Source organism: Ruegeria sp. BC3 (genome assembly GCF_056539265.1).
This window is the reverse complement of the sequence record NZ_JBQFUP010000001.1, coordinates 1,011,327-1,102,587: the sequence shown is the minus strand read 5'-3', so window position 1 is coordinate 1,102,587 and position 91,261 is coordinate 1,011,327. Positions and strand designations below refer to the sequence as shown.

Annotated in this window: 84 protein-coding genes, 2 tRNA genes and 1 riboswitch (1 of these 87 running past the window's edge); of the genes, 33 read left to right on the top strand and 53 right to left on the bottom strand. The window is 59.1% G+C overall.

The window, feature by feature from the left end; all coding sequences use genetic code 11:
- Positions 1-229: 229 nt before the first annotated feature.
- On the bottom strand, positions 230-1,702 hold the full coding sequence (locus ACR0MV_RS05465) for a DNA/RNA helicase domain-containing protein (protein WP_480701221.1): 1,473 nt from the start codon (positions 1,700-1,702) through the stop codon (positions 230-232).
- Between the two features lie 688 nt (positions 1,703-2,390).
- Positions 2,391-2,840 (bottom strand): hypothetical protein, encoded by a 450-nt coding sequence (locus tag ACR0MV_RS05460; protein ID WP_480701220.1) that lies wholly within the window; start codon positions 2,838-2,840, stop codon positions 2,391-2,393.
- Between the two features lie 270 nt (positions 2,841-3,110).
- Here ACR0MV_RS05460 and ACR0MV_RS05455 point away from each other — a divergent pair.
- Positions 3,111-3,196: transfer RNA gene (locus ACR0MV_RS05455), tRNA-Leu, on the top strand.
- 142 nt (positions 3,197-3,338) lie between these two features.
- On the opposite strand, the gene ACR0MV_RS05450 is transcribed toward ACR0MV_RS05455, so the two are convergent.
- A complete protein-coding gene (locus ACR0MV_RS05450) occupies positions 3,339-4,691 on the bottom strand; it encodes a metal-dependent hydrolase family protein (RefSeq protein WP_480701219.1) in 1,353 nt (450 codons plus the stop codon).
- Between the two features lie 339 nt (positions 4,692-5,030).
- Between ACR0MV_RS05450 and ACR0MV_RS05445 the strand changes: the two genes are divergently transcribed.
- Positions 5,031-5,495, top strand: coding sequence for a phosphate-starvation-inducible PsiE family protein (locus ACR0MV_RS05445; RefSeq protein WP_217359111.1), 465 nt, complete (start codon positions 5,031-5,033; stop codon positions 5,493-5,495).
- A gap of 188 nt (positions 5,496-5,683) precedes the next feature.
- On the opposite strand, the gene ACR0MV_RS05440 is transcribed toward ACR0MV_RS05445, so the two are convergent.
- Positions 5,684-6,181 carry a hypothetical protein gene (locus ACR0MV_RS05440; RefSeq protein ID WP_170426597.1) on the bottom strand — a complete coding sequence of 166 codons (498 nt, stop codon included), beginning with the start codon at positions 6,179-6,181 and terminating at the stop codon, positions 5,684-5,686.
- On the bottom strand, positions 6,174-6,923 hold the full coding sequence (locus ACR0MV_RS05435) for a helix-turn-helix transcriptional regulator (RefSeq protein ID WP_480701218.1): 750 nt from the start codon (positions 6,921-6,923) through the stop codon (positions 6,174-6,176). Before ACR0MV_RS05435 ends, ACR0MV_RS05440 begins: the two co-directional genes overlap by 8 nt.
- Positions 6,924-7,525: 602 nt before the next feature.
- Here ACR0MV_RS05435 and ACR0MV_RS05430 point away from each other — a divergent pair.
- The 6 genes from ACR0MV_RS05430 (at position 7,526) to ACR0MV_RS05405 (ending at position 16,677) form a co-directional block, all read left to right on the top strand.
- On the top strand, positions 7,526-10,183 hold the full coding sequence (locus tag ACR0MV_RS05430) for a hypothetical protein (protein ID WP_480701217.1): 2,658 nt from the start codon (positions 7,526-7,528) through the stop codon (positions 10,181-10,183).
- Between the two features lie 129 nt (positions 10,184-10,312).
- Positions 10,313-12,259: a type I secretion protein gene (locus tag ACR0MV_RS05425; protein WP_480701216.1), complete on the top strand. Its 1,947-nt coding sequence runs from the start codon at positions 10,313-10,315 to the stop codon at positions 12,257-12,259.
- 218 nt (positions 12,260-12,477) lie between these two features.
- Positions 12,478-14,589 carry a type I secretion system permease/ATPase gene (locus ACR0MV_RS05420; RefSeq protein ID WP_480701215.1) on the top strand — a complete coding sequence of 704 codons (2,112 nt, stop codon included), beginning with the start codon at positions 12,478-12,480 and terminating at the stop codon, positions 14,587-14,589.
- On the top strand, positions 14,586-15,938 hold the full coding sequence (locus ACR0MV_RS05415; protein WP_170426593.1) for an HlyD family type I secretion periplasmic adaptor subunit: 1,353 nt from the start codon (positions 14,586-14,588) through the stop codon (positions 15,936-15,938). Before ACR0MV_RS05420 ends, ACR0MV_RS05415 begins: the two co-directional genes overlap by 4 nt.
- An 80-nt stretch (positions 15,939-16,018) precedes the next feature.
- The gene (locus tag ACR0MV_RS05410) at positions 16,019-16,390 is read left to right on the top strand and encodes a rhodanese-like domain-containing protein (protein WP_170465319.1); all 372 of its coding nucleotides are present in this window, start codon (positions 16,019-16,021) and stop codon (positions 16,388-16,390) included.
- Between the two features lie 101 nt (positions 16,391-16,491).
- Complete coding sequence (locus ACR0MV_RS05405; RefSeq protein WP_480701214.1) at positions 16,492-16,677, top strand: hypothetical protein; 186 nt, start codon at positions 16,492-16,494, stop codon at positions 16,675-16,677.
- Here the strand turns inward: ACR0MV_RS05405 and ACR0MV_RS05400 are convergent, their stop codons facing one another.
- A complete protein-coding gene (locus tag ACR0MV_RS05400) occupies positions 16,678-17,436 on the bottom strand; it encodes an alpha/beta fold hydrolase (protein WP_480701213.1) in 759 nt (252 codons plus the stop codon).
- Positions 17,437-17,525: 89 nt separating this feature from the next.
- Here ACR0MV_RS05400 and ACR0MV_RS05395 point away from each other — a divergent pair, with 89 nt between their 5' ends.
- A complete protein-coding gene (locus tag ACR0MV_RS05395) occupies positions 17,526-17,900 on the top strand; it encodes a hypothetical protein (RefSeq protein ID WP_480701212.1) in 375 nt (124 codons plus the stop codon).
- 61 nt (positions 17,901-17,961) lie between these two features.
- Here the strand turns inward: ACR0MV_RS05395 and glyA are convergent, their stop codons facing one another.
- Positions 17,962-19,257 carry a serine hydroxymethyltransferase gene (gene glyA, locus ACR0MV_RS05390; RefSeq protein WP_170426588.1) on the bottom strand — a complete coding sequence of 432 codons (1,296 nt, stop codon included), beginning with the start codon at positions 19,255-19,257 and terminating at the stop codon, positions 17,962-17,964.
- Positions 19,258-19,425: 168 nt separating this feature from the next.
- Here glyA and ACR0MV_RS05385 point away from each other — a divergent pair, with 168 nt between their 5' ends.
- Positions 19,426-20,187, top strand: coding sequence for an NAD kinase (locus ACR0MV_RS05385; RefSeq protein ID WP_480701211.1), 762 nt, complete (start codon positions 19,426-19,428; stop codon positions 20,185-20,187).
- 257 nt (positions 20,188-20,444) lie between these two features.
- Here the strand turns inward: ACR0MV_RS05385 and ACR0MV_RS05380 are convergent, their stop codons facing one another.
- The 3 genes from ACR0MV_RS05380 to ACR0MV_RS05370 form a co-directional block, all read right to left on the bottom strand.
- Positions 20,445-21,878 carry an amidase family protein gene (locus tag ACR0MV_RS05380; RefSeq protein ID WP_480701210.1) on the bottom strand — a complete coding sequence of 478 codons (1,434 nt, stop codon included), beginning with the start codon at positions 21,876-21,878 and terminating at the stop codon, positions 20,445-20,447.
- 94 nt (positions 21,879-21,972) lie between these two features.
- Positions 21,973-23,862, bottom strand: coding sequence for a propionate-CoA ligase PrpE (prpE, locus tag ACR0MV_RS05375; RefSeq protein ID WP_170426585.1), 1,890 nt, complete (start codon positions 23,860-23,862; stop codon positions 21,973-21,975).
- A gap of 275 nt (positions 23,863-24,137) precedes the next feature.
- On the bottom strand, positions 24,138-26,411 hold the full coding sequence (locus tag ACR0MV_RS05370; RefSeq protein ID WP_480701209.1) for an NADP-dependent malic enzyme: 2,274 nt from the start codon (positions 26,409-26,411) through the stop codon (positions 24,138-24,140).
- A gap of 185 nt (positions 26,412-26,596) precedes the next feature.
- On the opposite strand from ACR0MV_RS05370, the gene ACR0MV_RS05365 reads away from it, so the two are divergent.
- The 7 genes from ACR0MV_RS05365 to upp all read left to right on the top strand — a co-directional run bounded on the left by ACR0MV_RS05365 (position 26,597) and on the right by upp (position 32,996).
- Entirely contained in the window at positions 26,597-27,301 is a 705-nt protein-coding gene (locus ACR0MV_RS05365; RefSeq protein ID WP_480701208.1) for a hypothetical protein, read from the top strand.
- The gene (locus ACR0MV_RS05360) at positions 27,264-28,367 is read left to right on the top strand and encodes a cupin domain-containing protein (RefSeq protein WP_480701207.1); all 1,104 of its coding nucleotides are present in this window, start codon (positions 27,264-27,266) and stop codon (positions 28,365-28,367) included. Before ACR0MV_RS05365 ends, ACR0MV_RS05360 begins: the two co-directional genes overlap by 38 nt.
- Positions 28,368-28,471: 104 nt before the next feature.
- The gene (locus ACR0MV_RS05355; protein ID WP_170426581.1) at positions 28,472-28,864 is read left to right on the top strand and encodes a cytidine deaminase; all 393 of its coding nucleotides are present in this window, start codon (positions 28,472-28,474) and stop codon (positions 28,862-28,864) included.
- Positions 28,865-28,868: 4 nt separating this feature from the next.
- Entirely contained in the window at positions 28,869-30,176 is a 1,308-nt protein-coding gene (locus ACR0MV_RS05350; protein ID WP_170426580.1) for a thymidine phosphorylase, read from the top strand.
- The gene (locus tag ACR0MV_RS05345) at positions 30,173-31,384 is read left to right on the top strand and encodes a phosphopentomutase (RefSeq protein ID WP_170426579.1); all 1,212 of its coding nucleotides are present in this window, start codon (positions 30,173-30,175) and stop codon (positions 31,382-31,384) included. The genes ACR0MV_RS05350 and ACR0MV_RS05345 overlap by 4 nt, the downstream gene beginning before the upstream one ends.
- Positions 31,381-32,367 (top strand): adenosine deaminase, encoded by a 987-nt coding sequence (locus ACR0MV_RS05340; protein WP_480701206.1) that lies wholly within the window; start codon positions 31,381-31,383, stop codon positions 32,365-32,367. The genes ACR0MV_RS05345 and ACR0MV_RS05340 overlap by 4 nt, the downstream gene beginning before the upstream one ends.
- Entirely contained in the window at positions 32,364-32,996 is a 633-nt protein-coding gene (gene upp, locus ACR0MV_RS05335) for a uracil phosphoribosyltransferase (RefSeq protein WP_170426577.1), read from the top strand. The genes ACR0MV_RS05340 and upp overlap by 4 nt, the downstream gene beginning before the upstream one ends.
- Before the next feature lie 6 nt (positions 32,997-33,002).
- On the opposite strand, the gene ACR0MV_RS05330 is transcribed toward upp, so the two are convergent.
- Complete coding sequence (locus tag ACR0MV_RS05330) at positions 33,003-34,016, bottom strand: hypothetical protein (protein WP_480701205.1); 1,014 nt, start codon at positions 34,014-34,016, stop codon at positions 33,003-33,005.
- 103 nt (positions 34,017-34,119) lie between these two features.
- Here ACR0MV_RS05330 and ACR0MV_RS05325 point away from each other — a divergent pair, with 103 nt between their 5' ends.
- The 3 genes from ACR0MV_RS05325 to ACR0MV_RS05315 all read left to right on the top strand — a co-directional run bounded on the left by ACR0MV_RS05325 (position 34,120) and on the right by ACR0MV_RS05315 (position 36,127).
- Positions 34,120-34,386, top strand: a complete 267-nt coding sequence (locus tag ACR0MV_RS05325) for a hypothetical protein (RefSeq protein WP_480701204.1) — start codon at positions 34,120-34,122, stop codon at positions 34,384-34,386.
- Positions 34,359-35,102, top strand: coding sequence for a DMT family transporter (locus ACR0MV_RS05320; protein WP_480701203.1), 744 nt, complete (start codon positions 34,359-34,361; stop codon positions 35,100-35,102). The genes ACR0MV_RS05325 and ACR0MV_RS05320 overlap by 28 nt, the downstream gene beginning before the upstream one ends.
- A gap of 341 nt (positions 35,103-35,443) precedes the next feature.
- Entirely contained in the window at positions 35,444-36,127 is a 684-nt protein-coding gene (locus ACR0MV_RS05315; RefSeq protein ID WP_480701254.1) for a Hint domain-containing protein, read from the top strand.
- A 63-nt stretch (positions 36,128-36,190) separates the two neighbouring features.
- Here ACR0MV_RS05315 and ACR0MV_RS05310 read toward each other — a convergent pair whose 3' ends face one another.
- The 8 genes from ACR0MV_RS05310 to ACR0MV_RS05275 form a co-directional block, all read right to left on the bottom strand.
- Positions 36,191-38,392 (bottom strand): 3-hydroxyacyl-CoA dehydrogenase NAD-binding domain-containing protein, encoded by a 2,202-nt coding sequence (locus ACR0MV_RS05310; protein WP_480701202.1) that lies wholly within the window; start codon positions 38,390-38,392, stop codon positions 36,191-36,193.
- Complete coding sequence (locus tag ACR0MV_RS05305) at positions 38,385-38,873, bottom strand: cupin domain-containing protein (protein WP_480701201.1); 489 nt, start codon at positions 38,871-38,873, stop codon at positions 38,385-38,387. Before ACR0MV_RS05305 ends, ACR0MV_RS05310 begins: the two co-directional genes overlap by 8 nt.
- Positions 38,873-40,084, bottom strand: a complete 1,212-nt coding sequence (locus ACR0MV_RS05300; protein WP_170465285.1) for an acetyl-CoA C-acetyltransferase — start codon at positions 40,082-40,084, stop codon at positions 38,873-38,875. Before ACR0MV_RS05300 ends, ACR0MV_RS05305 begins: the two co-directional genes overlap by 1 nt.
- A gap of 12 nt (positions 40,085-40,096) precedes the next feature.
- The gene (locus ACR0MV_RS05295; protein WP_170426571.1) at positions 40,097-40,735 is read right to left on the bottom strand and encodes a glutathione S-transferase family protein; all 639 of its coding nucleotides are present in this window, start codon (positions 40,733-40,735) and stop codon (positions 40,097-40,099) included.
- Between the two features lie 124 nt (positions 40,736-40,859).
- The gene (locus ACR0MV_RS05290; RefSeq protein WP_170426570.1) at positions 40,860-41,072 is read right to left on the bottom strand and encodes a hypothetical protein; all 213 of its coding nucleotides are present in this window, start codon (positions 41,070-41,072) and stop codon (positions 40,860-40,862) included.
- A gap of 55 nt (positions 41,073-41,127) precedes the next feature.
- Positions 41,128-42,909, bottom strand: a complete 1,782-nt coding sequence (locus ACR0MV_RS05285; protein ID WP_170426569.1) for an acyl-CoA dehydrogenase C-terminal domain-containing protein — start codon at positions 42,907-42,909, stop codon at positions 41,128-41,130.
- Between the two features lie 48 nt (positions 42,910-42,957).
- On the bottom strand, positions 42,958-43,359 hold the full coding sequence (locus ACR0MV_RS05280; protein ID WP_170426568.1) for a MerR family transcriptional regulator: 402 nt from the start codon (positions 43,357-43,359) through the stop codon (positions 42,958-42,960).
- A gap of 283 nt (positions 43,360-43,642) precedes the next feature.
- Positions 43,643-44,011: a MerR family transcriptional regulator gene (locus ACR0MV_RS05275; protein WP_170426567.1), complete on the bottom strand. Its 369-nt coding sequence runs from the start codon at positions 44,009-44,011 to the stop codon at positions 43,643-43,645.
- 117 nt (positions 44,012-44,128) lie between these two features.
- Here ACR0MV_RS05275 and ACR0MV_RS05270 point away from each other — a divergent pair, with 117 nt between their 5' ends.
- From ACR0MV_RS05270 to ACR0MV_RS05260, 3 genes are read left to right on the top strand one after another with little or no spacing between them, the layout of a single operon-like run.
- Positions 44,129-44,548 carry a PaaI family thioesterase gene (locus tag ACR0MV_RS05270; RefSeq protein WP_475202211.1) on the top strand — a complete coding sequence of 140 codons (420 nt, stop codon included), beginning with the start codon at positions 44,129-44,131 and terminating at the stop codon, positions 44,546-44,548.
- On the top strand, positions 44,548-45,063 hold the full coding sequence (locus tag ACR0MV_RS05265; RefSeq protein WP_480701200.1) for a PaaI family thioesterase: 516 nt from the start codon (positions 44,548-44,550) through the stop codon (positions 45,061-45,063). The genes ACR0MV_RS05270 and ACR0MV_RS05265 overlap by 1 nt, the downstream gene beginning before the upstream one ends.
- Before the next feature lie 9 nt (positions 45,064-45,072).
- Entirely contained in the window at positions 45,073-46,389 is a 1,317-nt protein-coding gene (locus tag ACR0MV_RS05260; RefSeq protein ID WP_480701199.1) for an MATE family efflux transporter, read from the top strand.
- Here the strand turns inward: ACR0MV_RS05260 and arsC are convergent.
- The 4 genes from arsC to ACR0MV_RS05240 are packed head-to-tail and all read right to left on the bottom strand — an operon-like array spanning position 46,386 to position 48,545.
- A complete protein-coding gene (arsC, locus tag ACR0MV_RS05255) occupies positions 46,386-46,727 on the bottom strand; it encodes an arsenate reductase (glutaredoxin) (RefSeq protein ID WP_480701198.1) in 342 nt (113 codons plus the stop codon). The two genes, ACR0MV_RS05260 and arsC, sit on opposite strands and share 4 nt — an antisense overlap.
- Complete coding sequence (locus ACR0MV_RS05250; protein WP_480701197.1) at positions 46,724-47,782, bottom strand: quinone-dependent dihydroorotate dehydrogenase; 1,059 nt, start codon at positions 47,780-47,782, stop codon at positions 46,724-46,726. Before ACR0MV_RS05250 ends, arsC begins: the two co-directional genes overlap by 4 nt.
- Positions 47,779-48,210 (bottom strand): DUF1330 domain-containing protein, encoded by a 432-nt coding sequence (locus ACR0MV_RS05245; RefSeq protein WP_170426561.1) that lies wholly within the window; start codon positions 48,208-48,210, stop codon positions 47,779-47,781. The genes ACR0MV_RS05250 and ACR0MV_RS05245 overlap by 4 nt, the downstream gene beginning before the upstream one ends.
- Positions 48,207-48,545 carry a DUF952 domain-containing protein gene (locus ACR0MV_RS05240; RefSeq protein WP_170426560.1) on the bottom strand — a complete coding sequence of 113 codons (339 nt, stop codon included), beginning with the start codon at positions 48,543-48,545 and terminating at the stop codon, positions 48,207-48,209. Before ACR0MV_RS05240 ends, ACR0MV_RS05245 begins: the two co-directional genes overlap by 4 nt.
- 108 nt (positions 48,546-48,653) lie before the next feature.
- Here ACR0MV_RS05240 and ACR0MV_RS05235 point away from each other — a divergent pair, with 108 nt between their 5' ends.
- The 3 genes from ACR0MV_RS05235 to mnmH all read left to right on the top strand — a co-directional run bounded on the left by ACR0MV_RS05235 (position 48,654) and on the right by mnmH (position 52,124).
- On the top strand, positions 48,654-50,237 hold the full coding sequence (locus ACR0MV_RS05235) for a bifunctional metallophosphatase/5'-nucleotidase (RefSeq protein ID WP_480701196.1): 1,584 nt from the start codon (positions 48,654-48,656) through the stop codon (positions 50,235-50,237).
- A gap of 132 nt (positions 50,238-50,369) precedes the next feature.
- A complete protein-coding gene (locus ACR0MV_RS05230; RefSeq protein WP_480701195.1) occupies positions 50,370-51,035 on the top strand; it encodes an SOS response-associated peptidase in 666 nt (221 codons plus the stop codon).
- A gap of 36 nt (positions 51,036-51,071) precedes the next feature.
- Positions 51,072-52,124 (top strand): tRNA 2-selenouridine(34) synthase MnmH, encoded by a 1,053-nt coding sequence (gene mnmH, locus ACR0MV_RS05225; RefSeq protein WP_480701194.1) that lies wholly within the window; start codon positions 51,072-51,074, stop codon positions 52,122-52,124.
- On the opposite strand, the gene selD is transcribed toward mnmH, so the two are convergent.
- The 7 genes from selD to ACR0MV_RS05190 are packed head-to-tail and all read right to left on the bottom strand — an operon-like array spanning position 52,115 to position 60,207.
- A complete protein-coding gene (selD, locus tag ACR0MV_RS05220; protein ID WP_480701193.1) occupies positions 52,115-54,274 on the bottom strand; it encodes a selenide, water dikinase SelD in 2,160 nt (719 codons plus the stop codon). The two genes, mnmH and selD, sit on opposite strands and share 10 nt — an antisense overlap.
- Positions 54,275-54,279: 5 nt before the next feature.
- Positions 54,280-54,666 carry a Na+/H+ antiporter subunit G gene (locus tag ACR0MV_RS05215; protein ID WP_480701192.1) on the bottom strand — a complete coding sequence of 129 codons (387 nt, stop codon included), beginning with the start codon at positions 54,664-54,666 and terminating at the stop codon, positions 54,280-54,282.
- 7 nt (positions 54,667-54,673) lie between these two features.
- Entirely contained in the window at positions 54,674-54,943 is a 270-nt protein-coding gene (locus tag ACR0MV_RS05210; RefSeq protein ID WP_480701191.1) for a K+/H+ antiporter subunit F, read from the bottom strand.
- On the bottom strand, positions 54,940-55,440 hold the full coding sequence (locus ACR0MV_RS05205) for a Na+/H+ antiporter subunit E (RefSeq protein WP_174823381.1): 501 nt from the start codon (positions 55,438-55,440) through the stop codon (positions 54,940-54,942). The genes ACR0MV_RS05210 and ACR0MV_RS05205 overlap by 4 nt, the downstream gene beginning before the upstream one ends.
- Positions 55,437-56,981 (bottom strand): monovalent cation/H+ antiporter subunit D, encoded by a 1,545-nt coding sequence (locus tag ACR0MV_RS05200; protein ID WP_480701190.1) that lies wholly within the window; start codon positions 56,979-56,981, stop codon positions 55,437-55,439. The genes ACR0MV_RS05205 and ACR0MV_RS05200 overlap by 4 nt, the downstream gene beginning before the upstream one ends.
- Complete coding sequence (locus ACR0MV_RS05195; RefSeq protein WP_170426552.1) at positions 56,978-57,337, bottom strand: Na+/H+ antiporter subunit C; 360 nt, start codon at positions 57,335-57,337, stop codon at positions 56,978-56,980. Before ACR0MV_RS05195 ends, ACR0MV_RS05200 begins: the two co-directional genes overlap by 4 nt.
- Positions 57,337-60,207: a monovalent cation/H+ antiporter subunit A gene (locus tag ACR0MV_RS05190; protein WP_480701189.1), complete on the bottom strand. Its 2,871-nt coding sequence runs from the start codon at positions 60,205-60,207 to the stop codon at positions 57,337-57,339. The genes ACR0MV_RS05195 and ACR0MV_RS05190 overlap by 1 nt, the downstream gene beginning before the upstream one ends.
- Positions 60,208-60,426: 219 nt before the next feature.
- Between ACR0MV_RS05190 and ACR0MV_RS05185 the strand changes: the two genes are divergently transcribed.
- Positions 60,427-60,900, top strand: coding sequence for a rhodanese-like domain-containing protein (locus ACR0MV_RS05185; protein WP_170426550.1), 474 nt, complete (start codon positions 60,427-60,429; stop codon positions 60,898-60,900).
- Complete coding sequence (locus ACR0MV_RS05180; protein ID WP_480701188.1) at positions 60,897-61,712, top strand: CE1 family esterase; 816 nt, start codon at positions 60,897-60,899, stop codon at positions 61,710-61,712. The genes ACR0MV_RS05185 and ACR0MV_RS05180 overlap by 4 nt, the downstream gene beginning before the upstream one ends.
- Here ACR0MV_RS05180 and mdoH read toward each other — a convergent pair whose 3' ends face one another.
- From mdoH to cbiE, 13 genes are all read right to left on the bottom strand, one after another.
- On the bottom strand, positions 61,713-63,581 hold the full coding sequence (gene mdoH, locus ACR0MV_RS05175; RefSeq protein WP_480701187.1) for a glucans biosynthesis glucosyltransferase MdoH: 1,869 nt from the start codon (positions 63,579-63,581) through the stop codon (positions 61,713-61,715).
- Positions 63,578-65,077, bottom strand: coding sequence for an OpgD/OpgG family glucan biosynthesis protein (locus ACR0MV_RS05170; protein WP_480701186.1), 1,500 nt, complete (start codon positions 65,075-65,077; stop codon positions 63,578-63,580). The genes mdoH and ACR0MV_RS05170 overlap by 4 nt, the downstream gene beginning before the upstream one ends.
- Positions 65,074-66,291, bottom strand: coding sequence for an OpgC family protein (locus ACR0MV_RS05165; protein WP_480701185.1), 1,218 nt, complete (start codon positions 66,289-66,291; stop codon positions 65,074-65,076). The genes ACR0MV_RS05170 and ACR0MV_RS05165 overlap by 4 nt, the downstream gene beginning before the upstream one ends.
- 32 nt (positions 66,292-66,323) lie before the next feature.
- Entirely contained in the window at positions 66,324-67,694 is a 1,371-nt protein-coding gene (locus ACR0MV_RS05160; protein WP_480701184.1) for a tetratricopeptide repeat protein, read from the bottom strand.
- Positions 67,695-67,875: 181 nt separating this feature from the next.
- Positions 67,876-69,060 carry a CaiB/BaiF CoA transferase family protein gene (locus ACR0MV_RS05155; protein ID WP_170426544.1) on the bottom strand — a complete coding sequence of 395 codons (1,185 nt, stop codon included), beginning with the start codon at positions 69,058-69,060 and terminating at the stop codon, positions 67,876-67,878.
- A complete protein-coding gene (locus ACR0MV_RS05150; protein ID WP_480701183.1) occupies positions 69,047-70,666 on the bottom strand; it encodes a thiamine pyrophosphate-binding protein in 1,620 nt (539 codons plus the stop codon). The genes ACR0MV_RS05155 and ACR0MV_RS05150 overlap by 14 nt, the downstream gene beginning before the upstream one ends.
- Positions 70,667-70,744: 78 nt before the next feature.
- Complete coding sequence (locus tag ACR0MV_RS05145) at positions 70,745-71,203, bottom strand: DUF302 domain-containing protein (protein ID WP_170426542.1); 459 nt, start codon at positions 71,201-71,203, stop codon at positions 70,745-70,747.
- A 115-nt stretch (positions 71,204-71,318) separates the two neighbouring features.
- A complete protein-coding gene (cobF, locus tag ACR0MV_RS05140) occupies positions 71,319-72,062 on the bottom strand; it encodes a precorrin-6A synthase (deacetylating) (RefSeq protein WP_480701182.1) in 744 nt (247 codons plus the stop codon).
- On the bottom strand, positions 72,055-72,783 hold the full coding sequence (cobA, locus tag ACR0MV_RS05135) for a uroporphyrinogen-III C-methyltransferase (RefSeq protein ID WP_480701181.1): 729 nt from the start codon (positions 72,781-72,783) through the stop codon (positions 72,055-72,057). The genes cobF and cobA overlap by 8 nt, the downstream gene beginning before the upstream one ends.
- The gene (locus ACR0MV_RS05130) at positions 72,780-74,102 is read right to left on the bottom strand and encodes a cobyrinic acid a,c-diamide synthase CobB (RefSeq protein WP_480701253.1); all 1,323 of its coding nucleotides are present in this window, start codon (positions 74,100-74,102) and stop codon (positions 72,780-72,782) included. Before ACR0MV_RS05130 ends, cobA begins: the two co-directional genes overlap by 4 nt.
- Positions 74,089-74,883 (bottom strand): precorrin-4 C(11)-methyltransferase, encoded by a 795-nt coding sequence (cobM, locus tag ACR0MV_RS05125; RefSeq protein ID WP_480701180.1) that lies wholly within the window; start codon positions 74,881-74,883, stop codon positions 74,089-74,091. Before cobM ends, ACR0MV_RS05130 begins: the two co-directional genes overlap by 14 nt.
- Entirely contained in the window at positions 74,880-75,263 is a 384-nt protein-coding gene (locus ACR0MV_RS05120; protein ID WP_480701179.1) for a cobalamin biosynthesis protein, read from the bottom strand. The genes cobM and ACR0MV_RS05120 overlap by 4 nt, the downstream gene beginning before the upstream one ends.
- Positions 75,245-76,444, bottom strand: a complete 1,200-nt coding sequence (gene cbiE, locus ACR0MV_RS05115) for a precorrin-6y C5,15-methyltransferase (decarboxylating) subunit CbiE (RefSeq protein WP_480701178.1) — start codon at positions 76,442-76,444, stop codon at positions 75,245-75,247. Before cbiE ends, ACR0MV_RS05120 begins: the two co-directional genes overlap by 19 nt.
- Between cbiE and ACR0MV_RS05110 the strand changes: the two genes are divergently transcribed.
- Entirely contained in the window at positions 76,443-77,192 is a 750-nt protein-coding gene (locus ACR0MV_RS05110) for a cobalt-precorrin-6A reductase (RefSeq protein ID WP_480701177.1), read from the top strand. The two genes, cbiE and ACR0MV_RS05110, sit on opposite strands and share 2 nt — an antisense overlap.
- Here the strand turns inward: ACR0MV_RS05110 and cobJ are convergent.
- The 8 genes from cobJ to ACR0MV_RS05070 all read right to left on the bottom strand — a co-directional run bounded on the left by cobJ (position 77,165) and on the right by ACR0MV_RS05070 (position 86,376).
- The gene (gene cobJ / locus ACR0MV_RS05105; RefSeq protein WP_480701176.1) at positions 77,165-77,917 is read right to left on the bottom strand and encodes a precorrin-3B C(17)-methyltransferase; all 753 of its coding nucleotides are present in this window, start codon (positions 77,915-77,917) and stop codon (positions 77,165-77,167) included. The genes ACR0MV_RS05110 and cobJ overlap by 28 nt on opposite strands.
- Entirely contained in the window at positions 77,914-78,642 is a 729-nt protein-coding gene (locus ACR0MV_RS05100; RefSeq protein WP_480701175.1) for a precorrin-2 C(20)-methyltransferase, read from the bottom strand. The genes cobJ and ACR0MV_RS05100 overlap by 4 nt, the downstream gene beginning before the upstream one ends.
- Positions 78,639-79,268, bottom strand: coding sequence for a precorrin-8X methylmutase (locus ACR0MV_RS05095; RefSeq protein WP_480701174.1), 630 nt, complete (start codon positions 79,266-79,268; stop codon positions 78,639-78,641). Before ACR0MV_RS05095 ends, ACR0MV_RS05100 begins: the two co-directional genes overlap by 4 nt.
- Entirely contained in the window at positions 79,268-80,389 is a 1,122-nt protein-coding gene (locus ACR0MV_RS05090; protein WP_480701173.1) for a cobalamin biosynthesis protein CobG, read from the bottom strand. The genes ACR0MV_RS05095 and ACR0MV_RS05090 overlap by 1 nt, the downstream gene beginning before the upstream one ends.
- Positions 80,386-83,679 carry a cobaltochelatase subunit CobN gene (gene cobN, locus ACR0MV_RS05085; protein ID WP_480701172.1) on the bottom strand — a complete coding sequence of 1,098 codons (3,294 nt, stop codon included), beginning with the start codon at positions 83,677-83,679 and terminating at the stop codon, positions 80,386-80,388. Before cobN ends, ACR0MV_RS05090 begins: the two co-directional genes overlap by 4 nt.
- Before the next feature lie 5 nt (positions 83,680-83,684).
- Positions 83,685-84,740, bottom strand: coding sequence for a cobalamin biosynthesis protein CobW (gene cobW / locus ACR0MV_RS05080; RefSeq protein WP_480701171.1), 1,056 nt, complete (start codon positions 84,738-84,740; stop codon positions 83,685-83,687).
- Between the two features lies 1 nt (position 84,741).
- A complete protein-coding gene (locus ACR0MV_RS05075) occupies positions 84,742-85,125 on the bottom strand; it encodes a DUF1636 family protein (protein ID WP_480701170.1) in 384 nt (127 codons plus the stop codon).
- A gap of 83 nt (positions 85,126-85,208) precedes the next feature.
- A riboswitch (cobalamin riboswitch) is annotated at positions 85,209-85,419 on the bottom strand.
- 72 nt (positions 85,420-85,491) lie between these two features.
- Positions 85,492-86,376, bottom strand: a complete 885-nt coding sequence (locus ACR0MV_RS05070) for a LysR substrate-binding domain-containing protein (protein ID WP_480701169.1) — start codon at positions 86,374-86,376, stop codon at positions 85,492-85,494.
- Positions 86,377-86,484: 108 nt separating this feature from the next.
- Here ACR0MV_RS05070 and ACR0MV_RS05065 point away from each other — a divergent pair, with 108 nt between their 5' ends.
- Positions 86,485-87,441, top strand: coding sequence for an NAD(P)-dependent oxidoreductase (locus ACR0MV_RS05065; RefSeq protein WP_480701168.1), 957 nt, complete (start codon positions 86,485-86,487; stop codon positions 87,439-87,441).
- Positions 87,442-87,484: 43 nt separating this feature from the next.
- On the opposite strand, the gene ACR0MV_RS05060 is transcribed toward ACR0MV_RS05065, so the two are convergent.
- Positions 87,485-87,558, bottom strand: a tRNA-Cys gene (locus ACR0MV_RS05060).
- Positions 87,559-87,785: 227 nt separating this feature from the next.
- On the opposite strand from ACR0MV_RS05060, the gene ACR0MV_RS05055 reads away from it, so the two are divergent.
- The 3 genes from ACR0MV_RS05055 (at position 87,786) to ACR0MV_RS05045 (ending at position 90,795) form a co-directional block, all read left to right on the top strand.
- Positions 87,786-88,439 carry a protein-L-isoaspartate O-methyltransferase family protein gene (locus ACR0MV_RS05055; protein ID WP_480701167.1) on the top strand — a complete coding sequence of 218 codons (654 nt, stop codon included), beginning with the start codon at positions 87,786-87,788 and terminating at the stop codon, positions 88,437-88,439.
- 95 nt (positions 88,440-88,534) lie between these two features.
- A complete protein-coding gene (locus ACR0MV_RS05050; protein ID WP_170426525.1) occupies positions 88,535-89,953 on the top strand; it encodes a TolC family outer membrane protein in 1,419 nt (472 codons plus the stop codon).
- 74 nt (positions 89,954-90,027) lie between these two features.
- Positions 90,028-90,795 carry a hypothetical protein gene (locus ACR0MV_RS05045; protein WP_480701166.1) on the top strand — a complete coding sequence of 256 codons (768 nt, stop codon included), beginning with the start codon at positions 90,028-90,030 and terminating at the stop codon, positions 90,793-90,795.
- A gap of 3 nt (positions 90,796-90,798) precedes the next feature.
- Here ACR0MV_RS05045 and ACR0MV_RS05040 read toward each other — a convergent pair whose 3' ends face one another.
- Positions 90,799-91,261, bottom strand: partial view of a cobyric acid synthase gene (locus tag ACR0MV_RS05040; RefSeq protein WP_480701165.1) — the 3' end only. 995 nt of this gene lie beyond the right edge of the window; the window shows 463 of its 1,458 coding nt (coding positions 996-1,458); the start codon falls outside the window, past its right edge; its stop codon occupies positions 90,799-90,801.

The following is a 91,261-nucleotide window of genomic DNA, read 5'->3' as shown; positions in this document are numbered from 1 at the left end:
CAACCACACCCGACCGCATCAGGCCCTCAACATGCGCCCACCAGTCCCCGAAACTCTAGTCCGAAATGGCCCAGAACACGGGGGCTAGACAGAGGGTAGGTTGGGGCCGATATCGCGCGCCCTTGGAACTTACTCTCTGGGGTACGCGATTTTTATCACCTTCAGCGCTGATCCACGCACAAACGAGAGGGGTCTTGGATCTGCACTTAAGCAACAAAAAAGGTCTACGTCATGCAATCGAAACACATCTTTCAAGGAGTTCTTCGTTTTGCAAAACTACTACAAGGAGCCGCTTCCTAGCTCTCGTTATGTTTTGAAAGAGCATCTTCGTTGGATGGTAGTAAGTACGACCCTGGTATGCGAGCTTGCCGGTATCGTCGTATGTAAAGAATCTGTCAATCACTACGGCGACTCCGTCAAATTCTTGCCCAATCACTTCGTGGGAATTTGTATTGGATGCATCTGAGTAATTTGTGTGAAACTCATTTGTGTGTCTTGACGGAGTGAATCTGAGCACCTCGTAATCATCATTTTTGAGAGACGCTAGAAAATTCTTTGCATCTTTATGGGTATTGAAATATCGAACTTGTATGTTTTTACTTTCGGACGCTGGGAAATTTCTGTTTTTATCTAGCAACGCCCTTATGAAGTTAGCTATTTCTTTGTTGGATCTTATTTTCTCCGAAAGACTATATACGCCATCGGTGCAAAGCGAAGCTATTGTGGCACCTACATCCACCTTTTCTTCATGTTCAGAAAGGGTTTGCAGCTTGTCGAAAGAAAACAGGCAACTTAACTTGCATTTTGTCACTTCCGTAGAAATCTCTTCTAGTTGAGATTTGTAGATACGCTGTGCCTCATCTATCAGAACGACTCGGTATTTTGAAAAATCGTACTGTTTGTAGTTCTTAATAGGGGCGATGTTCCATCCTGCCTCTATCAATTTTCTTTGACCATCGTTAAGTTGGCCGCAATGGAATATTAATGCCTGATGGCCAGAGCAAATCACCTTCTTGACAATATCATATGCTAATAACGTTTTGCCCGTGCCAGCGCCGCCAGTTAACGAAATAAAGCTGCATTGGCCGCCTTGTTCGACCTGTTTAAGGATGTTAACTTGTACTTCTTCCTGTTGCTTTGTAAGGAAATATTCTCCTTTTAAGAAGCGCTCTGTTGAATTGAAAGGGGACACCAAATAGTCTGATGGATTAAAAAGACCATGGACCTCTTCGCCTTTGTCAACAACTTGTGATTTTAGAAGGTCAGCTAGAGTTTTTGCATCAATAGTCCCAAGCGTATCATCGTCTTTTAGTGTATATATAACATCTTTTTCAGATACGAAAGTCAGGTGATAAACTTGCCTACCAGTAAATTTCAGATAATATTTATTCCTGATCAGCTGTTTGAGAACCTTCTCTTCTGTGCTTGTGCGTTTTAGCTCAATATTGGCGACAAAGTTTGCCCCAAAGCGCAAGATATCAAATTCTTTTCCGATTTGAGGGATGGTAAAGCCAAAATAAAAATTTTCGAAATCGCTCGCTTCCATGCCATTTTCGTTTAAAGACGAAACTAGTTTCTCTAAATCCTCAGTTTCGCTTTCTCTTAGCACGATTTCGTGGTGCTCTTTATATTTTTTGAAGCCATCATCTGACAGTGTGTTCATAGCTTGCGTGAGCGATAGGAGGTTTATTTTCTTCAGCATTTATTAATATCTTGGTCTTGTTTGTTGTTGATGCTCCTGACACGCAGAACTTCCCAGCAACTGGATACGTAAAGTTGCTCTAGCGGTATAAGTCGCCGTGCAGCTTGGTCCCGTTGCACTTTATTCAAGCGGTCAGATACAATCTTCTTCGCGTTATGAGGTAGCGCTGGCGCGGGTGCAACAACTTTAAGAGCTATTCTTTCTGCCTAGATCAGGCAAGATGTTGGAACGTCCAATGGCCGATGCTTCCTCTGAAAGCGCACAGTCAATTTAAGGAAATTCTGGCTTTAAGCCGTAACTACTATGAGCAGTGGACTGGGGGCTTGCCCCAGCTTGCCTTAGAACGGAGGCTTACCGTCATCGACTGATCAATTGTTCGACACCAAACCGCTTAACTGGTAAGGCTTCTGTTGGCGGAGTCTTGAACTCAGCTTCTGCAAGGCCACTAGCCCGATGGCCACAGCGCATAGAGCATGTGTTTAAGGAGTATCAAAATACACCTTAAACGCGGCCTGGAAACCAAAAAAGACTGGCGATTAACGCTCGCCCGAGATTTGGTGGGTAAGATAAGAGTTCGAGTCCGTGTGGGGGCACCACCATTTCAGAAAAACCAATGATGTTCTGCATATCGAACAGTGGGTTCAATCCATACTGGTTCGAAAACATCATGGCATCGCGTTTGTGTTCTTTAGGTCAGGCCTATGGTTAAGCCAAAAATATAAAGGCTGGAGGGTTCGGTGAGACGTTGCATGAACTCGACCCAGTCCTCGTTAAATAGTCGCTCGAACTGAGCGGGGTATTTCCAGACGAGGTTGTGGAAGGTAAAGGTGGCAAACAAGACGCCGGCGGTGCAGGCCCCTGCGAACTCTTTTTGTTTTTCTCTCAGAAACTTTGAAATGACGATGCCGGCCATGCTGGCCAAGACTATACCGACAAAGTCTTGCGCATTTACCTGACCGGGCTCGGGGACGCCAACCGACAGAAACTGAATGTAGCGGGTTAGGAAAACCACCGTCACACCGACGGTAAAGGCAGCAATATAGGCTCCGGGGTAAGCCAAGCGCTGCCAGATCGTTTCCGTTCTGGGACCCGGGGCTATGCTGGCTGCTTGCTCTGCGCGTTGGTTGATCTGCGCCACGCGGTCCTGAAAGGACTTTTGTTCGGTGTTCACGACGAAACTCAAATGCTCTTTCGCTATGTGAAAGGGTTAGCGGCTTGGTCGCTTGGACGCAAGCACCGCGCAACCCTTGCGTGCAAAAGGGGAACGGCTTGTTTTGGGTGAAACGAGCCGCGGCACAGACTGGTTTAGGGGGTGCGAAAATGAGTTTTGACCGGCGAAACAGATTGTATTCATGATCTGATCGCCTTACTGAGATTTTCAGGCCCGACAGAGGCCTGCCACGCTGGAGCGGGCGTGATGGAATGGTAGACATATCAGACTTAAAATCTGAAGGGCGTATGCCCGTGTGGGTTCGAGTCCCACCGCCCGCACCAACACAATTTATCAATTTGAAAATAGAATCGATTTGGCGGTTTTTCCTGTCCAACGGCCCAAAAGTTTCGCCTGCTTTGGATCAGTACCCACGAAGACCCGCCGGATCATACCAAATACCTGCCAGCCATGGGCTGCAGTGTTTCAGTCCCCAAGCGTGTTTTTGTAGATAACGCCATCCTTCATAATAATGAGAAAGTTGGCCTCTGGGTCGACCAGTAGATTGATGTCTTCAACCGGGTCGCCATCCACCAGTATCAAGTCCGCGTAAGCCCCCGCTTCAATCACGCCGAGCGGTCCTTGCTGGTAGGGGTTACGGGGTCCTGACATTTCCACCAGCTTTGCCGTGTTGAATGTTGCTTGTTGCAAGACTTCGGCACCGGACCACCAACGACCGCGGCGTTCGAACTCGAGGTTCTGCATCGCCATAAGTTCGGGGGCCCCAAACAGATCGACGCCAAAAGCAATCGGAAGGTCGTACTTTTTGATCAACTCAACATAGTGTTCAACATTCTCGCGCAGTGGTGCGCCTTTCTCGATGGTTGCGGGGTCACCTGCGGCCAACATTGCGTCATCCGGCGTGAAAATGAGGAATTGCGGATTGAGGATAGCCCCCGCATCGCGAATGGCGCGAATGGTCTCCTCCTCGAAAATCATGTTGCCGTGATCGATGCTCTTTACACCGCCTTCAAGCGACCGGATGACCGATTCATCGGTATAGGCGTGAACGATGACGTAGGTGTTCCAATCCTCAGCGGCTTCTACTGCGGCGCGGATTTCCTCGGGGCTATAGTGGGTGGTATCCAGTGGATCATAGGGTGTCGAGTTGCCTCCACCCAGACTGATTTTGACCTGAGTGGCCCCGAGGCGCAGAACCTCGCGGGTGGCTGCCCGGACTTCAGAGACCCCGTCGGCGATGAACGACCATTCTCGCTCAAACACGGTACGCTCACTTCGCTGACGATGGTGTGTGTCATTATACAGCCGGAAATCAAAGTGGCCGGATGTCTGACCAATCCAGTGCCCAGAACTAAAGATGCGCGGCCCGGGAACGATCCCCTCGTCAATGGCCTTCGCAATGCCATAGGACGGGCCACCCGCGTCTCGCAACGTGGTGAAGCCTCGCATCAGCATGCGTTCCGCTTCGCGTGTGACGAGCGCGCCCGTGTATGTCCAATGAAGGTTGTATGCCAAGGCTAGCGGTGACGTTGGCAGCATGATGTGGTTGTGGCCATCTATCAGCCCCGGAATCAAAGTCCGTCCTTGGCCATCCAGTACGACAGCGCCATCGGGCTCGATTGGATCTGTCGAAACCTTGGCAATCAAGTTGCCTTCGACCAGAACATTGGCGTTCTCAATCACCACCGCATTCTCGCTGTCAAACACGTCGACATTCACGAACAAAGTTCGCGAAATAGTTTCTTGCGCATTCGCTCCAAAAGCCAAAAGGAACGAAAACATGGCGGATAGAATTACCCGTGTTGAAATGGCCGTCATTGTCTGAACCCATTCGAATATGTTCGGTCGCGGCAAGAATTGCTTGCATGGCTTTTTGTGTCAACGCGGCCGCTTAGTTCGGCACGTATGGCCGCGACGCCGTGCTTTTCTGGTTCGGTCCTAAACCGTTTAAGCTTCCAATTGAAGCAACGCGTTCGAGCCACCAGTCGAAGCAAGCCGTTGAGAAAGCTGGCAACAAATCTATCGGGATGTTTGGGCGGTCAACAGATCAGCCTAGAAAAACACACCCTTTTTGTGTGAGAGTTCTGACAAGCCGACGGGGGGTGATGCACCAGGGCGAAATCTCTCGCTGGCGGACAAAAGGAAGTGGAGATTGCAGTGAGTGGCGAAGATAGCAAACCCATCCCGGGTCATGTGGAACTAGACCCTGACCACGAAGACGCCATCGTTCGATGGTGTAACCGCATGATCCGCCATGGTGTCCGAGCATTGTCTGTGCTCATGCTCGGCATCATTCTACTGGCAATCATTGACGCTGGTTTCACGACATTTCTGAAGTTGATGGAACCGCCCGTATACATCTTGGAAGTCAGCGATCTTCTTGCGGTTTTCAGTGCAGTGTTGGTCGTTCTAATCGCGATAGAGATCTATACAAATATCACCCTGTATTTGACCGCCGATGTCATCCACATCAAGCTTGTTGTCGCGACAGCCTTGATGGCGGTCGCCCGAAAGATCATCACGCTCGACGACAAAAACCTGGAGGCCCAGTACTTTCTTGGTTACGCAGCGATCGGCCTCGCGCTGGGTGTAACGTATTGGCTGATAGACAGAAAACCGTAAGTCGCGAATCCGGTGGTCCGCAGAATTGCGCGATCAAAACCAATTTTTTGTGAAGGTTCAAAAAGAACTGACACCCAAAACTAAAGCGGCACGAGCCGCTTTAGTTGCTTTCTGAGTTGGTCACAGATGCCAACAAAGTCTTAGACGAAACAGACCTAACAATGCACCCCGGCGGCGCCATAGTGACCTCAAGTTGGAAAGCCAAGTTGGTTGATCAACTTCCAGATATCCCGGTTGGCGTCAGAAAGCTGATCGACCACTTTTTCGATTTCCTTCATCGCATCCTCATCCACGGTGTCCTGACGACCCAGCTTGATATCCGTTTTTCGGTCCGCAATGCGCATCAGAATAGTCTTCGGGTTCCCGCTGTCAGGATCGAAGGAATAGATGCAGTGGTTGTACCGGTTGCGGATGCCGGAGAGCTTGCTGAGGCGCTGCGTGTGTTTGAGGATGGGATCCCGGATGTCCGGCGGACGACCCTCCATTTTGGCCAGCCGCTCAACCAGGTCAATTCTGGCGCGCGTTGTGTTCAACGTCAGAAAGATGATGACCGAGATGTCCTTATTGGTGCGGGTCAACCCCGCGATCAGGTGGATCAACAGGCTTTCCGTGTTGGTCCACATATAATTCAACTTGCCGACCATAAGGATCAGGCGGTCAAAGCGGGCTTCGAAATCGTCAGTCAATTGTAAGTTCTCGTGCTTCTTCTGGTGCGACCTCGAAAAAGAATTGTGCCGCCGCGGTTCGATTGCTGACACCGATCTTGCCCGCAACATTGTGCATATGCAGTTTGACCGTGTGTTCGGTGATGCCAAGATTTGATGCAATGATCTTGTTGCTCTGGCCTTTGGACACCAGACGCAGCACCTGTTTCTCCCGCCGTGTCAGCTTGGAATAGACCGGGTGCAGGTCACCGGACTTTGTTGGTGCCGACGGCGCATCATTCGATACTGCCGGGGGATGCGCTACGCAGTCCGCCAGAAAACAGGGCAGGTACAGTTCTTCATGCAGCAAAAGGCGCAAGATGGAGCGCCACACATCCGGCGCGACATTCATCGGCAAGTACCCGATGTCGCCAAACTGGCCACGATCCCAGTTTTCGAATGCAAGGCGCGCGGCGTCTTCTTTGCGGTAAGCAAAGGCGAGGCAGCCAGACCCTGCAGTCTCTTTATAGGCATGTGGCCGGTTCAACAGATCCTCAAGCAGAACCTGATCGACGACGATCACCTTGCCGGCACCGACGTCCGAGCCACTCGACGCTGGCAGCGCATCGATGCTCTCAACCCGGCGCGTGGTGACGCCGAATTCGTTTTCAACACCTTGGATGGTCATATCTGAGTAGAAGAGTTCTTTGCCGACAAAATTGATCGAGAAGTCTTCGGGATTAGAAACGTTTGGAACAGCACTATCCTGAAACGGAATGCTCATCATTCCCCCCTTATTAACCCACACCGCGAAAAAAATGCGGCGAAATTGTAAACAGTACTCGTAGAGCAGAATTCGAAGTAATTAACAGTATAGAGGTAAGACTATAGCGGAAAGTTCAAGTTTCAGCAACTTTGCCTGCCGTCTGCAAAAACCGCGTTCTAATACTTTCGGTTAGGTTGGGTTCGATTCTTCTCGCTTAAGTAGAGGGAATTGCAGGATTTCCTAAACTGGTGGTTTTAATTTCGCCCGTCCGCCCGTTGTTCCACTAAATTTCAGTCACAGAAGATTTACAGTAATGAAAACAAGCCCCTGTGCGTTCTAGTGCTTTAGGGTAGCTATTCAGACTGCTTCCGGCCTGTAACCATGACCGAGCTTCAATTTCGAAGCCACAAGTCCAGTGTGTCCGCGAATCGCGCATTACAGCGAACCAGTTCCGCAGACACGGTATCGGCTAAGCCGAGAAAGGAGGGTGGGAGATAATTCACTGAAGGTAACCGCATTCAAGCGCGTTTTGCGCCTGTGTGCCGTGACTAGTTTTAACCGCGCCAGTAGCCGTTTTGGAGATGAATGACGGCCCGTGCGCTTAGTAAGTGGAAAATCATATGTCTGATAAACGCACGACAAATAACGTTGCAAACATCGAAGAAATTAACGTTGGTGAAGCCTATGTGCCTATCGAGGCTGACGTGGACGTCGAAGAGGCGAACATCGATGCTGACATGACCGAACAGAAGACCAAGGTCGATAACGATCAGGGTCAGGGTCAAGACCAGGAGCAAGCTCAGAAGACCAAGGTCGAAAATGAGCAAGGTCAGGGTCAGGACCAAGGTCAGGGACAAGATCAGGGACAAGGTCAGGACCAAGGTCAGGGCCAAAACCAGGGTCAGGGTCAGACCAACGGCAACAACGATAACTCGAACTGGGTAAAAATTGATTTTGGCGAAGAAGGCCTGCCTAGTGATGACGATATCGTTGATATCGATGCTAACGGGTCCGAATTTGGTGACGTGATCACCGCTGGTGGCGACATTGACTACGATCCCGGCGATGACATGAACCTGTCGATCGACATGAGCGGCACAACCACCGCAATGTCGGCAATCAACAGCCAGTATGCCAGCCTTGAAGACAGTGACACTCTGGAAAATGCCGAAGTTCACAACGACGGTACTTTCAAGCAGATGGGTGATGCCAAAGGCGGCGACGCAAGTGCCGGTGACGGTATCTCGTCAGGCTCAGATGGCGGAAACTCCGGCGACGGTGGCAAGACCTATGGCGGAGACGCTTATGGCGAAACCTACGGCGGACACACTGCGGCCTTCGGTGGTCACAGCGGTGATGCTAACGGTGACGGTGATGGCGGCAGTGGCGGTGATTCAGGCGATGCTCTGAACTTTGGCCTGGGTGTCGGACATTCCGCAGCAGACGCGGATGGCGATAGCACCGGTGGCGAAGGCGGCGCGGCTGATAGTGAGTCGAACGCTGACAACGCAACCGACAGCGAAGTCGACGTTGACAGTGACGGTGGTGAAGGCGGAAACGCTGGCTCCATCGGTCTGGGGCTGGGCTTCGGGTCGGCAAATGCCGAGAACGATGGCGAGTCTGCCGGTGGCGACAACGAGTCAGACGCTAACAACAGTGTTGACGGTGACGCCGACAACGATGTTGATTCCGCAGACGCAAGCGGTGGCGGCGGTTTGGCTGGAAACCTTGGCGGTGCTTTGAACGAAAGCGAAACCGAAGCCGAAAACGGTGACTCTACATCAGGTGGAAACATCGGTCTTGGCCTTGCCGGCGCAGGTTCAGAAGCAGATGCAGATGCTGACGGTGGTGACGCGGACGGCGGTGACGGCGACGGCGGCGACGGCGACGGCGACGGCGGCGATGGCGGCGACGCAGACAGCGGAAACGGTGACGGCGGCGACGGCGGCGACGGCGACGGCGGCAACGGCGACGGCGGTGACGGCGACGCTGGTGAAGTGACTGCCGGCGACGGTGACGGCGGCGACGGTGACGGCGGCGACGGCGACGATGGCGGCGACGGTGACGGCGGCGACGGTGACGGCGGCGACGGAACTGGCGGAACGTCTGGTCAAGTCGACGGTGCGCTTGCAGCTCAGAACCAGGAAAGCGGTCTGATCGGCTCGAATACCGGTACCAACAGCGCGACCAACGGTGGCACTGATACCAACGGTGGCAACCCTGGTGTTGGCGGTGACGGCGACGGCGGCAACGGTCCCGGTGGAGACGGTGGCGATGGTGGCGATGGCGACGGTGCTGCTGGCACCGGCGGTGAAGCCAAAGGTGGCAACGGCCCCGGCGGAGCTGGTACCGGTGCAGCTGGTGACGGCGGTGACGGAGCTTCAGGCGTTGGCGGTAAAGCTGCTGGCGGCGACGGCGACGGCGGCGACGGCACAGGCGCAGCTGGTGTTGGTGGTGCCGGTGGCGGCGCTGGTGCAAACGGCGGTGAAGCTGATTCGCAAGCCGATGCTCAGGGCGTAGGTGATCAGGACGCAAAGGGTCCGATCGTTACGCAGTCGCCTGGCGACGCCATGGGTGAAGCCAGCAACGACCAGGACGCTACAGTCAATGCTGGCGGTGGCGGAACCAGTGATGCCGACGGGTTCGCACAAGCCAACGGTACTGGCACTGCGACTGCTGATGGTGTCGGCGGCGGCGGCGGTGCCGTGCAGCAGGATGCAGCATCCACAGGAACTGGTGCTGGTTCTGCAGACGCGGAAAACAACGCCGGTGACGGCGGTATGTCCGACGTCTTCTCGCAGGCTGACACCGATGGTTCGGCAGACAGTATGGCGCAAGCCATTGCCGGATATGGTGGCGACTCGATGTCCGACAACGACGCCACTTCTACCGGAATGGGCAGCGCTACTGGTGCGGCTTCTTCGGGAACCGGTGGCGGCGGTGGTGCCGGCGCTGGTTACGGTGGAACCTCCGGCAGTGCCGCAGGCAATGCCAATGGTGGTGCGACCTACGGTGCTGACGTCGACGGTGGCGCTGCGTCGGGTGCGTACTCGGGTGCAGGCGGAGCCGGCGGTAACGCAGGTACGTGGGGCTCGAACAACGGTGGCGACGGTATCGTCAACGGTGAGTCCTATGCATCGGCAGCAGCCGTAGTCGACACATCGGCGTTCAACCAGTCGATCGTCATGGGTGCCAACGTTCTTGGCAACTCGGTCGATACGACCATGGTTGGTGGTTCGATGACCGCGACCCACAACAGCGACGACACCGACGTGTAAGTCGCAGTCAGGGCCCGAATTATCGGGCCCCGACCCATTTCATAAAACTGCCGAGGCCGTATCGGGCGGCCTCGGCGCAGCAAACCCAAACCGGAAATTTCAGGCCGGGGAGGGGAAAAGGAAACCGATATGTCTCTCGACAGCATTACAGAAACGATTGCGCATTTTGTTGGAACCTTTGAACTTACTATTGAACAAGCTCGTCTGCGTGATGAGTACCAGGAATTTGTCGCGCTGCGGCGCAAGAACGAATTGGAAGAACTGGAAGATCCGACCACAATTCGGGTCAAAGCCAATCTGAAGCTCGATCCAGGCGAATACGATCCACTCCCGTACAAGCTTTTGCCGCCTGCTGCTGATCTTCCTTTGCCTCCTGTCCCGAACGGGCCACTTGAAATGGCTCAGATGATTTCCGGCCCGGGTTTTGGACCCGATCCCTATGTGCCGGCCGTACAACTGGGCGAGGCCCAGACCGTTATCGTAGTCCCGGACCCGCAGGTTGCGCCGCTGATTATCGGCTCGGCAGTGACCTACACGTTCCAAACCATTCTGATGAACGACAACGATGTGATCGGCCAAGGGGTCTTCCGGGACGTTGAACTGCAGATTGCCCAAGGTCAGGAGATGCTGGACGCCGCGCTGTCGATGCACGCGATTGTGACCCCGTCCCTGAACATCGAAGACTACCAATCACTCGAGTACCTCGAAAGTCTGGCCGACCAAATGCAGTCGCCGATGATCTCGCAGATCGAGGGCGTGACGGTTTACCAGTTCCATGGCGAGGACGTTTTGGGCATTTTCGTGAACGGTGAAAAAGTCGATGAGATGCCGGACTGGAACGATCTTTTGCCAGCCCATCATCAGACTGAGGAGGAAGACGAAGAAGAGGGCGACGCGCCCGACATGATGCCCGACGAATGGGACCGCTCGGATGACGAGGAATTTGGCGAAGGTCATACTGTCATCGCGGGCGGAAACCTGGCCGTCAATCAGGTCGACATCACGTTGGCCTGGGTTGATGCGCCAGTGATTGCAGTGGGCGGCAAGTCTGTCAGCCTCACGGTCGTCAGCCAGGTGGCGGTTGTCTCGGATGTCGATCAGGGTGGGCCGGGCGTGCAAAGCAGCACAAATGTGGTTCAGGCCGCCTATATCGGAACCGAGGCCAGCGAAGCTTGGTGGGTCGAAGACAATGTCTCTGAAACAAGCGCCGACCCGATTGTCTCGGTAACCTGGATTCAGGGTGATCTGTGGGTCACCAACTTTATCAAGCAAGTGATCGACGCCACGGATATCGATAAGATCAGCACTGAACTTTCGGCCTCGACCAGCCTGTACACCTTGGGTGACAACGTGTTGACCAACGTGACCAACATCATTCAGCTGGGCAACTTCTACGACCTGATTATGATTGGCGGGAACATGGTTTCCGTCGATGTGCTGCACCAGACAATTGCCTTGATGGATGATGACGTCTACGGCAGCGGCACGCCGGATCAGGAAGGCAATGAAAACCTGGTCATGAACCAGGCGTCCGTGACGACGACTGGCGAAGATACGCTGGAAGAGTTGGACATGCCGCATGCCGAGGCGCTGACCCTTCAGCAGGTCGACCGTGAGGCATTCGAAGATGCTCTGACGTCTAACCCCGACTATGCTGGTATGGAGTTGATCCGCGTTCTCAACATCGAAGGTGACCTGGTTCAGGTCAATTCGGTCGAACAGATCACATTGTTGCAGGATCAGGACGATATGTCGGTCGAAGGGGCCGAGGCGGTCAATGCGGCTGTGAACGGTGCTGGTAATGCTCTGCTGAACGCCGCAAACATCACCAAGGTTGGCGTCGACTCGACCGTTATGGCGGCGGGAGGAGAGTATTCCGATCTTCTGATTCACCAGGCTTCACTGCTCGATATCCCCGAGCAGGAGGACGCAACGGAGATCGCGAATGAAGTGATCGCCGTCCTTATGGAAGAAACGGCAGCGGCTGGCGAGAATGGCCTCGCTCAGGCGCAATCGAACCTGACACCGTCCGAAATGGCCAGCAATGACGATGCTATGCAGTCCATGCTGGCGTAAATTTTATATCCGTTTCGGTCGATTCATGTTAGCGTAAAGACTGTATTTGTTGCGAGTGCTCCGAAAGTTTTAAAATGTCGATTGTTTTTTCGTCGCGTCGTTCTCCTGATGCCAGCCCGCTTGATATTGAGGGCGTTGGTAAACCTACGCAGCCAGATGGCAGCGATAAGTCCCAACAACAAACAGCAAAGGCGCCCAGCTTGCGTCTGAACAAAAAAATGCGTGTGCCAGACCCTGAAGGCAGTCCTGAAGCGACGGCCAAGCAGGAAGAGTCTGTCGCCGCAAAAGCTGTGAAGCCCAAGAAGAAAGCGACCAAACCCAGATCCGAACCACCAATACGCGCCGCAGCTTCCCCCCGGCGCGCTCAGTCGCAGCCCGATGAAGACCAGAATGCCCAGGGCCGCGACGCTGGGGTGGCCGAGGATGCCTCAAGCCCCGATCCTGACACCGCCACGGAAACGACAGCGCGAGCGACCCCCCAATCGCGCTCGACGGGCGGTGAACGCATAGGTGCCACTATCGAGGCTAAGGCGAACGAGCCGATGCAACTCCGAAAAACGGGCGGAGGTGACGGCAAGGGGCCACCCCAGACTTTCCACAAACGCACTCCTCCAGAGGATTTCCAGAACACGCTGCGCACGTCGTTGCGGGCGATCTGGCGCAATCTGGCCTTTGTTCTGGTGCTGACCTGCGCCACGAATATCCTGATCCTTGCGATCCCGATCTACCTGTTCCAGATCAGTGACCGTGTTTTGACCAGTCGCTCGCTGGACACGCTGATCATGCTGACGGCCATTGTGGCCGGGGCGGTGATTTTTCAGGCGGCTTTTGATGCGGTGCGTCGCTTTATGCTGATGCGAACAGCGGTTGAGGTCGCCGCAAGGTTGGGCGCGCCGGTTCTGAGTGCTGCAGCCCATGCCTCATTGCATGGCAATGGTCGTGAATACCAGACATTGGGTGATTTGCAGCAAGTGCGCGGGTTCCTGGTTTCGGGAACCCTGATTTCGTTCCTGGATGTGCCTTTCGCGCCGTTGTTTATTCTGATGATCTTCCTGGTGCATCCGCAGCTGGGAACCATCGTGATCATAACTGCGTTGTTGCTGATGATTATCGCGTTCGTGAACCAGAAGATGACCGCCAAACCCTTCGCCGAGGCGAACCGGGCGCAATCCATGGCGAACCAGCATCTGGACTCGATGGCGCGCAACAGCCAGATCATCAACGCACTGGCCATGATCCCAGAGGCCGTTCGCATCTGGGGACGGGACACAGCGCAATCGCTGACGTGGCAAGTGCGTGCGCAGGACCGCAACGTGATTTTCGCGGCGATCTCGCGCGCTGTGCGCCTGCTGACGCAAATCGCCATTCTGGGCTGGGGCGCGTTCCTGGCGCTGCAGGGTGAGATCACCGGCGGTATGGTCATCGCGGCCTCGATCATCGCTGGGCGGGCCTTTGCGCCGATCGAAGGGTCGATCGAAGGCTGGAACTCATTCCTGCTGACGCGTGCAGCCTTTGGGCGCATCCGGAACCTGTTGTCCAATTCGGCACTGCAATTTGAAAAGCTGCGCCTGCCGCGCCCCGAAGGTCGTATGGATGTGGAGCGTCTGCTTTACGTGCCCGGTGGCACCAAGCGCGTTGTTTTGAATGGGATCAGTTTCTCGCTGAACCCGGGCGAAACGCTGGCCGTGATCGGGAACTCCGGTGCAGGCAAGACCACGCTGGGCAAGACGCTGGTGGGATCGATCCTGCCGACCTCTGGCAGTGTCCGGTTGGATCTGATGGACATCCGCAACTGGGATCCGCGCCAGTTCGGCGAAAGCATCGGCTACTTGCCGCAGGATGTGCAGCTGTTCCCCGGCACGATCAAAGACAACATCGGCCGGATGCGCGCGGATGCGACGGATGAACAAATCCACGACGCCGCCGTTCTGGCTGATGTGCACAACATGATCGCCACCCTGCCACAGGGGTACGAGACTGTGGTGGCTGCCGATGGCTCACCCCTGTCGGGCGGTCAGAAACAGCGCATCGCACTGGCGCGCGCTTTCTTTGGCAACCCGCGCATGGTCGTTTTGGACGAACCTAACTCGAACTTGGACGTGGCGGGGGATCAGGCGTTGTCCAAGGCAATTGCGCAGGCCAAGGCGAACAAGATCACCGTTGTGGTGATTACTCAGAAACCAACCCTGTTGAACGTTGTCGACAAGATCATGCTGCTGACGGATGGCCGCGTGGCATTGTTTGGCCAGCGTGAACAGGTGCTGCAGCAGTTGAATGCGTCGCGGGGCAACAGACCCGGCATTCAATCACAGCAAGGGGGTCCGGCATGAATGAACTTGTCCCAGTAAACAACGATCCCAAGGACCCAACGGTCTGGTACGCCGAGGTTCCGCGCTCGATCAGTCGGTTCGTGGTGATCGGCTTGATAATGTTGGTGGTCTGCTTTGGCGGCTTTGGAATTTGGTCCTTCCGCGCACCATTGGCGGCGGCCGTGATTGCGCAAGGCAGTTTTGTTGCCACTGGTCGCAACAAGATTGTGCAGCACCTCGAAGGCGGCATTATCGACGACATCAAGGTGATCGAAGGTCAGACGGTCAAACAGGGTCAGGTTCTGATGACCCTGGATCAGACCTCGGCCGAGGCGAATGAGCGTGAACTGTTCATCCGCAAAATCCGTCTGCAGGCGATGACTGAACGGTTGTCGGCCGAGTACAACGAAAAGGAACGCTTGGAGTTCTCGCCCGATTTGATCGAAGCATCGGATGACGTTGAAGTCATGGGCATTCTGGACGGGCAGAAAATCAGCTTTGACGTGTCCCGCAAAACGCTGCTGAATGACATTGCCCTGCTGCAACGCAATATGGAGGCACTCAAGATCCGCTCCAGCGGTTTTGAGGCGCAGCTGGACAGCATGATCCGGCGTTCGGAAATCCTGCAGGAAGAGTTTGAAACCAAAGAGGCCCTGTTCGAAAAAGGATTGGTGCGCAAAGGCGATCTGAACACGATCCGCCGCGTTCAGGCCGAGGCGGAAGGCCAGCAGGCCCGCCTGATGGCCGAAACCGCCGAAATCAACCAGATGATCCTGAAGTATGAAGAACAGATCACGCGAACCCGTTCCGCTTATCGCGAAGCGGCGCTGGACGAACTGGGTGTCATCGAGGCCGATCTGGAAAGTGTGCGTGAAAAAAGCCGTCAGGCCCGCAGCGTTCTGGAACGGGCAGTGGTGCGCGCCCCGGTATCCGGGACTGTCGTGCGCTTGCACTACCATACCGCAGGTGGCGTCATCGAAACCGGTGAGCCTATTGCCGAAATCCTACCCTCGGACGCGCCTCTGATCATCGAGGCACAGGTGCCCCGGACCGAAATCGACAGCGTTGTGACAGGCCAGCAGGCCACCGTACGACTGGTGGCACTGAACCAGCGCACAACGCCAGTGCTGAGCGGCGAGGTCTTTTATGTCTCGGCGGACGCTCTGGTCGAAGACTCCTCGGGTGTGCCGCAAGAGGTCTATCTGGCGCGCATCTCGTTGGCCCCGGAAGAGATGGACCGCGTACGTGGCTTCATTCCCACGCCGGGCATGCCAGCCGAGATCATGATCCAGACCGAGGAACGCACCTTTGCGGCCTATATCGCAAAGCCTGTGACAGACAGCATGTCGCGCGCCTTCCGCGAGCACTGATTGCCCAATCGGGCAATCAGTCTGCGCATTCCCGATTTTGCGTGCTAGCATCTGGTGAGATTCACCAGAGGGGACTTTTCATGCCATTGACCGTAAGCCAGATGATGGAGGCGGCGAACGCTGTCGTTGCCCGGATTGATACAAACGGGGCCAAAGACCTGATCGGGCAGGGCGCGCTGCTTTTGGATGTCCGCGATGCTATCGAGCTGCAGCAAACCGGTCGTGCCAAGGGCGCACATCACATCCCGCGTGGCATGTTAGAGTTCCGCGCCGACGATAGCCTGCAATCGCACGATCCCGAGCTGCGCAAGGATCGTGCCATCGTGCTGTATTGCGCCGCAGGCAGCCGGGCTGCCCTGGCAGGCAAGCTTTTGAAAGATATGGGCTATGAGCAGGTCTATAACGTCGGCGGTCTGCCAGACTGGATCAATGGCGGTGGAGAGGTCACGTGAATTTCTGACCTGGGCTCGTCAAAATCTGACGCAGATCAAGGTGTCTTACATTCCAAATGGTTAATGTGATCTTCGGGCTTCAAGCATAAGGAAGACAGAAGATGCTACGCCTTGCCGCCATACTCTATTCCCTGATCGCAACCGCCTTTGCCGGTTCGGCTGTTATCGCGGTTCTCACCGCAGGGCTGGTGTCTACGGTCGCCATTGTCTCGGCAGCTGCGGCAGGCTGTGTTGTGGCGTTGCCAGCGTCCTGGCTGGTTGCCAGGCGGTTGTATCAGAACGCCTGATCAGGCGTTCAGAAAAGTCCTGACGGCGGCTTCGAATTCACGCGGTTTCTCGGCGTGCAGCCAATGGCCCGCGCCGGGAATTTTTGCAAACCGAGCAGCCGGAAATAGGGCGCGGATCGTGTCGCGGTGTTCAGGCAGGACGTAATCCGAAGCTCCGCCGGACAGGAACAGGGTGGGGCCGCCCCAGGACGCATCCGTCTCGGGGAAGCCCATGATCTTGGGCATCTCGGCCGCCAGTGTGTCGAGGTTCAGCAGCCAGCGTTTTCCCTTGATGTCGAGGGATTGCGTGAAAAAGCTCTGAAGCGCTTTTTCTACGCCTTGCGCCGCCAACTGCCCCTCGGCGTCTGACCGGCGTTCGATGGTCGAGAAATCGACAGCGCGCATAGCGTCGATGAACTGAATCTGGCTGTGCGTATAGGTGACAGGCGCAATGTCCGCGACCACCAGTTTGCGCACCAGATCGCCGTGCCCAAGCGCCAACATCATCGAAGCCTTGCCGCCCATCGAGTGGCCAACAACGTCAGCTTTGCCGCCGATATGTTCGATCACCTCGGCCAGATCAGCAGCCAGGTCGGGATAGCTGTGCTCGTCTGTCCAGGCGCTATTGGCATGATTGCGCATGTCCACGGCTACAACCTGCCGCTCATCCGATAGACGCCGCGCAATGACCCCCCAATTGCGGGCCGACCCATACAGGCCATGAGCAATCAAAAGAGGAGGGTTCGAGGTCGGTTCGCCGTGGATGGTCATGTTCAGCATAAGGCCGTGATACCTCCACCCGTTTCAAACAGCCAGCCCCATTGTCGAGCCTGCTGCCCGAGGTTACATTCCGCGCGCAGGAGGGCGTCATGACGCAGACAACAGATATCCAAGGCCAGATCGCGGACACGGTGCAATTGCTGCGTGCAAAGCTTGGCGTTAAGGACAAGACGCTGACGGCCTCTGTTCGCAAGGCCAGGCGTCGCCTTCCGCGGCGGATTTACAAGCAGGCAATGCTGCTCGCCGGTGCGGAACAGATGGCTGCGCATCCGAAATTGCGACTGGTGCTGGACACGCCCAAACTGGCTCAGGCGTCCGAAGAGGTTCAGACCCATCTGGCCGGTATCAATTTGGCGGATCGCCGCTGGGGCTGGTTCCTCAGCTTTCTTGGATCGCTCGCGCTGGGTTTTCTGGCCCTGTCTGCACTAGTGCTGGTCGTGCTGCGCTGGCGCGGCTTTATCTGAGCGCACAAAAAATAACGACGCCCTGACGGGCGCCGCTTGTGATTCATCAAACCTGTAGGGCTTACAGGTTCGGATAGATCGGGAATTTGGCGCAGAGGTCTGCGACCTCGGCTTTGACCTTAGCTTCAACCGCGCCGTTGCCGTCTTCGCCATTGGCCGCCAGACCGTCGACAACCTCGATGATCCAGTCCGCAATCTGGCGGAACTCGATCTCGCCAAACCCGCGTGTGGTCCCGGCGGGCGAACCCAAACGGATGCCGCTGGTGATGGTCGGCTTTTCGGGGTCAAACGGCACACCGTTCTTGTTGCAGGTGATGTGCGCGCGGCCCAAGGCCTTTTCGGTCGCGTTGCCTTTGACGCCTTTGGGGCGTAGGTCGACCAGAACAACATGGGTGTCCGTGCCGTGGGTGACGGTATCCAGACCGCCCTTGATCAGCTGATCCGACAGCGCCTGCGCGTTGGTCACGACTTGCTGTATGTAGTTCTTGAACTCGGGGCGCAGAGCCTCACCAAAAGCGACGGCCTTGGCCGCGATCACGTGCATCAGCGGGCCGCCCTGAATGCCGGGGAAGATGGCCGAGTTCACTTTCTTGGCGATATCTTCATCGTTGGTCAGGATCATGCCGCCACGCGGACCGCGCAGGGTCTTGTGCGTGGTGGTCGTCGCCACATGTGCATGCGGGAAGGGGCTGGGGTGTTCGCCTGCGGCGACCAGACCGGCAAAGTGCGCCATGTCCACGTGCAGGTAGGCACCGACCATGTCAGCAATCTCGCGCATGCGGGCAAAGTCGATCTGGCGCGGGATGGCCGAGCCACCGGCGATGATCAGCTTGGGCTGGTGCTCTTTCGCCAGCGCTTCGACCTGATCATAGTCCAGCATGTTGTCTTCTTTGCGGACGCCGTACTGCACAGCGTTGAACCACTTGCCCGACTGGTTTGGACGTGCGCCGTGGGTCAGGTGACCGCCTGCGTCCAGGCTCATGCCCAGAATCGTGTCGCCGGGTTTAATCAGCGCCTGGAAGACGCCCTGGTTGGCCTGAGAGCCCGAGTTTGGCTGCACGTTGGCGAACCCGCAACCGAACAGCTCTTTGGCGCGGTCGATGGCCAGATTTTCAGCGATATCAACGAATTGACACCCGCCATAGTAACGACGACCGGGATACCCTTCGGCGTATTTGTTGGTCATGACCGAGCCCTGCGCTTCCATCACGGCGGCAGAGACGATGTTCTCGGACGCGATCAGCTCGATCTCGTCGCGCTGACGACCCAGCTCGGATGTGATCGAGCCAAACAGCTCGGGGTCACGGTCGGCGAGGGACTGGGTGAAAAATCCGGTATCACGGAGATTGGCGTTCATGGGCGCTCCACATGTCTGTGTCAAAATCTTGCGGATTTCCTATCGGAAACCGTGCAAGGGCAAAAGCTTTAAAGCGACGATTTGGCCTGCTGGGGCGTCAAGTCTGGCCTATCGGGGAAAGGTATGATTGTTTCGGAACCAAATGTGCAAGACCGGAAACCGGAACAAATGATCCAGAGAATCGCTTTCCTCGCCAGCGACGTCAAAGTGGCCCAGACGGCCCGCGACACCTTGGTAAAACGCTATGGCAATGCCGCGCCACGGGATGCGGATGTGGTGGTGGCGCTGGGCGGTGATGGGTTCATGCTGCATACCCTGCACAACATGCAGCATCTGGATACGCCGGTTTATGGCATGAATCGCGGCACAATCGGATTTCTCATGAACGAGTTTCACGAATCCGACCTGATGGCGCGGCTGGATGCTGCTGAGGAAGAAGTCATCAACCCGTTGGCCATGCGGGCGATGGATCAGTCCGGCAAGATGCACGAGGCCCTCGCGATTAACGAGGTGTCATTGCTGCGCGCCGGTCCGCAGGCCGCGCGGCTTAAGATCAGCGTAGATGGTCGGGTGCGAATGGACGAACTGGTCTGCGACGGCGCACTTCTGTCCACACCTGCGGGATCGACCGCGTATAACTATTCGGCACATGGCCCGATTTTGCCGATTGGCTCGGATGTTCTGGCCCTGACTGCAATCGCCGCGTTCCGACCACGCCGGTGGCGCGGGGCGCTTTTGCCCAAGATCGCCAAAGTCCGGTTCGATGTACTGGACGCTTACAAGCGCCCGGTCATGGCCGATGCGGATTCGGTGTCTTTCCCAGACATCGACTGGGTCGAGATCCGGTCCGAACCCTCGATCCAGCATCGCATTCTGTTTGACCCGGGGCACGGGTTAGAAGAACGCCTTATTTCTGAGCAATTCACCTAAAATATGGGATTTACGAAATTTTTAGAACTTGTGTGAACTGGTTCACATGAGGTTCATTAACATTCCGCTAATCTACTCTTGCCCGGAGATCACGTCACGGTGGGAGTGAGTGGCCACCAAACGACGTTTTCGAACGAGTGCGCAGATTTTGCGCTGGCGAGGGTAGGTGGTGCTACGCTCGTTACCGATATCCGGGCATATTTTAGCAAGCGGACCCCGGGCACAATAACCCGGGGTCTATTATTGTTGGGGTCGTTTTAGGCGCCCATCTTCTCCCACAAAGGCAGGCACATCTGGCCGACTCGCGCCTCGATCGCGGCGGCGGCATCCACGGCCATATCTTCGCGCCAACGGCGGGCCGCGATCTGAACGTTGATCGGCTGCGGCCCATTGGGCAAATCGGCCAGTCGGGAAGGTACACAAGCGGCGGGCAGGCCGAGGAAGTTCATCGAATAGGAATAAACCGCACAGCCCAGAACCTCGTGCACACCTTCTGCGCCTTCGGTGTCCCGGTCCGGTTTGAAGAATGGTTGCGGCAGGAACGGGGACAGGACCAGAGGGTAGTCCTCCATGAATACTGACCATTCGCGGGCATAATGGGTGCGCTTGGCCAGAATGCGGATCAGGTCGGTTTCTACGATGGGCGGAAATTCCTGAAAGTAGACCTCGAAAATCTCGCGGATGGTCTCTGACCCCGCAGCCTCGATATCGCTTCGGAGCAGTGTCAAGACTTCTCCCATCAGCGCGCGATAGCCGGACCGCCCGCATTCGAAGACGTCAGGCGGGTCGATCTCTTCGACCAGATATCCGGCGTCGACCAGCGCATCTCGGGCCGTGTCCAACGCCTTGTCGACTTCGGGGTGCAGGGCGTAGCCAAAGGTGTTCTTGGTGAAGGCGACTTTGACCGGGCCGTCCATAGCCTCACCGCGCCACGGCATGGCGACGTGGAACGGGTCGCGCGGGTCCGGGGCGATCAGGCTGGGCATAGACAGATGCAGGTCGGCGGCGGAGCGGGTGATCAACCCTTGCACCGACATGGATTGCGCCAGAATTCCACGCTCAGCCTTTTGGCTGGGGTTCCATGCTGGCACGCGGCCCAATCCGGGTTTGACCGTGACTGCGCCATTGGCCGCCGCAGGGAATCGCAGACTGCCGCCGATATCGTTGCCATGGGCCAAAGCGCCGATACCGGCCATCACCGCCGCACCGGCACCGCCCGAAGACCCGCCGGGTGAGATATGCCGCCCCCAAGGGTTATGGGTGCGACCATGCAATGGGTTATCGGTGTCGGCGCGGAACGAGAACTCGGGCGTATTGGTCCGTCCGATCACGACAGCCCCGGCGTTCTGCAGGTTGCGAACCACAGGGGCATCGTCTGGGGCGATCACATCCTTCAGCGCGACCACGCCGTTCGAGGTCGCATGCCCCTTTTGATCGACATTGATCTTGATGGTGACGGGCACACCATGCAGCGGACCGGCCGGCGCGCCACCCGCTACCGCCACATCCAGATCACGCGCGCGGCTCAGGGCCTCATCGCTCAGGTCCTCGACGACTGCATTCAGCGCAGGGTTGGTCTGATGCATCCGGTCGACGGCGTTCCGGGTGACCTCTTCGGCGCTCAGGTCACCAATGCGGGTCAAGGCGGTCAGGTCGGTGGCGTTCAGACGCCAGATGTCGGTTTGTGTCATGGGCCCTCACTGTCTTGGGATGACAGTAGGGGGCCTGTTTCAGGTTGCAAGCGAAAGACAGACGTCGGGCGACGGATCGCCGCCCAAACGCCTGTTATTGCGCGTAACCAATGGTTTTCAACGCATCCGTGATTTCGTCCAGGATGGCTGGATCATCGATGGTTGCGGGCATCTTGTAGTCTTTGCTGTCGGCAATCGACACCATGGTGCCGCGCAGGATCTTGCCCGAGCGTGTCTTGGGCAAACGGTCTACCACCACAGCCAGCTTGAACGCGGCGACAGGCCCGATCTTTTCCCGCACCAACTTGACCACGTCCTGCACGACCTCGCCATGGTCCCGATCACAGCCTGCGTTCAGGCACAGAAAGCCAACCGGCATTTGACCCTTCAACTGATCGGTCACGCCGATTACGGCACACTCGGCGACGTCGGGGTGGGCGGCCAGAACTTCTTCCATGCCGCCGGTGGACAGGCGGTGACCGGCGACGTTGATCACGTCATCGGTGCGGGCCATGATGTAGAGGTATCCGTCCTCGTCCACCATGCCCGCGTCTCCGGTCTCATAGTAACCGGGGAAGTGGTTCAGGTACGAGCTTTTGAACCGCTCTTCCGCATTCCACAGCGTTGGCAGAGTTCCCGGGGGCAGGGGCAGTTTGACGGCGATCGCACCCAGTTCCCCTGGTTTCATCGGGTGACCGCCCTCGTCGAGAATCTGCACGTCATAGCCCGGCATTGGTTTCGCAGGTGAGCCCAGCTTGACCGGTAGCTCCTCAATCCCCAGAGGGTTGCCCGCAATGGTCCAGCCGGTTTCAGTCTGCCACCAATGGTCGATCACAGGGACCTTCAGTGCATCCTGTGCCCATTCGATCGTGTCGGGGTCAGCGCGTTCCCCGGCCAGATAAAGGGCGCGCAGGCTGGACAAGTCATACTTTGCCAGCATCTCCCCCTTGGGGTCTTCGCGTTTGACGGCTCGGATGGCGGTTGGTGCGGTGAAGAAGCTCTTCACTTTGTGTTCGGAAATTACCCGCCAGAAGGTACCTGCATCGGGTGTGCCGACAGGTTTGCCCTCGAACACAATCGTTGTGTTGCCATGGATCAGCGGCGCGTAGCAGATATAGGAATGCCCAACGACCCACCCCACGTCAGACGCTGCCCAGAACACATCGCCCGGATCGACGTCATAGATGTTCTTCATCGTCCAGTTCAGCGCGACCAGATGGCCTGCGGTTGGGCGGACGACACCTTTCGGCGCACCGGTCGTGCCTGAGGTGTAGAGGATATAGGCCGGATGATTGCCCTCGACCGGCACGCATTCCGCCGGTTCAACACCGTACTGAAAGCCGTGCCAGTTATAGTCGCGGCCTTCGACCAACTGAGCCACTTCCTGTTCGCGCTGGAAGATGACGCAGAACTCGGGCTTGTGACTGGCCATGTCGATGGCGCCGTCCAGCAGAGGTTTGTAATGCACAACGCGACCCGGCTCCATCCCGCAGGAGGCGGCGATGATGGCCTTTGGCTTCGCATCGTCAATCCGCACGGCCAGTTCGTTGCTGGCAAAGCCGCCGAACACAACCGAGTGAACGGCCCCTAGGCGAGCACAGGCGAGCATAGCCTCAAGCGCTTCGGGGATCATCGGCATATAGATGATGACGCGATCGCCTTTTTCGACACCCTTGGCCCGCAGCGCGCCGGCCAGATTGGCGACACGGTTGCGTAGCTCGACATAGGAAATCTCGCGCTTGGTGTGCGTGATCGGGCTGTCATAGATAATGGCGGTTTGTTCGCCGCGACCGTTTTCAACATGCCGGTCCACCGCGTTCCAACAGGTGTTTACCTTGGCATCGCTGAACCATTCGTACAAAGGCGCGTTGTCGTCGAACAATGCCTTGGTTGGCGGCTGAACCCAGTCAATCTCTTGCGCGGCTTTCATCCAGAATGCCTCTGGGTCCGATTTCCAGCTTTCGTAAATGTCCTGATAAGCCACGGTGACCTCCTCCAAAAACTCCTTGGAAGATGTGTTATGTGGCCAGAGGTCACCGCACAAGCGACCGGAATGACGGAGCGTCACTTTATCGCAAAATATTTGCAAGAATCCGCTAACTAGCCTGCAAATTTTTGCAAACTACCGCGATTTTGCTGCGTTTTTGCGACTGAATTCGAGTTTTTGCAAAGTTGCATAGTTTGGTGTGCAAACCACGCACCCGGTTTGGAATCAAACAGGGCGCCGCTTTGACGCCCTGTATAGTGGGTATTGGTTAATCAACCGTAATGGGCGACCGGGGTGCCCGCGATGGCTGCCATGTTCAGCAACCCACGCGCCGTGATCGAAGGCGTCACGATGTGCGCCTTGTTGCCCATCCCCATAAGGATCGGGCCGACCTCAAGCCCATCGGCCTTCATCTTGAGGATGTTGCGCACGCCGCTGGCCGCGTCGGCATGGGCAAAGATCAGAACATTGGCTGGACCCTGCATGCGCGAATTCGGGAAGATGCGCGAACGCAGCTCAGGGTCCAGAGCAAGATCCAGGTTCATTTCACCCTCATAGGTGAAATCGCGCGGCTCGGAGTCGAGGATCTCCATCGCGGCCCGCAAGCGTTTGCCCGACCCTTCGGCCTGATTGCCGAACTGCGATTGCGAGCAAAAGGCGATTTTGGGCTCGATCCCGAAGCGTCGGACGTGCCGCGCAGCGCCAAGTGTCGTCTCGGCCAATTCTTCGGGGGTGGGAAGCTGTCGTACATGGGTGTCAGCGATGAATAGTGGCCCGTCCTCAAGGATCATCAGCGACAGCGCACCATGCGGCCGCAGATCGCCGTCGTCCAGAACCTGCTCGACGTAATTCAGGTGCCAACGATACTCGCCAAACGTGCCACAGATCATACTGTCGGCTTCGCCGCGATGAACCATGATGGCCGCAATGGCGGTGTTGTTCGTGCGCATGATGGCTTTCGCCAGATCGGGCGTGACGCCTCGGCGCTGCATGATCTCGTGATACGAGTTCCAATAGTCATAGTATCGCGGGTCATCCTGCGGGTTGACGATTTGGCAGTCTTTGCCCGGGCGCACCGTTAGGCCAAGCCGTTCGCAACGCGCATTGATCACGTCGGGGCGGCCGATCAGGATCGGTGTCTCAGTCGTTTCCTCTAGAATGGCCTGCGCTGCGCGCAATACCCGCTCATCCTCGCCTTCGGCAAACACGATCCGGCGCGAGGCGGCTGCGGCGGCCTCGAACACCGGGCGCATCAGTAGGGCGGACTTGAACACGGTCTGGTTCAAACGCTCTTTATAGGCATCGATGTCCTTGATCGGACGCTTGGCGACGCCGCTCTCCATAGCGGCTTTAGCCACGGATGAGGACACCACGCCGACCAGACGCGGATCAAACGGCTTGGGGATCAGATAGTCAGGACCAAAGGTCAGCTGTTCGCCTTTATAGGCCGCCGCCGCCTCGGCGCTGGTTGTCGCGCGAGCCATCTCTGCGATGCCGTCCACGCACGCGATCTGCATCTCGTCATTGATTTCGGTCGCGCCCACGTCCAGCGCTCCCCGGAAGATAAAGGGGAAACACAGGACGTTGTTGACCTGATTGGGAAAGTCGCTGCGCCCGGTGGCAATGATCGCATCCGGTGCGACCTCGCGGGCTGCCTGGGGCAGAATTTCCGGTGTCGGGTTGGCCAGCGCAAAGATGATCGGTCGTTTGGCCATCTTCTGCACCATCTCGGGCTTCAAAACGTTTGGACCGCTAAGGCCAAGGAACAGGTCTGCGTCGCCAATAACGTCATCCAATGTGCGCAGGTCCGATTTCTGAGCAAACTGGTCTTTGTGCGGGTTCATATCCACGTCACGACCTTCGTAAACCAGCCCGTGAATGTCGCACAGCCAGATGTTTTCGCGTTTGACGCCCAGTTTGACCAGCATCATCAGGCAGGCAATACCCGCCGCGCCGCCCCCGGTAGAGACAATCTTAATGTCTTCGAACTTTTTGCCTGCAACGTGCAGGGCGTTCTTGGCCGCAGCGCCGACCACGATGGCCGTCCCGTGCTGGTCGTCGTGGAAAACGGGGATGTTCATGCGTTCGCGACACAGTTTTTCCACGACAAAACAGTCAGGCGCCTTGATGTCTTCAAGGTTGATCGCACCGAAGGTTGGTTCCAGCGCGCAGACGATATCTGCCAGCTTTTCGGGATCGGGCTGATCGACTTCGATGTCGAAACAGTCGATCCCGGCGAATTTCTTGAACAGAACAGCTTTGCCTTCCATCACCGGCTTCGACGCCAGCGCGCCGATATTGCCCAGCCCCAGAACCGCTGTCCCGTTTGATACAACCGCCACAAGGTTTCCGCGCGCTGTATAGAGCTCGGCATTGGAGGGGTCGGCTTTGATCTCCAGGCTGGCCTCGGCCACGCCGGGGGAATAGGCGCGCGCCAGATCGCGGCCGTTCGCCATGGGCTTCGTTGCCTTGATCTCAAGCTTCCCGGGTTTGGGATGGGCGTGATATTCAAGCGCTGCTTGCCGCAAGCTGGGTGTATCCGACATCGGCGTTATGACTCCTAAGACAATTTGGTTTAGTATTAAACTATATTCCCGGGCTTGGCTACGCTACGTCATTTTGCAACAGTTATGTAAAAGTTGGCCGTGCTCTTGTTGAAGTTTGTCACATAATTTTTACGTACGTGCATCTTTAGAGCAAACCTAAACGCGTCGAGCAGCGAAAGCTACACATGAGCTACAAAGATGAATTCCAGGCCGGGATAGCCTTTCCGGGTGGCCGGACGGGGCTTGGGGCCGACCGCATCGTCTATGCCATGGTGCTGACAATCGCCAGTCTTGTTCTTGCTGCCGTGAGTATCTGGCCGGTGCAGGCGCTTGCGCTGAACCAAGAGGGCGGGTTGTTCGAGACCATCTCGGCCGCTGCGCTTTTTGTGGCCGGCCTTGCCGCGCTCTGGCGGTATCCCGGCCTGAGCCGCCTGTACATCGGCCTCGTCTGTTTACTGTTGGCGGAGCGAGAGCTTGAGGCGGACATCTATCCGGTGGATAGCCTGCCGTATTGGCTGCTGAATGGGCTCGATACCATGCTGGACATGACGCTGGTTCGGTTTGCTCTGGTCGCCATCGTGATTGGTGGTGTGGTGTGGCATGGCGCCCCCAACGCCTGGCAGGCTGTAAAACAACGTGCTCCGTTTTTTACCGTTTTCGTCCTAGCAGGCGTTCTGGCAGTCGCCGCGCAAGTGTTCGAAGAAGTTTCGGGCATGTACAGCGCCGATTTGTCTGCTCTCATGAGAGTTCGTTTTTTTGTTCTGGAAGAAACGCTTGAGATGTTCTTTTCGATTGGCATTTTGGTCTCTGTTCTGATCGGATGGCCAAAATCCGACAGCGAAGAGACTCTGTATGACCTCAACCTCAAGCATCGACCAGACGCGCGCTGAAATCCGACTGCCCACCAGCGAGCTGCGCGACGACATTCCCTTTTTTACCAAAACGCTCGGAATGCGGATGGACATGATCTATCCCGCCGACGACCCACGGGTTGCCGTGTTTTCCGGCCACGGGCTGCGCCTGCGGGTCGAAAAGGACGCGCCCGAGACACCGGGGACCATTCGTATTCTGACAGACGACCCGGACGGTTTTGCCAACGGGCAGCGCAATCTGGTCGCGCCCAATGGCACACGGGTCGAGATTGACGAACTGAACCCGCCTATGGTGATGCCTGAAACAGTTCATTCCTTTGTGGTCCGCAGGCTCAAGGATCAGGCACCGTGGATTATTGGGCGCGCGGGTATGCACTACCGCGATCTGGTGCCGGATCGGCTGGGCGGGTCCATCATCGCCAGCCATATCCGTATTCCTGACGGTGGCCCCGTGCCGGATATGGTCCATTTCCACAAAGTCGGGTTTCAGCTGATCTTCTGCATTCACGGCTGGGTGGATGTTGTCTACGAGGATCAGGGCGAAAAGATGCGCCTGACTGCAGGAGACTGCTTTATCCAGCCGCCCGAAATCCGCCATCGGGTGCTTGAGGCGTCCGACAATGTGCAGGTGATCGAAATCGGCGTTCCCGCCGAACACGTTACCGAAATCGATCACCAGATGGAATTGCCTACCCCCCATTTTCGCCCGGACCGTGAATGGCAGGGCCAGCGTTTCGTCTATAACAAGGCCGAAGGCGCTGCGTGGGAACCCTTCCGCCTACCGGGCTATGTCTGCCGTGACACGACGATTGCTGAAAACACCAAGGGCGTCGCTGGCGTACAGGTTGTGCGCAAAGGGCAGGGCGATCCGGTTTGGGCGGCGCATGACACGGATATTCACTTTACCTTCGTGATGGAGGGTGAGGTGACGCTGGAAGGGGAAGGTCGCGAACCATATCGCTTGGAACAAGGCGATGCGTTCGTGATCCCGCCGGGCATGCGCACGAAACTGTCCGACCCTTCTGATGATATCGAATTGCTCGAGGTCACCTTGCCGGGGGTATTCAATACCAAGCTGGAATAAGTCAGTTTTGGCCTAGGAATAATGCATCCCGGGGGTTCAACTCCCCGGGCAGTTTCATTTAGGGTATGTTTTTCTGACCAGTTGATCAAAAATGGGGAATCGCCATGACTTTGAAAGATGCAGCGCTGTCTGTCCGGGAAAAAGCCTATGCGCCGTATTCCAACTTCAAAGTTGGCGCGGCAATCCGGTCCGCAAGCGGCCAGGTCTATTCGGGCTGCAATGTGGAAAACGTGGCTTACCCCGAAGGCACCTGTGCCGAGGCCGGGGCAATTGCAGCAATGGTGGCCGCGGGCGAGCAGGAACTTTCCGAGGTTTACGTCGTAGCCTCCAGCCCGCAACCGGTGCCACCGTGCGGAGGATGCCGACAGAAACTGGCCGAGTTTGGTAAGCGCGACGTCAAGGTAACACTGGCAACCGTGGATGGGGCAGAGTTCGCAACCACGATCGGAGACCTGCTGCCGGGTGCGTTCGACGCCTCGCATATGGAGGACGTGTAACCTCATGGACGCCCGTTCGATCATTGCAAAACTGCGCCGTGGGCAAGTCCCGACCGGAGATGAGCTGACCTGGTTCGCGCAAGGGTTGGCCGATGGCGGCGTCAGCGACGCACAGGCAGGGGCCTTTGCCATGGCGGTCTGCATGGGCGGGCTGGGTGCGCAGGGGCGCGCCGACCTGACAACCGCCATGCGTGACAGCGGTGATGTGCTGACCTGGGATTTCGACGGCCCGGTGATCGACAAACACTCGACCGGTGGGGTGGGGGACAGCGTTTCTCTGGTGCTTGCTCCTGCGTTGGCCGAGTTGGGGGCGTATGTACCCATGATCTCGGGCCGTGGTCTGGGCCACACGGGCGGCACGTTGGACAAGCTCGAGGCGATCCCCGGCGTCAGCACACAGATCGGGCAGGAGCGCCTGACTCAGATTTTGCACGACACTGGCGCGGCAATAGTTGGGGCCACGGGGCAGATCGCCCCGGCGGACAAGCGGCTGTATGCGATCCGCGACGTAACTGCGACCGTGGAAAGCCTGGATCTGATTACCGCTTCGATCCTGTCCAAGAAACTGGCCGCCAGCCCCGAGGCTTTGGTGCTGGATGTCAAGGTCGGCAGCGGCGCGTTCATGAAAACGCTGGAAGATGCGCGCAAACTGGCGCGCGCTTTGTCGGAAACCGCGAACGCGGCGGGATGCCGGACCTCGGCGGTGATCACCGATATGCATCAACCTCTGGCCCCCGCGCTGGGCAATGCGCTGGAAGTGGCCGAGGTCATGAAGGTTATGACCCAAGACGCTTATGCCCCGCTGACTGAAATCTCGGCCGAACTGGGCGGCGTGTTGTTGGCCGACGCCGGGATGTTCAAAACGGCTGATGAGGGCCGCGACAAGATCACGGACGTTATCCGCGACGGGCGCGCGGCTGAACGGTTCGGGCGCATGATGGCCGCTGTTGGCGGGCCGCTGCAGTTCGTTGAAAACTGGTCGCGCTACCTGCCTGAGGCCAGTGTGATCCTTGAGGTTCCGGCCCCGACAAACGGATACGTCACCGCCATAGACGGTGAGGCGCTTGGCCTGACCGTTGTGGCGCTGGGCGGTGGGCGACAGGTCGAAGATGACGTGATCGACCCAGCGGTCGGCTTGTCCGACATCGTCCGGCTGGGCGACAAGGTCGACAAAGGCGCGCCGCTGGCCGTGATCCACGCCGCGCGCGAGGACGCTGCCAAACGGGCCGCCGAGGCTGTAGTCGCCGCGATAACGCTCGGAGAAGCCGCCCCGACAGAGCCCACGCTGATACACGAAAGGATCACACCGTGACCCGCGCGTTTCTGGTGGTGATGGACTCGGTCGGCATCGGCGGCGCGCCTGATGCGGACCGCTTCTTCAACGGCGAGACTCCAGACAGCGGCGCAAGCACTTTGGCGCATATCGCGCAGGCTTGCGCTGAGGGCCGGGCAGAAGAGGGGCGGTCCGGCCCGTTGCACTTGCCCAATCTGGATGCGCTGGGGCTGGGGGCTGCGACGCGGTTGGCCTCGGGCGACGAAACGCCCGGGCTGGTGGCTGAGCCGACCGGCCTCTGGGGATGCGCGCGCGAGCATTCGCCGGGAAAGGACACGCCTTCGGGCCATTGGGAACTGGCCGGGTTGCCGGTGCCGTGGGACTGGCACTATTTCCCCGATACCAAGCCATCCTTCCCTGCGGATCTCAGCCGCGCTGCTGCCGAAGCAGCGGGCACAGACGGCATTCTGGGCGACTGCCACGCCTCTGGCACGGCCATTATTGCCGAGCTGGGGGCCGAGCATATGCGGACCGGCTGGCCCATCTGTTATACGTCCGCTGACAGCGTCTTTCAGATCGCCGCGCACGAGGAAAGCTTTGGCCTCGACCGCCTGCTGGCGATGTGCAAGGCGCTGGCCCCGCGTTTGCACGAAATGAAAGTCGGCCGGGTTATCGCGCGGCCCTTTGTCGGCTCGCCCGAGCAGGGGTTTACCCGCACCACCAATCGCAAGGATTTTGCGATTTTGCCGCCAGCGCCGGTTCTGACCAACTGGGCGCAGGATGTTGGGCGTCGGGTTCATGCCATCGGTAAAATCGGCGATATCTTCTCGATGCAGGGGATCGACACGCTGCGCAAAGGTTCGGATGCCGAATTGATGGGCCACTTGTCCGATCTGGTTGACGAGGCTGAAGAGGGCAGCCTGACATTCGCCAATTTCGTCGAATTCGACAGCCTGTATGGGCACCGCCGCGACATCAGCGGCTATGCCCGCGCGCTGGAATGGTTTGACCGTGAGATCGGTTTGATCCTGAACAAGATGCGTGAAGGGGACCTCATGCTGCTGACTGCCGATCACGGCAACGACCCAAGCTGGATCGGCACTGACCACACACGCGAACAGGTTCCTGTTTTGATTGCAGGGCAAGGCACAGGCCAGATCGGTGCCGTCGATTTCGCCGATGTCGCTGCCAGTATCGCGCACCACCTGAACATTCCGGCACAAGGACCTGGGAAGAGCTTTCTATGACCGTCGCAGACCTGCCAAAAATCGAACTGCATCTGCACCATGAAGGTGCAGCGCCGCCCGCATTCATCCGCCAGCTTGCGCATGAAAAGCGCATTGATCTGAGCGGAATCTTCAAGCCGGATGGAAGCTATGACTTTCGTGATTTCGCCCATTTCCTCAGCGTGTACGAGGCCGCCTGCGAAGTGCTGAAATCCCCTGAGGATTTCCGTCGTCTGACGTTGGCTATCCTCGAAGAAAGCGCTGAAAACGGTGTCGTCTACTCTGAAACCTTCCTAAGCCCGGATTTCTGTGGGGGTGGCGATCTTGCTGCGTGGCGTGACTATCTGAACGCCATTCAGGACGCCGCAGATGAAGCCGAAAGCAAGTTTGACATCACCATGCGCGGGGTGGTGACCTGCGTGCGCCATTTCGGGCCGGAACAGGCCAAGCAAAGCGCGCATTGCGCTGCTGAAACGGCTGGTGAGTGGATCACTGGTTTCGGGATGGGCGGAAATGAGGGCGTGGGCGCGCAGAGTGACTACAAGTGGGCCTTCGATTGCGCCCGCGAAGCTGGTTTGCGCCTGACCACCCATGCCGGTGAATTCGGCGGCCCGGAAAGCGTACGCGATGCGGTGCGCGATCTGGGCGTGGAACGGGTGGGCCACGGCGTTCGCGCCATTGAAGACCCTGATCTCATCCGCGAGCTGGTTGACCGTGAGGTCACGCTAGAGGTCTGCCCCGGCTCGAACGTGGTGCTGGGGCTGTTCCCCGATTTTGGTGCACACCCGATTGCGCGGTTGCGCGATCACGGCGTGAGAGTAACGGTTTCTACTGATGACCCGCCGTTTTTCCATACCACCATGCGCCGCGAATATGAGATGCTGAACCAAGCCTTCGGCTGGGAGGCCGAAGACTTCGCAGCCCTGAATGACACGGCCCTGAACGCGGCCTTTTGTGATGATGATACCCGCGAACGGGTCAAGAAAAGACTGGAGAGATCATGAGCGAACACCTGACCGTCGTTGACCACCCGCTGGTGCAGCACAAACTGACGCTCATGCGGGACAAGGGCACCTCGACCGCTGAGTTCCGGCAATTGCTGCGTGAGATCACGCTGCTATTGGCCTATGAGGTAACGCGCGAGTTGAAGCTGACGACCCGTCACATCGAAACCCCGATGGAAGAGATGGACGCGCCCATTTTGGCCGGTAAGAAGCTGGCTCTTGTTTCGATCCTGCGCGCAGGCAACGGAATGCTGGATGGCGTGCTGGAACTGGTGCCATCGGCCCGTGTGGGCTTTGTTGGCCTTTACCGAGACGAAGAAACGCTGAAGCCGGTCCAGTACTATTTCAAAGCGCCCGAGGGACTGAAAGACCGTCTGGTTATCGCGGTTGACCCAATGCTGGCCACAGGCAACAGCTCGGCCGCAGCGATTGATCTGCTGAAAGAGGCCGGGGCCACCGATATCCGCTTCCTCTGCCTGCTGGCCGCCCCCGAAGGCGTTGCCCGCATGAAGGAGGCGCACCCTGATGTGCACATAGTCACAGCGTCGCTGGATCGTGAACTGAACTCAAAAGGCTATATCATGCCGGGGTTGGGTGACGCGGGCGACCGGATGTTCGGCACCAAGTAAGCGGCTTTATTCGCCGCAGATATTCTGCAGCCGGACCCAATCGCGGTCCGGCAGTACTTGAGGTAGGGGACGACCGGCCATCGGGTCGGCCTCGATCAGGCCCAGTGTCGTTTCCCCGGTCACATCCACGGCATACGCATAGGGCGTCGAGGGCAAAGCGGCCTGGGCGAACACCTCTAACAACTGTTCGTCGGGCACGGATGGACGCGGTTCTGACAGGATTTGTTCGGCATAGGAGTCGACAATCTCAGGCGTCAGCTCCCCGGTCGTGAGAAGGCGGAACGCGGTGGTTGCGCCGGTGCGGTCCAGCAGCTCATCCAACGGTTCCTGTGCCATAGACCGGGCGCGTTCCGCGATAATGTACCCGGCCGCGATGGACGGATCTTCGTGATCTTCGACCAGGGCCCGATTCAACAGGATGATCCCGCCAGGTAGGCTGAGGCTGGTTTGTACCCCGGCGGGCAGAATGACAACTTCGCGCACACCAGTCCGGGTCGCCAATTGCTCTAACGCCATCTGTGCATCTTCGGACTTGCACGCCACCCCCGACACCCGTTCGATCCGATGCAGGATCGCGTCGCCGATATCGTAGCGCTTGATCTCGGGTACGACCGAGACAACGTGGCTCTGCAAAGCGGCGGGGACCCACAGCAGCAACAGCGCTGCAACGGCGGCGACAACACCGGCTACGCTGAGCCAGCGTAAACGACCCGGATGTGGACGCGACCGGTCGATCGCCTTTTGCAGCCTGTCGATGGCCGCGATCATCGTGGTTTCGGACTCATCCAGCTCAAGCGTTTCGTCCGGGTCGCCATCGGGGTTGAAGACGGCAGGGAAGGTTCCTGGGTTCTGTCGTTCCAGCGCGGCCAGCGACCAATGGGTCAGTGCCCGGTCGTTGAAATCCGAAATCGTCAGTGTCGCTTCGCCAATCGAGACCACGACCTCGCGCCGTTGTACATCGGGCGAGGGGCGCCACAGACCGGTGGCTTCGATCCGCTGGTACTGTTTCAGGGCCGTCATCTGAATGAGGTCTGCTCGTTAGTATTTTGCCCCAGCTTAACATGGTAAATTCGAAGGGCGCAAACCAGTTGCGTCACCTTGGGTAAATGTGCTGGATACCACGATGGGAGCAGGATTGGCCTGCCGTGCCAATCGGGTAAAAGAACGACAGATGCAGGCGGATACTCATACCTCACCCATACTGGCCTCACTGCTGATGATAGGTGCAATGGCGATCATCGGTGTGATCGACAATGTGGTGATCTTGTTGGCCGAGACGGTTGGCCTGTGGCAATTCCACCTGAGCCGGGCAGTGATGATGTTGCCGCTGATCTTTGGCCTGTCTTTGTTGGGCTGGGCGGTATGCGACCCAAACGCTTTGGCCCCGTGATCCTGCGCAGCGTGCTGATTACGCTGGCGATGCTGTTTTACTTTGCCTCTTTGGCTCTTATGCCAATAGCCCAAGCGCTGGCGGGGCTTTTTACCTCGCCCATTTTCGTTCTGTTGATTTCGGCCCTTGCGATGAAGCAAAGGATCGGCCCCTGGCGTATCTTTGCGGTTCTGTTGGGCTTTGCGGGTATTTTGTGCGTTTTACAGTTGAACCCCTATGATTTCGATATGCGCAGCCTGTTGCCCGTCGCCGGGGGCCTGTTTTACGCATTCAGTTCAGTGATCACGCGCAGCCATTGTTCCGGTGAAAGCACCGTCGCGCTGCTGGCTGCGGTGATCGTGACGATCGGGTCTGCCGGGGCAATCGGTCTGGTGGTGCTTGAGTTGTTCCCGATTGCTTCGCCCGCGGGACCCGAGGGTTTTGTCATGCGCGGGTGGGTCTGGGATATGCAGCCTGCCTTGCTCTGGATTGTAATTCAGGCGGTGGGGTCCACGATCGCCGTGTTCATGTTGATCAAGGCCTATCAGGTGGGCGAGCCGTCCTATGTCGCGGTTTTTGAGTATTCGGTCATGATTTTCGGTCCGCTTTTTGCCTATGTGGCGTTGGGGCAGGCCATCGGGCCGGTTCAAATCGCGGGGATCGGCTTGATTGCCTGTGCGGGTGCGGTGTTGGGTTGGCGGGCAGGGCGCGAGACCGCGCAGCCCGAGACGGTGTAACGTATTCCGATCCTTTGAATGAGCCCAACCAAGTCGGCCCAAGGTGCGAGGTCAGATTCGGAAAGGTCGCTGAACGTTCGCGCTGATCACAGTTTCCAGATTTCGACCAATGGATCAAAAGTTGGCATTGTTGTTCGAAGTTTCTTTGGTTTCCACGGGCTTAGGGGGGCCAAATTGGACCATAATGTGTTCAAAATAAGACTGCCACATAACTGCTATGTTAACAGATAGGTGTAGTTGGTTTGTGTCAGAAGTGAGTGCGACACGTGTTAAATGTACAGAGTGTTTTGAGTTATTCCGACGTCCCGGACGGCCAGATTCAGGATAGTCCGGCGACTGCCTTGAATTCGCGCCGCGGTGGATTCGTCCATGGAACTAAGATCGCAACCGACCGAGGGTGGAAAGCGGTCGAAGATCTTCTTGCCGGCGATCTCGTTCGAACAATGGACAACGGATTTCAACAGGTTTGTCGGATTTCGACGGATTGCATCGCGGTTCCAGCGAACGAAAGCCGGACAGAAAACCTGTTGGTCCGGGTCCCTTCGAACACGCTGTACAGTGGTCGTTCAGTCTGGTTGATGCCAGAGCAGGGTATGGTCATCGACAATACCAAACTGATCAATGGGCCGATCACTTTGCCAATCAGCATGCCCGTTGTACCGGCTCGAGTGCTTAGCGGTACATTTCGGCTGACGTCGGGAACGCCCGCATCCTATTTCGATGTGTGTTCCCTGTTCTTTGAGCAAGACGAAGTGATCTATATCGAAGGCGGTCTGCGTGCATTTTGTTCCGCAGGGCGTTTCGGGTCATCGGGTCGTCCTCAGAATGCCTCGTACAAGATTGTCGATGCCGAGCAGACTGATGAGCTTGTCGATAGCGTGGCGCATAGCCGAGACATTGCCGTTTTGGCGAATTCACTGGGCGCGCTTCCTGCGCCGATCCAGCAAAACCCGATCTTTCCGGTGCGGCCCGTCAAGGCGGTACGTCGGGCAGGGCGGCCGGGGCGACCGGCTCCACTAATCTGATTTTATTAAAGTAATTGGTTAAAGTAGGACGCTGGCGCGGTAATCCGCACCAGCGTCTGTTTTTTAGGCGGCTTTGGCTTCTGGGTTGAAGCGACCATAGAAGGTCTGACCTTTTTCCGCCATCTCACGCAGCAGCGGCGGGCAGGCAAAGCGCTCACCGTACTTTTCGGACAGCTGGTCGCAGCGCTCGGCCGCGTAGGGCGTGCCGATGATGTCCAGCCAGCTGAGCGGGCCACCCGACCAGGGGGCAAAGCCCCAACCCAGGATCGCGCCGACATCGCCTTCGCGGATGTCTTCCAGAACACCTTCTTCCAGTGCACGGACCGCTTCCAATACCTGTGCGAACATCAGGCGTTCCTGCACTTCGATCAGGTCCGGCTGATCTTCGGCCAGCGGGTACTTGTCCTGCAGGCCTTTCCAGTATTCGACACGCTTGCCTTTTTCGTCATAGTCGAAGAAGCCCGCGTTCGCCTTGCGGCCCAGGCGGCCCTGTTCTTCCATCCAGTAGATCAGATCGTCCGCTGGGCTTTCCGGATAGGCATCACCCATAGCGGCTTTGGTCGCGCGGGCGATCTTAGCACCCAGATCGATCGAAGTTTCGTCGGTCAGCTGAACCGGCCCGACAGGGAAGCCCAACTGACGCGCGGCGTTGTCGATCACAACGGGGCTGACGCCCTCGGTGATCATGCGTGCGCCTTCGTTGATGTATGGAATGATGCAACGGTTGGCGTAGAAGAAACGCGCATCGTTGACCACGATCGGGGTCTTGCGGATCTGGCGCACATAGTCCAGCGCCTTGGCGACCGCGCGATCACCGGTTTCCTTGCCCTTGATGATCTCGACCAGGAACATCTTCTCGACAGGCGAGAAGAAGTGGATGCCGATGAACTGGTCCGCGCGCAATGATGCCTTGGCCAGATCGGTGATCGGCAGGGTCGACGTGTTCGAGGCAAAGATGCAGTCCTCGGGGATAATCGCCTCGACCTTCTTGGTCATCTCGGCCTTGACGCCGACATCTTCGAAGACAGCTTCGATGATCAGATCACAGCCCTTGAGATGCTCAAGATCCGGGGTTGCAGTGATGCGCGCCAGCATGGCCTCTTTCTTTTCGGCCGTGACCTTGCCGCGCTTCATGCCCTTGTCCAGATAGGTCTCGGTATAGGCTTTGCCCTTGTCCGCAGCGGCCTGATCGCGGTCGACCAGAACAACTTCCATCCCGGCCTGCGCCGAAACCAGAGCGATACCTGCGCCCATCATACCAGCACCCAGAACGCCGATCTTCTTGACCGACTGATCCGGAACACCCGCCGGACGCACAGCGCCTTTTTCAAGCGCTTCTTTGTTCAGGAACAGCGAGCGGATCATCGCGCCCGAGGAGGGGTTCATCAGAACAGAGGTGAACCAGCGTGCTTCGATCTTCAGCGCCGTGTCGAAATCGACCAGAGCACCTTCGTAAACCGCGCTGAGCAGAGCCTTGGCTGCCGGGAACGCGCCTTGGGTCTTGGCGTTTACCATGGCCGAGGCACCCACGAAGTTCATGAAACCGGCGGGGTGGTAGGGGGCGCCGCCGGGCATCTTGTAGCCCTTCGCGTCCCATGGCTTAACCAGGTCAGCTTCCTTTGCGTTCAGCACCCATTCCTTGGCCGCAGCCATCGGATCGGCTGCGATCTCGTCGATATAGCCCGCGCCCTTGGCTTTCTTGACGTCCAGCATCTTGCCTTCCAGCAGCAGCGGCGCCGCCGCCAGAGCGCCAACCTTGCGGACCATCCGCGTGGTGCCGCCCGCGCCGGGGAAGATGCCGACCATGATCTCCGGCAGGCCGTATTTCGCCTTGGGGTTTTCGGCCGCAAAGATTCGGTGTGTGGACAGGGGCAGTTCCATGCCGATACCTGCAGCGGTACCTGGCAGGACGGTCGCGATTGGCTTGCCGCCTTTCTTGGTCTTGGGGTCCATCCCCGCCATCTCGATCTTGCGCAGCAGGGCGTGCATTTGCATCGTACCTTCGAACAGACCCTTTGCCGGGTCGCCACCTGCCTGTTCCTTCATCACGGCCAGCAGGTTCAGATCCATCCCCCCCGCGAACGAGCCTTCTTTGCCCGATGTGATGATGATGCCTTTGACCTCATCATCGGCCAGGGCCTGATCGACGAGGTCGCTCAGTTGCGCCAACCCGTCAAAGGACATCACGTTCATTGTTTTGCCTGGAACATCCCAGGAAATCACTGCGACGCCATCGGCGTCTTTTGTCAGAGTGAAATCAGTCATTGTCATCTCCAATCTGGTCAGCCGTCAGCGGGCTGCCATCTTTGCGGGTGAAGGAGAAACCGTTCTCATCATCCTTCACCATCATGTCTATGTCGCTGTAATAGCCGGTCTCGGTCGGGGTCCGTGTGCCCACAACCAGAAAGGTCGCGGGCGCATCGGTCTTGTTCACAAGGTGATGGCCGTTGGCCTCACCTGCCGGGAAAGCGGCGCAATCGCCGGGCTGCATCTCATGCTCACCATCGTCATCGATCAGCACACAGGTGCCGCTGAGCATGATGGCAAACTCGTCCTGCTCCATGTGGTATTGGCGCAGTGAAGACATGCCCTGCGGTTCAAGCCGCACGATGTTGACCCCGTATTGGGTCAGGCCGCCCGCATCGCCAACGCGCTGCACGAAGCGACCTGCGGTCGCCTCAGCCAGCTTGCCGGGATAGGCCGAGCCACCCTTGAACGGGATCTGAGAGAGATCCAGCTTGGGCATCAGACCCGCTCGATGATTGTGGCCGCACCCATGCCCGATGCTACACACAAGGTCGCCAGACCGGTTTCCTTGTCCTGACGCTCAAGCTCATCCAGCAGCGTGCCGATGATGATCGCACCGGTTGCTCCCAGCGGGTGCCCCATAGCGATTGAACCGCCGTTGACGTTGACCAGCTCGGGGTCGACGTCGAATGCCTGCTGGAAGCGCAGAACAACCGAGGCAAAGGCTTCGTTGACCTCGAACAGATCAAGATCAGAGATGGCCATGCCGCTGTCGGCCAAGATCTTCTCGGTTACAGGGACGGGACCGGTCAGCATGATGGTCGGGTCCAAGCCGATCTTGGCAGTTGCCTTGATGCGGGCGCGCGGCTTCAGGCCGTGCTTTTCACCGAATTCCTTGTTGCCGATCAGAACAGCCGCCGCACCGTCCACGATGCCCGAGCTGTTGCCCGCGTGGTGGATGTGGTTGATCTTTTCCAGATGCGGGTACTTCAGCATCGCCACCTTGTCGAATCCGGGCATCTGCTCGCCCATCATCTGGAAGGCTGGGTTCAGCGCGCCGAGGCTCTGCATATCGGTGCCGGGGCGCATATATTCGTCCCGGTCCAGGATGGTCAGACCGTTCTGATCCTTGACGGCGATCACTGACTTTTCGAACCGGTTCTCTTCCCATGCCTGCGCCGCACGGCGCTGCGATTCCATCGCCAATTGGTCGGCCTGATCACGGGTAAAGCCGTATTCGGTCGCGATGATGTCCGAAGAGATACCCTGCGGTACGAAATAGGTCTCCATCGCTACTGACGGGTCAACGGCAATTGCCGCTCCGTCCGAGCCCATGGCCACACGGCCCATCATCTCAACACCACCGGCGATGTAACCGTCACCGGCACCACCCTTGACCTGGTTCGCGGCCAGGTTCACGGCCTCCATGCCCGAGGCGCAGAACCGGTTGATCGACAGGCCGGGAATGCGTTCGTCCAGGTCCGAAGCCAGAACCGCGGTGCGGGCCAGACAGCCGCCTTGTTCCATGACCTGCGTGGCATTGCCCCAGATCACATCTTCAACCGCGTGACCTTCGAGGTTGTTGCGCTCTTTCATCGCGTTCAGGGTGACGGCGGACAGGCGCACCGAGGTTACCTCGTGCAGGCTGCCATCCTTGCGGCCCTTGCCGCGCGGGGTGCGCAGGGCATCATAGATATAAGCTTCGGTCATCAGTAGCTCTCCTTAAGCTCGATCCGACAATTTGCCGGGCATCAGGTCATAGGGGTGTTTCCAGCCGGGTTGTTCCGACAAGCGGGTCAGCCAGGCGTCGATATGGGGCCAGTCGGCGCGGTCAAAGCCGAATGGTTCGGGATAATACAGGTAGCCGCAGCAGCTGAGATCCGCGTTGGTGATGTCATCTCCGACGATCCAGTCGCGGCCTTCAAGATGGGCATTCAGAACCTCATAGGCGGCTTTCAAGCGGCCTTGGTTAAAGGCTATCACGTCCGGGTTGCGGTGCTGTTCCGGCAGGAAATTCACCAAAAACCGCGTCAGCCCTGCCATCGAGCTGAGCTTGTGATTGTCCCACAGAACCCAGCGGAGGACATCGTATTTCTCCTCGTGGGTTTTGCCGCCGAATTTCCCGGACTTCTCGGTCACATAGGCTTGAATGGCCCCGGACTGACTGATGCGAAAGTCACCGTCGATCAGAACAGGTGCTTCACCCATTTCATTGACATCAGCACGGAATTCCGGCGTGCGGGTCACACCCTGAAAGAAATCAACAAAGACCGGCTCCCACTCCAGTCCGGACAGTTCCAAGGCCAAAGCAGCCTTGTAGCTGTTTCCGCTTTCTCCGAAGCAATGCAGCTTGATTGTCATCTGGGTGCCCCTCCCAAGGCGTATTCTGCCAAACCGAAATTCGCGAATTTCGAGTAAGGCGAACCAAAGGGCCTTATGGTGACCCGGTTCGACTTGCTGAAAACACGCCCAATTGCGTTCAGGTTTAGCGTTTGCGTTCTTCGAGTTCGGAATTGAAGATACGCAGGCGGTGGGTCAGGTTCTCCTCATCAATCACGCTGTTGAAGTTCTCGAACAGAAACGACAGTGCCTCTCCCTCGTCTAACCCGGCCTCGCGCGAGAACGCCTTGAGCTTGCGATAGCCGTCTTCGGTCATGGCGACGGGAAACCGGCGGGTCAGGCGAAAACGTTTTGGCATGTGGTGTCCTCCGAAAAGCTGGGCCCGGGCAGTGCTACCCGGACCCAGACTGAGGTCAGAAGTTCGCTGCGTCCAGAGCCATCACCGTGTCCGCGCCCGTCTGGATGCGCGACAGGTGCATCGCAGTCGCGGGCAGGCGGCGCGCCATGTAGAAACGGCCGGTGTTGATCTTGGTCTCGTAAAACTCTTTGTCCGATGCGCCACCGTCCAGAGCTTCTTGCGCGGCTTTCGCCATCTGTGCCCACATCAGGCCCAGGCAGACATGGCCGAACATGTGCATGAAGTCATAAGAACCGGACAGCGCGTTGTTCGGGTTCTTCATGCCTTCCTGCATGAAATACATGCCAGCGGCCTGCAGATCCTTGGACGCAGCTTTCAGCGGCTCGATGAAGGCCTTGTCATAGGCTTCGTCTTTGCCTGCGTTTTCCTTGCAGAAGGTTTTGACCATCTCAAAGAACGCCATAACATGCTTGCCGCCGTCCTGCGCCAGTTTACGGCCCACAAGGTCCAGCGCCTGAACGCCGTTTGCACCTTCGTAGATCATCGCGATACGGGCGTCTCGGGTGTATTGCGACATGCCCCATTCTTCGATGTAGCCGTGGCCGCCATAAACCTGCTGAGCTTGCACGGTCATGTCATAGCCCTGATCGGTCAGGAAGCCTTTGATGACCGGTGTCAGCAACGAGATCAGCCCGTCCGCATCCTTGTCGCCCGAGCGGTGCGCTTTGTCGAGCATGGTTGCACCCCAAAGGATGAACGCGCGCGCGCCTTCGGTGAAGCTTTTCTGGTCCATCAGGTTGCGGCGGATGTCCGGGTGAACGATCAACGGATCGGCGGGGCCATCGGGGTTTTTCACACCGGTCACATCGCGACCCTGCAGGCGGTCCTTGGCGTATTCCAGTGCGTTCTGGAAAGCCGCGTCAGCCTGGCTCAGACCCTGCATACCAACGCCCAGACGCGCTTCGTTCATCATGGTGAACATGGCGCGCATGCCTTTGTGCTCTTCGCCAAGAAGCCAGCCGGTCGCCTCGTCATAGTTCATGACGCAGGTCGAGTTGCCGTGGATGCCCATTTTCTCTTCGATCTTGCCGACCGAGACGCCGTTACGCTCGCCCAGCGAACCGTCCTCGTTCACGATGAACTTGGGCACGATGAACAGCGAAACGCCCTTGATGCCTTCGGGGCCGCCGGGGATTTTGGCCAGCACCAGGTGGATAATGTTGTCGGCCATGTCGTGATCGCCGGACGAGATAAAGATCTTCTGGCCGGAGATTTTGTAGCTGCCGTCGCCCTGTGGTTCCGCCTTGGTGCGCATCAGGCCCAGATCGGTACCGCAATGCGGTTCGGTCAGGTTCATGGTGCCAGTCCATTCGCAGCTGACCATATTCGGCAGATACTTGTCTTTCTGCTCATCGGTTCCGTGTGCCAGAATGGCCGAGGCCGCGCCGTGGGTCAGACCCTGGTACATGGTGAAAGCCTGGTTCGATGCCGAGAACATCTCGCCGACAGCCGTTCCCAGAACCTGGGGCATATTCTGACCGCCGTATTCTTCGGGCATGTCCAAGCCGGTCCAGCCACCTTCCTTGACTTGCTCGAAAGCGTCTTTGAAGCCGGTGGGTGTGTATACGATACCATTTTCCAGACGGCACCCTTCGGTGTCGCCAACAACGTTCAGCGGGTGCAGAATGTTGGTGGCAACTTTGCCTGCTTCTTCCAGCACTGCACCGGTGAATTCTGCTTCAAGTTCGCTGTATCCTGGAATGTCGGATTCCGAGACTTTCAGAACATTGTGCAGCACGAACTGCGTGTCTTTGGTTGGTGCGTTGTAGACGGGCATGTGAAGCTCCCTTTAATTCATATGTCCGGGTGGAAGGCAGGCGAGGGGTTACTCGGCAGCCTTTTTGTCTTGTTTCATTGAGGCGATGACTTTTTCGCCCCAGCGCAACTGTTCTTTCAGGTCGTCGATGGCCTGCGTCAGCTCTTCGCGGCGCGATTCCATGTCGGCCAGGCGCTCGCAAGCGATCTCATAAGTGCGCGATATCTGGGTCAGCTGCTGGTCGCCCACATGATAGAGGTCCAGAAGCTGGCGGATTTCCTCGAGGCTGAAGCCAAAACGCTTGCCGCGCAGGATCAGTTTCAGGCGCGCACGGTCGCTTTTGGTGAACAGCCGTTTCTGGCCCTCACGAATGGGAAACAGAAGCTCTTTGGCTTCGTAGAACCGCAAGGTCCGGGGTGTGACGTCGTAAGTCTCGCACATCTCGCGGATGGTCATCAGATCTTCGGTCATGGTTTCAGTACTCTTGTGGCTGGCGTCTGTGAAAGTTAGGTGCGCAGTCGTTGCGGTCGTTACAACACGTCGATGACGTTTACGTAATGCGAACGCTGCGTCACAAATTAGGTTTACGTAACTTCCTTACGCGTCAAGTCGCAGATTTCCTACTTTTGACGATTTAACGTAACGGAATTTTGGACGGACAAGCGCCACAGCAGATCGCTCCGCACCTTCTCAAAAGGGCAGAGATTGCGGATTTCGCATCATTTTCCGGCAGTGGTGTGATGTCCCGAAGGAATCACTTCAGTGATTTGGCGGTCTCGTCGCGCATCTGGGTCAGGGCGTCGATCGCCTCGTCGAGTTGCTGCTTTTGCTTCTCAAGCTCGACGATCTGTTTGTCTGCAACGTCGACAAAGGCACGCATCTGAACCTCGTTGCCTTCATGTTCGTAGATCAGCAGCCACTGGCGGATGTCTTCCAGTGAAAAGCCGTATTTGCGGCCCCGCAGGATCAACGTCATACGCGCGCATTCGCGCGGTCCGTAAAATCGCGATCTGCCTTCCCGGTCGGGCTGCAGCAATTCGATGTATTCATAGTAGCGCAGGGTACGCGGAGTCACGTCGAACTCTGCGCACATCTCTTTGAATGACAAACGGTTGTCGGACATTCCTGATCTCCTCTGCCGCAGCCTATGTTCTGTCGACGGCAAGCGCAACCGGCGGGCTTGCTCTTTTGGCGGACACAGGCTCATAAAGGGATAAACCAAAAGAACGGATTCAAGTACATGGTCGACAAAGCCGCAATTGCGCGCCAGTTCATCGAGGCGATCCCCCACGCCAAGGCGCTGGGCCTCAAGCTGACCGAGATCGGCGATGGTAAGGCCGAGATTTGCATGCCGTACAGCGAAGAACTGGTCGGTGATCCGCGCACAGGTGTGATTCACGGCGGCGCAGTTTTCGCCGCACTTGATACCTGTTGCGGTGCAGCGGTCATGAGCCACCCATCGGCACCGGGCGGTACGGCTACGATTGACCTTCGGATTGACTACATGCGTGCGGCGACGCCGGGGCAGACCATCACGACCCAGGCGACCTGCTACCACATCACTCGGAACGTTGCCTTTGTGCGGGCCACGGCTTTGGACGAGGCCGAGGGCCTGCCTGTGGCCACGGCTGCGGGTTCCTTTACGGTGGAGGGTCTGTGATGGCGCGAACTCGTCCCGAACCCGTTCAGGTCGTCAAACAACGCCGGGATGCGGCGCTGAAAGCGATTGTCGAAGGTGTTCCCTATATCCGGTTTCTCAACACCACGTTCGACCGCCGCGGTGACGAACTGACCGGCGTGCTGCATTTTGACAACAAACTGATCGGTAACCCGATGCTGCCCGCCCTACACGGTGGAGTAACCGCGGCGTTCCTGGAGATCACAGCTGTCATCACCCTGAGCTGGGATTTCTTGCTGCCCAAGATCGAAACTGGCGAGCTAGAAGCCAGCGATATCGCGGACTACCAGAAGGTACGTTTCCCTAAGACGGTCGATTTCACAGTCGATTACCTGCGTTCAGGCCTGCCGCGCGACGCATATGCGCGCGCTTATATCAGTCGGGCCGGGCGTCGGTATGCATCGGTGCGCGTCGAGGCGTGGCAGGATAACCACGCGCGGCTATTTGCGCAGGCTTCGGGGCATTTCCTGATGCCGCAGCCCAAAGCCGACGGATAACAAAACGCCATGCAGGACGCGTCGGCACCCATAACGCATAAACGGGTGCTCAAGATCGCAGCGCCCATAGTGCTGTCCAATGCGACCGTCCCGATACTGGGCGCGGTCGATACTGGTGTCGTGGGGCAGATGGGGCAGGCCGCACCTATCGGTGCCGTCGGTATGGGCGCCGTTATTCTGGCCACCATCTATTGGGTGTTCGGGTTTCTTCGTATGGGAACGACAGGCCTTGCCGCACAGGCGCGCGGGGCAGGAGATACGGCGGAAACGGGCGCCCTGTTGATGCGCGGGCTGTTACTTGGCGGCGCGGCGGGTCTGTTCTTTATTCTCACGCAGGTTTGGGTGTTTTGGGGAGCTTTTGCGCTGTCCCCGGCAAGTCCCGAGGTCGAGGCCTTTACGCGTGCCTATCTGGAAATCCGTATCTGGGGTGCACCGGCGACAATTGCGCTCTATGCGGTCACCGGTTGGCTGATCGCGGTTGAGCGTACCAAGGGCGTGTTCGTCCTTCAGGTGTGGATGAACGGGCTGAACATCGTGCTGGACCTCTGGTTCGTGCTGGGCTTGGGGTGGGGCGTCGAAGGCGTCGCCATTGCTACTTTGATCGCCGAGTGGACCGGACTGGCGTTAGGCTTATGGCTGTGCGGAGACGCCTTCAGCGGTAACCAATGGCGCGACTGGCCGCGGATTTTTGACGCCGCGCGCCTGCGTCGGATGATGCAGGTCAACGGCGATATCATGGTGCGGTCGGTCCTGCTGACCGGGGCGTTCACCACCTTCTTGTTTGTTGGCTCCGATCTCGGCGACGTCAATCTGGCGGCCAATCAGGTGCTGCTGCAATTCCTTGAGATCACCGCCTTTGCTCTGGACGGCTTTGCCTTTTCCGCCGAAGCGCTGGTGGGTGGTGCGGTAGGGGCGCGGGACCGCGCGCAAGTCAGGCGGGCGTCGATCATGGCGTCGCAATGGGGCATCGGCGGGGCATTTGCGCTTGGGCTCGCCTTCTTTCTGGCCGGACCCGCGTTGATCGACCTTATGTCGACGTCGCCCGAGGTTCGGGTGGCCGCGCGCGAGTTCCTGTTCTGGGCCGCGCTTGCCCCCGTGATCGGGGTGGCCAGCTGGATGTTCGACGGTATCTATATCGGGGCAACGTGGACCCGCGCCATGCGGCAAGCGATGATCCAGTCAGTTGCAATCTATGTGGTTGCCCTGTTCTTGCTGGTGCCGACTTTCGGCAATCACGGCCTTTGGGCCGCGCTGATGGTTCTGAACATTGCGCGCGGGGTCACGCTGGGATGGCGGTACCCCAAGCTGGAAGCGCAAATCGCTTAAAGCAGCGCCAAAAGGTTTTCTGGCGGCCGACCGATTGCAGCCTTGCCGCCGGAAATAGCTAGCGGGCGTTCAATCAGAATGGGGTTCTCGGCCATGGCCTTGATCAGGTCGCTATCTGGTGCCGTTTTTGCCAAACCCAGCTCTTTGAACTGCTTTTCTCCTGTGCGCATCATTTCGATCGCAGGGATGTCCAACTTGGACAGGGCGGTGCGTAGTTCCTCGGCGGACGGCGCATCCTCAAGGTATTTGCGAACCTCGACCTGCGCACCGTTTTCTTCCAGCAGCGCCAATCCGGTGCGGGATTTGGAACAGCGTGGGTTGTGCCAGTATTCGATCACAGCCAGTCCTCTCTTTTACCGCCAACAGCCTGCTCGACCGAGGTGAAACCGTCTTGCGCCAGAAGGTCATCCAGACCTTGGGCGATTTCGGCAGCCAGCGAGATGCCGCCATAGACCATGGCCGTGTAGAACTGCACCGCCGAGGCCCCGGCGCAAATCTTGGCATAGGCCTGTTTGGCCGTGCCGATGCCGCCAACGCCGATCAGCGGGATTTGCCCGTCGGTCAATTTGCTGAGGTGCGCCAGCACGCGGGTCGATTTCTCGAACAAAGGCGCGCCGGACAAGCCACCGGCCTGGTCCTTGTGGCCACTGCGCAAGCCATCGCGCGACAGTGTGGTGTTGGTGGCAATCACCGCATCCACGCCGGTTTCCCGGGCCACATCGGCAATGTCTTGCAATTCGGCCTCCGTCAGGTCCGGCGCGATCTTTAGGAAGATCGGCAAGGGGCGGGGCAGTGCGTTGCGGGTGTCGATCACGCCGCTAAGCAATGCCGTCAGCGCGGCCTTGCCCTGTAAATCCCGCAGCTTTTCCGTGTTCGGTGAGGAGACGTTGACCGTGGCGAAATCCAGATACTCGGCGCAATGGGCCAGAACTTTGGCGAAATCACCGGGGCGGTCATCGCTGTCTTTGTTCGCGCCAAGGTTCAAGCCGATGATGGCTTCCTTTGGGCGGTCGGCCAGACGACGCGCCATAACCTCCATACCCTCGTTGTTGAAGCCGAACCGATTGATTGCGGCCATATCCTCGGTCAGGCGGAACAAGCGCGGTTTCGGGTTTCCGGGTTGGGGACGCGGGGTTACCGCACCGACCTCGATGAAGCCAAATCCGGCACGGGACAGCGGGCCCAGAACCTCACCGTTTTTGTCAAACCCGGCGGCCAGCCCGACCGGGTTGGGCAGCTTCAGTCCGGCAACTTCGGTGCTTAGCCGGGGCGATGTCACAGGACCCGGAGCAGGGGCCAGCCCGGCCTTCAGCGCCTTGATCGACAGACCATGGGCCGTTTCAGGGTCCATACGGTGCAGGGCCGCCAGCCCCAGTTTCTCAGTCAGTTTCATCCAAAAGCCTCTCCGCCCCGGGCCGGGGCGCAACGAACTAGACGCGAGGTCGCAACGGCTGCTTGCCGATGCACGACCGCCTGTCGGTAAACGGGGTCTGTCACCATCTCAAGAAACGCGTGCGCGGTCGGATAGCGGGCAATGAAGACTTCATCCCATTCCTCGTCCTGCGGGCCGATCAGCGTCGTCTGGTATTCACCGCGCCACAGGATCGAGGCCCCGATGCGCGCAATGATCGGCGCAGTTTCCGCGCCGTACTTGCCGTAAGCCTGCGCCCCCGTCAGGCCCGCGTCCGCCAACGTGTGCCCTTCCGGGTACTCAGCGGTGTCCCGGAATTTCACGAGGTTCAGCATTTCGATCGGGTGGTCCCGATCGAGGTTCTTGAAAGCCTCGAACTGGGCGCGGTCGGGGTCGACGAACCCTTTCATGCCATCTCTTTCGGGAACTGGTGCGCAGTTCCGTCAAAGGGAAGGGGACGTGACCAGACAACGTCGCCCATGCGGATCTGCCGGTAGAGATGCGGGAAAAGCGCGCCGCCGCGCGACACTTCCCACTTCAGTTCATCACCCATCGCGTCTGCGTCACAGGCCAGCAGCGTCAACCCGTCGACCCCGGCGAAATGCTTGGCGGCGGTCTCTGCGGCCTGTTCAGCCGTCGAGAAATGCACAAACCCGTCTGAGACATCGATCGGAGCACCATCCGAGGCACCCTGCGCCTGAAGCGTGGCCCATTCATCGGCCCGGAAAATCTTGTAAATCAGCATGGGGTCGTGATGCACCGGGCCAAGGTTAGAATCAAGCCGGATTTCCCCCTTTGACTCTCGGCGTTGCGCATCGCAACATCGCCGCAATTAACAATAGGGAGTTAAACTATGCTCACCCGTCTTTTGACATCCGCCGCCGCGCTCAGCCTGACCGCAGGCATGGCGTTTGCCGAATACAAGCTGACGATTCTGCACACCAACGACATCCACAGCCGCATTGAATCCATCAACAAATATGACTCGACCTGCGACGCTGAGGGCGAGGCTGAAGGCAAGTGTTTTGGCGGTGTTGCCCGCTTGAAAACCATCGTGGACGCGCGCCGCGACGCGCTGAGCGATGGAAACGTTCTGCTGCTTGATGCAGGTGACCCATTCCAGGGTTCGCTGTTCTACACGACCTACAAGGGCGCGGCAGAGGCCGAGTTCATGGAGGCCATCGGCTATGACGCAATGGCAGTCGGCAACCACGAGTTCGATGATGGCCCCGAAGGTCTGGCAGCGTTTGTCGATGCGGTCAGCTTCCCGGTGATCTCGGGTAACCTTGATCTGTCCTCGTCTGCCGAACTGAAAGATCGGGTTCTGAACCACGTGGTTCTTGAACTCGGCGGAGAAAAGATCGGACTTATCTCAGCTCTGGCCACGGACACCGTGGACACCTCGAGCCCGGGCAAGGATGTCCTGTTTCAGGATGAGATCGAAAGCCTGACCGCAGATGTCGAGGCGCTGAAGGCCGAGGGTGTCGATATCGTCATCGCGCTGACCCACGTGGGTTTGGCCAAAGACCTTGAAATCGCCGAGCGTGTACCCGGTCTGGATCTGGTGATCGGTGGACACTCGCACACGCTGCTGTCCAACACCCAAGATGGTGCAGCTGGCCCTTACCCGATGATGGTGGGCGACGTTCCGGTCGTTCAGGCCTATGCCTATTCCAAGTATCTGGGCGAAATTACAATGATCTTCGATGACGACGGCAACCTCGTCTCGGCAGAAGGTGAGCCGATCCTGCTGGACGCTTCGGTCGAACCTAATGCTGACATTGCAGCGCGCGTCGCTGAAATGGGCGCACCGATCGAAGAGATGAAAAAGCAGGTCGTGGCCAATTCGGCTGCAGCCATTCAGGGCGACCGCAACGTCTGCCGTGTGCAGGAATGCGAGATGGGCAACCTTGTCGCCGACGCCATGCTGGCGCGGGTCGCGGATCAGGGCGCTCAGCTGGCGATTGCCAACTCTGGCGGTCTGCGTGCCTCGATCGATCCGGGCGATGTGACCATGGGCGAAGTGCTGACCGTACTGCCGTTCCAGAACACCCTGTCGACCTTTGAGATCAGCGGTCAGGGCGTCATCGACGCGCTTGAGAATGGCGTCAGCCAGGTTGAAGAGGTCAAAGGCCGCTTCCCGCAGGTTGCCGGGATGAAGTTCACTTGGGATCCAAGTGTCGCTCCGAATGAAGGACGTATCGTCGAGGTGATGGTGGCCGATGGTGATGGATTTGTGCCGATTGATCCGGCTGCGACCTATCTGGTGGTCACCAACAACTATGTCCGCAATGGCGGCGATGGCTACAAGATGTTCGAGGGCGACGACAAGAACGCCTATGACTTCGGTCCCGACCTCGCCGACGTGACGGCCGAGTATCTGGCAGAGAACGCGCCGTATCAGCCCTATCTGGACGGTCGCATTCAGCAGAAGTAAACCTGCAAATCAGGACACTACGAAAAGGCCGCGCTGGACGCGGCCTTTTTTCATGGCTGAACGCGGCTTGCCATTGCCGCGCGCGCTGGTCCATCTTGCGAAGACCTGACCTTACCCCCGGAGCCAAGGCGCATGTGCGGACGGTTTGCCGTAACACTTCCCAACGATGCGATGGCGCAGTTGTTTGCTGCGCGCCCGGCCAATTCTCTGCCTGCCGTTCCGAATTTCAATGTTTGTCCGACCAATCAGGTGCATGTGGTTCGCGTAGCGGAAAACGGGCGTACGCTCGATCCGTTGCGCTGGGGGTTTCTGCCGCATTGGTACAAGGCGGAAAACGCGGGACCGCTGCTGATTAACGCACGGGCCGAGACGCTGGCAGAAAAACCCGCATTTCGCGCGGCCTGCCGGGAACGCCGCTGCCTGATCGCTGCGACGGGCTTCTATGAATGGACCAAGACGGAACAAGGCGACCGGTTGCCGTGGTACATCCACAGGCAGGACGGCGCACCGATTGCTTTCGCCGGCGTATGGCAGGATTGGGGACCAGAAGAGGCCCGGCAAGGCACCTGCGCTATCGTGACAACGCCCGCCAACCGGACCCTCAGCACGATCCATCATCGTATGCCTTTGATCCTGGAACCCGACGACTGGCCCCTGTGGCTGGGCGAGGCAGGCAAAGGTGCTGCGCGACTGATGCAACCCGGGGCCGAAGCTGTTCTGACGTTTCACCGCGTCGATCCTGCGGTGAATTCAAACCGCGCCAGCGGGCCTGAGTTGATCGAACCGATAGACGCCTGACTTTTCAATCACACCGCTGCGGGATAGACCTTTGGCATGGTTCTGAAATTCGACAGTCTTCCCGACCTTTATGCGCATAAATTTGACACCGTGATCGACGTGCGCAGTCCTGCAGAGTATGCCGAGGATCATCTGCCGGGTGCCATCAGCCTGCCGGTTTTGGACAACGACGAACGTGCCCGTGTGGGCACGATCTATGTGCAAGAAAGCCCCTTCCTGGCGCGCAAACTGGGGGCCGCGCTGGTGTTTCGTAATGCGGCAAACCATATCGAAAACAGCCTTTCGCATCACGAAGGCGGGTGGCGGCCTTTGGTCTACTGCTGGCGCGGCGGGCAGAGATCGGGCTCGTTCACGTGGATGCTGCAACAGATCGGCTGGCGCGCCGAAGTGGTCGAGGGCGGTTATCGCACCTACCGCCGCTTGGTGAACCGTTACCTTTATGATGACCCGCTACCGCACCGATTGATTGCGCTGGACGGCTATACCGGAACGGCCAAGACCGAGCTTTTGACCCATCTAAAGGAACGCGCTGTACAGGTTCTGGACCTTGAAGGTCTGGCCAATCATCGGGGATCGTTGCTGGGTGAGATGCCTGGCGGTCAGCCCAGCCAAAAAGCGTTTGAATCCGCCCTCGCCGCCGCGCTGTGCCATCTGGATACGGCGCGTCCTGTGGTGGTTGAGGCCGAGTCATCCAAAATCGGGTCTCTGATCCTGCCGCCTTCGCTGTGGACGGCATTGCGTCAGGCTCCGAGAATTCAGATCAATGCGTCGATTCAGGCGCGGTCCGCGTATCTGGTCTCGGCCTATGATGACGTGCTGTCGGATCAAGATCGCCTGCGCGACCGTCTGTCGCCGCTGAGGTTCCATCGCGGGCACGATGTGGTGGACGGGTGGATGACCCTGATCGACGCGGGCGACAAGCGGGCACTGACCCAGGCTTTGATCGAACAGCACTACGATCCTGCTTATGCCAAAGCCAGCCGCGCGCGCAAAGCCAAGATCATTGCGTCCATTGAAGTCCCCACGCTGGACGCACCAGGTTTGTCCGCTGCCGCATCCCAGATCGAAGCCGTTTTGGATCAGTTATGAAGCTGTAATCCCGGTGCTTCGGTCATCTGCCCGACGATCGCGGCTGGACACCCTGCTTCGCGCAAACGGTCGCAGATCAACTGCGCCTGATCCGACGATATGGCAGCCAAAAGTCCACCGGCCGTTTGTGGATCAAACAAAAGATCCGCCTTGCCGCCGGTCGGCAACTCGGGCGCGATGGCGCGATTGTCTTCGAATATCGTTGACCGTATGCCTTTCTGGCTCAGCTCCAGCGCGCCATCCATCACAGGAATCGCGTCTAGATCCAGAGTGGCCCCGCAGCCGGACGCCTCGGCGATGCCCAGCAGGTGCCCCGCCAATCCAAAGCCGGTGACATCTGTCATCGCATGCGCACCAGCCAGTATCTCCGAGGATTTGCCCTGCGGTTGAACCATCTGCGCAAAGGCTGCCGCCACCCACTCGCCTTTTGCAGCGCCAGCCATCTCAGCTGCCATCAGAACGCCGCTGCCCAAAGGTTTGGTCAGGATCAACACATCGCCGGGTTTCGCGCCGGACAGGGTGATCGGGTCGGTGTCGCACAGCCCGGTCAGGGTGAATCCAATGGTCATCTCGTCCCCCATGGAACTGTGACCGCCGACAATCTCAGCCCCGACAGTGCGGATGACGTCCGAAGCGGTCGCCATGATCTCGGCCATGGTGCGGTGCTGCAGCGCGGGGGACATGCGCGGCAGGATGATCGTCGCGGTGGCCGCTTGTGGACGAGCCCCCATGGCCCAGATGTCCCCTAGTGCATGAACGGCAGCGATGCGCGTCATCAGCGCAGGATCGTGCGTAAAGCTGCGTAGGTGGTCCGTGGTTATGACCTGCCGTGCGGATCCAGTGTTCAAAAGGGCAGCGTCATCTCCCGGCAGCGACGTCACATCACTGCGGGAAGGTGGCGGCAGATCGGCAAGTGCAGTCTGAAGCGCGCCGCGACCCACCTTGGCACCGCAGCCGCCGCACATGGGTTTTTCGCCCAATGCCTCGATCAAGCCAGCCGCGTGGTGGCGGGGTAAGGCCGGGGTCTTCATTTGGGGCAGGTCCCGGAATTTGTTCATAAAGTTTTGGTCGATGTGGTTCTTCCATTTCCACATCAGCGGCCCGCTGAATGACGTTCCCAGCCTTTCCCCCAGTGCTGATTTCCCGCCCAGCGAGATCAATTTGAGGTAGTCCTTTTGCGGATCGTAAGGGCGCGTTGTGCCGGAACCCAGTGCAGCGCGCAGATTTTGGAATAGGATCGGTGCCTCGCGCACGGCGTACACTCCGGCCTTGGGGCGAGGGTTCTCGGTAAGGTGAGCGCAGTCGCCCGCGGCAAAAATGGCCGGATCGCTGGATTGCAGATGCGCGTTGACCCGGATGAACCCGTCCTGCAGGTCCAGCCCCGTCTTCGAGATCCAGCCATAAGGTTTTGCGCCCGCCGCGCCGGTCACAAATTGGGCTGCAACCTGACGGCCATCGTCCAGCGCAACATGGTCAGCGGCAACGTGTGAAATGGTTGCACCCTCGATGATTTCAATGCCCAGATCGGCCATCGCCTTGCGAATAGTCGCTGCTGCCTTGGGCAGGGTGGCCGTTAGAATCTGAGCATTGTCGATCAGGGTCAGTTGCGCAGCACGACCCTTTTCACGCAAAGCGTGGGCCATAGCCATGATCAGCTCGGCCCCCGCAACACCGCCACCGATAACGGCGACCGAGGCATCGCCAGGTTCCTCAAGATATCGGGTCCATTGGGCGGCGAACGGCCCCAGCGGTTTGGCGGGCACGGCATGCTCGGCAAAGCCGGGCAGGGCAGGCATGTCCGAGGTAATTCCCACATTGACCGAAGCCACATCGAACGCCACAGGTGGGCGGCCTGCCACGTGGACCTCATGCCGGTCTGTGTCGATCCCTTGGGCCGCATCCAGAATGACTCGCGCACCGGCAAAACGGGCGAGTTTTACCAGATCAATGTCCAGTTCGGACCGGGAATAGTGGCCCGCTACGAACCCCGGCAGCATTCCGGAATAAGGCGCAGTCGGGCCAGGGTTGATCACGGTGACCCGCGCGCCGGGAAGCGGGTTCATCCCCCACATCCGAAGTAGCAAAGCGTGGGTGTGACCGCCGCCGATAAAAACCAGATCGCGGGTCAGGGGCAGCGGTGGGAGATGCATCAAATTCAGGTCTTGCTGTGATCAGGAACGTCTTCGACCTGCTCAACCGCGTGTGTGGCCCAAAGTTCATCTTCGCCCGCGTCCGGCAGATCGCTGGGCTTTTCATGGCGGTGAATGTGCCATTTGGCAATGAACAGGGCCGTGATCGGGGCGGTCAGGAACAAAAACAGCGTGATAAGCAGTTCGTGCATGGACAGTTTGCCCTCAAGCAGGACTGAATGGCAGATCGAGGCGAGCAACACGCCGCCCACACCCAGCGTTGTCGCCTTGGTGGGCGCATGCAGACGGGACATTGGATCCTTCAGTTTGATCATGCCGTACGAGCCGACAAAACCGAAGATGCCCGAAATGACGAGGAAGAATGCGATCAGCAGTTCGATGATGAAACTCATGGCATCCTCACTCGATAATATTGCCGCGCAGCATGAAGCGCGCATAAGCAACCGTTGAAACGAACCCGAGCATGGCGATGATCATCGCGGATTCAAAGAACACCTCGGTTCCCAGACTAAGCCCATAAAGGATCAGCAGCGCGATCGTGTTGATGACCATCGTATCAAGGGCCAGAACACGTGTGCCAACACCGTCTGCGGTGATGATCCGCCATAGGCACAGCATGATGGCCGTACCGAAACAGGCGAATGCAAACAAGATCGCATAGTCGATCATTCGAAAATCTCCTTCAGGCGACGTTCGTACCGGCTCTTGATCTGATCGCGCACTGCATCGGGATCGGGCGCGTCCAGGCAGTGCACCAGCAGATTGTGGCCTTGGGCCGACAGGTCGCTGCTGACAGTGCCTGGCGTCATGGTAATGGTGCCCGCCAGCACAGTGATGGCCTCGGGTGTGCGCAACTCAAGCGGAACAGAAATCCAGGCCGGTTTACGGTCCGCATCGCGCTTGAACAGGATGATCCGCGCAACGGTGACGTTGGCCACCACGATGTCCCACAGAACCACCAGCATGTATTCCACGACCATAGGCCAGTTACGCAGCTTGGGCCGGTCGGGCCAATACGGCTGCGTGATGAACGGTATTATGATGCCAAGGATCAGACCAAAGACCAGCGAATTGAGCGTCATGTTGTTGGCCAGCAAGACCCAGACGATGGTCAGCAGCACGGTCAGGTGCGGGTGCGGGAAAATGCGGTGCAGAAGTCTGATCATGTGTCGCCTCCCAATACGGCCGAGATGTAGTTCTCGGGTGTAAACAGTTGCTCGGCCGTCTTATTGGTATACTCCAGCGCGGGGCCCGCAAACAGGGTCAGCAGCACAAGACCCATGGCCATCGCGAAAACGGCGGTGAATGCCAGGCCGGGGTTCGGCTCGGGCGCGGGAATTGCCGGGACATCCACTTCGTTTTCAGGATCGCGTTCGGTGTTGTGCTGGGCATCGTGGCTTTTCCAGAAAATCAAAGAGCCCGCCCGCGCGAGGCCAACAATGGTAATGAACGACCCGATGAGGATCACAGCCCAGATGGCCGTCACGTCAGGGGCGTCCCGCGCGGCGTCCAAAACCAGCAGTTTGCCGATGAAGCCCGACAGTGGCGGCATCCCGGCCATCGCGATTGCGCCGACGAAGAACAGCGCCGAGATCAGGCCGGTTTGCGGCATGGGGGCCGTCGGCGTGATTGCGCCGCCTCGACGTTCCATCACCAGATCGGCAACCAGGAACATCAGCGCGGTGGCCAGGGTCGAGTGATAGACATAGTACAGCGCGGCGGCCGTCGCCGTTTCGGTGAACAGCGAGATTGCGATCAATAGCGTACCCATAGAGGTGATGGCGCAGAACGCCACCATGCGCGCGATATGTTGTGAGCCAAGGATGCCAATGGCTCCGACAGCCAGCGTTACCAAGGCAGCTGGTTGCAGCCAGGTTCCTACAAGGCCCTGCGTTGCCTCAACCTCGGGGCCAAAGCCAAGTGTGTACATGCGCAAGATGGAATAGGCACCGACCTTGGTCATGATGGCAAACAGGGCAGCCACGGGCAGGGGCGCGCTGGCATAGCTGGCCGGCAACCAGAAATGCAGGGGCAGTACGGCGGCCTTGATGCAGAACACGAGCAGCAAAAGGACCGCTCCGACCCGCAGCAGGGCAGTGTCGTCAGCCGGAAGGTCGGCCACACGCGCGGCCATGTCGGCCATGTTGAGCGTTCCGGTCACGGCATAGAGCGTACCCAAAGCAAACAGGAACAGCGTCGACCCCAGAAGGTTATATGCAACATACTGCACGCCCGCCTTCAGGCGAACGGAACCCCCGCCATGGGTCATCAGGCCGTAGGACGCGATCAGCAGAACCTCGAAGAAAACGAACAGGTTAAAGGCGTCGCCGGTCAGAAACGCGCCACAGACCCCCATCAGCTGAAAGTGGAACAACGCATGGAAGTGTTTGCCCCGATCGTCCCAGCCGGAAGCGATGGCATAAAGCACGATGGGCAAGGCAAGCAATGCGGTCAGCAAGACCATCATGGCGGACAAGCGGTCCAGCACCAAAACGATGCCAAAGGGCGCGGGCCAGTTGCCCAGCTCATAGACCTGAATGTCGCCGCCTGCTGCCTGTGCGGTGATGGTCAGGGCGATGCCCAGCAGGGCGACGACTCCGGCAACCGAGAAGATGCGTTGCAGGTCCAGGTGAAAGCGCAGGACCATGATGATGAACGGGGCCAGGATCGCGGGAAGGACGATCGGCGCAACGATCCAGTGGTTCATGCGTCTTCTCCCGGCGCGTCTACGCTGTCATGGGCGTTCATATCGATATGGTCATCCTTCGAGGACAGATAGGCCGAAAGCGAGATCATCACGATCACCGCCGTCATCCCGAACGAGATCACGATGGCCGTCAGTACCAGCGCCTGCGGTAGAGGATCGGTATAAGGTACGTCCTCGTACTTGTTCAGAACGGCGGGCGCATCCAGCGCGAGCCGCCCGGTTGCGAACAGGAATACGTTCACCGCATAGGTCAGCAGGGACAGGCCCAGAATGACGGGAAAGGTCCGGCGGCGCAGGATCAGGAAAATACCGGCAGCGGTCATGACGCCGACCGCAGAGGCTACGAGCGCTTCCATCAGGCCTGCTCCTTCTCTTTGTCTTCTTCCGGCGAATTATCCCGCAACGGGTTGATATCCATAGGATGCTCCTGCGCCATGCCCGGCTGCCATGCGAACCGTGACAGACTGTCCAGCGCCAGCATGACCGCGCCCAGAACCGCAAGGAATACGCCCACGTCAAACAGCATCGCAGTGGCCCATTCAAATTCTTCCAGAGGCGGCCAGTTGATGTAGCCGAAGTCGCTGGTCAGGAAGGGCCGTTCGTTGAACCACGCACCCAGGCCGGTGGCCGCGGCGATCAGCACGCCCCAGCCAATCGAGCCGTGGTAGTAAAACCTTTGTCGTTCGATCGCCCAGGTATAGCCACTGGCCATGTATTGCATCAGGAAGGCAATCGCGACCACCAGACCGGCGATGAAACCTCCCCCCGGCTGGTTGTGGCCGCGGAAAAAGATGTAGGCTCCGACCATCAAGGCGATAGGCATCATCATCCGCGTCACGACCACCATCATCAGGGGGTGCGAGTCCCCGGATTGCGGCCAATGCGGTTTGCGGTTCAGCAAATAGGCCCGGACATTCGTGCCCAGAACGGACTCGGTCAGGGCAAAGATGATCAGGGCGGCGATGCCCAGCACGATGATCTCGCCAAAGGTATCAAAACCCCGGAAGTCGACCAGAATGACGTTGACCACGTTGGTACCACCGCCGCCTTTATACGAGTTCGCCAAGTGGAAATCTGAGATCGTCGGAAAGGCGAAATCCCGAAGCATCAGCGCATAGATCAACGCACCCGAACCGATCCCCGCCACAACCGAAATGGCCGCATCGCGCCAACGCCGCGCGGCGCTGCTATCCCATGGCGTGTCCGTGGGCAGGAAGTTCAGCGACAGCAGAAGCAGGATCATCGTCACGACTTCGACCGAGATCTGCGTCAGCGCCAGGTCCGGAGCAGACAGGTAGTTAAAGGCCATCGAGACAATCAGGCCGACCACTCCGATCAGGACCAGCGACAACAGGCGGTTGCGGTGGAACCACATGATCGCCAGTGTTGCGCCCACAAGGCAGATCCATCCGATCAGCGGGATGATCTGAATGCGCAGCTCGGTCCGCGTCTCGGGCCCGATCGTGCCGGTGGTATAGGCGTAGTATCCAAGACCAACCGTGAAGGCGATCAGGATGATCGCATAGCGGCTGAGAACCCCGTTGTGGAGCGTGTCGGTAACCACCTGGCTGACCTTTGTCATCGCTGCGATCACCGCCTCGAAGATCACCTTTGCCTCGGGACGGGGTAGGGCGTTCCAGAACCTTTCTTCATGCCTGTGCAGGCTCAACAGGAACAGGCCGCCCAGAGTTGCCACAACGGACATGTAGAGGGCGGGCGTGAACCCGTGCCAGAGCTTCAGCGAGTAGTAGGGCAGTTTCTCTCCGCCAATAACCGCGCTGGACACGACCGCGACCAGCGGACCGACAATGACGTTTGAATACAGGCCGATCAGTACCACAAGTACGACAAGGAAGGCCGGTGCCAGCCACAGCCCGACGGGCGGATCATGCGGATGCGCCGGATAGTCGTGACGCTCGGGGCCAAGAAAGACATGGCTGACGAAGCGGAAGGAATACGCCGCCGAGAACAATGCCGCCAGCAGCGCCAGCCCCGGCACAAGGTAGTGCGAGTTCAACCACGTCGTGTGGACGGTTTCCTCAAGCATCATTTCTTTGGACAGGAAGCCGTTGAGCGGCGGAATACCGGCCATCGACAGCGCGGCTATCGTGCCAATTGTGAAGGTGATCGGCATCAGGTGGCGCAAACCGCCCAGCCGCTTGATATCGCGTGTCCCCGTTTCGTGGTCGACGATCCCTGCGGTCATAAACAGCGCCGCCTTGAACGTGGCGTGGTTGATGATGTGGAACACGGCAGCGACTGCGGCAAACTTGGTGCCGAACCCCAGCAGCATGGTCACCAGCCCCAGATGCGACACCGTGGAGAAAGCCAGCAGCGCCTTGAGGTCATCTTTGAACAGCGCGATCACCGCGCCCATCAGCATGGTGATAAGTCCAGTTGTGGCAACAATGTAGAACCAAGCGTCTGTTCCGGCCAAAACGGGCCACATCCGCGCCATCAGGAACAACCCGGCCTTCACCATGGTTGCCGAGTGCAGATAGGCCGAAACCGGCGTCGGCGCGGCCATCGCGTGCGGCAGCCAGAAATGGAACGGGAACTGTGCCGACTTGGTAAAACAGCCCAGCAGGATCAGGACCAGCGCTGGCAGGTAATAGGGCGAGGCCTGGATAAGCTCTTTGTTCTGGAGAATGACACTCAGGTCATAAGAGCCGACGATGTTGCCGAGGATCAGCATCCCAGCGATCATGGCCAGCCCACCCGACCCGGTAACGGCCAACGCCATCCGCGCGCCCTGCCGCCCTTCGGGCAGGTGCTTCCAATACCCGATCAGCAGGAATGAGCTGAGCGACGTAAGTTCCCAAAAGATAAGCAAAAGCAGGATGTTGTCGGACAGAACAATCCCGACCATCGCGCCCTGAAACAGCAGAAGATAGGTGTAGAACTGACCCATCGGATCTTCGCGCGACAGGTAGAAACGCGCGTAGAGGATGATCAGCAACCCGATCCCAAGGATCAGCAAGGCGAACAGAAAACCCAGCCCGTCCAGCATGAAATTCGCGTTCAGTCCCAGCGCCGGGATCCACTCGAACCGGGCGGTTACGACGTCTCCACGCATGACGGAGGGGATGTGAATCAATAGCCCCATCAACGCCAAAAAGGTGGTCAACCCGGCTGCGGAAGCGGCTGCATTTCGTCCTGCCCGGATCAAAAGGGCTGGAAAAACAGCGCCAAGAAAGGGAAGGGCCGCGATGAGGAATAGGGACAAGTGCGATACTCCGAGCTGGGCGGTCAATATGACAGATTTAGTAGGGATAATTTAATGACTGTTCAAAAAATGCAAGGTTTTGAAAGGTTCTAAAAGGAACATATTGGATGCAATTTACCTGCGCGATAATGACGCGATCTTGATCCGTAGTCCCAATTTGGGCGCAGCGACCCCGAACAGGCTGTGATACAAGCAGCTTTGAGTGTCAGGAGGGGCCGAATGGCGATCAAGGTGAACCGAACCCGAAGGTGGGTTTTTCTCGGCGGTGGCGCGGCCATTGCTGCAGGGTTTGCTATTCGCGAATACCGCTTGATCCCGCCGGATTATGCGGGCGGTCAACTGAGTGTGCAGGATGCCCATCAACAGGCAGTGTCCGGCGACATCGTGCTGGTCGACATCCGAACGCCCCGAGAATGGCGTGCGACCGGGGTCGGCGAGGGGGCCTATCCGCTGGACATGCGCCGTGACGACTTTGAACAAGCCCTGACAGAGTTGACCAACGGGAACCGGGGCGTGCCAGTTGCACTAATCTGCGCGCGCGGCGTTCGGTCCGCGCGCCTCAGCAACCGCCTGACCGAGGCTGGTTTCACTAAAATTATTGATGTGCCCGAAGGCATGTTGGGCTCGGCTGCGGGCCCCGGATGGGTGCGCGCCGGGTTGCCGGTCCAGCGCAATACAGGAGAGACAGGATGATCCGCAAACTGACCCTGGCCGCTGGCCTTGCGCTGACCGGGCAAGCTGGCTTGGCTGCCTGCGCCGATCAGGAGGGGATGTGTGAGACCGCTTCGGGCGGCTATCACATCGAACTGCCGCAAGCCGAAAACCCACCACTGGTGGTGTTCCTGCACGGCTGGGGCGGCACCGCCACAGGGACTCTTAAGAACCGAGGGATGGTCGACCCGTTGCTGGCGCGCGGTTACGCGGTGATGGCACCTGAGGGGTCGGTACGCAACGACCGGCAAAGCTGGAACTTTTTTCCTGGTTGGGAAGGGCGCGACGAAACTGCCTTTTTGATTGAGGCGGTCGAGGATGCAGCGGACAGGTTTGGCATTGACGCAGACCGCGTTGTGCTGGGCGGGTTCTCGGCGGGGGCGTTCATGGTCTACTACCTTGCCTGCGCCGCGCCCGATACGTTTTCGGCCTATGTGCCCGTCTCGGGCGGCTTCTGGCGGCCGGATCCAGAATCTTGTGACGGACCGGTTCGGATGTTCCACACCCATGGCTGGACGGACAATGTGGTACCTTTGGAAGGACGCCTGCTGGGTGGTGGCCGCTTCCATCAGGGGGACATTTTTGCTGGGCTCGAGATCTGGCGCATCGCCAATGGCTGCGCGGATACTAAGCCCAGCGGATTTTCGACCACCGGTCAGTTCATGCGCCGCTATTGGAGCGGGTGCGACGATGGCAGCGCGCTGGAGTTCGCGCTGTTTCCAGGCGGTCATTCGGTGCCCAAGGGCTGGGCCGATATGATGGTGGATTGGTACGAAGGTCTGCCGGGCGGTTAATTACTCGGCAGGGGTCATCACACCTTTTCCTTCGATCACATTCTTCAGCTCATCCCGATAACGACGGGCCGACCGGGTGATGGCGGGTTCGTTGAAATCTTCTTTCATGCCAACCATACGGCGCGCCGCCCCGGCGGAGACACCGCTGAGTGCAGAAAGAGGAATCGCCAGCGCGAGGCTGATAGCGATGGGGGCCAACCAGACTGAAACAAGGCCGGACAGGATGCCGACGCTGAGCGCTACGCCACTGACGGTTTCGACGGTATGGCACAGGATCAGTGTTCGAAGGCTGTAGGTCCCGCCATCGCGCGCCTGCGGGGACCAGCCCTTTTGGATGCCAAGTGTGGTGCGAATGACCGCGATCATTTGTTGTACCATTAGGATTGGCGCATAGAGGATCGACAACACGACCTCGGCCAGGAACGACGTCAGAAACTTGCCTCCGCCACCGAACTCGGAATAGCGCACACCGCTGAGAGGCAGGGCCAAAACGCCCAGCACTTTGGGCGCAAGCAGCATCGCGTACATGACCAGAATGATCAGCACGTGGCGGGTTTCCGTCATCTCGGGCCATTGCGGGAACAGCGGATTGTCCGGGCTGAAGTAATGCAGGACAGACGCTTCTTCGCCCTGACCGATCAGTGCCCACATTACCAGCAGCGCAAACCACAGCGGCGACATCAGATAACCGACCGCGCCGTGGAACATGTGGAACCGCGACACAGGCTGGAATCCGGCCGAGCCCAGTAGCTTTAGATGTTGCAGGTTGCCCTGACACCAGCGCCGGTCGCGCAGCGCATGGTCGATCAGCGTGGGCGGGGTTTCTTCGTATGATCCACGAATGCGCGGCAGGAACCGCACGGCCCATCCAGCCCGACGCAATAGGCCTGCCTCGACGAAATCGTGGCTCATGATCAGCTTTTCCTGACCGTTCATCGCCCTCAGTTTCGGAAGGCCTGCGCTGGTCGCGAATGCTCGGGTACGGATGATGGCGTTGTGGCCCCAATAGTTGCCTTCCTGCCCACACCAGCGCGCCAGACCCTCGGCAAAGGCGATACCATAGACGCCGTTCGCAAACTGCTGCATCCGGGCAAAGACCGATTGCGCACCGATCAATTGCGGATAGCTTTGGATCAACCCGGCACCGGGATCGCGGGCCAGCGCGTCCGTCAGCCGTGAAATGGCGCGGCCCGTCATCAGACTGTCGGCGTCCAGCACCAGCATCGCATCCCAATCCGCGCCCCACCGGCTGACCCAATCAGCGATGTTGCCGACCTTGCGGTCCGTGTTCTGCGGACGGCGGCGATAATAGAGCTCGAGACCGGGGGCTAGGGTGGTGCGCAGCGCTTCGACACTGGCTTGTTCCTGCGCGGCGATCTCAGGGTCTCGGGTGTCGGACAGGATGAACATCGCATAGTGATGCTGCCCACCACGCGCCTGCAAATCCTCAAGCATGGTGCGGGCGTTGCCCAGTACGTTCCACGGAACCTCGTTATAGACCGGGGTCAGCAGCGCCACGCGCAGCGGTTGGGCGCGCCCTTGCCGCACCGGGCGGTCTTGCCGGGACAGGGAGACCATGCCCAAGAATACGGTGCAGACGGTGAAGGAAATCCAGAAAAAGTTGAACGAGATCAGCGCCAGCAGGATCGCTTCGATCAGGTTGATGCCTTCAGCACCAAACCAATCCGTCATGACCCACAACAGGCCCAACGTGGCCACCATCGCGGGCGAGAACGCCAACGCCCGCCAGAACCCGGCCGAGGGGCGCTTGGCATCCGGCACCTGCGCATCGCGGAACCCCGCGCTGAAATCCTGCGCGGGCATCGCCAGAGGGGCCTCTGGCGGCATGATATGAAGGTCGCGGCTCATGTAGTCCAACGGTAGAGCCAGACCTCAGAGGCCGGCTTTCTGTCTTTCAGCAACTGCGCGCGCAACTCGACATGGTCGCGGTCACCGGGCTGGAACGAAAACGCCAGACGCAGTCCACCTGTGTCAGGGTTGCGTTGCAGGACACCTTCGGATGTTTCGGCGTGGGGTGAATCCACAAAGATCGTCATCGCCTCGGGGTCGTCGAACAGTTCGCTTTCTTCAAAGTCGATGACGGCCAGACGCCCTTCGCCAAAGGTGTTGTCGCCCATGGCGGTGTTGATCACACGCGGCATCGGCGTGCGCTGGGGTTCCTCACCCCAGATCAGGCGATAGGACAGATCGACCTGACTGCCCGGGGCGTAGGGCGCTGCCGGGCGCCAATAGGCGACGATGTTGTCATAGATTTCCTGGTCCGCCGGGATTTCAACCAACGTGACCGAGCCTTTGCCCCAGTCCCCTGCGGGTTCGACCCAAAGGCTGGGGCGCTTGTGATAGTTTGCCTCAAGGTCGGCATAGTCCGAAAACTCGCGTTTCCGCTGCATTAGCCCGAAACCACGTGGGTTGGTATCGACAAAAGATGAAATCTGCAGGCGGGTCGGGTTAGCCAGGGGTCGCCACAGAACCTCGCCAGCGCCGTTACGGACCAAGAGACCATCGCTGTCGTGAACAGCAGGCCGGAAATCGTCAAACCGGCTGTGGTTGGTTTGATCGAACAGGAACATCGAAGTGCCCGGAGCAATCCCCACATGCGTCATCTCTTCGCGCGGGAAAAGCGTCGCTTCGACATCCATGATGGTGTCCTGGCCGGGGGTGACCTCAAAGCGGTACGCGCCACTAACGCTTGGGCTGTCCATCAACGCGTGGACAACCATGTTCCTTTGGCCGGGGGCAGGGCGTTCCAGCCAAAAGCGTATGAACTCGGGAAACTCTTCGCCGTCCGGATCGCCGGTTTTCAAAGCCAGCCCACGCGCCGACAGACCGTAAGCTTCGTGCAGCCCGATTGCTCGGAAGTAGCTGGCGCCCTGAAATACGCAGAACTCATCAGTCAGCCCCGGACGATGCATCTCGGCCCGCAAGCGAAAACCCGAAAATCCAAGCGTTTCGTCGGCTGGCAGGACAGGCACATCTTCGCTTTTGGTGAACATGTCGAGATCGAAGGCCACGGGCTCTACCTGACCGTGATCAACGGTAGAGATCTGCACAGCGCGGGGGAAGTACAGGCCTGGGGCAAAGAAATCGACCTCGAACGGGGTTGTGGTGTCGTACCACAGGCCCTTTTCCAGCTTGAACCGGATCGAACGGTATTGCTGGTATGTCAGGTCCTGCCATTCCTTTGGAACCATATCACGTTCGGCATAGGGGCGACTGGCCAGATCGCGAGCCATCTCAATCACATCATTGCGGCTAAAGGGGGCTGCGCCACCTGTGGCGAAAGCCGCCGGGGCGAAGGCAAGAGCAGTGGACGAGGCCAGAAATGCGCGGCGTGTAAAATTCACTTCTTAGACTTCCAAGGTTGAGACTTAAACCAAGCGGCCATGTATGCCACGCCGATGATCATCGCAAAGCCAATCATGTTGGCGACGAAAACACTGGCGACATCCCGCCCACTCAGGTCCAGACCGACACCGATAAGTCGTGCGGCGGCCATGGAAAATACGAACACCGCCAGCGATTGCTGTCCGACTTTCGTGATGACGGTCAGCAGGAATTGCCACACTTTGGCCGCTACGCCTTGTCCGGTGGCGATCAGGCGGTGGCCGTGCTCACCCGCGACGACCCAGCCCAGATAGGCAAGCGACAGGAAGTGCAGATAGCGGAACAGGCCGAAATCGGTCTTGTCGCGGAATTCCTTGGTGATCGGCCAGACCTTGCGAATTTCATCCGCCAGATCAGGGGCAGCGGCATTGATCCAAGTGAACACTTTCCACGACCCGAACGGCATCGAGAAGATCAGAAACAGCGCGGCTGCCCAGATCAGGGTTTTCGACACGGGTGGGGCCGGGATCCAACCGCGCATGAAGGCAAAACCGGTGAAGAACAGCAACTGCCAGCCAAAGGGGTTGAAGAACCACTGACGCTCGGACCAGGGTTCGGCCGGCAGGTCCAGAACGTCAAACTGGGCGATCAGCCAGATCGTGACTGAGGTCGCCGCGACCGCCCAGAACCCGATGCGATAAAGACCCATGAAGATCGGCATCATCGCCAGAACCACCAGATACATCGGCAGGATGTCAAAGTAGTTCGGAACGTAGGTCAGCGTGAATAGACCCACCATCTGCGGCGCAGGGTCGTTGAAAAAGTGCTGCAGGTTCAGCGAAGAAACATATGTTTTCTCGAACAAACCTGACTGATCGAGTGCAGCCATGGACATGGCGACAAAGAAGAACAGACAGATATGCGCCCAGTAGACCTGCCAGATACGGAAGGACACGCGGGCGGTGCCCATCCACCAGCCCTTGCGCAGGAACGCGCCGCCAAAGGCGATGGCCGAGGCCATGCCTGAGCAGAACACAAAGATCTCGGTTGCATCCGAGAAGCCGAACCGCGCGGGAATCCACTTGGCCCATGGGTCATTCGGAATGTGGGCGATCAGGATGATGAACATCGCGATGCCGCGATAGAAATCCAGGCGCGGGTCGCGCGTGCGGGCAGGGGCGGCCGCAGAGGCAGCCACCGGCGCAAAATCAGAAGCGGGCGAAACTGTCGCCATGCGAATTCTGTCCTTCTTGGTCTTTGTTTTTGTTATTCAGCCGGGACGCTTTGTGCGTCGCCGTTGTCGCGGGCCGCGTCGATCAATGCGCGGCGCACGAGAGCGTAATTGTCTTCGCCCCCGGCGCGTTTTGCGCGGCGGTCATCCAGAATGCGCTCGACAGCGTCCAGACGGCCGGCACGCAGGCCGGAATCGATTGTGATGCGCTCGAAAACATCACGTTGGGCGTGGCTTCCACCTGCCAGTTGCATACCTGCACGGGCGTTCGACAAAAAGTCGAAAGCTTCGCCGTACAGGCCATCGCCAAAAGCCTCAAGCCCTTTGGCCGCCGCGATGCCCGGGTCGGACATGCGGATAGGGGTATCCCCCTGATTGCGCTGCGCATCCTTCTGGATACGCTGCAGCATCTTTGAAGTCGCGTCGTTGCGATTGTCACCGGTCAGAGCCAGCAGATAGTGCAGATCGGCAAAGATCAGGCACCCGTCCTCGGTCCGTGCGGCACTCAGGTCAGCCAACTCTTCCCAGCGGTTGCCGACATCGACGCCCTCAAGCTCAAGCCGCGATAGCAGCGAGGTTGCGTTCGAGATGTCGCGGTAATCGTCGGTTTTGTCCTGACGGATGTAGTTATCATACAGCTCCATCACCTGATCGACCTGGCCCAGGTCCAGATGCATCAGCGCCTTATGCCACCAGACGTGATAGCGGAAGTTGTTGCAGTGGGTCCAAGCCTCTTCCCGGCCAGCCAGCCAATCCAAACCCAGTTGCGCGTTGCCGGTCATTTCATGCACGTGCGCGACGGCATGCAGGCCCCAGGCATCATCCGAGACCATCCACAGCGCTTGACGCCCGGCAATCTCGGCCTTTTCATAAGCTCCGGTCTCTTCCAGCGCGAAAGAATGACAGCCCAGCAAGTAACCACGGCCAGCGTGGTCGAGCGCATAAGACGGCAGCACCCGCTCGATAGACCGACGCATCCCGGCTGAATCTCCCAGCACAAAACGCGTTGCGTGGCTGAGCTTCATCGCCAGCGTGTCTTGCGGGTGGTCGCGCAGGATTTCTTCGAATTTCTGAATGGCCTGCGAGGGCAGATCGGCCAGGTACAGTGCCAGTGCCTCGACGTACAGACGCTCGCGTGCCGAGACCGGTTGACGCTCCATCGCGGTGTTGGCGGCGGTCAGCGCTTCGACGGCGACCGGCATCATCTCGCGACGGCCCAAAAGGACCATGAACAATCCCTTGACCGCGTGGCCCAGTGCAAAATCGGGCTCGAGCTCAAGAACCTTGCCAAGATGCTGCGGCGTCACGGCGGCATGGGCCATGAACCCAAGCAGAACACCATCCCACGCCTCGACGCTCGCCGGGTGGCTCAGGGTGTTCATCTGTCCGAAAACGTCTTGCTTCATGTTCATGTTCCGATCCAATCGAGAATTTCTACAATAAATGACTTAGCAGAGACTCTGAGATGGTCGTATCAGTATCGGCTCTGCTCTCGAATTGGTGAAAGGTCGTGTGGGCAAAAATTGAAAAAAACCGCCGATTCAAGGGCATGTTTCAGCAACATGCCGCCGAAATAGGCAGAGTGTTTCAATCCTCAAAGGGGTTTTCAGAGCTCAGAACAGCCTGTGTATCAGCCCCGCAAACAGGCGGAGCGGCGCGATATGTTACAGGTGTGCGCGACAGTTTCAGCGGATTTCCGATCAGTTGAACTTCGCCCGGATCAGCCTGCATCGCGATCTGCATCTGGCGTGCTGCGACCTGATCGGTGGCAAAAACCTGATCCAGCGTCTGCACCGGGCCGACCGGCACCTTGCGGGCTTCAAGTTCGGCAATAACAGTGTCGGTCGGATGCGATTTGACTGCTGGTCGCAGTATTGCGTTCAGCGCGTCACGGTGTTCCAGTCGGGCAGGGTTGGTGGCAAAACGCGGATCATCGGCGAGTTCTGCATGGCCAATGAACTCACAGAACCGCCGAAACTGGCTGTCATTGCCGACGGCCAGAATGACGTGCCCTTCCGAGGTTTCGTAAACATCGTAAGGCACGATATTTGGGTGTCCGTTACCGCGCCGTTGGGGCACGTTGCCGGAGGTCAGATAATTCACCCCTTCGTTGATCAACCACGCGACCTGCGCGTCCACCAATGCCAGATCAATCTGCTGGCCTTCGCCGGTCAGATCACGGTGGCGCAGTGCGGCCAGAATGCCGACGCTTGCGTACATGCCGCACATCACATCGGCGATGCCGACACCAACCTTCATCGGTGCACCTTCGGGGTCGCCGGTCAGTGACATGACCCCGCCATAGCCCTGCGCCATCAGGTCATAGCCGGGTTTGGATGCATTGGGTCCGGTCTGCCCATAGCCCGAGATCGAGCAATAAACGAGGCTGGGGAAGTCCTGCGACAGGGTCGCATAGTCCAGACCGTACTTCGCCAAACCACCGGGCTTGAAGTTCTCGATCAGGATATCAGCATATGACGCCAAACGTTTGATTTCGGCCTGACCTTCGGGCGTGGTGATGTCAATGGCAACGGATTTCTTGTTGCGGTTCGCAGCCATGAAATAGGCGCTCAGGTCCGATCTGTTGCCCTCGGCGTCCTCGACGTATGGCGGGCCCCATTGGCGAGTGTCGTCGCCTCCGGTTGCGGGGTTTTCGATTTTGATGACGCTCGCACCCAGATCGCCCAGCAGTTGCGTGCAGGTCGGCCCAGCCAAAATGCGGCTGAGGTCCAGCACTTTGACGCCCTTCAGCGGTCCTTCAGATCCGGCCATCATAACCTCCGCGGTCAATCTCGGCGGCAATCACGGTAAAGGTATCAGCCGTCATCGCGTCATTCAGAGCTGCACGCAGTTCTTCGCGGTTTCGGACAGTATGGCCATTGCCGCCAAACGCCCGACCCATGGCAGCAAAGTCGTGGCGGTCAAAATCCACGCCCTTGTTGCCCATCTGGCGCTGGCGCTGTTTCAACTCGATCAGCGCAAGGCTGGCATCGACAAAGACTAGAAAGATAGGGTTCCCGCCCATCTCGGCGGCGGTCGACAGCTCTCCTGCGACCATCAGGAACCCGGCATCGCCCGAGAAGCTGATTACCGGGCGGTCTGGCTCGGCCAGTTTCAGGCCAATCGCCATCGGTACCGCGCAGCCCATGGTGCACAAAGCCGAAGACTGTATCAGCCCACGCTCTTCCGAGCAGTTCCACATCTGGCTCAGCAGGATGCGATGCGCGCCGCTGTCGGCCGTGGCCAGCGTGTCAGCAGGCAGCGTGACGCGGGTTTCCGCGATCACGGCAGCGGGGCCCCAGTCTTCGTCCGTCGGGAAGGCCTGCGCCAGCGCCGCTTTGACCTTCGCAGGTTCGCCACCGTGCCATGTTTCGCGTGCTGGGTTGCCCTTGGCGATGGCTTCCAATGTGGCCCCGGTATCGGCCACAAGGTTCAACCCCGCCTGATGCATATAGTGATCGTTAACCACCGCGGATATGTCGATGACGCGTGTTTCCTCGGGGTCCCAGACCTCTCGCCAGCCGGGGCGCATTTCGATCGGGTCGTAGCCCAGGCACATCACCAGATCGGCTTGTTCAACCAATGGCAGAAGGTGTTTGTCCGCCAGAGGCGACAAGCCAGCCCCGCCAAGACACAGGGGGTGATCTTCAGGCACAACGCCCTTGGCTTTGTAGGTGGTGACAAAGGGAATGCCGAAGTGTTCAAGGAAGGCCTGCACCACATTGCGCGACCCGTCATACAGAACGTCCAGGCCGACTATCGCTATTGGCCGCTCGGCATCCGCCACCCAACGACGCGCTTTTTCCACACAGTTGCCTTCGGGCGCGACAGCTGCTGCCTTGGCAAGCCGCCGCTTTTTGACACCGGATACCCGCGTATCCGCGACCGAGATCGGAACGTCGATATGGACGGGGCCGGGGCGCGGCTGGTTGGCCAGAGACACGGCTTTATCCGCCACGATGTCGGCCCCCTGCGCTGTCAGCGTGAACGTCCCCTTGGTGATCGAGCGGTACACCTGCGCATGATCCATGACCTGATGGGTATAGGTCAGCGCCTCATCCGCATCGACGCAACCGGTCAGAACGATCATCGGTACCCGGTCTTGCAGCGCGTTGGCGACCACATTGATCCCGTTCATCGCGCCGGGGCCGAGCGTGGCCACCAGAATAGCAGGCGCGCCGTCGCGGTGATGCACGGCCTCGGCCATGAAACCGGCAGCGTTTTCATGCTTGGTCAGGTGAAAGGTGATCCCGGCCTGTTCCAGTGCATCCACCAAAGTCAAAACTTCACCACCGGGCATGCCAAAGGCATGGCGGCATCCGGCCTCATAGAGTCGTTGGGCCAAAAGGTCCGCGGCGCGCGGTGAGAGGTCCTGCATCAGTCATGCTCCGAAATAATACATCACTGCAGATTGCGGAGGACGCGCCCGGACGCAAGCAGGTTCACGTCAGTGTGACTATTTGACGGCGGATTCCGCCACTGCCTGAAACCTTGCGTCCAGTTCTTCGGCAATCTCGCGCAACGGCTCGCCACCTTCGTGAACGTAAGGCGCGAACACGAAGCTGGGCGTTTTGTAGGACAGCGTGGCTGTTCCGTCCTCGTTCTCGGTCACGTAAAACCTGATAGGTGCCTCAATCATAGCGTTGACTGACGTTTCCAGAACGCGCACGGCGTAATCGTTGTTGAAGGCGCCGATCACCAGATTGCCCGGAATGGTGATCCCGCGCGCAGCTGCCGCCTTTGTCGGCCCGGCTTGCGTGACCACGATCAAGCCGTTTTCCTTCACGGCTGATTTGGTATCTGCAACCAGTGCCTCATAGCTTTTGCCGGTCGGATGTACGGCCCAACCGACAGGCGGTTCCTGCGCCAAGGCGGGCAGGGCCAGCATGGACAATAGGGTTACAAAAGCCTTCATCGTGCTGTCCTCATCGGTGCGAATGCGGGATTGATGCCAGAAACCGATGTTTCGCGCACTCACAATCCCGTGGGGTTTCATGCTGTGGCAAGCGCGCGGTCAGCAGGGCGAAGCATCAGGGGACACGTTTCCGCAGCAAGTAAATGTCCATGATCCAGCCGTGATCTTCACGCGCCTGTGCGCGGGTTTCCACGATCTGTGCGGCGACATCGGCCAAGGCTCCATTGACCAGAATCTCTTCCTTCATGCCCACATAAGCGCCCCACCAGATGTCATAATCTGCCATCTCAAGGCTTTGGAACGAACACTCGCCATCCAGCATGACTGCAACTTTCGAGGCGTCCTGCGGCCATCCCTCATCCCGAATGCGGCGCCCCGTGGTGACCACATAAGGCGCGCCCAGATCGTTGATCGGGATCGCATGAGCTGCCGTAAGCGCCTGCAGCGCGGTAATGCCGGGGATCACGCGGGTCCTGGGTTGCGGGTTCAGTCGGGACGCGATGCGCAGGGAACTGTCATAGAGCGACGGATCCCCCCAGATCAGCAGAGCGACCTGTTGCGCATCGGGATAAGCTTGGATTGCCTCTTGCCACCGAAGTGCGATGGCATCGTGCCATTCATCCACGCCGCGCAGATACCCGTCATCGGCCCGGCGTTTTGGGATGTCAAAGTATGCAATACTAGGAGGGGTCTGGGCGACCTGAGCAATGATCTCTTCGCGCAGCCCGGCCAGATCGGCCTTGTTCTCACCCTTTCGAGGGATCAGGATCAGGTCTGCGTTGCAAATGGCTTGTGCGCCCTGAAAGGTCACGTGGTCGGGGTTGCCGGTGCCGATACCGATCAGAGTCAGGTCAAACATTTTCGGCCTCAGCCAGCGGGCCATACAGGATCAGGGCGGGGGCCGTTCCGATCTCGGCCCCTAGTTTCTCGGCCAATCCGCCGACGGTTGAGCGGTGCAGTATTTGATCCGGCGTGGACACGGATTCAGCCATTAGCGCTGGCGTATCCAGCGGTAAGCCATGTTCACTCAGCGCCTCGACCAGCAAAGGAAACGTGCGTTTGCCCATGAATACGACCGTCGTGGCATCCGGGTCAGCCAGGGCCGTCAGGTTCAGATCCTCCGGCAGCTTGCCGCTGACGTCGTGACCCGTCACGAACTGCACCCGCCGTGCGGTCAGCCGTCGCGTCAGGGGAATGCCGGCCGCTGCCGCCGCTGCAACTGCCGAGGGAATGCCCGGGATGATTTCATATTCGATCCCGGCCGCACGCAGTGCCACTAGTTCCTCTTCCAGTCGACCAAACAATCCGCCGTCGCCGGACTTCAACCGCACCACTCGGGCGCCCGTCTTGGCATAATCCACCAGCAAACGGCTGACATGGTCTTGCTTGGGCGAAGGGCGACCGGCGCGCTTGCCGACACCCACAAGGTCCGCGTCCTGATGCGCGTGGCTCAGGATCGGGCCGCTGCTGAGGTCATCAAACAACACCGCATCCGCCTTTTGCATCCGGTCTACGGCCTTCAGCGTCAGCAACTCCGGGTCACCTGGGCCTGAGCCAATGAACGAAACAAAACCGCTCATGCCTGTGCCTCGGCGATCAGATGAAAGAACGTTCCGGTTACGTTACCGCGCACCGATCCGGTTTGTGGGCCTTCAACGCCTTCGGCATCGAACACCCGGGCCAAAGGTGCATCGGGTTGCTCAAGGATCGACGAATAGTGGAACTCATGCCCCCGAAGAGTCGTATCAACTGCAAATCCCGGCATTGGCTCTAGCAACCGTGCCTTGCGGTAACCAAGGTTGAATTTCCTTTTTTCGTAGGACGTTACAAGGCCAAGCAAACCCGCCATCTGATGCCGGACGCCTTCCTTGTCTACCAGCGCCTCACCCAACGCCATGTACCCGCCGCACTCGCCGTGCACAGGCTTTGTCTCAGCATGCGCGCGCAGGCCGCTCAGGAATGTGGTGGCCGCGGCCAAAGTGCCCGCGTGCAACTCGGGATACCCTCCGGGCAACCAAACCAAATCGGCATCCGGCGCAGGGGCCTCATCCGCCAACGGGGAAAACGGCATGATTTCTGCTCCTGCCGCACGCCATCCTTCTAGCAAATGCGGATAGGTGAACGAAAACGCCGCGTCCCGTGCCAGCGCGATCCGCTGGGCCGGAGGCCGCGGCAGCGCGGCTGACGATGGCCCATTGGGGCCTGAGGAAGCCGCCGCCTTGATCGCCGCAAGATCCACATGTTCGCGCAAGAAGGCCGCATAGCCGGCTATCGCGCTTTCCAGATCGGGATGCTCAACAGCCTGGATCAGACCGAGGTGCCGCTCGGGCAGGGTCAGGTCTCCGCGCCTAGGCAGAACGCCCAGAACCGACAGGCCTGCCCGCTCCATTCCCAGCCGGGTCAGGCGTTCGTGACGCGGGCTCGCACAACGGTTCAGGATAACACCGGCAAAGGGAAGATCGGGGTTGTACATCCGGAACCCCAACGCGGTGGCAGCCGCCGATTGCGCCTGACCGCCCACATCCAGAACCAGCACCACGGGCCATCCCATACGCCGGGCTGTCTCAGCGCTGGACCCATGGCCCAGCTCTCCAGGTTTGGCCACGCCGTCGAATAACCCCATTGACCCTTCGGCCACAACGATATCGGCACCTTCGGCTTGTGCGGAAATGGCGCTTAGCAGCGGATCGGCCATCGCCCAGCTATCTAGGTTGAACGAAGCCCGCCCCGCAGCGGCTCGGTGAAAGGCCGGGTCAATATAGTCCGGCCCGCTTTTGAACGGCTGAACGGTCAGACCGTCTTCGGCCAAGGCCCGCAGCAGACCCAGCATGACGGTGGTCTTGCCCGTGCCGGAAGACGGGGCAGAAATCAAAAGGCCCGGAGGGTTAGTCATCACCATGGCTCCAGCTGGACCATGGGCTGTCTGCGCTTTGCGGACGATAGCGGCGGTCATAATCTTTTGAATACAGGCAGCTTTCATCAAAACCTTCGCCTGCCAACGCTGGGCCGACCATGATCAAAGCGGTGCGCGAGATACTTTCGTCCAACGCCTCTTTTAGGGTCGCCAATGTGGCGCGAATGATCCGCTCGTCCGGCCAGCTGGCGCGGTAGACCACGGCTACCGGGCAATCTGCCCCATAAGCCGGGGTCAGGTCCGCGATCACATTGTCCAGATTGCCGATCGACAGGTGAATGGCCAGCGTTGCACCGGTGCGGGCAAAGTTTTCAAGCGTTTCGCCCTCGGGCATCGAAGATGCACGACCCGGCGTCCGGGTCAGAACCACGGATTGCGCAAGACCGGGCAGGGTCAGTTCTGTGCCCAAAGCGGCGGCGGCCGCTGCGAACGATGGAACACCCGGCGTGACGCTGACTGGAATGCCCATCTCTTTCAGCCGCCGAATTTGTTCACCCATCGCTGACCAAACGGACAGGTCACCGGAATGCAGGCGCGCCACATCCTGACCGGCCTGATGCGCAGCTTCGACCTCGGCCATGATCTGATCCAGATCCATCGGGGCGGTGTTCACGATCTTTGCACCCTCGGGGCAATGGCTGAGTATTTCCTCAGGCACCAGCGAGCCTGCATACAGGCATACCGGGCAGGAGGCGATGATATCGCGCCCGCGCAGGGTCAGAAGGTCGGCAGCACCGGGTCCGGCGCCGATGAAATGAACGGTCATATGTGTCCTCCGATGGCGACGGCGCATGTGGCAAGCCGGTCGTCCGAAATCTGTCTGGGTGAGGTTAGCTGTGCGCTTGGTCCAGCAGCGGCAAGGGCGGATGCTTCGGCTACGCTGCCGGTGCCATAAGTGGCACGACTGCGGTTCGAGCAGGTGAGGGTGCGCTGCCCCGCAAGATCGGCGGGCGCGATGAAATGCACGGGCAAGGCGGTCGCAGATGCGAAATCAATCAACGCCGCATGGCCTTCCTTGTCGGCAACAGTGGCCAAAGCGTCCACAACCTGCCCGGCGCGGGCCCGTTCAAAGGCTGCGCGCAGGCTGTCCACGGTTGCCGCCGACGAAAACCCAAGCCCTGCGACGATCATAGGGTCACGCTCCACTGCACCACCGGATAGGCGGATTTCCAGCCGCGCCGCGGGCCAAGCGCGGAGGCGTGGGCAAGTTCGATGCGCAGAAGCTCTCCGCCCACCAGATCGTGCCATTGGGCCAGCAACGCTTCGCTTTCCAGTGTTACCGCATTGGCGACCAGCCGGGTGCCTTTTGGCAGGGTATCTCGCAGCCAAGCCAGAAGATCAGCGCTGAGCCCGCCGCCGATGAAAACGACGTCCGGCAGGGCAAGACCATCCAACGCCTCTGGGGCCGTACCATGCACCACGTTCAGTCGATCCTGACCCAGAGAATCTGCGTTGCGCCGTATACGCTCGGCCCTGTCTTCGCGGGGTTCGATAGTGGTTGCGGCCAGGGTGGGGTCGCACATCAGCCATTCGATGCTGATCGAACCTGTGCCGCCGCCGATGTCCCACAAATGCTCGCCCCGTTTGGGAGCCAAGGCCGACAGGGTCAATGCACGCACGGGGCGTTTGGTGATCTGGCCGTCGTTTTCGAAAATTTCGTCTGGCTTGCCCGAGGACTTGGGGAGAGCTTCACCTTCGCCGGCAACCTCCAACCCCACGCAAACCGGGTGATCAAACCCGCCCAGCAGGGCCTCGGTCAGCGTGACGCTTCGCGACCGTTCGCGGGGGCCGCCAAGCGCTTCCATCACGTGCAGCTGCGTATCGGCAAAGCCCGTTTCACTAAGATACGTGGCAAGCTCGGCCACCGCAGCCCCGTTGCGCAGCAGCAGAATGGCGCGCAAACCCGGTGACAGGTGCGGGCGCAGCCGCGTAAGCGGTGCCGCGTGCAAGCCGAACGTCTGGGTGCTTTCCAGCGGCCAGCCCAGACGGGCGGCTGCCAGCGAAAAGGTGGACTGTCCGGGCAGGGCGACCCACTCACCCGCATCAAAATTGCGCGCGATCACCGAACCGGCCCCGAACCAGAACGGATCGCCAGAGGCGAGAACAACCGTTAGTCGCCCCCGGTACCCGGTCAGAACCGGCAGCCCGTCGGCAAATGGCACGGGCCATTCAACCCGTTCAGCGCCTGTGTCAGGGATAAGTGACAGGTGGCGCGGCGGACCCATGATGATTTCGGCGCGTTCCAGCACTTGACGGCTTGCGGGCGGCAGGCCATCCAGTCCATCTTCGCCCAAGCCCAGAACGCTCAGCCACGGAGCCTCATGCATGACCAACCTCCTGATCCTTGGTGGCACGACCGAGGCCAACGCGCTGGCCAAAACTCTGGCCGAGCGGGGCATCCCGGCGACCTATTCCTATGCCGGTCGTGTCGATAATCCAAGGCCGCAGCCGTTGCCGGTGCGTGTTGGCGGGTTTGGCGGTGTTGAGGGGCTGGCCAGCTACCTGCGCGACCACGGAATAACGCATGTGGTCGACGCCACCCATCCCTTCGCCGCGCAGATGAGCACCAACGCTGTTGCCGCGTGCAACGCGGCCAATGTGCCTCTGGCCGCGTTGACCCGCCCGGCGTGGCGCGAACAGGACGGCGACCGCTGGCAGCACGTTGCTGACATCGACGCAGCAGTGGCGGCCTTGAACGGACCGAAGCGCTACGTTTTTCTGGCCGTCGGGCGCCTTCATCTTGAAGAGTTTTCGGCGCAACCCCACCACCAATACCTGCTGAGATTGGTGGACGAACCCGATGCGCTGCCTCTGCCCCATTGCGATGTCGTCGTGTCGCGCGGACCGTTTACCGAGGCAGAGGACCGGGCGCTGATGGAAACTCATGGGATTGAGCTGGTGGTGTCCAAGAACTCTGGCGGCAGTGGCGCGCGTGCCAAACTGGACGCGGCGCGTGCGCTGGGCGTGCCGGTGCTGATGATCGACCGCCCGAGCCTTCCGCAAAGGACCGAACTGTCGAATGTCGCACAAGTTCTGGACTGGCTGGCTCATTCAGGCGTGAACCTCGGGGTGTAAACGATCGGGCTGCTGTCGCGCTCGATCACGCGGGTCAGCGATGATCCGACGATGACCACCGTCTGCATGTCGGCCATATCCGGCGTCGCCTCGGCCAGTGTGGAAATCCGGATCGCCTCATCGGGGCGCGATATGGCGCGGGCGAACAGGATCAGACGCTCGGGTTCACACTCCTCGCGCAGGATTTCCAGCGTTTTCACAAATCCTTCCGGGCGGGACTTTGAGCGCGGGTTGTAGAACGCCATCGCAAAATCGCCCTGCGCTGCCAGGCGCAGGCGTTTTTCAATCAAAGACCATGGTTTCAGGTTGTCGCTGAGGTTGATCGCGCAGAAATCATGCCCCAGTGGCGCACCTGCGCGTGCTGAGGCTGCCAACATCGCAGTGATGCCTGGCAGCACGTCGATGGAGATATTGCGCCACTCGGCAGGGCCGCTTTCCAGCGCCTCATACACTGCAGCCGCCATGGCGAAAACGCCCGGATCGCCCGACGACACCACGACGACCCGCTTGCCTTCGGCCGCCATCTGCAAGGCGTGTTGGGACCGGTCAATCTCGACCCGGTTATCGCTGGCGTGCAGCGTCAGGCCGGGACGTTCTGCAACACGTGCGACGTACGGGATGTATCCAACCACATCTGTAGCTTCGGCCAACGCAGCCGAAACTTCGGGTGTGACCAACTGTTCATTTCCGGGCCCAAGGCCCGCGATCTTGACCCAGCCGCTCATGGTCGACGGCCCTGCCCATGCACGATGATGATCGAGAAATAGGGGGTGATCTTCTCGCATGCCTCAGACAGTTTCGTCACGGTCTGGTTCGGCATTTGAGCGAATTCCACAATCCACGCGCGATCATACAGACCCGCCGTTTTCAGCGCACGCTTCACCTTGTCGATGTTACGCCCGATCTTCATCACGACCAGTGCATCGGTGTGCGCCATTCGACGCGCCAAGTCCTCTTCGGGCAGGGTGCCGACCAACACTGTAAGCACGTCATCGCCCCAGGTGATCGGGTCGCCGGTCGCGGTCCACGCGCCGGACATGCCAGTGATGGCCGGAACAACTTCGACCTCAGCCTGATCGCGTAAGCGGCTGTAAAGATGCATGAACGATCCATAGAAGAATGGATCGCCTTCACACAGAACCACCACGTCCTCACCCTGATCCGACAGCGTTTTCAAATGCGCGGCACAGTCCTGATAGAAGGTCGACAGCAGCTCGTTATAGCGTGGGTCGGTCAATGGGATTTCGGTGGTCACGGGGTATTCCATAGGGAATTCCACCGCATCTCCGGGGATCATGCCGTTTACGATCTTGCGCGCCTGGCCGCTGCGGCCCGGTTTGCGGAAAAAAGCCACGTGGCGCGCATTGCGCAGCAAACGGTCGGCCCGAACGCTCATCAGATCCGGATCGCCGGGGCCAAGGCCCACGCCATATATTTTGCCCGCGCTCATTCAGCGCGGCTCGCGATGGCGTTTACGGCGGCCACTGTAATGGCGCTGCCGCCCAGACGGCCTTTGACAATGCAGGACGGCACAGGCTGCGCCTCCCACAAAGCATCTTTGGATTCCACTGCGCCGACAAAGCCAACCGGGCAGCCGATGATGGCGGCCGGACGTGGGCAGGCGGGGTCTTCCAGCATGTTCAGCAAGTGGAACAGGGCGGTAGGTGCATTGCCGATGGCGACCAGTGCACCCTCCAGATGCGGACGCCACAGCTCCAACGCAGCGGCCGAGCGGGTATTGCTCATCTCGGCGGCCAAGGGGCGCACGCGCTCGTCATGTAGGGTGCAGATCACCTCATTGTCGGCGGGCAGGCGGAACCGAGTCACGCCTTCGCTGACCATGCGCGCATCGCATAGGATCGGCGCACCAGCTTCCAGCGCGGTGCGCGCAGCCGAGACAAAACCGGGCGAGAAATGCACGAACTCTTCCAGCCCGACCATCCCGGCGGCGTGGATCATGCGAACGGCGACCTGCTCTTCATCGGCATCAAAACGCGCGAGGTCAGCTTCGGACCGGATCGTGGCAAAGCTCTCCTTGTAGATCGCCGCTCCGTCGGTTTCGTATTCGTAGGGCATCAGGTGAAGTCCATGGTCAAAAGTGTTTCTTCGGTCAGGCCGGTCTGGCTGGGCTCATCCCCCGCGCGGCCTTGTTTGACAAGATCAAATCGCCCGTTGTGGCCGATCACTGTAACATCTGCGGCCCCCATCCGGGCGCACCCCTTGGCGCAGCCTGAAACGTGCAGGCTACCGGGTACGCGGGATGCCAGCGCGCGCGCGATGTCGCGCGTTTCCACCTGCGCCTGCGGGCAGAACGGTGCGCCGGGGCAGGCGTCGGTTGTCATCAGCGGATCAGAGCCATCTGTGACAAACTCCGGGGCGGGTATCGCCGCCCCGCCTTCCAGCAGGATCATCCGCCAAGGCGTGACACGCAGGGCAGTAGCACCACAGTCGTTAATCAGATCGTAAAGCTTGCGTGCCGGCAGCGACCCAAAAGCCGCGCCATACAACGTGCCCAGCCCACAAGGGCCGGGTTGCGGTTTTGCGCCAACGGGGCCGGGCGCAAATCCCTGCCACTCCTGCGGCAGCGCTTTGACGACCCGCGCCATGCGGCGCGCCTCGGGCGTGTAGGTTTCAGAAAACCAGGTTGCCAAAGCGATCACGCGGTCAATCGCATCGGCTTCGGTCACGCTCTGGCCTGTTTCGCACCCATCGGCGCGCAGGATCAGACCATCGGCACTGGTCTCAAGGCGAATATCTGCGGAATCAAGGGTCAGCAAACGCTCCGACCCGGTGTCGATTGCAAAGCCGAATTTGGCAGGCAACGCCGGAAGCTCGGCCAATCTGTCGATCAATTCCTGCGTCAGGCGCGCGGTCAGATCTCCTGCCTGATAGAGCGGCGTAACAAGAATGTTGCGGCGCACTTCGATACCGGGTTCGGCATCCAGAAGGTTCAGTGCTGCAAGCTCTTTCAGCAGAGCCTGGTGGTCATATTCTTCGACCCCCCGCAGCTGCAAGTTTGCGCGATTGGTCAAATCGATCGAGCAGTTGCCAAAACGATCCGCAAGGTCACACAGACCTAGCGCCTGGTCTGCATCCAAACGTGCCAGCCGTGGGCGCACCCGAACCACCAGACCGTCGCCCGACATCATCGGGCGATGCGCGCCGGGACACCAGCCCTGAACGATGGGGGCGCTCATCCCAACCCCTCCAGATCCGCTCGGATCGAGTTCCGACGGGTGTTCCAAAGGCCGGCTTCCAGCAAGGCACGGAACCGGTCCTGCATCGCCTGATGCGCGCGCGGGTTGGCCTCTTGCAGAAACGCATCAACCTCGGCATCGCCCAGCGTGGCGTCGTGGTAGAGGTCGAACAGGTGCGGTGCGACCGTGCCGGACAGATGCGCAAATGAGGCCATGTGATCCAGGGTCGCTGCGATCTCGGCCGCGCCCCTGAAGCCATGCCGTTGCATCCCCGCGATCCAACCCGGGTTGGCGGCACGGGCGTGAACCACGCGGCTGATTTCCTCGGGCAGAGTGCGGGCGCGCGGGTTTTCCGGATTGGTATTGTCCAGATGGTACAGCTGCGCCGCGCCACCGGTTACCTTTTTGGCAGCGGCGAATCCGGCCTCGTGCGTGGCATAGTCATTGGCCAGCAACAGATCAGTTTCAGTCAGGTCTTGCAGGTGCACAAAGCTGTCGGCGTTGGCGACCCGTTGGGTGATGCCGTCTTTGTCCTGTGCAATATGCTCGCCTTCCAACGCGAAGGAACTGGCTTCCAACCACGCCTCACCAGCCTGCGCCCGCGCTTCGTCTGTATAGATTTCCGACAGTTGCGTCATGTTCACGCCATAGCTGCCGGGCGCAGGGCCATAGACACGGGCCGAGGGTTTCTGACCGGCATAGGGGTTCCAATCCGATGCCTCATCACGATCCGCCAACGCCCGAACGGCCTGTCCATAAAGCGCCGAGAGGGTTGGGAATACATCGCGGAACAGACCGGACACGCGCAAGGTCACATCCAGACGCGGGCGGCTGAGGTCTGTGATTGGCAACACTTCAATGCCCGAAACCCGCTCGGACCCTTTGTCCCAGATCGGCTTTACACCCAACAGATGCAGCGCCATCGCGAATTCCTCGCCCGCGGTGCGCATCGTGGCCGAGCCCCAAAGATCGACGATCAGCCCTTTGGGATAATCGCCTTCTTCTTGCAAGTGGCGCCGGACCAACTCCTCGGCGAGCTTTACACCTTGCGCATACGCCGCGCGGGTCGGGACCGAGCGCGGGTCGGTGGTATAAAGGTTCCGCCCGGTGGGCAGTACATCGGAGCGCCCGCGATAGGGAGAGCCGGACGGGCCAGCCTCGATCCGTTTGCCCGCAAGCGCGTCGATCAGGGCGTTGCGTTCGGAATTGGCTGACGGAGCGGGATCAAAGTTGCCGGTGACATCCGGAACCCTGCCAAAGATGTGCAGACCGTCTCCAAACTGGCTTTCCTTGATGTCACAGACAAAGCGGTCGATGCGCGTGATCGCCTCAGCGGTACAAGTGGCCTGGTCCAGGCCCAGATCGCTTTCCAACCCGATGGCCTGCGCCTCATCCCGGATATCCTCCTGCAGGCGGTCGCGGCGCTTGGGGTCCAGCCCGTCGGCGTTTGAGAACTCGTCCAGCAGAGATTCCAGCCGCACCATCCGATCCGGCGTTCCGCTTTCCTTCATCGGGGGCGGGATGTGGCCTAGAGTGACTGCCCCGATCCGGCGCTTGGCTTGGGCAGCCTCACCTGGGTCGTTGACGATGAAGGGATAAATCACCGGCAAATCGCGGATCAACGCTTCGGGCCAGCAGTCTGCCGACAAGGCGACAGATTTGCCCGGCAACCACTCCAACGTGCCGTGTGCGCCGATATGGATCAGCGCATCTGCCTGAAGGTCTTTGCGCAGCCACAGATAGAAGGCGACATAGCCATGGCGCGGGGTGCGCGAGAGGTCATGGTAATCGTCGTCGCGCAGTTCAGGGGTGCCACGTTCGGGCTGCAACGCCACCAGCGTCTTGCCCCGGCGCAGCGCGATAAAATGGAATGCACCGTCGATGCAGGATGGGTCATCCTCGGGATCACCCCAGACCGTGGTTAGGTCTTCGCGAAGTTGCTGAGGCAATTTGTCCAGCGCGTTTTGGTAGTCCACCAGAGACCACGAAATCCGGGCGTCCAGGAGCGTTTCGGCGATCGGCTCGGCAGGGGCTGTGTCATAACCCTCAGCCTGCAGATCGGACAGCATTGCCTCAGCTGAGGCCAGCGCATCCAGGCCTACTGCGTGGGCCATCTGCCAGTCCTTGCCGGGGTAGGTGGACAGCACCAGCGCAGGAACCTGATCCGCCTTGGGTTTGTCGTTCAGGGTCAGCCAGCCTGTAACGCGGTCGATGATGGCTTCGATCCGTTCCGCTTCGGCGCGGTGAGCTAAGCGCGAATATTCCAGATGCGGATCGCGTTTGCCCGGTTCCTTGAACGACGCGATACCAGCCGAGATGCGGCCGTCCACTTCGGGTAGGACCACATGCATCGCCAGGTCTGCAGGGGACAGGCCACGTTCCGCCTCGGCCCAGGCTTTGCGGCGCGAGGTGGCGAGGGCGACCTGAAACACGGGAACATTGGCTGCATCCAATGGCGACGTGCCGGACGCGCCTTTGCCCGAGAATGACGTGGCGTTGATAATTGCTGACGGGGCAAGCGCCGTTACCTGCTCACGCAGCCAATCTGCAGCTGCGGGTGCTTTGAGAGATGGGGCAAACAGGCCAACGGCGTCCAGTCCACGCGCACGCAGACTGCGGATCAGGGCCGCGACCGGGGCCGTGTCGGCCGAGGTCAGATAGGCGCGGTAGAAGGTGACGAGGATTCGTTTATTGTCGGCTGCGAATGCCTCTTCGACCGGAAACACGCCCCGATCCGGGCACCAGGCGCCGCACTCGGGGATGGTCTTGGCCCCCATCACCGGCCCGGCATACAGCCCCGCCGCCAGCGCCATCTGCGCCAATGCCGCTTGCGCAGCAACTTCTCCGCCGGTGTCACACAGATGAGCAAGCCGCCGCAGGGTCGAAACGGGCAAGGTGGAGTAGTCGTCCAGCCGCGTGTCCTCGCGCCCGTCCGCCGGCAGAACCGCCAACGCGATCCCTTTCGACTGCGCCAGCGCCAGCACCTGCTGCAGACCGTATGACCAGTAGGGTACCCCGCCGATTAGGCGGATCAGGATGCCCTTCGCGCCCTCCAACGTCTGTTCAACATATGTGTCGACAGACAGAGGGTGTTTCAGCGCCGTCAGGTTGGCCAGCCGCAGGGTCGGCATCCGCCCCTCTGGGCCACCACCACGATGCCAGCCCGCCGCGAAAGCGCCAAGGTCGCTGTCCGAAAAAGACAGCACCACCAGATCCGCCGGGCTCTGACCCAGATCGGTTGGGGTTTCTGTTTCTTCTAACCCGTGGCTTTCGCGGAAGACGACGTGCATGGAGCTTACTCGGCGGCCTCGCGCACACCGACGAGGATCTCGCGGATTTCGGCCTCTTTGATGTCGTCATGCTCGGCAATGACCACCAAACGCGAGCGGCGTTCTTCGCCGGGTTCCCACGGGCGGTCGTATTGGTGACGGACACGGGCGCCGACAGCCTGAACCAGCAGGCGCATCGGTTTGCCCTGAACGGCCGCGTAGCCTTTTACGCGCAGGATGTTCAGTTCAGAGGCCAGACGTTCGATCTTGGCGACCAGATCAGAGGGATCGGTTTGTTCGGGCAGTTCGACGATGATGCTTTCAAAGTCATCATGCTCATGATCGTGGTGGCCGTCGTGATGCGACGGGCGTGCGTCCATGTCATCTTCGGCTGCGGCTTCCAGACCCAGAACGACGCGCACGTCTACCACACCCTCGGCCACTTCGACCACGGGCAGAGGGCGCGGGGCCTCGGCTGCGATGACCTCTTTGGCCTTCGCGACACCGTCGGGACCGGCCAGATCGGGCTTTGTCAGTAGGATGATATCGGCGCAGGAGATCTGATCCTCGAACACCTCAGACAGAGGTGTTTCGTGGTCGATCGAGTCGTCGGCCAAACGCTGTGCGTCCACCGCCTCGACACTCGGCGCAAAGCGACCTGCGGCAACGGCTTCGGCATCGGCAAGGGCGATCACGCCATCGACGGTGATTTTCGAACGGATATCTGGCCAGTCGAAGGCTTTCAGCAGCGGCTTGGGCAGGGCGAGGCCCGAGGTTTCGATCAGGATATGCTCAGGACGCGGCTCCAGCGCCATCAGGGCTTCGATGGTCGGAATGAAATCGTCGGCCACGGTGCAGCAGATGCAGCCGTTTGCCAGCTCCATGATGTTCTCTGCAGGGCAGTCAGGGATGGCGCAGGATTTCAGGATGTCGCCATCGACGCCAACATCACCGAATTCGTTGACGACAACGGCCAGACGCTTGCCCTGCGGGTTCTGCATCAGGTGTTTGACCAGGGTGGTTTTGCCCGAGCCTAGAAAGCCGGTGATCACAGTAACGGGGAGTTTTTCGAGGTTCGACATATCAGGCTCCAATCGGGGGAATGCGGGCTGCGCAGTTTTTGCGGAAATGCTCGGGGCGTTCGCGCCATTTCACCAAACCGTCTTCGGCGGCCAGATACTTGGTGACGCCGTCAACGATGGCCTCGACATGATCGACCTCGTTCAGGTTCTCGTAGACAAAGGTCCAGCGGGATGGGCCACCGCGCAGTACAATGGAACAGCCCTGATCGCAGTTGGACAGGCATTCAACCGGCTTCAGCTGGATGCCGTCTGGCAGCTCTGCCTGCTCCAGGGCCTTATGCAGCAAAGTACCGGGCCGCTGGGCATCATCTTCAATGGGCAAGCCACGACGGCAAGTTGTACAGACCAGCAGCTCGACTGGTGTGGTCTCGGTCACGTCTCTCATCCCCCCAAATCCTCTTCGCGGGGGACGGGGTTTCATGCGGGCCACGTCTGTGCATGGACCCGACACCGGATCACCCCGTCCGGTTTCAACTTCGGGTGCTGGCAGGTCTCCCGGCTTGCGGATGTCAGAGCCTTTGGCCCTGTCGGATGTCCCGCCTTCCCGGCCTTTTTGGCCAGTGGCTTTGGGCACCCTCTCCGGTCACGGTCGCGGGGGCGGCTGTGCTTGACGGATCATCCGCTGGCACATTCCCTTTTCATCCATCCGAAGATGGACACCAACGCAAGCGACATGCGGCACGGGCAGGGGGGTTGTCAAGCACGAGCCGGGCTTGGATAGGGATGACGTCGGAAAAGCGACCAGCCAGTGTCAGCCAGCGGCATCCAAGGCCAGCCGTTCGCGCAGCCAAGCGCAAAACAACCCCGCTGCAGCCGAGGGCTGAGCAGTTCCCGGAGCCGCAATCAGGTAGTGCGATTGCGCAAATGGAATCGCAGGACCCGCGATCCGGATCGGTGCGCCCTGGGCAATAGCGTTGCGTGCGAACCGTTCGACAATCGTGGCACACCCCGCGCCTGCCATCACCAGCTGCAGCGCTGCAACGGACGTATCGACCGAGTACAGCGGCGCGCGCTCTGCCGGGGGCAATCCATGAGCTTGAAAGTAGCGCGCCCAGTTGTCCTCGTAACCCAGAATGTGAATCAGGGGGCTGTCGTGCAACGCTTGCAGATCTGGAATAGGCGATCCGGATTGGCAAACTGGCACCAGCGTTTCGTCTGTCAGCTTTTCCGAGGTCACGCCCGGCCAGTCACCGTAGCCCATTCGAATTTCGACATCCACGTCCTTGGGCGCAATTGTGTCGTTCCAGATGTGTGACACAAGACGCACCGGAATGTCTGGGTGTCGCGCCATGAAATCCGGCAATTCAGCCGCAATCCAATAGGTCGCTGTAGATATCGCGGCCCTCACCGTCAGGGTTTGGCGAGAGGCCGGGCCGAACAAACTGTTGGTGGACAGGGCGATGTCACCCAGCGCACGTCGCACGGTCAAGGCATAAGATTGGCCCAGTTCGGTGAGTTCCAACCGCCGCGCGTTTCGGGTAAAAAGCTTTTGGCCTAAATCTGCCTCAAGTGATCGGATGTGCAATGACACTGCGGTCTGGGTCAGTCCAAGCTCTTTCGCCGTCGTTGTGAAATTCAGATGCCGAGCGGCTGATTCAAAGCTGCGCAGCCATGCGGGGTTGGGAAGTCGATCCATTTATCACCAATAATTTTTGGTCATTATTTTGATTATTATTCGTTTCATTTTTGAAAACGCAATGTGGATACTTGCGGACAAATCAATGCACAGCCGCCGGAGGGTATTATGAAAGTTGGCTTTATCGGGTTGGGAAATGTCGGAGCAAAGCTATCGGGGTCGCTGCTGCGCAATGGCGTTGATCTGACCGTGCATGACCTGAACGCGGATCTTGTTCAGGAGTTCGTGACCAAGGGGGCCAAAGCAGCCGAAAACCCAGCGCAGCTTATGCGGGATTGCGATGCGGTCATCACTTGCCTGCCTTCTCCCGCCGCTTCCGACGCTGTGATGCAAGAGATGCTGCCCGAGGTCGGGCCGAGCAAAATCTGGATGGAGATGTCCACGACCGACGAGGCCGAGGTCAAGCGTCTGGGGGCGATGGTGATTGAACGCGGCGGTGCTGCGGTGGATTGCCCGGTCTCTGGCGGATGCCACCGCGCCGCAACGGGGAATATCTCGATCTTTGCCGGCTGTGACCGAGAGACCTTCGACCGGATTTTGCCATTTCTGACCACGATGGGGCGGCGCATCTTGCATACGGGTGAGCTGGGTTCGGCATCAGTTTTGAAGGTTTTGACGAACTATCTGGCCACCGCGAACCTGATCACCTGCGCCGAAGCACTGGTGACGGCCAAGGCGGCAGGGATGGACCTGAACACAACCTATGAGGCGATCAAAATCTCATCCGGTACGTCCTTTGTTCACGAAACAGAAAGCCAGGTTATCCTGAATGGATCGCGCGACATCTCGTTTACGATGGACTTGGTAAAGAAGGATATCGGCCTATTCCAAGAAGTCGCCGACCGCGCAGGTGTGCCATTGGAGATCAACCCTCTGATGATCAAGATTTTCGAAGATGGCATCGCACGCTTTGGCGAACGTGAACTGTCTCCCAATATCATCCGACGTCTGGAAGAGGCTACAGGCCTCGACATCCGCGCGCCGGGCTTTCCGCCCGAAATGCAGGACGACGAACCCGAAGAAGCCGGATACGAAGTTGTCCCGCAGGGGCGTGAGGCCCTGTGACGCACAGCGAACCGGAGCCGACTGACACGATTTTGCAAGGGAGTGGAGGCGAGTACCGGAATCGAACCGGTGTACACGGATTTGCAATCCGCTGCGTCACCACTCCGCCAACTCGCCTTTTCAAGTAAAATCAAATACTTGCTGTGGTGTGACAGGCGTTTTAACAGCTTTCGGCAGGGGCGTCCAGAGGGGGGAGCGCAAATTTCCGGGTCAGTTTTCAACTTCGGCTTTGGTTGCGACGTTGTATCCTGAGATGATTGAAAAGTTTCCGCATCAGGGCCGTTGCCGGTTTTTCAAGGATGTGGCAAAACCTGATCACCCAAGGGAACAGAATGAGCGATCCAATGACAGATTTCGCAGCCCGCCGCCGGACGATGGTCGATACGCAGATACGGCCTTCTGACGTTACCAAATTTCCCATCATTGATGCGATGCTGACCGTCAAGCGCGAGAACTTTGTACCAGACGCGCAGCGTGAGGCAGCTTATGTCGAAGGTATTCTAGATCTGGGCGATGGGCGGTGCTTGCTTGAACCTCGGACACTGGCCAAGATGTTGGATATATTGAATATATCGAACGATGAGGCGGTTTTGGATATCGCCCCGGCTTTGGGGTATTCGACCGCCGTAGCTGCGCGTATGGCGCAGTTGGTTGTTGCGGTCGAGCAGGACGAAAGCCTTGCCGCCGAAGCGCAGAACGTCCTGATGGAAGCCGAAGCGGACAACGCGATTGTCCATGTAGGCCCGTTCGAAGAGGGCGCGGCAGAGCATGGGCCGTATGACGTCATAATGATCCAGGGCGGGGTCGAGCATGTGCCCGAGACGCTGATCGCGCAGCTCAAAGATCACGGCCGTATCGCGTGCCTGTTTGTCGAAGGTGCGCTTGGAACGGTCCGCATTGGCCACAAATCCGGCGATCGGGTGACTTGGCGCGACGCGTTTAACGCCAATGCACCGATTTTACAGGCATTTTCCACAAACCGTGTATTTTCGCTATAGTTTGACGGCAGTTTGCGCTGCTGCCTTGATTAGTTGAACATAAACACGCAAACTGTCGGCAGGGCAGCGTAATTTTGATTTGAGAGGATTTCGTTATGAGTTCTATGGCGGGAGGAAAGCTGGTCAAGGCGCTGGCGCTGACTGCAGGGGTCGCACTCAGCTTTGTACCAGGTCGTGCGGCATGGGCCGACAACATTACCGACGCCTTCATCGGCGCGTATAACACAAGTGGTTTGCTAGAGCAGAACCGGGCATTGTTGCGGGCAGCGGACGAAGACGTCGCAATCGCACTGTCGGCGCTGCGGCCGATCATCAACTGGACGGTTGCGATCAGCAGTGACTACAACCGCCGTAACATCGACAACGTGGTGACACGCACCGAACCAAATAACTTTTTCACCGGCCTGACCTTAAGCCAGCTGCTGTACGACGGCGGCGCGGCGATATTGGGCAAACAATCCGCACAGGAAACGGTGCTTTCGACGCGGCAAACCCTGCTGGACATTGAGCAACAGGTGCTGTTCCGCGGTGCAAACGCCTATCTTGAGGTTCTTCTGCAGGAAGAAACCGTACAGATTCGTCTGAACAACGTCGACGTGTCAGCCGAAGAACTGCGCGCATCGCAGGACAGGTTTGACGTGGGTGAGGTAACACGGACTGACGTCGCACTGTCGCAAGCCCAGCTTGCAAGCTCGCAGGCTGATCTGGCTGTTGCACGGGGTAACCTGGATACAGCGCAGGCCGAATATGTGAACGCTGTTGGCAAATCACCGGGCCGCACTGCGGGTCAACCGAGCCTGCCGAATTTGCCAAGCTCGGAGGCGCAGGCTGTAAGTCTGGCGCAGCGCAATCACCCGGCCATCCTGTCGGCGCAGCATCAGGTGCGCGCGTTTGATCTGATCGTTGCGCAGCAGCGCGCCAACCTGGGGCCAAACGTCAGCCTGAACGCAGATGCGGGCATCACGGAAAGCTATGACAACGATGACAACATCGAAGACGCATCGGTCTCGCTGAACTTCAACCAGCCGATCTACGCTGGTGGCCGACTGGCTGCGAACGTGCGTCGGGCGATGGCAACGCGGGACGCATCCCGGGCCAACCTGTTGAACGTACAGAAAGACATCACGCAGGGTGTGACCGAAGCATATGCCCGGTTCCAGGCGGCGACAGCCAGCTTGCGGGCGTCGACCGAACGAGTACGTGCATCGCAGGTTGCGTTTGACGGTATCCGCGAAGAGGCCACGCTGGGCGCACGGACCACGCTGGACGTGCTGAATGCGCAGCAAGACTTGCTGGACGCGCAGCTGGCACTGGTTGCCTCGCGCATCGAGCGGTCGCGCGCAGCCTATCAGCTGTTGCAGGCACAAGGTTTGCTGACGGCTGAACGTTTGGGGCTGGCGGTTCAGATCTATGACCCGACGCTGTACTACAACCTGGTCAAGAAAGCGCCAGCTCAGGTCAGCAGACAAAGCCGGGACCTGGATCGTGTTCTCAAAGCGTTGCGCCGCGACTAACGGCCAATACTACCTGTTGTGACACCCGGTTTGTTTGGCTACACTCAATCCTGAGGATAGAGCGGTAGAGAACAATGACGGATAAAGTCGTGAACGGCAGAGTAGAGGACGTGTTGTCCTCGATCAAACGGCTGGTCGGTGAAAAAGGTCAGAACAACTCCGACGTGATGCCACCGTCAATCGCCCGCAAGCCCGGGCGATTGGTCCTGACCGAGGCGCTGCGTGTTGGCGGAACGTCAAGCATTCAGGACGGGCCGGAAAACGAGGCCGAAGCCGAAAAGACCTATACTGCTGATGCGTCGGTCAAACCGATGTTGCTGCGCGCCTGCGACATCGTGAATCGTGAAGACCCAGCCAATAAAGAACCAGAAGCGCCCGAGCCCTCCAAGGATGCCACCAACAGTCTGAGCGCCAAAATAGAAGCGCTGGAAGCAGCCATTGCCAGAACCGAGGATCAATGGGAGCCGGATGGCGACAGCGAAGACGATTACTCGGGCACACCGGCGAAGGCGTTGGAATTCAGCGCCCAGAAAGAATTCGCCGATTCCGCACCGGACCCGTCTGAGGCCCCTCAGCCAAAGCCGGAAGAGGCGGTTGCCACCACCAAGGCCACCTTTGTGCGCGACCCGCAGGTTACTGCTGACCCCGCCGGTCAAAATGTTGAAGGCGTAGTCGAACGGGATGACGCTGTAACTATGGGTGAAGACGCGCTGCGCGAGATGATCGCACAGGTTGTCCGCGAGGAATTGCAGGGCGTTCTTGGGGAACGCATCACTCGCAATGTCCGCAAAATGGTGCGTCGCGAAATCTACAAAGCCCTGGCCGAACAAGAGCTCGAGTAAAACTCAGGCCCTTTTGGGCGTTTCAGCCAGTGCGAGCAGACGGTCTAGGTCCATGTTCTGTTCCAGGTGATCGGCTAGCGCGTCCAGCGTCTGTTCGACGCCGTCTTCATAAGACAAATCGGACGTTACACCCAGCTTCGACAGGTAACTGGCGCGGAAGGCGTCCGAAGTGAATATTCCGTGCAGGTAACTGCCCCGGACACGCCCCGTGGCATCGGTCGCACCTTCAGGACGTCCATCAATCTCAAGCCAAGCGCGGTCGCAGTCGGGGCCTTGCGTCCGTCCCATGTGAATCTCATAGCCCGAGACCGGTTCTCCGCCCTCCAGTGCGCGCGCTGAGGTGAGTGTCACATGTTTTTGCCCACCCATGACGGTTTCCACGTCCAGCAGCCCCAGCCCGTCGACGGTGCCGGGTCGCCCATCGACCCCCTCGGGGTCGGCGATGGTTTTGCCCAGCATCTGATAA

Bases quoted from the DNA above. Each gene is read 5' to 3' on its own strand.
- ACR0MV_RS05355 (WP_170426581.1), top strand. From the start codon at position 28,472: ATGACTTTGAAAGATGCAGCGCTGTCTGTCCGGGAAAAAGCCTATGCG.
- ACR0MV_RS05365 (WP_480701208.1), top strand. From the start codon at position 26,597: ATGAGCTACAAAGATGAATTCCAGGCCGGGATAGCCTTTCCGGGTGGC.
- ACR0MV_RS05095 (WP_480701174.1), bottom strand. From the start codon at position 79,268: ATGCCCTACGAATACGAAACCGACGGAGCGGCGATCTACAAGGAGAGC.
- cobA (WP_480701181.1), bottom strand. From the start codon at position 72,783: ATGAGCGGTTTTGTTTCGTTCATTGGCTCAGGCCCAGGTGACCCGGAG.
- selD (WP_480701193.1), bottom strand. From the start codon at position 54,274: ATGCATCTCCCACCGCTGCCCCTGACCCGCGATCTGGTTTTTATCGGC.
- ACR0MV_RS05150 (WP_480701183.1), bottom strand. From the start codon at position 70,666: ATGCAGGACCTCTCACCGCGCGCCGCGGACCTTTTGGCCCAACGACTC.
- ACR0MV_RS05430 (WP_480701217.1), top strand. From the start codon at position 7,526: ATGTCTGATAAACGCACGACAAATAACGTTGCAAACATCGAAGAAATT.
- ACR0MV_RS05265 (WP_480701200.1), top strand. From the start codon at position 44,548: ATGGCGCGAACTCGTCCCGAACCCGTTCAGGTCGTCAAACAACGCCGG.
- cobF (WP_480701182.1), bottom strand. From the start codon at position 72,062: ATGTTTGACCTGACTCTGATCGGTATCGGCACCGGCAACCCCGACCAC.
- ACR0MV_RS05130 (WP_480701253.1), bottom strand. From the start codon at position 74,102: ATGGTGATGACTAACCCTCCGGGCCTTTTGATTTCTGCCCCGTCTTCC.
- ACR0MV_RS05280 (WP_170426568.1), bottom strand. From the start codon at position 43,359: ATGACCGAAGATCTGATGACCATCCGCGAGATGTGCGAGACTTACGAC.
- ACR0MV_RS05110 (WP_480701177.1), top strand. From the start codon at position 76,443: ATGACCAACCTCCTGATCCTTGGTGGCACGACCGAGGCCAACGCGCTG.
- ACR0MV_RS05300 (WP_170465285.1), bottom strand. From the start codon at position 40,084: ATGACCGAAGCTTATATCTATGATGCCCTGCGCACCCCGCGCGGCAAG.
- ACR0MV_RS05400 (WP_480701213.1), bottom strand. From the start codon at position 17,436: ATGCTGAACATGACCATCCACGGCGAACCGACCTCGAACCCTCCTCTT.
- ACR0MV_RS05235 (WP_480701196.1), top strand. From the start codon at position 48,654: ATGCTCACCCGTCTTTTGACATCCGCCGCCGCGCTCAGCCTGACCGCA.
- cbiE (WP_480701178.1), bottom strand. From the start codon at position 76,444: ATGCATGAGGCTCCGTGGCTGAGCGTTCTGGGCTTGGGCGAAGATGGA.
- ACR0MV_RS05325 (WP_480701204.1), top strand. From the start codon at position 34,120: ATGGGAGCAGGATTGGCCTGCCGTGCCAATCGGGTAAAAGAACGACAG.
- ACR0MV_RS05155 (WP_170426544.1), bottom strand. From the start codon at position 69,060: ATGGCCGGATCTGAAGGACCGCTGAAGGGCGTCAAAGTGCTGGACCTC.
- ACR0MV_RS05370 (WP_480701209.1), bottom strand. From the start codon at position 26,411: ATGTCGGATACACCCAGCTTGCGGCAAGCAGCGCTTGAATATCACGCC.
- ACR0MV_RS05425 (WP_480701216.1), top strand. From the start codon at position 10,313: ATGTCTCTCGACAGCATTACAGAAACGATTGCGCATTTTGTTGGAACC.
- ACR0MV_RS05165 (WP_480701185.1), bottom strand. From the start codon at position 66,291: ATGGCGACAGTTTCGCCCGCTTCTGATTTTGCGCCGGTGGCTGCCTCT.
- ACR0MV_RS05435 (WP_480701218.1), bottom strand. From the start codon at position 6,923: ATGAGCATTCCGTTTCAGGATAGTGCTGTTCCAAACGTTTCTAATCCC.
- ACR0MV_RS05200 (WP_480701190.1), bottom strand. From the start codon at position 56,981: ATGAACCACTGGATCGTTGCGCCGATCGTCCTTCCCGCGATCCTGGCC.
- ACR0MV_RS05215 (WP_480701192.1), bottom strand. From the start codon at position 54,666: ATGAGTTTCATCATCGAACTGCTGATCGCATTCTTCCTCGTCATTTCG.
- ACR0MV_RS05410 (WP_170465319.1), top strand. From the start codon at position 16,019: ATGCCATTGACCGTAAGCCAGATGATGGAGGCGGCGAACGCTGTCGTT.
- ACR0MV_RS05330 (WP_480701205.1), bottom strand. From the start codon at position 34,016: ATGACGGCCCTGAAACAGTACCAGCGGATCGAAGCCACCGGTCTGTGG.
- ACR0MV_RS05405 (WP_480701214.1), top strand. From the start codon at position 16,492: ATGCTACGCCTTGCCGCCATACTCTATTCCCTGATCGCAACCGCCTTT.
- ACR0MV_RS05320 (WP_480701203.1), top strand. From the start codon at position 34,359: ATGCGACCCAAACGCTTTGGCCCCGTGATCCTGCGCAGCGTGCTGATT.
- ACR0MV_RS05230 (WP_480701195.1), top strand. From the start codon at position 50,370: ATGTGCGGACGGTTTGCCGTAACACTTCCCAACGATGCGATGGCGCAG.
- ACR0MV_RS05145 (WP_170426542.1), bottom strand. From the start codon at position 71,203: ATGAAGGCTTTTGTAACCCTATTGTCCATGCTGGCCCTGCCCGCCTTG.
- ACR0MV_RS05180 (WP_480701188.1), top strand. From the start codon at position 60,897: ATGATCCGCAAACTGACCCTGGCCGCTGGCCTTGCGCTGACCGGGCAA.
- ACR0MV_RS05100 (WP_480701175.1), bottom strand. From the start codon at position 78,642: ATGAGCGCGGGCAAAATATATGGCGTGGGCCTTGGCCCCGGCGATCCG.
- cobN (WP_480701172.1), bottom strand. From the start codon at position 83,679: ATGCACGTCGTCTTCCGCGAAAGCCACGGGTTAGAAGAAACAGAAACC.
- cobW (WP_480701171.1), bottom strand. From the start codon at position 84,740: ATGTCGAACCTCGAAAAACTCCCCGTTACTGTGATCACCGGCTTTCTA.
- ACR0MV_RS05350 (WP_170426580.1), top strand. From the start codon at position 28,869: ATGGACGCCCGTTCGATCATTGCAAAACTGCGCCGTGGGCAAGTCCCG.
- ACR0MV_RS05185 (WP_170426550.1), top strand. From the start codon at position 60,427: ATGGCGATCAAGGTGAACCGAACCCGAAGGTGGGTTTTTCTCGGCGGT.
- ACR0MV_RS05195 (WP_170426552.1), bottom strand. From the start codon at position 57,337: ATGGAAGCGCTCGTAGCCTCTGCGGTCGGCGTCATGACCGCTGCCGGT.
- ACR0MV_RS05285 (WP_170426569.1), bottom strand. From the start codon at position 42,909: ATGCCCGTCTACAACGCACCAACCAAAGACACGCAGTTCGTGCTGCAC.
- ACR0MV_RS05450 (WP_480701219.1), bottom strand. From the start codon at position 4,691: ATGACGGCCATTTCAACACGGGTAATTCTATCCGCCATGTTTTCGTTC.
- ACR0MV_RS05260 (WP_480701199.1), top strand. From the start codon at position 45,073: ATGCAGGACGCGTCGGCACCCATAACGCATAAACGGGTGCTCAAGATC.
- ACR0MV_RS05295 (WP_170426571.1), bottom strand. From the start codon at position 40,735: ATGACAATCAAGCTGCATTGCTTCGGAGAAAGCGGAAACAGCTACAAG.
- ACR0MV_RS05385 (WP_480701211.1), top strand. From the start codon at position 19,426: ATGATCCAGAGAATCGCTTTCCTCGCCAGCGACGTCAAAGTGGCCCAG.
- ACR0MV_RS05465 (WP_480701221.1), bottom strand. From the start codon at position 1,702: ATGCTGAAGAAAATAAACCTCCTATCGCTCACGCAAGCTATGAACACA.
- upp (WP_170426577.1), top strand. From the start codon at position 32,364: ATGAGCGAACACCTGACCGTCGTTGACCACCCGCTGGTGCAGCACAAA.
- cobJ (WP_480701176.1), bottom strand. From the start codon at position 77,917: ATGAGCGGCTGGGTCAAGATCGCGGGCCTTGGGCCCGGAAATGAACAG.
- ACR0MV_RS05205 (WP_174823381.1), bottom strand. From the start codon at position 55,440: ATGATCAGACTTCTGCACCGCATTTTCCCGCACCCGCACCTGACCGTG.
- ACR0MV_RS05275 (WP_170426567.1), bottom strand. From the start codon at position 44,011: ATGTCCGACAACCGTTTGTCATTCAAAGAGATGTGCGCAGAGTTCGAC.
- ACR0MV_RS05310 (WP_480701202.1), bottom strand. From the start codon at position 38,392: ATGACTGATTTCACTCTGACAAAAGACGCCGATGGCGTCGCAGTGATT.
- ACR0MV_RS05245 (WP_170426561.1), bottom strand. From the start codon at position 48,210: ATGAAAGGGTTCGTCGACCCCGACCGCGCCCAGTTCGAGGCTTTCAAG.
- ACR0MV_RS05340 (WP_480701206.1), top strand. From the start codon at position 31,381: ATGACCGTCGCAGACCTGCCAAAAATCGAACTGCATCTGCACCATGAA.
- ACR0MV_RS05270 (WP_475202211.1), top strand. From the start codon at position 44,129: ATGGTCGACAAAGCCGCAATTGCGCGCCAGTTCATCGAGGCGATCCCC.
- ACR0MV_RS05415 (WP_170426593.1), top strand. From the start codon at position 14,586: ATGAATGAACTTGTCCCAGTAAACAACGATCCCAAGGACCCAACGGTC.
- ACR0MV_RS05250 (WP_480701197.1), bottom strand. From the start codon at position 47,782: ATGAAACTGACTGAGAAACTGGGGCTGGCGGCCCTGCACCGTATGGAC.
- ACR0MV_RS05065 (WP_480701168.1), top strand. From the start codon at position 86,485: ATGAAAGTTGGCTTTATCGGGTTGGGAAATGTCGGAGCAAAGCTATCG.
- ACR0MV_RS05420 (WP_480701215.1), top strand. From the start codon at position 12,478: ATGCGTGTGCCAGACCCTGAAGGCAGTCCTGAAGCGACGGCCAAGCAG.
- ACR0MV_RS05210 (WP_480701191.1), bottom strand. From the start codon at position 54,943: ATGATCGACTATGCGATCTTGTTTGCATTCGCCTGTTTCGGTACGGCC.
- ACR0MV_RS05055 (WP_480701167.1), top strand. From the start codon at position 87,786: ATGACAGATTTCGCAGCCCGCCGCCGGACGATGGTCGATACGCAGATA.
- ACR0MV_RS05160 (WP_480701184.1), bottom strand. From the start codon at position 67,694: ATGAAGCAAGACGTTTTCGGACAGATGAACACCCTGAGCCACCCGGCG.
- ACR0MV_RS05090 (WP_480701173.1), bottom strand. From the start codon at position 80,389: ATGAGCGCCCCCATCGTTCAGGGCTGGTGTCCCGGCGCGCATCGCCCG.
- cobM (WP_480701180.1), bottom strand. From the start codon at position 74,883: ATGACCGTTCATTTCATCGGCGCCGGACCCGGTGCTGCCGACCTTCTG.
- ACR0MV_RS05070 (WP_480701169.1), bottom strand. From the start codon at position 86,376: ATGGATCGACTTCCCAACCCCGCATGGCTGCGCAGCTTTGAATCAGCC.
- mdoH (WP_480701187.1), bottom strand. From the start codon at position 63,581: ATGAGCCGCGACCTTCATATCATGCCGCCAGAGGCCCCTCTGGCGATG.
- mnmH (WP_480701194.1), top strand. From the start codon at position 51,072: ATGGTTCTGAAATTCGACAGTCTTCCCGACCTTTATGCGCATAAATTT.
- ACR0MV_RS05380 (WP_480701210.1), bottom strand. From the start codon at position 21,878: ATGACACAAACCGACATCTGGCGTCTGAACGCCACCGACCTGACCGCC.
- ACR0MV_RS05360 (WP_480701207.1), top strand. From the start codon at position 27,264: ATGACCTCAACCTCAAGCATCGACCAGACGCGCGCTGAAATCCGACTG.
- ACR0MV_RS05045 (WP_480701166.1), top strand. From the start codon at position 90,028: ATGACGGATAAAGTCGTGAACGGCAGAGTAGAGGACGTGTTGTCCTCG.
- ACR0MV_RS05395 (WP_480701212.1), top strand. From the start codon at position 17,526: ATGACGCAGACAACAGATATCCAAGGCCAGATCGCGGACACGGTGCAA.
- ACR0MV_RS05290 (WP_170426570.1), bottom strand. From the start codon at position 41,072: ATGCCAAAACGTTTTCGCCTGACCCGCCGGTTTCCCGTCGCCATGACC.
- ACR0MV_RS05050 (WP_170426525.1), top strand. From the start codon at position 88,535: ATGAGTTCTATGGCGGGAGGAAAGCTGGTCAAGGCGCTGGCGCTGACT.
- glyA (WP_170426588.1), bottom strand. From the start codon at position 19,257: ATGAACGCCAATCTCCGTGATACCGGATTTTTCACCCAGTCCCTCGCC.
- ACR0MV_RS05305 (WP_480701201.1), bottom strand. From the start codon at position 38,873: ATGCCCAAGCTGGATCTCTCTCAGATCCCGTTCAAGGGTGGCTCGGCC.
- ACR0MV_RS05240 (WP_170426560.1), bottom strand. From the start codon at position 48,545: ATGCTGATTTACAAGATTTTCCGGGCCGATGAATGGGCCACGCTTCAG.
- ACR0MV_RS05075 (WP_480701170.1), bottom strand. From the start codon at position 85,125: ATGAGAGACGTGACCGAGACCACACCAGTCGAGCTGCTGGTCTGTACA.